This is a genomic window from Phreatobacter sp., assembly GCF_051860605.1.
GTDB lineage: Bacteria > Pseudomonadota > Alphaproteobacteria > Rhizobiales > Phreatobacteraceae > Phreatobacter.
Genome location: NZ_JBHYDR010000002.1, coordinates 163,702 through 272,298 on the forward strand (window position 1 = coordinate 163,702; position 108,597 = coordinate 272,298).

At 67.8% G+C, this 108,597-nt stretch carries 112 protein-coding genes (2 of these 112 cut by a window edge); 68 read left to right on the forward strand and 44 right to left on the reverse strand.

The genetic code is table 11. The features are described from left to right. The 6 genes from ACTIFS_RS03580 to ACTIFS_RS03605 all read left to right on the forward strand — a co-directional run. A protein-coding gene (locus ACTIFS_RS03580) for an ABC transporter substrate-binding protein (RefSeq protein ID WP_439572669.1) crosses the window boundary here: on the forward strand, window positions 1–742 show its 3' portion. It extends 281 nt beyond the left edge of the window; the window shows 742 of its 1,023 coding nt (coding positions 282–1,023); its start codon lies beyond the left edge, outside the window; the stop codon is at window positions 740–742. A 15-nt stretch (window positions 743–757) separates the two neighbouring features. Further along, a complete protein-coding gene (locus ACTIFS_RS03585) occupies window positions 758–1,579 on the forward strand; it encodes an ABC transporter ATP-binding protein (RefSeq protein WP_439572670.1) in 822 nt (273 codons plus the stop codon). Next, entirely contained in the window at window positions 1,576–1,938 is a 363-nt protein-coding gene (locus ACTIFS_RS03590; protein ID WP_439572671.1) for a nitrile hydratase, read from the forward strand. The genes ACTIFS_RS03585 and ACTIFS_RS03590 overlap by 4 nt, the downstream gene beginning before the upstream one ends. A gap of 3 nt (window positions 1,939–1,941) precedes the next feature. Continuing rightward, the gene (locus ACTIFS_RS03595) at window positions 1,942–2,232 is read left to right on the forward strand and encodes an SH3-like domain-containing protein (protein WP_439572672.1); all 291 of its coding nucleotides are present in this window, start codon (window positions 1,942–1,944) and stop codon (window positions 2,230–2,232) included. A 31-nt stretch (window positions 2,233–2,263) separates the two neighbouring features. Further along, window positions 2,264–2,905, forward strand: coding sequence for a nitrile hydratase subunit alpha (locus ACTIFS_RS03600; protein ID WP_439572673.1), 642 nt, complete (start codon window positions 2,264–2,266; stop codon window positions 2,903–2,905). A 128-nt stretch (window positions 2,906–3,033) separates the two neighbouring features. Beyond that, window positions 3,034–4,044, forward strand: coding sequence for an NADP-dependent oxidoreductase (locus ACTIFS_RS03605; protein WP_439572674.1), 1,011 nt, complete (start codon window positions 3,034–3,036; stop codon window positions 4,042–4,044). A gap of 62 nt (window positions 4,045–4,106) precedes the next feature. On the opposite strand, the gene ACTIFS_RS03610 is transcribed toward ACTIFS_RS03605, so the two are convergent. The 3 genes from ACTIFS_RS03610 to ACTIFS_RS03620 form a co-directional block, all read right to left on the reverse strand. Further along, on the reverse strand, window positions 4,107–5,264 hold the full coding sequence (locus ACTIFS_RS03610) for an ABC transporter substrate-binding protein (RefSeq protein ID WP_439572675.1): 1,158 nt from the start codon (window positions 5,262–5,264) through the stop codon (window positions 4,107–4,109). Between the two features lie 105 nt (window positions 5,265–5,369). Continuing rightward, window positions 5,370–7,259: a feruloyl-CoA synthase gene (locus tag ACTIFS_RS03615; protein WP_439572676.1), complete on the reverse strand. Its 1,890-nt coding sequence runs from the start codon at window positions 7,257–7,259 to the stop codon at window positions 5,370–5,372. Window positions 7,260–7,326: 67 nt separating this feature from the next. Further along, complete coding sequence (locus tag ACTIFS_RS03620) at window positions 7,327–8,130, reverse strand: crotonase/enoyl-CoA hydratase family protein (RefSeq protein ID WP_439572677.1); 804 nt, start codon at window positions 8,128–8,130, stop codon at window positions 7,327–7,329. Window positions 8,131–8,267: 137 nt separating this feature from the next. On the opposite strand from ACTIFS_RS03620, the gene ACTIFS_RS03625 reads away from it, so the two are divergent. Then, window positions 8,268–8,687 carry an HIT domain-containing protein gene (locus ACTIFS_RS03625; protein ID WP_439572678.1) on the forward strand — a complete coding sequence of 140 codons (420 nt, stop codon included), beginning with the start codon at window positions 8,268–8,270 and terminating at the stop codon, window positions 8,685–8,687. A 64-nt stretch (window positions 8,688–8,751) separates the two neighbouring features. Further along, on the forward strand, window positions 8,752–9,747 hold the full coding sequence (gene nudC / locus ACTIFS_RS03630; protein ID WP_439572679.1) for an NAD(+) diphosphatase: 996 nt from the start codon (window positions 8,752–8,754) through the stop codon (window positions 9,745–9,747). A gap of 45 nt (window positions 9,748–9,792) precedes the next feature. Here the strand turns inward: nudC and ACTIFS_RS03635 are convergent, their stop codons facing one another. The 4 genes from ACTIFS_RS03635 to ACTIFS_RS03650 are packed head-to-tail and all read right to left on the reverse strand — an operon-like array spanning window position 9,793 to window position 12,856. Continuing rightward, window positions 9,793–10,695: a LysR family transcriptional regulator gene (locus tag ACTIFS_RS03635; protein ID WP_439572680.1), complete on the reverse strand. Its 903-nt coding sequence runs from the start codon at window positions 10,693–10,695 to the stop codon at window positions 9,793–9,795. After that, window positions 10,688–11,212: a GNAT family N-acetyltransferase gene (locus ACTIFS_RS03640; RefSeq protein WP_439572681.1), complete on the reverse strand. Its 525-nt coding sequence runs from the start codon at window positions 11,210–11,212 to the stop codon at window positions 10,688–10,690. The genes ACTIFS_RS03635 and ACTIFS_RS03640 overlap by 8 nt, the downstream gene beginning before the upstream one ends. 3 nt (window positions 11,213–11,215) lie before the next feature. Beyond that, window positions 11,216–12,079 carry a prephenate dehydratase gene (locus tag ACTIFS_RS03645; protein WP_439572682.1) on the reverse strand — a complete coding sequence of 288 codons (864 nt, stop codon included), beginning with the start codon at window positions 12,077–12,079 and terminating at the stop codon, window positions 11,216–11,218. Between the two features lie 42 nt (window positions 12,080–12,121). After that, window positions 12,122–12,856, reverse strand: coding sequence for a 3-deoxy-manno-octulosonate cytidylyltransferase (locus ACTIFS_RS03650; protein ID WP_439572683.1), 735 nt, complete (start codon window positions 12,854–12,856; stop codon window positions 12,122–12,124). Window positions 12,857–13,033: 177 nt separating this feature from the next. On the opposite strand from ACTIFS_RS03650, the gene ACTIFS_RS03655 reads away from it, so the two are divergent. The 9 genes from ACTIFS_RS03655 to ACTIFS_RS03695 all read left to right on the forward strand — a co-directional run bounded on the left by ACTIFS_RS03655 (window position 13,034) and on the right by ACTIFS_RS03695 (window position 20,214). Beyond that, complete coding sequence (locus ACTIFS_RS03655) at window positions 13,034–13,579, forward strand: c-type cytochrome (RefSeq protein WP_439572684.1); 546 nt, start codon at window positions 13,034–13,036, stop codon at window positions 13,577–13,579. 212 nt (window positions 13,580–13,791) lie between these two features. Continuing rightward, window positions 13,792–14,487 (forward strand): response regulator transcription factor, encoded by a 696-nt coding sequence (locus ACTIFS_RS03660; RefSeq protein WP_439572685.1) that lies wholly within the window; start codon window positions 13,792–13,794, stop codon window positions 14,485–14,487. Window positions 14,488–14,506: 19 nt separating this feature from the next. Next, the gene (locus ACTIFS_RS03665; protein WP_439572686.1) at window positions 14,507–16,303 is read left to right on the forward strand and encodes a stimulus-sensing domain-containing protein; all 1,797 of its coding nucleotides are present in this window, start codon (window positions 14,507–14,509) and stop codon (window positions 16,301–16,303) included. Further along, window positions 16,300–16,773, forward strand: a complete 474-nt coding sequence (locus tag ACTIFS_RS03670) for an HPr kinase/phosphorylase (RefSeq protein ID WP_439572687.1) — start codon at window positions 16,300–16,302, stop codon at window positions 16,771–16,773. The genes ACTIFS_RS03665 and ACTIFS_RS03670 overlap by 4 nt, the downstream gene beginning before the upstream one ends. Window positions 16,774–16,869: 96 nt before the next feature. Then, window positions 16,870–17,271, forward strand: a complete 402-nt coding sequence (locus ACTIFS_RS03675) for a PTS sugar transporter subunit IIA (RefSeq protein ID WP_439572688.1) — start codon at window positions 16,870–16,872, stop codon at window positions 17,269–17,271. Between the two features lie 114 nt (window positions 17,272–17,385). Next, complete coding sequence (locus ACTIFS_RS03680; RefSeq protein WP_439573035.1) at window positions 17,386–17,706, forward strand: HPr family phosphocarrier protein; 321 nt, start codon at window positions 17,386–17,388, stop codon at window positions 17,704–17,706. Between the two features lie 40 nt (window positions 17,707–17,746). Then, window positions 17,747–18,280 carry a TIGR00645 family protein gene (locus ACTIFS_RS03685; protein ID WP_439572689.1) on the forward strand — a complete coding sequence of 178 codons (534 nt, stop codon included), beginning with the start codon at window positions 17,747–17,749 and terminating at the stop codon, window positions 18,278–18,280. Further along, complete coding sequence (locus tag ACTIFS_RS03690; RefSeq protein WP_439572690.1) at window positions 18,280–18,993, forward strand: class I SAM-dependent methyltransferase; 714 nt, start codon at window positions 18,280–18,282, stop codon at window positions 18,991–18,993. The genes ACTIFS_RS03685 and ACTIFS_RS03690 overlap by 1 nt, the downstream gene beginning before the upstream one ends. Before the next feature lie 69 nt (window positions 18,994–19,062). Next, window positions 19,063–20,214 (forward strand): aminotransferase, encoded by a 1,152-nt coding sequence (locus ACTIFS_RS03695; protein WP_439572691.1) that lies wholly within the window; start codon window positions 19,063–19,065, stop codon window positions 20,212–20,214. 10 nt (window positions 20,215–20,224) lie between these two features. Here ACTIFS_RS03695 and ACTIFS_RS03700 read toward each other — a convergent pair whose 3' ends face one another. The 6 genes from ACTIFS_RS03700 to ACTIFS_RS03725 form a co-directional block, all read right to left on the reverse strand. Beyond that, the gene (locus ACTIFS_RS03700; protein WP_439572692.1) at window positions 20,225–20,656 is read right to left on the reverse strand and encodes an RrF2 family transcriptional regulator; all 432 of its coding nucleotides are present in this window, start codon (window positions 20,654–20,656) and stop codon (window positions 20,225–20,227) included. 120 nt (window positions 20,657–20,776) lie between these two features. Beyond that, window positions 20,777–21,235, reverse strand: a complete 459-nt coding sequence (gene dut, locus ACTIFS_RS03705) for a dUTP diphosphatase (protein ID WP_439572693.1) — start codon at window positions 21,233–21,235, stop codon at window positions 20,777–20,779. Continuing rightward, window positions 21,232–22,443: a bifunctional phosphopantothenoylcysteine decarboxylase/phosphopantothenate--cysteine ligase CoaBC gene (gene coaBC, locus ACTIFS_RS03710; protein ID WP_439572694.1), complete on the reverse strand. Its 1,212-nt coding sequence runs from the start codon at window positions 22,441–22,443 to the stop codon at window positions 21,232–21,234. Before coaBC ends, dut begins: the two co-directional genes overlap by 4 nt. Before the next feature lie 87 nt (window positions 22,444–22,530). Next, a complete protein-coding gene (locus tag ACTIFS_RS03715) occupies window positions 22,531–23,976 on the reverse strand; it encodes an AMP nucleosidase (protein WP_439572695.1) in 1,446 nt (481 codons plus the stop codon). 57 nt (window positions 23,977–24,033) lie between these two features. Beyond that, on the reverse strand, window positions 24,034–24,462 hold the full coding sequence (gene arfB, locus ACTIFS_RS03720) for an alternative ribosome rescue aminoacyl-tRNA hydrolase ArfB (RefSeq protein ID WP_439572696.1): 429 nt from the start codon (window positions 24,460–24,462) through the stop codon (window positions 24,034–24,036). A 317-nt stretch (window positions 24,463–24,779) separates the two neighbouring features. Continuing rightward, window positions 24,780–25,727, reverse strand: coding sequence for a dihydrodipicolinate synthase family protein (locus tag ACTIFS_RS03725; protein ID WP_439572697.1), 948 nt, complete (start codon window positions 25,725–25,727; stop codon window positions 24,780–24,782). Between the two features lie 183 nt (window positions 25,728–25,910). Between ACTIFS_RS03725 and ACTIFS_RS03730 the strand changes: the two genes are divergently transcribed. Both ACTIFS_RS03730 and ACTIFS_RS03735 read left to right on the forward strand, forming a co-directional pair. Beyond that, on the forward strand, window positions 25,911–26,846 hold the full coding sequence (locus ACTIFS_RS03730; protein ID WP_439572698.1) for an N-carbamoyl-D-amino-acid hydrolase: 936 nt from the start codon (window positions 25,911–25,913) through the stop codon (window positions 26,844–26,846). A gap of 194 nt (window positions 26,847–27,040) precedes the next feature. Then, window positions 27,041–28,684, forward strand: coding sequence for an ABC transporter substrate-binding protein (locus ACTIFS_RS03735; RefSeq protein ID WP_439572699.1), 1,644 nt, complete (start codon window positions 27,041–27,043; stop codon window positions 28,682–28,684). Between the two features lie 37 nt (window positions 28,685–28,721). On the opposite strand, the gene pgi is transcribed toward ACTIFS_RS03735, so the two are convergent. After that, window positions 28,722–30,362, reverse strand: coding sequence for a glucose-6-phosphate isomerase (gene pgi / locus ACTIFS_RS03740; protein WP_439572700.1), 1,641 nt, complete (start codon window positions 30,360–30,362; stop codon window positions 28,722–28,724). Between the two features lie 96 nt (window positions 30,363–30,458). Further along, window positions 30,459–30,968 (reverse strand): RNA pyrophosphohydrolase, encoded by a 510-nt coding sequence (locus ACTIFS_RS03745; protein WP_439572701.1) that lies wholly within the window; start codon window positions 30,966–30,968, stop codon window positions 30,459–30,461. Window positions 30,969–31,061: 93 nt separating this feature from the next. Here ACTIFS_RS03745 and ACTIFS_RS03750 point away from each other — a divergent pair, with 93 nt between their 5' ends. Further along, window positions 31,062–31,826, forward strand: coding sequence for a DeoR/GlpR family DNA-binding transcription regulator (locus tag ACTIFS_RS03750; RefSeq protein ID WP_439572702.1), 765 nt, complete (start codon window positions 31,062–31,064; stop codon window positions 31,824–31,826). Window positions 31,827–31,866: 40 nt separating this feature from the next. Here the strand turns inward: ACTIFS_RS03750 and ACTIFS_RS03755 are convergent, their stop codons facing one another. Next, window positions 31,867–32,823, reverse strand: a complete 957-nt coding sequence (locus ACTIFS_RS03755) for a hypothetical protein (RefSeq protein WP_439572703.1) — start codon at window positions 32,821–32,823, stop codon at window positions 31,867–31,869. Window positions 32,824–33,016: 193 nt separating this feature from the next. On the opposite strand from ACTIFS_RS03755, the gene aceB reads away from it, so the two are divergent. The 7 genes from aceB (at window position 33,017) to ACTIFS_RS03790 (ending at window position 39,548) form a co-directional block, all read left to right on the forward strand. Further along, window positions 33,017–34,627: a malate synthase A gene (aceB, locus tag ACTIFS_RS03760; RefSeq protein ID WP_439572704.1), complete on the forward strand. Its 1,611-nt coding sequence runs from the start codon at window positions 33,017–33,019 to the stop codon at window positions 34,625–34,627. Between the two features lie 226 nt (window positions 34,628–34,853). Next, window positions 34,854–35,735 carry a TorF family putative porin gene (locus tag ACTIFS_RS03765; RefSeq protein ID WP_439572705.1) on the forward strand — a complete coding sequence of 294 codons (882 nt, stop codon included), beginning with the start codon at window positions 34,854–34,856 and terminating at the stop codon, window positions 35,733–35,735. A 251-nt stretch (window positions 35,736–35,986) separates the two neighbouring features. After that, on the forward strand, window positions 35,987–36,970 hold the full coding sequence (locus ACTIFS_RS03770; protein ID WP_439572706.1) for a DUF2076 domain-containing protein: 984 nt from the start codon (window positions 35,987–35,989) through the stop codon (window positions 36,968–36,970). 165 nt (window positions 36,971–37,135) lie between these two features. Beyond that, a complete protein-coding gene (locus ACTIFS_RS03775) occupies window positions 37,136–37,543 on the forward strand; it encodes an NADH:ubiquinone oxidoreductase subunit NDUFA12 (protein WP_439572707.1) in 408 nt (135 codons plus the stop codon). Between the two features lie 142 nt (window positions 37,544–37,685). Then, on the forward strand, window positions 37,686–38,411 hold the full coding sequence (locus tag ACTIFS_RS03780; protein ID WP_439572708.1) for a DUF2155 domain-containing protein: 726 nt from the start codon (window positions 37,686–37,688) through the stop codon (window positions 38,409–38,411). Between the two features lie 15 nt (window positions 38,412–38,426). Beyond that, entirely contained in the window at window positions 38,427–38,855 is a 429-nt protein-coding gene (locus tag ACTIFS_RS03785; protein ID WP_439572709.1) for a copper chaperone PCu(A)C, read from the forward strand. Window positions 38,856–38,885: 30 nt separating this feature from the next. Next, a complete protein-coding gene (locus tag ACTIFS_RS03790; protein WP_439572710.1) occupies window positions 38,886–39,548 on the forward strand; it encodes a flavin reductase family protein in 663 nt (220 codons plus the stop codon). On the opposite strand, the gene ACTIFS_RS03795 is transcribed toward ACTIFS_RS03790, so the two are convergent. Beyond that, window positions 39,521–42,808, reverse strand: a complete 3,288-nt coding sequence (locus ACTIFS_RS03795) for a PAS-domain containing protein (RefSeq protein WP_439572711.1) — start codon at window positions 42,806–42,808, stop codon at window positions 39,521–39,523. The two genes, ACTIFS_RS03790 and ACTIFS_RS03795, sit on opposite strands and share 28 nt — an antisense overlap. 221 nt (window positions 42,809–43,029) lie before the next feature. Between ACTIFS_RS03795 and ACTIFS_RS03800 the strand changes: the two genes are divergently transcribed. Further along, window positions 43,030–43,965, forward strand: coding sequence for an MBL fold metallo-hydrolase (locus ACTIFS_RS03800; protein ID WP_439572712.1), 936 nt, complete (start codon window positions 43,030–43,032; stop codon window positions 43,963–43,965). 1 nt (window position 43,966) lies between these two features. On the opposite strand, the gene ACTIFS_RS03805 is transcribed toward ACTIFS_RS03800, so the two are convergent. The 3 genes from ACTIFS_RS03805 to ACTIFS_RS03815 are packed head-to-tail and all read right to left on the reverse strand — an operon-like array spanning window position 43,967 to window position 46,011. Continuing rightward, complete coding sequence (locus ACTIFS_RS03805) at window positions 43,967–45,079, reverse strand: YeeE/YedE family protein (RefSeq protein ID WP_439572713.1); 1,113 nt, start codon at window positions 45,077–45,079, stop codon at window positions 43,967–43,969. Window positions 45,080–45,112: 33 nt separating this feature from the next. Further along, entirely contained in the window at window positions 45,113–45,487 is a 375-nt protein-coding gene (locus tag ACTIFS_RS03810) for a metalloregulator ArsR/SmtB family transcription factor (RefSeq protein WP_439572714.1), read from the reverse strand. After that, entirely contained in the window at window positions 45,487–46,011 is a 525-nt protein-coding gene (locus tag ACTIFS_RS03815; RefSeq protein ID WP_439572715.1) for a thioredoxin family protein, read from the reverse strand. The genes ACTIFS_RS03810 and ACTIFS_RS03815 overlap by 1 nt, the downstream gene beginning before the upstream one ends. On the opposite strand from ACTIFS_RS03815, the gene ACTIFS_RS03820 reads away from it, so the two are divergent. Next, a complete protein-coding gene (locus ACTIFS_RS03820; RefSeq protein ID WP_439573036.1) occupies window positions 46,010–46,735 on the forward strand; it encodes a cytochrome c biogenesis CcdA family protein in 726 nt (241 codons plus the stop codon). The genes ACTIFS_RS03815 and ACTIFS_RS03820 overlap by 2 nt on opposite strands. 27 nt (window positions 46,736–46,762) lie before the next feature. On the opposite strand, the gene soxX is transcribed toward ACTIFS_RS03820, so the two are convergent. After that, complete coding sequence (gene soxX, locus ACTIFS_RS03825) at window positions 46,763–47,380, reverse strand: sulfur oxidation c-type cytochrome SoxX (RefSeq protein WP_439572716.1); 618 nt, start codon at window positions 47,378–47,380, stop codon at window positions 46,763–46,765. A gap of 10 nt (window positions 47,381–47,390) precedes the next feature. Next, on the reverse strand, window positions 47,391–48,155 hold the full coding sequence (soxA, locus tag ACTIFS_RS03830; RefSeq protein ID WP_439573037.1) for a sulfur oxidation c-type cytochrome SoxA: 765 nt from the start codon (window positions 48,153–48,155) through the stop codon (window positions 47,391–47,393). A gap of 267 nt (window positions 48,156–48,422) precedes the next feature. Between soxA and soxY the strand changes: the two genes are divergently transcribed. The 8 genes from soxY to ACTIFS_RS03870 all read left to right on the forward strand — a co-directional run bounded on the left by soxY (window position 48,423) and on the right by ACTIFS_RS03870 (window position 55,297). Continuing rightward, a complete protein-coding gene (gene soxY / locus ACTIFS_RS03835; RefSeq protein ID WP_439572717.1) occupies window positions 48,423–48,887 on the forward strand; it encodes a thiosulfate oxidation carrier protein SoxY in 465 nt (154 codons plus the stop codon). 23 nt (window positions 48,888–48,910) lie between these two features. Further along, window positions 48,911–49,240 carry a thiosulfate oxidation carrier complex protein SoxZ gene (soxZ, locus tag ACTIFS_RS03840; RefSeq protein ID WP_439572718.1) on the forward strand — a complete coding sequence of 110 codons (330 nt, stop codon included), beginning with the start codon at window positions 48,911–48,913 and terminating at the stop codon, window positions 49,238–49,240. Window positions 49,241–49,297: 57 nt separating this feature from the next. Further along, window positions 49,298–50,995, forward strand: a complete 1,698-nt coding sequence (gene soxB, locus ACTIFS_RS03845; protein ID WP_439572719.1) for a thiosulfohydrolase SoxB — start codon at window positions 49,298–49,300, stop codon at window positions 50,993–50,995. Window positions 50,996–51,021: 26 nt separating this feature from the next. Next, a complete protein-coding gene (soxC, locus tag ACTIFS_RS03850; protein WP_439572720.1) occupies window positions 51,022–52,326 on the forward strand; it encodes a sulfite dehydrogenase in 1,305 nt (434 codons plus the stop codon). After that, window positions 52,310–53,038, forward strand: a complete 729-nt coding sequence (locus ACTIFS_RS03855; protein WP_439572721.1) for a c-type cytochrome — start codon at window positions 52,310–52,312, stop codon at window positions 53,036–53,038. Before soxC ends, ACTIFS_RS03855 begins: the two co-directional genes overlap by 17 nt. Then, window positions 53,035–53,370: a c-type cytochrome gene (locus ACTIFS_RS03860; protein WP_439572722.1), complete on the forward strand. Its 336-nt coding sequence runs from the start codon at window positions 53,035–53,037 to the stop codon at window positions 53,368–53,370. The genes ACTIFS_RS03855 and ACTIFS_RS03860 overlap by 4 nt, the downstream gene beginning before the upstream one ends. A gap of 86 nt (window positions 53,371–53,456) precedes the next feature. Further along, window positions 53,457–54,731: an FCSD flavin-binding domain-containing protein gene (locus tag ACTIFS_RS03865; protein WP_439572723.1), complete on the forward strand. Its 1,275-nt coding sequence runs from the start codon at window positions 53,457–53,459 to the stop codon at window positions 54,729–54,731. Window positions 54,732–54,865: 134 nt separating this feature from the next. Next, entirely contained in the window at window positions 54,866–55,297 is a 432-nt protein-coding gene (locus ACTIFS_RS03870) for a c-type cytochrome (protein WP_439572724.1), read from the forward strand. 48 nt (window positions 55,298–55,345) lie between these two features. Here the strand turns inward: ACTIFS_RS03870 and ACTIFS_RS03875 are convergent, their stop codons facing one another. From ACTIFS_RS03875 to ACTIFS_RS03885, 3 genes are all read right to left on the reverse strand, one after another. Continuing rightward, a complete protein-coding gene (locus ACTIFS_RS03875) occupies window positions 55,346–55,522 on the reverse strand; it encodes a YegP family protein (protein WP_439572725.1) in 177 nt (58 codons plus the stop codon). A 108-nt stretch (window positions 55,523–55,630) separates the two neighbouring features. Beyond that, complete coding sequence (locus ACTIFS_RS03880) at window positions 55,631–56,263, reverse strand: TetR/AcrR family transcriptional regulator (protein WP_439572726.1); 633 nt, start codon at window positions 56,261–56,263, stop codon at window positions 55,631–55,633. Window position 56,264: 1 nt separating this feature from the next. Continuing rightward, window positions 56,265–57,905 (reverse strand): long-chain-fatty-acid--CoA ligase, encoded by a 1,641-nt coding sequence (locus ACTIFS_RS03885; RefSeq protein WP_439572727.1) that lies wholly within the window; start codon window positions 57,903–57,905, stop codon window positions 56,265–56,267. Window positions 57,906–58,138: 233 nt separating this feature from the next. On the opposite strand from ACTIFS_RS03885, the gene ACTIFS_RS03890 reads away from it, so the two are divergent. From ACTIFS_RS03890 to ACTIFS_RS03950, 13 genes are all read left to right on the forward strand, one after another. Further along, window positions 58,139–59,329, forward strand: a complete 1,191-nt coding sequence (locus ACTIFS_RS03890; protein WP_439572728.1) for an acyl-CoA dehydrogenase family protein — start codon at window positions 58,139–58,141, stop codon at window positions 59,327–59,329. Between the two features lie 7 nt (window positions 59,330–59,336). Continuing rightward, entirely contained in the window at window positions 59,337–60,473 is a 1,137-nt protein-coding gene (locus tag ACTIFS_RS03895; protein ID WP_439572729.1) for an acyl-CoA dehydrogenase family protein, read from the forward strand. A 51-nt stretch (window positions 60,474–60,524) separates the two neighbouring features. After that, complete coding sequence (locus ACTIFS_RS03900; protein WP_439572730.1) at window positions 60,525–60,986, forward strand: MaoC family dehydratase; 462 nt, start codon at window positions 60,525–60,527, stop codon at window positions 60,984–60,986. A gap of 10 nt (window positions 60,987–60,996) precedes the next feature. Beyond that, entirely contained in the window at window positions 60,997–61,926 is a 930-nt protein-coding gene (locus ACTIFS_RS03905) for an SDR family NAD(P)-dependent oxidoreductase (protein ID WP_439572731.1), read from the forward strand. Between the two features lie 36 nt (window positions 61,927–61,962). Next, window positions 61,963–63,153 carry an acetyl-CoA C-acyltransferase gene (locus tag ACTIFS_RS03910; RefSeq protein WP_439572732.1) on the forward strand — a complete coding sequence of 397 codons (1,191 nt, stop codon included), beginning with the start codon at window positions 61,963–61,965 and terminating at the stop codon, window positions 63,151–63,153. A 157-nt stretch (window positions 63,154–63,310) separates the two neighbouring features. Further along, a complete protein-coding gene (locus tag ACTIFS_RS03915; RefSeq protein WP_439572733.1) occupies window positions 63,311–64,558 on the forward strand; it encodes a branched-chain amino acid ABC transporter substrate-binding protein in 1,248 nt (415 codons plus the stop codon). A 70-nt stretch (window positions 64,559–64,628) separates the two neighbouring features. Beyond that, window positions 64,629–65,567 (forward strand): branched-chain amino acid ABC transporter permease, encoded by a 939-nt coding sequence (locus ACTIFS_RS03920; protein WP_439572734.1) that lies wholly within the window; start codon window positions 64,629–64,631, stop codon window positions 65,565–65,567. Further along, window positions 65,564–66,814, forward strand: coding sequence for a branched-chain amino acid ABC transporter permease (locus tag ACTIFS_RS03925; protein ID WP_439572735.1), 1,251 nt, complete (start codon window positions 65,564–65,566; stop codon window positions 66,812–66,814). Before ACTIFS_RS03920 ends, ACTIFS_RS03925 begins: the two co-directional genes overlap by 4 nt. Further along, the gene (locus ACTIFS_RS03930; protein WP_439572736.1) at window positions 66,811–67,557 is read left to right on the forward strand and encodes an ABC transporter ATP-binding protein; all 747 of its coding nucleotides are present in this window, start codon (window positions 66,811–66,813) and stop codon (window positions 67,555–67,557) included. The genes ACTIFS_RS03925 and ACTIFS_RS03930 overlap by 4 nt, the downstream gene beginning before the upstream one ends. After that, a complete protein-coding gene (locus tag ACTIFS_RS03935; RefSeq protein ID WP_439572737.1) occupies window positions 67,557–68,252 on the forward strand; it encodes an ABC transporter ATP-binding protein in 696 nt (231 codons plus the stop codon). Before ACTIFS_RS03930 ends, ACTIFS_RS03935 begins: the two co-directional genes overlap by 1 nt. Window positions 68,253–68,446: 194 nt before the next feature. Continuing rightward, complete coding sequence (locus ACTIFS_RS03940; protein ID WP_439572738.1) at window positions 68,447–69,469, forward strand: phosphotransferase family protein; 1,023 nt, start codon at window positions 68,447–68,449, stop codon at window positions 69,467–69,469. Next, window positions 69,469–70,248: an SDR family NAD(P)-dependent oxidoreductase gene (locus ACTIFS_RS03945; protein WP_439572739.1), complete on the forward strand. Its 780-nt coding sequence runs from the start codon at window positions 69,469–69,471 to the stop codon at window positions 70,246–70,248. Before ACTIFS_RS03940 ends, ACTIFS_RS03945 begins: the two co-directional genes overlap by 1 nt. 101 nt (window positions 70,249–70,349) lie before the next feature. Then, window positions 70,350–71,096, forward strand: coding sequence for a sulfite exporter TauE/SafE family protein (locus ACTIFS_RS03950; RefSeq protein WP_439572740.1), 747 nt, complete (start codon window positions 70,350–70,352; stop codon window positions 71,094–71,096). A 3-nt stretch (window positions 71,097–71,099) separates the two neighbouring features. On the opposite strand, the gene apaG is transcribed toward ACTIFS_RS03950, so the two are convergent. Next, window positions 71,100–71,492, reverse strand: a complete 393-nt coding sequence (gene apaG, locus ACTIFS_RS03955) for a Co2+/Mg2+ efflux protein ApaG (protein WP_439573038.1) — start codon at window positions 71,490–71,492, stop codon at window positions 71,100–71,102. Window positions 71,493–71,582: 90 nt separating this feature from the next. On the opposite strand from apaG, the gene ACTIFS_RS03960 reads away from it, so the two are divergent. Further along, a complete protein-coding gene (locus tag ACTIFS_RS03960) occupies window positions 71,583–72,200 on the forward strand; it encodes a CDP-alcohol phosphatidyltransferase family protein (protein WP_439572741.1) in 618 nt (205 codons plus the stop codon). On the opposite strand, the gene ACTIFS_RS03965 is transcribed toward ACTIFS_RS03960, so the two are convergent. Next, window positions 72,163–72,534 carry a DUF952 domain-containing protein gene (locus tag ACTIFS_RS03965; protein ID WP_439572742.1) on the reverse strand — a complete coding sequence of 124 codons (372 nt, stop codon included), beginning with the start codon at window positions 72,532–72,534 and terminating at the stop codon, window positions 72,163–72,165. The two genes, ACTIFS_RS03960 and ACTIFS_RS03965, sit on opposite strands and share 38 nt — an antisense overlap. Before the next feature lie 178 nt (window positions 72,535–72,712). On the opposite strand from ACTIFS_RS03965, the gene ACTIFS_RS03970 reads away from it, so the two are divergent. Continuing rightward, a complete protein-coding gene (locus tag ACTIFS_RS03970; protein WP_439572743.1) occupies window positions 72,713–73,339 on the forward strand; it encodes a S24 family peptidase in 627 nt (208 codons plus the stop codon). Window positions 73,340–73,348: 9 nt separating this feature from the next. Here ACTIFS_RS03970 and ACTIFS_RS03975 read toward each other — a convergent pair whose 3' ends face one another. After that, window positions 73,349–74,866 carry a hypothetical protein gene (locus ACTIFS_RS03975; protein ID WP_439572744.1) on the reverse strand — a complete coding sequence of 506 codons (1,518 nt, stop codon included), beginning with the start codon at window positions 74,864–74,866 and terminating at the stop codon, window positions 73,349–73,351. Between the two features lie 247 nt (window positions 74,867–75,113). On the opposite strand from ACTIFS_RS03975, the gene ACTIFS_RS03980 reads away from it, so the two are divergent. After that, window positions 75,114–76,499, forward strand: coding sequence for a class II 3-deoxy-7-phosphoheptulonate synthase (locus ACTIFS_RS03980; RefSeq protein WP_439572745.1), 1,386 nt, complete (start codon window positions 75,114–75,116; stop codon window positions 76,497–76,499). Between the two features lie 77 nt (window positions 76,500–76,576). On the opposite strand, the gene ACTIFS_RS03985 is transcribed toward ACTIFS_RS03980, so the two are convergent. After that, window positions 76,577–77,446, reverse strand: a complete 870-nt coding sequence (locus ACTIFS_RS03985) for an outer membrane protein (protein ID WP_439572746.1) — start codon at window positions 77,444–77,446, stop codon at window positions 76,577–76,579. A 236-nt stretch (window positions 77,447–77,682) separates the two neighbouring features. Here ACTIFS_RS03985 and ACTIFS_RS03990 point away from each other — a divergent pair, with 236 nt between their 5' ends. The 3 genes from ACTIFS_RS03990 (at window position 77,683) to ACTIFS_RS04000 (ending at window position 80,835) form a co-directional block, all read left to right on the forward strand. Then, window positions 77,683–79,422, forward strand: a complete 1,740-nt coding sequence (locus tag ACTIFS_RS03990) for an NAD+ synthase (RefSeq protein ID WP_439573039.1) — start codon at window positions 77,683–77,685, stop codon at window positions 79,420–79,422. Between the two features lie 95 nt (window positions 79,423–79,517). Further along, window positions 79,518–80,225, forward strand: a complete 708-nt coding sequence (rpiA, locus tag ACTIFS_RS03995) for a ribose-5-phosphate isomerase RpiA (RefSeq protein ID WP_439572747.1) — start codon at window positions 79,518–79,520, stop codon at window positions 80,223–80,225. A 49-nt stretch (window positions 80,226–80,274) separates the two neighbouring features. Continuing rightward, window positions 80,275–80,835, forward strand: a complete 561-nt coding sequence (locus ACTIFS_RS04000) for a DUF2059 domain-containing protein (RefSeq protein WP_439572748.1) — start codon at window positions 80,275–80,277, stop codon at window positions 80,833–80,835. Window positions 80,836–81,128: 293 nt separating this feature from the next. Here ACTIFS_RS04000 and ACTIFS_RS04005 read toward each other — a convergent pair whose 3' ends face one another. The 4 genes from ACTIFS_RS04005 to ACTIFS_RS04020 are packed head-to-tail and all read right to left on the reverse strand — an operon-like array spanning window position 81,129 to window position 84,512. Continuing rightward, on the reverse strand, window positions 81,129–81,542 hold the full coding sequence (locus ACTIFS_RS04005) for a hypothetical protein (protein ID WP_439572749.1): 414 nt from the start codon (window positions 81,540–81,542) through the stop codon (window positions 81,129–81,131). Between the two features lie 7 nt (window positions 81,543–81,549). Further along, a complete protein-coding gene (locus tag ACTIFS_RS04010; protein ID WP_439572750.1) occupies window positions 81,550–83,055 on the reverse strand; it encodes a tripartite tricarboxylate transporter permease in 1,506 nt (501 codons plus the stop codon). 3 nt (window positions 83,056–83,058) lie between these two features. After that, window positions 83,059–83,532 carry a tripartite tricarboxylate transporter TctB family protein gene (locus ACTIFS_RS04015; RefSeq protein ID WP_439572751.1) on the reverse strand — a complete coding sequence of 158 codons (474 nt, stop codon included), beginning with the start codon at window positions 83,530–83,532 and terminating at the stop codon, window positions 83,059–83,061. Next, a complete protein-coding gene (locus tag ACTIFS_RS04020) occupies window positions 83,532–84,512 on the reverse strand; it encodes a Bug family tripartite tricarboxylate transporter substrate binding protein (RefSeq protein ID WP_439572752.1) in 981 nt (326 codons plus the stop codon). The genes ACTIFS_RS04015 and ACTIFS_RS04020 overlap by 1 nt, the downstream gene beginning before the upstream one ends. 201 nt (window positions 84,513–84,713) lie before the next feature. Between ACTIFS_RS04020 and gor the strand changes: the two genes are divergently transcribed. Then, the gene (gene gor / locus ACTIFS_RS04025; protein ID WP_439572753.1) at window positions 84,714–86,087 is read left to right on the forward strand and encodes a glutathione-disulfide reductase; all 1,374 of its coding nucleotides are present in this window, start codon (window positions 84,714–84,716) and stop codon (window positions 86,085–86,087) included. A gap of 295 nt (window positions 86,088–86,382) precedes the next feature. Then, window positions 86,383–87,723 (forward strand): methyl-accepting chemotaxis protein, encoded by a 1,341-nt coding sequence (locus ACTIFS_RS04030; protein ID WP_439572754.1) that lies wholly within the window; start codon window positions 86,383–86,385, stop codon window positions 87,721–87,723. A 4-nt stretch (window positions 87,724–87,727) separates the two neighbouring features. On the opposite strand, the gene ACTIFS_RS04035 is transcribed toward ACTIFS_RS04030, so the two are convergent. Next, entirely contained in the window at window positions 87,728–88,087 is a 360-nt protein-coding gene (locus ACTIFS_RS04035) for an SH3 domain-containing protein (protein ID WP_439572755.1), read from the reverse strand. A 192-nt stretch (window positions 88,088–88,279) separates the two neighbouring features. On the opposite strand from ACTIFS_RS04035, the gene ACTIFS_RS04040 reads away from it, so the two are divergent. Together ACTIFS_RS04040 and ACTIFS_RS04045 are read left to right on the forward strand one after the other, a co-directional pair. After that, window positions 88,280–90,727, forward strand: coding sequence for an ATP-dependent helicase (locus ACTIFS_RS04040; RefSeq protein WP_439572756.1), 2,448 nt, complete (start codon window positions 88,280–88,282; stop codon window positions 90,725–90,727). An 8-nt stretch (window positions 90,728–90,735) separates the two neighbouring features. Next, on the forward strand, window positions 90,736–91,473 hold the full coding sequence (locus ACTIFS_RS04045; protein ID WP_439572757.1) for a class I SAM-dependent methyltransferase: 738 nt from the start codon (window positions 90,736–90,738) through the stop codon (window positions 91,471–91,473). A gap of 85 nt (window positions 91,474–91,558) precedes the next feature. On the opposite strand, the gene ACTIFS_RS04050 is transcribed toward ACTIFS_RS04045, so the two are convergent. The 3 genes from ACTIFS_RS04050 to ACTIFS_RS04060 all read right to left on the reverse strand — a co-directional run bounded on the left by ACTIFS_RS04050 (window position 91,559) and on the right by ACTIFS_RS04060 (window position 95,571). Next, complete coding sequence (locus ACTIFS_RS04050) at window positions 91,559–92,044, reverse strand: GNAT family N-acetyltransferase (RefSeq protein WP_439572758.1); 486 nt, start codon at window positions 92,042–92,044, stop codon at window positions 91,559–91,561. Window positions 92,045–92,046: 2 nt separating this feature from the next. Continuing rightward, window positions 92,047–93,096 (reverse strand): methyl-accepting chemotaxis protein, encoded by a 1,050-nt coding sequence (locus ACTIFS_RS04055; RefSeq protein WP_439572759.1) that lies wholly within the window; start codon window positions 93,094–93,096, stop codon window positions 92,047–92,049. A gap of 276 nt (window positions 93,097–93,372) precedes the next feature. After that, window positions 93,373–95,571 (reverse strand): S1 family peptidase, encoded by a 2,199-nt coding sequence (locus ACTIFS_RS04060; RefSeq protein WP_439572760.1) that lies wholly within the window; start codon window positions 95,569–95,571, stop codon window positions 93,373–93,375. A 186-nt stretch (window positions 95,572–95,757) separates the two neighbouring features. Here ACTIFS_RS04060 and ACTIFS_RS04065 point away from each other — a divergent pair, with 186 nt between their 5' ends. Further along, complete coding sequence (locus ACTIFS_RS04065) at window positions 95,758–96,660, forward strand: 50S ribosomal protein L11 methyltransferase (RefSeq protein WP_439572761.1); 903 nt, start codon at window positions 95,758–95,760, stop codon at window positions 96,658–96,660. Between the two features lie 5 nt (window positions 96,661–96,665). Here ACTIFS_RS04065 and ACTIFS_RS04070 read toward each other — a convergent pair whose 3' ends face one another. Then, window positions 96,666–96,857, reverse strand: coding sequence for a hypothetical protein (locus ACTIFS_RS04070; RefSeq protein ID WP_439572762.1), 192 nt, complete (start codon window positions 96,855–96,857; stop codon window positions 96,666–96,668). A 126-nt stretch (window positions 96,858–96,983) separates the two neighbouring features. On the opposite strand from ACTIFS_RS04070, the gene ACTIFS_RS04075 reads away from it, so the two are divergent. Beyond that, window positions 96,984–99,410: a penicillin acylase family protein gene (locus ACTIFS_RS04075; RefSeq protein WP_439572763.1), complete on the forward strand. Its 2,427-nt coding sequence runs from the start codon at window positions 96,984–96,986 to the stop codon at window positions 99,408–99,410. A gap of 76 nt (window positions 99,411–99,486) precedes the next feature. Here ACTIFS_RS04075 and ACTIFS_RS04080 read toward each other — a convergent pair whose 3' ends face one another. Next, the gene (locus ACTIFS_RS04080) at window positions 99,487–100,107 is read right to left on the reverse strand and encodes a L,D-transpeptidase (RefSeq protein WP_439572764.1); all 621 of its coding nucleotides are present in this window, start codon (window positions 100,105–100,107) and stop codon (window positions 99,487–99,489) included. A gap of 344 nt (window positions 100,108–100,451) precedes the next feature. Between ACTIFS_RS04080 and ACTIFS_RS04085 the strand changes: the two genes are divergently transcribed. Beyond that, a complete protein-coding gene (locus ACTIFS_RS04085) occupies window positions 100,452–101,423 on the forward strand; it encodes an Hsp33 family molecular chaperone (RefSeq protein ID WP_439572765.1) in 972 nt (323 codons plus the stop codon). Window positions 101,424–101,459: 36 nt separating this feature from the next. Here ACTIFS_RS04085 and ACTIFS_RS04090 read toward each other — a convergent pair whose 3' ends face one another. Together ACTIFS_RS04090 and ACTIFS_RS04095 are read right to left on the reverse strand one after the other, a co-directional pair. After that, entirely contained in the window at window positions 101,460–101,897 is a 438-nt protein-coding gene (locus tag ACTIFS_RS04090; protein ID WP_439572766.1) for a PaaI family thioesterase, read from the reverse strand. Between the two features lie 77 nt (window positions 101,898–101,974). Further along, window positions 101,975–102,805: a glycosyltransferase family 2 protein gene (locus ACTIFS_RS04095; protein ID WP_439572767.1), complete on the reverse strand. Its 831-nt coding sequence runs from the start codon at window positions 102,803–102,805 to the stop codon at window positions 101,975–101,977. A gap of 154 nt (window positions 102,806–102,959) precedes the next feature. On the opposite strand from ACTIFS_RS04095, the gene ACTIFS_RS04100 reads away from it, so the two are divergent. Then, complete coding sequence (locus tag ACTIFS_RS04100; RefSeq protein WP_439572768.1) at window positions 102,960–103,502, forward strand: hypothetical protein; 543 nt, start codon at window positions 102,960–102,962, stop codon at window positions 103,500–103,502. Window positions 103,503–103,710: 208 nt separating this feature from the next. Here ACTIFS_RS04100 and ACTIFS_RS04105 read toward each other — a convergent pair whose 3' ends face one another. Then, on the reverse strand, window positions 103,711–103,938 hold the full coding sequence (locus tag ACTIFS_RS04105) for a helix-turn-helix domain-containing protein (RefSeq protein ID WP_439573040.1): 228 nt from the start codon (window positions 103,936–103,938) through the stop codon (window positions 103,711–103,713). Between the two features lie 102 nt (window positions 103,939–104,040). On the opposite strand from ACTIFS_RS04105, the gene ACTIFS_RS04110 reads away from it, so the two are divergent. From ACTIFS_RS04110 to ACTIFS_RS04120, 3 genes are all read left to right on the forward strand, one after another. Then, window positions 104,041–105,006 (forward strand): IS1595 family transposase, encoded by a 966-nt coding sequence (locus ACTIFS_RS04110; RefSeq protein WP_439572769.1) that lies wholly within the window; start codon window positions 104,041–104,043, stop codon window positions 105,004–105,006. Window positions 105,007–105,172: 166 nt separating this feature from the next. Beyond that, entirely contained in the window at window positions 105,173–105,349 is a 177-nt protein-coding gene (locus ACTIFS_RS04115) for a hypothetical protein (RefSeq protein ID WP_439572770.1), read from the forward strand. Between the two features lie 89 nt (window positions 105,350–105,438). Continuing rightward, entirely contained in the window at window positions 105,439–106,026 is a 588-nt protein-coding gene (locus ACTIFS_RS04120; protein ID WP_439572771.1) for a hypothetical protein, read from the forward strand. Here ACTIFS_RS04120 and ACTIFS_RS04125 read toward each other — a convergent pair. Further along, a complete protein-coding gene (locus ACTIFS_RS04125; protein ID WP_439572772.1) occupies window positions 106,023–106,478 on the reverse strand; it encodes a hypothetical protein in 456 nt (151 codons plus the stop codon). The two genes, ACTIFS_RS04120 and ACTIFS_RS04125, sit on opposite strands and share 4 nt — an antisense overlap. 55 nt (window positions 106,479–106,533) lie before the next feature. Continuing rightward, on the reverse strand, window positions 106,534–107,844 hold the full coding sequence (locus ACTIFS_RS04130) for a glycosyltransferase (protein WP_439572773.1): 1,311 nt from the start codon (window positions 107,842–107,844) through the stop codon (window positions 106,534–106,536). A gap of 114 nt (window positions 107,845–107,958) precedes the next feature. On the opposite strand from ACTIFS_RS04130, the gene ACTIFS_RS04135 reads away from it, so the two are divergent. Beyond that, window positions 107,959–108,597, forward strand: the 5' portion of a protein-coding gene (locus ACTIFS_RS04135) for a transporter substrate-binding domain-containing protein (protein WP_439572774.1). It continues 231 nt past the right edge of the window; the window shows 639 of its 870 coding nt (coding positions 1–639); the start codon lies at window positions 107,959–107,961; its stop codon lies beyond the right edge, outside the window.

Sequence of the window (108,597 nt, forward strand, 5' to 3'; positions counted from 1 at the left end):
GCCGGGCGCGGCGGCCGGCATCACGGTGCTGGCCGAGAGCCAGTTCCCCGGCTCGTTCAAGGTGTTCGGCCTGCAGGGCGGCGGCATCGCGGTCAACCGCATCAATGACGGCCTGATCGTTGCCAACAACTCGCCGATCAAGTCGTTCCAGGACCTGCGCGGCAAGTCGCTCGGCCATCTGCCCGGCATCCAGTGGCGGACCATCTCGCGCCACATGGTGCGCAAGGCCGGCCTCGATCCCGACAAGGACATCCGGCTGGTGGAACTGGCCGTCGGCCTCCAGGTGCAGGCCGTGATCGCCGGTTCGGTCGATGCCACGCTGTCGCTGGAGCCGGTCGGCTCCATCGCCGTGGCCCTGGGCGAGGCCAAGCGGGCCATGACCAACCCGGTCGCCGGCATCATTGCCGATCCGTTCTATTCCGGTGTGTCGCTGCTCACGACCAAGTTCATCAAGGACCGGCCGGCGGTGGCGCGCCGCATGGTGGAGGTTCTCGACCAGGCAACCGCCTTCTCGGAGACGCAGTTCGACAAGGTGCGGCCGATGCTGCCGAAGTTCACGCCGATGAAGCCCGAGCAGGTCGGCATCGTCGCCCAGCCCTATCTGCGCGCCTGGAAGGACCTGAACGAGACCGACCTCAACTCCTATCAGGCGCTGGTCGATGTGTTCTCGGCGGAAGGAGCGCTGCGCACGCCGATGAAGGTGCGCGACATCATCCTCAAGCCCGCCGATCTCGGCGCCTGACGGAGGACGCGCCCTGTGAATGCCCATCACAAGCCCGACCCCGAGGCTGTGGCCTATACCGACCAGCGCTGGTTCACCCCCGGAACGCACATCACGGTCCGGGGGCTGACCAAGCGCTTCAACGGCGTGCCGGTCTACGAGAACTTCGACATCGATCTGCCGAAGGGACAGATCGTGTCGGTGTTCGGGCCGAACGGCTGCGGCAAGTCCACCTTCATCAACATGGTGGCCGGGCTGCTTCCCTTCGATTCCGGCCAGATCCTGTTCGAAGGCAAGACCATCGCAGAGACACGCATCGGCTACGTCTTCCAGAACTACCGCGAGGCGCTGTTCCCCTGGATCCGCGCCATCGACAATGTCCACTATCCGCTGAAGCTGATGGGTGTGCCGAAGCCCGAGCGCGACCGGCGGATCGAGCAGTTGGCAGCCGGGTTCGACCTCAAGTTCGATCTCAACCGCTATCCCTACGAACTGTCCGGCGGCCAGCAGCAGACCGTCTCGATCATGCGCTCGCTGGTGGTCGAGCCGGAGGTTCTGTTCTTGGACGAACCGTTCTCCGCGCTCGACTACGAGATGACGCTGATCATGCGCGACCAGTTGCAGAAGGTGCTGATCGCCCGCAGCACGACCACCGTGCTGGTCAGCCACGACCTGGAGGAGGCGGTCTATCTCGCCGACAAGGTGCTGCTGCTCACGCGCAGGCCCTCGCGCATCGCCGCCTATATGGACGTGCCGCTTGCCCGTCCGCGCTCGCCCCAGGTGCTCAGCGAGCCGGCCTTCGTCCGCCTCAAGGCGGAGGCGCTGGAGGTGTTCCAGACCGCGGTGAGGGGATCGTGAGCGAGGAGATCCGCTACCGGGGCTATCACGATATCGGCGGCCTGCCCGGCGGACCGGTCCAGTGTGTCGAGCGGCCGTTCGAGGACTGGCAGAAGCTCTCCGAGGCGATCCGCGGCGCGCTGGAGCAGAAGGATCGAAGCGTCTCGCTCGACGAGATCCGGCGCGTCTTCGAGAGTTTCGGCGAGGATCTCTACGAGACGCTCGGGTTCTATGAGCGGCGGGCCGAGGCGCTGACCATCCTTCTCGCCGAGAAGGACATCGTCGCGGTGGATGAGGTCCGTCAGAGGATGGATGCGATCGCGGCGATGCGCGGCCTGAAGGTCGACCATGTCGCCCGGACCGTCACCCCGGAGGTCTGACCCATGCCGCGATTCCGGCCCGGCGACCGCGTCACCGTGCGCGAACTCGGCAAACCCGGTCACGTGCGCATTCCGTTCTTTATCCGGCTCAAGACCGGCGAGGTGGAGCGCTATTGCGGAGCCTATCCGAACCCGGAGGATCTCGCCTTCGGCCGGCCGGGGCTGCCGGCCATCGACCTCTATCGCGTGCGTTTCGATCAGCCGGCCCTGTGGCAGGACTATCGCGGCCCTGGCGAGGACACGCTGGAGATCGAGATCTACGACCACTGGCTTGAACCGGCAGGCCAGGATTGACGGACAAGGACTGGCGGACAAGGACGGCATCATGGCAACCCCCGATCCCATCGGCTTCCCGGCCGAGAAGACCGATCCGGACCGCCCCGTGGTCGAAGGCCACGAGGGTGCCGACTACTACGCCCTGATGACCGAGGCCCTGCACAAGATCCTGCTGGAAAAGCAGGTCCTGTCGATGGCCGATACCGACCGCGTGATCGCCGCACTCGAAGCGCCGAATGCCACCTGGGGCGCACGGATCGTCGCCGAGGCCTGGCGTGACCCCGCCTACCAGGCCCGGCTGCTGGCCGATGGCGCGGCGGCAGCCCTCGAACTTGGCTTCCGCATCAAGGAGGCCCAACTGGTCGTGGTCGCAAACCGGCCGGACCTGCACAATGTCATCGTCTGCACGCTGTGCTCCTGCTATCCGCGCTCGCTGCTCGGCCAGCCGCCCTGGTGGTACATTTCCAAGAACTACCGGGCCCGCACGGTGCGCGAGCCGCGGGCGGTGCTGGCCGAACTCGGCCTCGATCTGCCGGAGGGCGTCAAGGTCCGTGTCCACGATTCCAACGCCGACATGCGCTACATCGTGCTGCCCATGCGGCCCGAGGGAACGGAGGGCTGGCCTCTGGACCGGCTGATGAGCCTAGTCACGCGCGACTGCATGATCGGCACGGCGGTTCCAAGAGCGTGACGTCGCGACGCCCTGCCTTCGGTGGAGATGCAGCGGCGCCCCGAACCCTCTAGCATCCGGCCAGAAGTGAGCCGAGTGTCCGTCCGCAGGAAGCGGCGGGCGGCTCTGTGCAAATCAGCGAGGCCCCCATGCCGACATCCCGCCGCGTCGTTCTGGCCGCCCGTCCGGACGGCATCCCGCAGGCCCGGCACTTCGCCGTGGCGGAGGCCGAGGTGCCCGACCTGAAGGAAGGCGAGATCCTCGTGCGCAACCAGTTCCTGTCGGTGGAGCCGGCCATGCGCGGCTGGGTCAGCGCGGTCGCCAACTATTCCCAGCCGGTGGGCATCGGCGCGGTCATGCGCTCCTTTGCCAGCGGCGAGGTGGTGGCGTCCCGCCATCCGGGCTTTGTCCCCGGCGAGAAGGTCACCGGCATGTTCGGCTGGCAGGAACTGGCCACCGTGCCGGCCTCGGCCGTGTCTCGCAAGGTGACCGAGACGGACCTGCCGTTGTCGGCCTCCCTCGGCGTGCTCGGCCTCAACGGCCTCACCGCCTATTTCGCGCTGCTGGATGTCGGTGCGCCGCGGCCGGGCGACACGGTGGTGGTGTCCACCGCCGCCGGCTCGGTCGGCTCGGCGGTCGGCCAGATCGCCAGGCTGATGGGCTGCCGGACGGTCGCCATTGCCGGCGGGCCGGACAAGGTGCGCCAGTGCGTCGAGGACTTCGGCTATGACGCGGCCATCGACTACAAGGCCGGCGAAGACCTGGCCACGGCGCTGGCCGCCGCCGCGCCTCGGGGCGTCGACGTCTATTTCGACAACACGTCCGGACCGGTATCCGACACGGTTCTGGCGCAACTGGCCATCGGCGCGCGCGTCGTGCTCTGCGGCACGGCGTCGGTGCCGTCATGGGATCCATGGCCGACCGGGCCGCGCCCGGAACGCCACCTGCTGGTCAAGCGCGCCCGCATGGCCGGGTTCATCGTGTTCGACTATGCCGCCCGCTACGGCGAGGCCCTGCCGCGGCTGGCCTCCTGGATACGCGAGGGGCGCCTGCGCTATGCCGAGGACATCCTCGACGGCATCGAGGCCGCACCCGACGCCATTGCCGGCCTCTACCGGGGCGAGAACCGCGGCAAGCGGCTGATCCGCCTGCATGACTGATCGACCAGAAACAACAACGGGCAGCCTCCCGGCCGCCCGCTGCCGTCATGATGGAAGGCAGATCAGCTCACCAGCGCCCAGTTGCCGTCCTTCACCGTGAGCAGCACGCGCGCCCGCTCGTCGACGCCGTAGCGGTCTTGCTCGGAGAAATTGAACACGCCCTGGCTGGCGGCGATGTTCTTCTCGGTCAGCAGGGCCTTGCGGATCGCCTCGCGGAACTCCTGCGTTCCCGGACGCGCCTCCTTCAGGGCCACCGGCACCACCCGCTCGAGGATCTTGTAGGCGTCGAACAGATGCGCTCCGAACTGGGTGCGCGTGTCCTTGCCGAACTTGGCCTCGTAGGCGGTGACATAGGCAAGGCCCGGCGCCTTTGTGGGCGAGGAATCCGGCTGAAGTTCCGGCACGATGACCGGGCCGGAGGCCATGATGACACCCTCGGCCGCGCGGCCCGCGATGCGGATGAAGTCGCGCGTCACGGCGCCGTGGGTCTGGTAGATCGGCCCGCGATAGCCGCGCTCGCGCAGGGCGATCTGCGGCAGGGCGGCACCCGTGCCGGAAGCCGCCACCAGCACCGCATCCGGACGCAGCGAGACGATCTTCAGCGACTGGCCGGCCACCGACGTGTCGGCGCGGGCATAGCGCTCGTCGGCGACGAGGCGCATGCCGGCGGGCTCGGCCTGGGCCTTGAACTCGCGCACCCACAGGTCACCCCAGGAATCGGAGAAGCCGATCAGGGCGACCGATTTCACATTGGTCTTCTTCATATGCTCGAACAGGCCGCCGGCCATCAGCGCCACCGGCTGCGGCATGACCACGCTCCACTTGCGCCGCTCCGGCGGCACCGGGATCGGCGCGAAGGAAAAGTGCGGGACATTGGCTTCGGCAGCCACGTTGGAAACCGCGATGCCGGGCGGGGTGGTCGACGAACCCATGAGCACGTCGACCTTGTCCTGCGTGGCAAAGCGACGGGCATTGGTGGTGGCGGCCGTCGGGTCGCCGGCGTCGTCCAGCACGATCGGCCGCAGCTTGACCCCGCCGATCTCGGTGGGGGCAAGTTCCACCGAGTTGCGGATCGGAATGCCGAGGGCCGCGGCCGGGCCCGTGATCGAGATGGTGATGCCGATGGTGACGTCGGCGGTCTGGGCGCGGGCGCCCGTGAACCCGACCAGGCCGAGTGCAGTGCCGCCGATCAGCGTGTTGCGTCGTGTGATGCGTGTCATGAAAGTCCTCCCTTGCGATCTGTCCGGATGTCGGGTGACTTCCGGCTGGGTTGTGTCGGCCCGTGTGGCGGGCTTCTGGTCTTGGCCGGGCGCCAGCGCCCGATTCTATCCTGCCTGCAGGACCGGCGCACCGGCCGCAGCCGGAGCATCCGCCTCCATCACGGCCGGGGACACCGGCCGCGCATAAAGAAGCTCGACCAGCGCCGCGCGGTGCTGCAGCACGGCACGCTGGTTGATCGAGCCCTTGTCGGTGATCTCGCCCGCATCGATCGAGGGAGCTTCGTCCAGCAGGACCGCGCGGGCAATCCGCGAGGCGGACCCGGTCGCGGTCGCCGCGAAAGCGGTCAGCCGCTGCCGGAACAGGCCGCGCAGCGCCGGATCGGCAGCCATGCTGCGCAGGTCGGCGCCCGCCAGATGCGGCAGGACCTGACGCACGCCGTCCTGGTCGAGAATGACGATGGCGGCGAGCTGGTCGCGGTCGAGCCCGGCAATTACCACGTCGCGCACCAGCGGGGCCGTGGCGGCGATGAAACGGGCGCGCAGCGGGCCGACGCTGACCCAGGTGCCGGTTGCGAGCTTGAAATCCTCGGAAATGCGGCCGTCGAAGTCGAAACCGCGCGACAGGTCTCCCGGATCGACCGGACGCAGCGCGTCGCCGAAGCAGTAATAGCCCTCCTCGTCGAAGGCCCTCGCCGTCACGTCGGGCTGGCGCCAGTAGCCGGGCGTCACGTTCGGACCGCGCACGCGCACCTCAAGCTTGCCGCCGGACGGCACCAGCTTGATCTCGTTGCCTGCCACCGGCAGGCCGACATGGCCGGACCGGCTCGTCTCCGGCGTGACCGACATCGAGAAGGGAGCGGTCTCGGTGGCGCCCAGCCCGGTCAGCATGGGCAGCCTCTGGCCGGTCTCCATCACGGAGGCCTCGTCCAACGCCCGCCAGACATGGGTGGCGAGCGAGGCGCCGGCGAAGAACAGGCAGTTCAGCCGCGAGAAGAAGTGCCGGCGCAGGCCGGCATCGTCATGGAGGTGCCGGACCAGTTCCTCATAGCCCTTCGGCACGTTGAAATAGACCGTGGGAGCGATCTCGCGCAGATTCCGAACCGTCGCTTCGATTCCACCGGGCACCGGCCGGCCGTCGTCGATATGCAGCGTGCCGCCATTGTAGAGCACCAGCCCGACATTGTGGTTGCCGCCGAAGGTGTGGTTCCACGGCAGCCAGTCGACGATGACCGGCGGCTCCTCCTTCAGGAAGGCCAGCGTCTCGCGCAGCATGACCTGGTTGGAGCACAGCATGCGCTGGGTGTTGATCACCGCCTTGGGCATGCCGGTGGAGCCGGAGGTGAGCAGGAACTTGGCGATGGTCTGCGGGCCGATGGCGGCATGGGCCTGGTCGACGTCTGCCGTCGGCGTCGTCGCGAGCAGGTCGGCGAGGGCGGTGACGCGCCGGCCGGGCAGGTCGCCGCGCGAGGCCATGACCTCGACATCCGGCGGCACGGCGGCGGCAATCGCGGGCGCGAAGACGGAGGCCTCGTCGACATGGACGAGGCCGGGGGTCAGCAGCGCCATCACGTAGCGCAGCTTGCCGAAGTCCCGCGACACGGTGGAATAGGCTGGCGAGACCGCACAGAAGGGAACGCCGGCATGGAGCGCGCCAAGGGCAAGGAGCGCATGGTCGATGCTGTTGCCCGACAGGATGGCCAGCGGACGCTCCGCCGAGAGCCCGCGTGCCAGCAGGCCGGCCGCGATCGAGCGGGCGGAGGCCAGGGCCTGGCGGTAGGTGATCTCCCGCCAGCCCCCGCCCGCGCGCTCGGCGATGAAGATGCGTTCGGGGGAAATGGCGGCCCAGTGCAGCAGGCGGTCGGTCAGGCGGTCGGGATAGGGGGCCAGCGGCGCCTGCGGGCGCACCAGCACGACGCCGTCGTCCCGCCGCTCGACGGTCACGTCGGGGCGCTGGAAACGGATCGGGCGCAGCGGCTGCGGCGCGTGGGCGTTCATGCCCGTCACTCCCTGTTCGGTTCTCTTGATCGCTCCTCTTGGCGGGAGCTGGTGTGCTGCTGGGGGCTCAGCCTGGTTTCACCTTGGCGGCCCGTTTGGCGAGAAAGTCCTGGATGCGGTCCTTGGCCTCCTGGTCGCTCTGGGCGATGGCGGCCATCAGCGATTCCATCAGCAACCCGGCCTGCGGGTCGCTTTCCGCGATGCGGGGCAGGGCCTGGACGACGGCGAAATTGGTCATCGGCGCATTGCCGGCAATGCGGGCCGCCAGTTCCAGCGCCTTGTCCAGACCGTCGCCGGCCTCGACCAGATATTGCGACAGGCCGATGGCAAGGCCCTCGGCAGCGGTATAGGTCCGCCCGGTGAGCATCATGTCGGCCATGCGCGCCACGCCGATCAGCCGCGGCAGGCGCATCGAGCCCCCGCCGCCGACGAAGATGCCGCGCTGGCCTTCGGGCAGGGCGTAGAAGGCGCCGGTCTCGGCAACGCGGATGTGGCAGGCCGAGGCCAGCTCCAGTCCGCCGCCGATGACGGCGCCCTTCAGCGCCGCAACCACCGGCACGGGGGCGAACTGGATGCGGTCGAACACCCGGTGCCACATGCGCGAATGCATCATGCCCTCGGCGGCATTGCGTTCGGACAGTTCGGAGAGGTCGAGGCCGGCGGAGAAATGCTCGCCGATGCCGTGGATGACTGCCACGCGCACGCCGTCGGGAATCGCCGAGAAGCAGTCCTCGAGCGCCAGCACGGTGGCGTCGTCGAGGGCATTGCGCTTGTGCGGCCGGTTGATGCCGACCGTCATGACCGGGCCCCTGACCTCGGTCGCGAGCGGTCCGGCGGCGGAGAGACCGGCGGTCGCCTGAGCCTGCGGCATGATCCGCGCCTCCTTCGATAACAGTTATGTCGCATAACTAAATCGGCTCTTCAAGATGGCATCGCGCCGCGTGACCCGCGCACCCCTGGCCTGCTAGGACTGTGCGCCTGCGCCATCGTGCGGAGGACCCCTCGATCATGTCCGGCGACGCCTTCCATCTCGACCCGCGGCTTGAGGCCGACACCTTTCCTGTCACCGACCTGCCGCTCTGCACGGTCCGGCTGATGAACGATGCCACCTATCCCTGGCTGGTGCTGGTGCCGCGCCGGACCGGTGCCGTCGAACTCATCGACCTGTCGCGCGCCGAGCGGAACCAGGCGATGGACGAGATCGCCCTGGCCTCCGATCTGCTGCAGCGGCTGACCGCCTGCGAAAAGCTGAACGTCGCGGCCCTCGGCAACATGGTGCGCCAGCTGCATATCCATGTCATCGGCCGCTTCGCTGCCGATCCGGCCTGGCCCGGCCCGGTCTGGGGCAAGGTGCCGGCCCGCCCCTACGGCGAGGCGGCGCGAACCGGCCTGACGGCGGCGCTGGCTGCAGGGCTCTCCGCCGCCTGACCGCGTTGCCTGACGCCGGCCTGCCGTGCGAGCGTCTGCGCCCCGATCAGCCCTGCGAGCCGCCATGTCCGACACCGATGCCCTGCCGCCCCTGCCTCCGGTCACGCTCGGTTACACGGACAATGCACTGGACCGGATGAGCGCCAAGCGTGGCGACGCGCTCTGGCTGGCCGCGACCCTCGCCGACCCGCGCGCGCGCCTCTACGTCTTTGCGGGCGAGACACCGATCCTGCGCCGCAACGAGGAGCGCGGCGATCCGCTGTTCACCGCTGCCGAGGCCGAGGCCTTCGGGGAGCCGGTGGAGACGGCCTTCCTCGGCCTCTTCAACGGCGCGCCGCGCTTTGCCCGTCTCGTCAAGGAACTGACAAAGCCGGACCCGAATGCCTATCGCATCGACGAGATCAAGGTCGACGACCCGACCCTGCTGATCACCGACATGCGCACCATTGCCGTGCAGGGCATTGTCGAGCCGCACCATCTCGGGCCGATGGCCGAGGGCAAGGCGCTGATGCACTGGCACGCCATGCACCGCTTCTGCGGCCGCTGCGGCACGCGCACCGAGGCCGTGCAGGCCGGCTGGCGGCGCGACTGTTCCGGCTGCGGCGCGCAGAACTTCCCGCGCACCGACCCCGTGGTGATCATGCTTCCCGTCCATGGCGACCATTGCCTGATGGGCCGCCAGCGCCGCTTCCCGCAAGGCATGTATTCGGCCCTCGCCGGCTTTCTGGAGCCGGGTGAGACGGTGGCCGGCGCCGTGCGCCGCGAGATCATGGAGGAGGCCGGCGTTCCCGTCGGCCGGGTCGGCTACCTGTTCGACCAGCCCTGGCCCTATCCGGCCTCGCTGATGATCGGCTGCCATGCCGAGGCGCTCGGCCGCGACATCGAGATCGACACCGAGGAACTGGAGGACGCCCGCTGGTTTTCCCGCGAGGAGTGCTGGATGATGCTCGCCCGCCAGCATCCGGGGCGGCTCGCCTGCCCGCCGCCGCTGGCCATCGCGCATCACCTGATCCGTGCCTTCGTCGACGACGGCCTGGTGCTCAGCCGCATCGCGTCCTGAGGGACGCGACGGCCGCGAGGCCCGCGCCACGGGCTCGCCGACGGCTCAGTCCAGCCGGCTCCTGACCAGCGCAATGGCTTGCGCCGCCGCCGTGCCCGCCGGCTGCGGCAGCCAGATGGCATGGATCGCCCAGGGCGCAAGGCTCTCCGCCTCGACCAGCGGCAGCACGGTCGCGCCGCCGATCGCCAGCCGCTTCGCCACGATCGACGGCACGAGGGCCGAGCCGAGCCCGAGGGCGACCATCGCCATCACCGACGACCAGTCCGGCGCCTCCTGCATGAAGGCGGGCTCGGCGCCGGTGGCGCGCAGGGCGGCGGTCAGCGTGTGCCGGGCAAGGCCTGCGGCATCGGCTTCCAGTGTCACCAGCGGCTTGCGGGCCAGTTGCGACAGGCTGGCCGTCTTGCGCAGCCGGGCCTCGGCATCGGGCACCACGGCCGACCATTTCGACGTCGCGACAACGTGGTGCTGCACGCGCGGCAGGGCCGGCAGCGGCGGTGCCACGAAGCCGATGGCGAGGCGGCCATCGGCAAGCGCTGCCGCCTGATCCTCCCGCGTCATGACATGAACCGCCAGTGCAAGGCCCGAATCCACGAAGGCGGGGTCCTCCAGCAGCGCGCGCACGGGACCGAACAGGGCCTCGGTCGTCACGCCGATGGCGACCGCCAACGGGCGGTCCGCGATGGCACGCGCCAGCCGGCCGGCCCGGTCGGTTGCGGCAAGGGCCAGCCGCGCCTCGCCGATGAAGGCCTCGCCAGCCGCCGTGAGGCGTACGCGCTTGCCGGCATGGTCGAACAGGACCGCGCCGACCTTGCGCTCCAGTTGCGCGATGCGGGCCGCGACCGTCCGCCTTCCGATGCCGAAGGCGGTGCCTGTTGCCCCGAGGTCGCCGGTATCGGCAAGGGCCACCGCAAGGCGCAGCGTGGCAGCGTCGGGCGGCGCGTCAGTCACGGCCGAGGACCCGGGCGAGCGTGGCAAGGTCGGTCCATTCATAGGTGAGGGTCACCGACTTCCAGATCGGGCCGGGATCGACCTGCCGGCTGACCGGAATGCCGCCAAGGGCCCGGTAGAAGGCCTCCGCCCTCTCGTTGCCCTCCGCGACGTCGAGGCGGAGGGTCCGGCTGCCGAGCGGGATGAGGTCCGCCAGAACCGCGGCCATCAGCGCCTGGCCGATGCCTGTCCGCTGCGCCCGCCGGAGCACGTAGAGGGTCTTGATCCAGCCGATCTCGCCATCGGCCGCAAGTCCCGAGCAGAAGCCGACGGTCTCGTTGCCAAGCTCGGCGACATGGGCGGACGTCGTGTCGCCGGCCGTGCTGAAGAACCGCTCCCACTGGCCGCGGCGCCGCTCGACCGTCAGCCCCTCGAAGATCTCCGGCGGGGCGATGCCGCGATAGCTCTCGTCATAGGACTGGACGTGGATTTCCGCGATCCGGCCGGCATCCGCCGCCGTCGCGCGACGGATCGCCATGGCTCACTCCGCGACCTGCTTCTCCACCTCGGCCCGCCAGGGGTGCTGGGAATAGACTCCGAGAATGGTCAGTTCCTTGGCGAAGAAGGCAAGCTCCTCCAGCGCCAGTTTCAGCGGCCGGTCGTCGGGGTGACCCTCGATCTCCGCATAGAAGCGGGTGGCGACGAAGCGCCCGCCGATCATGTGGCTTTCGAGCTTGGTCATGTTGACGCCGTTGGTCGCAAAGCCGCCCATGGCCTTGTAGAGCGCCGCCGGCACGTTGCGCACCTGGAAGACGAAGCTCGTCAGGCAGTCCCGGCCCGGTGCGGCCCAGATCTTCTGGCGCGACAGGATGACGAAGCGGGTGGTGTTGTTGGCGGCATCCTCGATGTCCTCGGCGAGGATGTCGAGGCCGTAGACCTCCGCCGCGAGCCTCGGGGCGATGGCGGCCTGGCTGGGGTCGTTCATCTCCGCCACCTCGCGCGCCGAGCCCGCCGTGTCGGCGGCGACGATGGGCTTCAGGCCGAGCTTTCGGATGATCTGCCGGCACTGGCCGAGGCCCATGATATGACTGCGCGCCGTCTTGACGGTGGCGAGCGAGGAGCCCTTCACGCCCATGAGCTGGAAGCGGATGGGCAGGAAGAACTCGCCGATGATGTGGAGCCCGGCGGTGGGCAGAAGGTGGTGGACGTCACCGACGCGGCCGGCAATCGAGTTCTCGATCGGGATCATGCCCAGATCGGCATCGCCGTTCTGGATGGCCGCAAAGGCGTCCTCGAAGCTCGGGCATGGCAGAACCTCGGCCTGCGGAAAGACCGCATTGGCCGCCTGGTGGGAGAAGGCGCTGAGTTCGCCCTGGAAGGCGATCCGCTTGGGCGCGAGGATCATGGGACGCATTACTCCGGTGGGGCGGCTTGTTTAGCGGAAGGATCAGGCTTTGGCGATGAGGCCGCGGGCCCGTTCCAGGTCCTCCGGCGTATCGACGCCGAGGGGCACGGTATCGACGACGGCGACGTCGATGCGCATGCCGTTTTCCAATGCGCGGAGCTGTTCCAGCCGTTCGCGCCGCTCCAGCGGGGCGGGGGGCAGCGCGACGAAGCGGTCCAGCGCCGCGCGCCGATAGGCGTAAAGGCCGATATGGTGATAGAGCGGCCCCTCGCCGGAAGGGGCCGTCGCGCGGGTGAAATAGAGGGCGCGCAGGCGGCGCCCGGACAGCGGCGTCCCGACCACCTTCACCACGTTCGGATTGGCGACCTCCTCGGGCCGCGTGATGACGGACGCCAGCGTTCCGATATCGACGGCCGGGTCGTCGAGCAGGTCGGCCGCTGCCCGGATGATCGCCGGGTCGATGGTCGGCAGGTCGCCCTGCACGTTGATGATCCTGTCGGCGGCTGCCGCCGTATCGACCAGCATGGCAGCTTCGTGGATGCGGTCCGAACCGCTCGGATGGTCCGGACGGGTCATGATGGCCCGGCCACCGGCGGCCTCCACCGCGGCGCTGATCTCGTCCGAATCCGTGGCGACGATCACCTCGCCGAGGCCGGCTGCGCGCGCCTGGTCCATGACATGGACGATCATCGGCCGGCCGCCGATATCGGCGAGGGGCTTGCCGGGCAGGCGCGAGGCAGCCATGCGGGCGGGAATGAGGACGAGTGTGCGGGACATGGGGCGGAAGGGGTCTCGGGCGCGGCTGAAAGTAGCATGCCGGGGGCGTGCATATACGGGTTGCCTCACGCGGCGCAATTTGATTAGTGTCCGCGCCAAATCGGCCGGGTTCGGGCGGCTTCCCCCCGTGGGTCCCCGATTCGATGACAGGTTGCCGATCGGCTGGAGCTGGTCCTGATGGACGGATTCGAGATCAACAAGACCTTTATGGCCCTGCTGCTGGTCGGCACGGCAACGCTCGGCGGCAATATCGTCGCCGGCGAGATCCTGTTCAAACCGGCCAAGCCGGCCAAGCCCGGTTTCGAGGTGGTCGTCGCGCCGCCCGCCGGGCAGCAGGCGGCCCCCGCCGCCGCCGAGCCGACCAAGACGATGGCCGAGGTCTTCGCCTCCGCCAATGCCGCCAATGGTCCGGCCGTGTTCCGCCAGTGCGCGACCTGCCACACGATCAACAAGGGCGGGGCCAATGGCGCCGGTCCCAATCTGTTCGGCATCATCGGCCGCAACCATGCGGCAACGCCCGGCTTCAACTATTCGGCGGCCATGCGCGGCAAGGCCAGCGAGCCGTGGACGCTGGAGGCCATGTACGCCTTCATCACCAATCCGCGCCGCGCGGTTCCGGGCACCACGATGTCGTTTGCCGGTATCCGCTCCGAGCAGCAGCGCGCCGACCTGATGGCCTATCTGCGCGAGCAGGCCGACACCCCGGTCGACCTGCCGAAGTGAGATTATCGCTCCCACGGGAATGAAAAGGGCCGGGGTTTCCCCGGCCTTTTGCTTTCAGGACGCGCGGTCCGCACCCGTTCGGACCCCTGATTTTCCAGGCAGACACGGGGTCAACACCGCATTATCCTGCGTGAGTCCCATTTTTGCCACGCTTGCCGCGTTGGAACGGCGGTCCTCACCGCCCCAAGACCGGGTTCGCACAAGGTTTTTTCATGCCGACCATCGCACTCGTCGACGACGACCGGAACATCCTGACTTCGGTCGCGATCGCGCTGGAAGCCGAGGGCTACCGGATCGTCACCTACAATGACGGGGCCTCGGCCCTCGACGGCTTCAAGCAGGCCCCGCCGGACCTGGCGATTCTCGACATCAAGATGCCGCGCATGGACGGCATGGAACTGCTGCGCCGCCTGCGCCAGAAGAGCGACATGCCGGTGATCTTCCTCACCTCCAAGGATGAGGAGATCGACGAATTGTTCGGCCTCAAGATGGGCGCCGACGATTTCATCCGCAAACCCTTCTCCCAGCGCTTGCTGGTCGAGCGGGTCAAGGCCGTCCTGCGCCGCGCCGCTGCCAAGGACCCCGCGGCCGAGATCAAGTCGGACGCCAAGGTGCTGGAGCGCGGCAAGCTGCGCATGGACCCCGAGCGCCACACCTGCACCTGGGACGGCCATCCGGTGACCCTGACCGTCACCGAGTTCCTGATCCTTCAGGCGCTCGCCCAGCGCCCGGGCGTGGTCAAGAGCCGCAATGCCCTGATGGACGCGGCCTATGACGATCAGGTTTATGTCGACGACCGCACCATCGACAGCCACATCAAGCGCCTGCGCAAGAAGTTCAAGGCCGTGGACGACGACTTCGAGATGATCGAGACCCTCTACGGGGTCGGCTATCGCTTCAAGGAGTGAGGAGGCTTCCTCCCCGCCAATGCTCGACCGAACCCAGAGCGCCGGACCTCCGCAGGCGGCGGACGCGGATCCCGCAGCCCCCGCGCGCGCGGGACGGCCTGTCGCACGGTTCGGCCGCGTGGCCGCCCGTTTCACGCGGGCGGTGCTGAACCGGTCGTTCTCCAGTCTCACGCGCCGCATCGTCCTTCTCAACCTTGCCGGCCTTGTCGCCCTGGTCTCCGGCATCCTCTGGCTGTCGAGCTTTCGCGCGGGCCTGATCGAATCCCGGGCGCAGAGCCTCATCGTCCAGGGCGAGATCATCGCCGGCGCCATCGCCGCCTCGGCGACGGTGGACAGTTCGGTCATCCCCATCGACCCGGACAAGCTGTTCGAACTGCAGCTCGGCGGTGCCGGCTCCTCCATCGACGATCCGGCGGCCCTGCTGGAGTTTCCGATCAATCCCGAGCGCGTGGCGCCGGTGCTGCGCCGGCTCACCGGCCCGACCGAGACCCAGGCCCGCATCTACGACCGCGAGGGCAACCTGATCCTAGACAGCCGCAATCTTTATGGCCGCGGCGACATCCAGACCCTCGACCTGCCGCCCATCGGCACCAAGCCGCCCTTCTACGAGAAATGGTGGAACGAGATCCGCCGCTTCCTGCGCGGCGGCGTCAATTTCCCGATCTACCGCGATTTCGGCTTCGGAAATGGCAAGAGCTATCCGGAGGTGGCCCAGGCCTTGTCCGGCCAGAAGGGCAGCATGGTCCGCGTCAACGAGCAGGGCGAGATCATCGTCTCGGTGGCCATTCCCGTGCAGCGTTTCCGCGGGGTGCTGGGCGTGCTGCTGCTCAACACGCGCGGCGGCGAGATCGACGCCGTGATCGATGCCGAACGCCTGCAGGTGCTGCGCGTCTTCATGGTCGCCGCGCTGGTCATGGTGGTGCTGTCAATTCTCATGGCCCGCACCATTGCAGGCCCCGTGCGCAAGCTGGCCGAAGGTGCCGAGCAGGTGCGCCGACGTCATCGCTCGCGCGAGCAGATCCCTGACTTCAGCCACCGGCGCGACGAGATCGGCCATCTGTCGCGCTCCCTGCGCGACATGACGGACGCGCTCTATGCCCGCATTGAAGGGATCGAGCGCTTTGCCGCCGATGTCTCCCACGAATTGAAGAATCCGCTGACCTCCGTCCGCTCGGCGGTGGAGACGTTGCCGCTGGCCAAGACGGAAGCGTCCCGCGAACGGCTGCTGGCCGTGATCCAGCACGATGTCCGGCGGCTCGACCGCCTGATTACCGACATTTCCGACGCCAGCCGCCTCGATGCAGAGCTCCAGCGCCAGGAGGCGACGCGCGTCGATCTTGCCAGGCTGCTGACCACGCTGGTGACCATCGCCAACGAGGTGAAGGCCGGCGAGGACGTCAAGGTCGAACTGGTCTTCCAGGACGGGCGGCCGCGCGATTTCGGCGTGCGCGGCCATGACAGCCGCCTGAGCCAGGTGGTGACCAACCTCATCGACAATGCCCGCTCGTTCTCGCCGCCCGGGAGTGTCGTCCGCGTCGTCGCACGCAAGCTGAAGGGCGCCATCGAGATCGCGGTGGAAGACCAGGGTCCCGGCATCCGCGAAGACGCGTTGCAGCGGATCTTCGAGCGCTTCTATACTGATCGTCCGCATCAGGACTACGGCCAGAACTCCGGCCTGGGCCTGTCCATTTCCCGACAGATCGTCGAGGCCCATGGCGGGCGCATCTGGGCCGAGAACCAGCCGGGTCCTCCGGGTCCCGACGGCGAACCGACGGTTGCCGGTGCCCGCTTCGTCGTCCGGCTGCCTGCGGCGTGACGGGGCCGGGCACCATCCACGGCTCGGTGGTGCTGGTCGGCAGCCGCGCGGTGCTGATCCGCGGGCCGTCCGGTTCGGGAAAGTCGCGCCTCGCTCTCCGCCTGATCGACGGGCCGCCGATCCCCGGCGCGCCGCCCGTCAGGCTCGTCGCCGATGACCGCGTGCTGCTCGCCGAAGTCCATGGCCGTCTCGTCGCCCGGCCTCCGGCGGCTCTTGCCGGCCTGATCGAACTGCGCGGCATCGGGATCGTGGCGCGGCCGTTCGAGACGGCCGGCATCGTGCGCCTCGTCATCGATCTGTCGGCCCCGGACGCGACCCGCATGCCGGAACCGGAAAGCCGCAGTGTCGCAGTCGGGAGCGTCATCCTGCCGCGTCTTGCCGTCGAGGAAGGCGCTGACCCGCTGCCTGGACTGGTGGATTGGCTCATCGGCGCGTCGCGCGATGTCGCCAATCCGGCCTCACGGCGATAGTCTCATGTCCGGGTCTCTTGCGCTCGCGGTCGTCTTGGTGATCATTACGGCCTCTTTCGGAAAGGTGCGTGCGGAGCGTCGCGCGCGGAGTGCCGGATGATCGGACTCGTTATTGTCACGCATGGCCAGCTGGCCGTCGAATTCCGTCACGCGATGGAACATGTGGTCGGGCCGCAGCGTCAGGTCGAGACGGTCGCGATCGGTCCCAGCGACGACATGGACCAGCGCCGCCGCGACATCATCGCCGCCGTTGACCGCGTCGATACCGGCGATGGCGTCGCGGTGCTGACCGACATGTTCGGCGGCACGCCGTCGAACCTCGCGATCTCGATCATGAGCGGGCGTCCCGTCGAGGTGGTTGCCGGCATCAACCTGCCGATGCTGGTCAAGCTTGCGACCGTCCGCCAGGAGAAGCCGTTGCAGGAGGCGGTCCTGCACGCCCAGGAGGCGGGGCGCAAATACATCAACATCGCCAGTCGTGTCCTCGCCGGCCAGTGAACCCGCGCCTTTGCCATTGTGGCGGCGCGCGCGCTTGGTAGAGTGTTGGAAACTGACCGCTTTGGCTGACCATCGGTCGGCAGGCGAAATGGTGTGATCCGGGAGATTTGCTTGATCGGGGATGGCGAGACATCCGGGGGGATTGTGGCTGGGCCGGTGGACGGCGCCGTGGTGCGCGAACTGCCGATCCTCAACAAGCGCGGGCTCCATGCCCGAGCCTCGGCCAAGTTCGTCGCCTGCGTCGATCGCTTCAACGCCCGGGTCACGGTCACCCGCGCCGGCGAAAGTGTCGATGGAACCTCGATCATGGGGCTGATGATGCTGGCCGCCGGCATCGGCACCAGCGTCACCGTTCAGGCGACGGGACCGCAGGCGCGTGAAGTGGTGGATGCCGTGGCCGCCCTGGTGGCCGACCGGTTCGGCGAGGGCGAATAGCGCCAGCCAGGGGCGAGCATCGTTCGGAGATGGTTCCAGCATGACCGAGATATCGGACGCCTCGGGCGTAGGACGCCGCGTGGAGAACGGCCTGGAAAGGGCGCTGTTCGCCAGTCGCTGGCTGATGGCCCCCTTCTATGCCGGGCTGGTCATCGGGCTGGCCGCCTTGATGGTCGTGTTCTTGCGCGATCTTGTCGGCTTCATCGTCAAGGTGCCGACGGCCAAGGAGGCCGACGTCATCCTCGGCGTCCTGACGCTGATCGACCTGTCGCTGGCCGGCAACCTGGTCATCATGGTGGTCTTTTCCGGCTATGAGAACTTCGTGTCGAAGATGGACCACGTGAAGGGGCGGGACCGGCCCGAATGGATGGGCACGATCGACTTCTCGACGCTCAAGCTGAAGCTCCTCGCGTCCATCGTTGCCATCTCGGCCATCCACCTGCTCAAGGCCTTCATGAATGTAGGGGCGATGAGCGACCGCGAGATGATGTGGCTGGTGATCATTCACGTCACATTCGTCGGCTCCGGCGTGCTTCTTGCGCTGACCGACCGGCTGACCGGACACGCGGACTGATGGCCGACTGGCGCAGCTTCTGGGATGGCGAGCATGCCATCTATGTCAGCGCCCGCCACAAGCAGGTGCATTACCGCGCGATCGCGGACGGCATCCTGGCGCATCTGGCGTCCGCCGGAACGGGTCCGGATGCCGTGGTGCTCGACTATGCCTGCGGCGAGGCGCTCGAGGCCGACAGGGTGGCGGCAGCGGTCGGCCGTCTCGTCCTGTGCGACGGGGCGCCGAGCGTCGTGGCAAGGCTTGCCGAGCGCTTCTCCGGCGAGGCCCGGGTTGCCGCCGTGCTGCCGGAAGACCTCGACGACGCGCTGGCCGACGGCACGGCCGATGTCATCGTGGTCTCCTCGCTCATCCAGTATCTCGGGCAGGAGGATTTCGCGGTCTTGCTGCGGCGGTTCCGGCAGAAGCTCAAGCCGTCGGGCCGGCTGGTGGTTGCCGATGTCATCCCGCCCGATGCCGGCATGGTCGCCGATGTCCTCTCGCTGCTGCGCAACGGCCTTGCCCACGGCTACCTGTCCGCCGCGGCCATGGGCCTCGTGGCAACCGCCGTCTCGCCCTACCGCAAGCTGCGGGCCGAACTCGGCCTGACGACCTATGCCGAGGCGGACATGCTGGCGCTGCTCCGGCGCGAGGGGTTTGCCGGCCGTCGCCATGTGCCCAATCTCGGCCTGACGCCGCATCGCATGACCTTCGTCGCCAGCCCTTCGAACGTTTGACAGGACCCGGGCCTTTCCGCATATCGATCATCCCGTTCGATGTAGCGAACGCTGCCGCGTGGTGATGCCATGAACCCGATTTTCGCCAGCCTCCCGACCACCGTCTTCGAGGTGATGTCGCAGCTTGCCCGCGAGACCGGCGCGATCAATCTCGGCCAGGGTTTCCCCGACGATCCCGGGCCGGAGGATGTGCGACGCAAGGCGGCCGAGGCCGTCGTCACCGGCTGGAACCAGTATCCGCCGATGATGGGCCTGCCCGAACTCCGGCAGGCCGTGTCGGCGCATTATCGCCATCACCAGGATCTGGCCGTCGATCCGGACCGGGAGGTGATGATCACCTCCGGCGCCACCGAGGCCATTGCCGGAGCGCTGTTCGCGCTGATCGAGCCGGGCGACGAGGTGGTGCTGTTCCAGCCCATGTATGACGCCTACCTGCCGCTGGTGCGCCGGGCCGGGGGCGTGCCGCGCTTCGTCAACCTGAAGCCGCCGTACTGGCGCTTCACCGAGGAGGACCTGGCGGCGGTCTTTACCGACCGGACGCGGGTGGTGCTGCTCAACAATCCGCTCAACCCGGCGGCTTCCGTCTTCCCGACCGCGGATCTCGATCTGCTGGGCCGGTTCTGTGAGCGCTTCGGCGCGACCGTGATCTCCGACGAGGTTTGGGAGCATGTCGTCTTCGACGGGCATCGCCACGTCTCGGTGCTGGCCATCGACAGCCTGCGCCCCCGTGCGGTGAAGATCGGCTCGGCCGGCAAGATCTTCTCGCTGACGGGGTGGAAGGTCGGTTTCGTGGTGGCGGCACCCGAGATCATGCGGGTTCTCGCCAAGGCCCACCAGTTCCTGACCTTTACCACACCGCCCAATCTGCAGGCGGCCGTCGCCTATGGCCTTGCCAAGGACGACGGCTATTTCACCGGCATGCGGTCCGAGTTCCAGCGCGCCCGCGACCTGTTCGCCGCCGGCCTTGCAGGAGCCGGCTTCACGGTTCTGCCGAGTGCGGCGACCTATTTCATCAACGTCGATCTGGCCGGCGCCGGCATCGACGACGATGTCGGCTTCTGCCGTCGCCTGGTATCGGACCACGGGGTCGCCGCCATCCCCGTCTCGGCCTTCTATGCCGAGGCGCCGGTCACCTCGGTGGTGCGCTTCTGCTTCGCCAAGAAGGACGAGACGCTGACTGGCGCGCTGGAGCGGCTCGCCCCGGTCTTCGCCCGCGCCTGATCCCCTGTCGTCACAGGGCGGCGACGGCCTCGGGAACGGCCTCCAGGCGCTCGGCCTGTTCGCACAGGTCCGCCAGCGTGATCCGGGCCAGTTCGTCGAAATAGCGGTCCTCGGCCTTCGATACGGCAGGGCAGACCACGGAAGCGACCAGCGGCGACAGGGCCTCGAACTCCTCCGCATCGCTGCTCAGGGAAGAGCGGACGATGTCGGCGCAGGTGATCCGCGCGCGCTCGCGCGCGAGGTCGTAGCCGCCGCGGGGACCCCGCATGCCCTTCAGGATGCCGACCCTGACAAGCTGCTGAAGCATGGGCTCCAGATGCCGCGGCGGCAGGTGATTGCGCGCGGCAAGCGCCTTGGCCGAGACCGGCCCGGTGCGTGCATGGATCGCAATGTCGATGACCGCGGCAATGGCGAGTCGGCCGCGACGAGAAAGCACTGGCATCGTTATCCCGCAACGGGCCGCAACCTTATCGGCCCGCCTGCAACAAATCATGCCGGGTCCGCGGTGAAGAAGCCCGTTTCGTGCATGTGGCCTGTGCCTGCAACGCAGGGAACGTCTTCTTCAACGCCCGGTTGAGCCGAATCCGCCGGCGCCGCGCACCGTTGTATCGAGGTTTTCGACCGCCACGAGCTGCGCCTGCACCACTGGCGCGATGACAAGCTGGGCGATGCGCTCCCCGCGGCGAATGGTCACTGGCTCCGTCCCGAGATTGACCAGCAGCACCTTCACCTCGCCCCGATAGTCGGCGTCGATGGTACCGGGCGCGTTGGCGACGGTCAGGCCATGCTTCAGGGCAAGGCCCGAGCGCGGCCGCACCTGTCCCTCGAAACCGGGCGGAATCGCCATCTTCAGCCCGGTCGGCACGGCGGCACGGGCGCCGGGGGCGAGCAGGAGTGGCTCGGCTTCGTGAAGCGCTGCCAGAAGGTCCATGCCGGCGGCATGTTCGGTTTGCGCCGCCGGCAGGGCGAGGCCCTCCCCATGCGGCAGCCGCTCGACGGCGATCGTCACAGGCCCGCTCATGCTCCGGCAAGCCTCCTGGCCAGATGGGCCACGAGCGCGCGGGCGACCTCGTCCTTGGACTGGCGCGCCCAGGTCTCGACGCCCTCGCTGCTGACAAGATGCACCGTATTGGCATCGCCGCCGAAGGTTCCTGTGCCGGTCGCCACGTCATTGGCCACGATCAGGTCGCAGCCCTTGCGGGCAAGCTTGGCGCGGGCATTGTCGACGACATTTTCGGTTTCGGCGGCGAAGCCGACGACCAGCCTGGGGCGTTTCGTCCCATGACGCGCGACGGTTGCCAGGATGTCGGGGTTCTCCACGAAGGACAGGGCCGGCGGCCCGTCTGGTCCCTTCTTCAGCTTGCCGCCGGCGATGTCGGCCACGCGCCAGTCGGCGACCGCCGCCGCGAAGATCGCGATGGAGGCCGGCAGCGCCGCATCCACGGCGGCCAGCATGTCGCGCGCGCTCTCCACCTTCACGACCGTGACGCCGACGGGGTCGGCGACGCCCACGGGCCCGGTCACCAGCGTGACATCGGCGCCGGCCTCGGCGGCCGCTTTCGCAATGGCATGGCCTTGTTTTCCCGACGAATGGTTGGAGATGTAACGGACGGGATCGATCGCCTCGCGGGTCGGGCCGGACGTGACCAGCACCCGGTGGCCGGCAAGGGGCCGGCTCACGGCGGGGTCAACCATCATCGCCTCGATGGCCGCGATGATCTCCGGCACCTCCGCCATCCGGCCGGGACCGAACTCGCCGCAGGCCATGCCGCCCGCGTTCGGTCCGACGAAGGTGACGCCGTCGCCCTTCAGGATGCCGACATTGCGCTGTGTCGCCGGGTGCAGCCACATGCGCACATTCATGGCGGGCGCTGCGAGGATGCGCTTGTCGGTGGCCAGGAGCGCCGTCGAGGCAAGGTCATTGGCATGGCCATGGGCCATCTTGGCCATCAGGTCGGCGGTGGCCGGCGCGACGACCAGCAGGTCGGCATCGCGCGAGAGCTCGATATGGCCCATCTCGTTCTCATCGGTGAGCGAGAACAGCTCCTGGAACACCTTGTCGCCGGTGAGCGAGCCGACCGACAGCGGCGTGACGAATTCGGCCCCGGCCCGCGTCAGGATCGCGCGTACCTTCGCGCCGCGGTCCTGCAGCCGCCGGATCAGTTCCAGCGACTTGTAGGCAGCGATGCCGCCGCCGATGACGAGAAGGATGCGCTTGGCCGTGAGCATGGGCGGGAGGCCCCCGGGTGAGGTTGCGCGAACGTAACCCTTTGCCGCTGCCGTTCAAGGTCGCCAAGCGGGAGGCTGGCTGGCGGGTCAGCGGAACGGCGGTTCGTCGAAGCTCCGGAGCTTGCGTGAGTGGATGGCCCCGCCCGCGCGCTTCAGGCGCTCGACGGCATCGAGCCCGACGAGCAGGTGCTGGGCCACCGCAGTGGCATAGAAGGCATTGGCCGCGCCCGGCAGCTTGATCTCGCCGTGCAACGGCTTGTCGGAGACGCAGAGCAGCGTGCCATAGGGCACGCGCAGCCGGTAGCCCTGCGCGGCGATCGTGCCGCTTTCCATGTCCACCGCGATGGCGCGGGACAGGTTGAACAGGCGCGCTTCCTGGGTGTAGCGCAGCTCCCAGTTCCGGTCGTCGTTGGTTACAACGGTGCCGGTGCGCAGGCGGTGCTTGAGCGTCTCGCCGGTGGCTCCCGTGACGGCGGCGCAGGCTTCCTGCAGCGCCGTCTGGATCTCGGCAAGCGCCGGTATCGGGATTTCCGGCGGCACCAGCGCATCGAGAATATGGTCGCGCCTGAGATAGGCATGGGCGAGCACATAGTCGCCGATCTCCTGGGCCTGCCTCAGGCCGCCGCAATGGCCGATCATCAGCCAGCAATGGGGGCGCAGCACGGCCAGGTGGTCGGTGATGTTCTTGGCGTTGGACGGGCCGACGCCGATATTGACCAGCGTCACGCCGGCCGTGCCCTCGCGCTCGAGGTGATAGGCCGGCATCTGGAACCGGTGCCACGCCGAGGTGGCGATGCGGGCGATGCCGCCGTCGAGATCCTCGCGCGTGATCGACAGGCCGCCGGGCGCGGTCAGCTTCCGGGCACGCCCGGCCTCGATCTCGCCGGCGCTCCACGCGACGAACTGGTCGACATAGCGGTGGTAATTGGTCAGCAGGATCCACGGCTGCGCGGCCCGCCAGTCGGTGCCGGTATAGTGGACCAGGCGGCGCAGCGAATAGTCGACGCGGACGGCGTCGAACAGCGACAGCGGCAGCCCGCCGCCGGGCAGGCAGTCGAACGTGCCGTCGGCCACCTCGTCGCCGACCAGCGCGAGCAGCGGCGAGGGGAAGTGCCGGGCAAGCTCGGAGGGGCTGCGCCCGCCGGCCGCCAGTTCGTCGACGCCGTCGAGCACATAGGGGTAGGGGATCTCCTGGGAGCTCGGGCGAACGGCGATGGTGGCGCCATATTCGGAGACGAGCGGGCGGAGCTGGTCGAGCAGGTAGCGGCGGAAGAAGCCGGGCTGCGTGATGGTGGTCGCATAGAGGCCCGGCCGGGAGAACTTGGCATAGGCGCGCCGGTTGCGCGGCCCGGCCCGGTCCGGTGCGTGGGTGACGGCCAGTTCCGGATAGACGAAACGGGCGCGCTCCTCGGGCGAGGGCGGCGGGCCCCCGGCAAGATAGCGCGCGAGCGCCGCGCGCAGCGCATCGGTGGCGGTGTCGTAGAGCTCCTCGAGCCTGTCGACGGCGGAATCAGGGGTCAGGGTGCCGGCCATGGCGCGACTATACCGCGCGCCCGTCGGCAAGGGCAGCGGGCCTCCGCAGCGGGCCGCCTAGTCGATGGAGGGCCGGCTCTGCCTGCCCTTCTTGACGCCCGAGCGCTTCGCCTTGCCCTCGAGGCGCCGCTCCTTCGAGGCGCGCGACGGCTTCGTGGCGATGCGTCGTTTCGGGCGGACCGCGGCACGGGCCACCAGCGCCACGAGGCGGGCGAGGGCATCCTCCCGGTTCATCTCCTGCGACCGGAACCGGTCGGCCTGGATGATCAGGACGCCATCCTTGGTCAGCCTGGAGCCGGCCAGCGGCACCAGCCGGGCCTTGATGTCGGGCGGCAGCGCGGCGGCCGCCAGATCAAAGCGCAGTTCGCAGGCGGTCGAGACCTTGTTGACGTTCTGGCCGCCGGGGCCGGACGCCCGGACGAACGAATAGGTGACGTCGTCCGGGTTCAGGTCGAGGAACGGCGTGACGGGGATGGGATCGGCCATGGCTTGCGCATTGTCGCAGCGGGTTCGATGCGCAACAAGCTGTTGCGGACTGTTGGCTCCAGCAGGGCGTATGGCACCACCGAACTGCGTCCTTCGAGGCTCGCGCCTTGCGCTCGCACCTCAGGATGAGGGAGGTGGCGGATGGCAGGCCAGGTGCGCAGCGGTTGTGACGCGCCCCATGCCCCGACAGTGCAGATCATCGCCCTCCTCATCCTGAGGTGCGAGGCCGAACGGCCGAGCCTCGAAGGACGCACTCGCGCCGTGCAGGTCAGGCCGAATGGCCGCCGGCAATACCGGCAAGGCCCTGCCCTATACCCTCAAGCCGCCTTGGCGCGGGCATCGTGCTTGGACAGCCGGTCGAACAGGTAGTCGACCTCGGCGCGGGCCTTGGCCGAGAGCGGCGCGCCCGGCTTGCGCTGGGCCTCCGAGGCAATCACGCCGCGCTTCTTGAGCAGATACTTGCGCACGGCAAGGCCGGCACCCGGCTGCTGCTCGTAGCGGATCAGCGGCAGGTGGGCGTCGAACAGGTCATGGGCCTGATCGCGCTTGCCGGCCTTCTGCAGGCGCACCACGTCCACCAGCATGTCGGGGAAGGCATAGCCGGTCATGGCGCCATCGGCGCCGCGCTCGCATTCGAAGTCGAGGAACAGGCCGCCATTGCCGCACAGGATGGACACATGGCGCATGGAGCCATCGGCCTCGAAACCGCGGAGGGCAGAAATCTTTTCAAGCCCCGGCCAGTCCTCGTGCTTCAGCATGACGCAGGAGGGCAGCTCCTGAATGATCGAGCGGATCACCTTCGGGCTCATCTGCACGGAGAAGGTGAGCGGAAAATCCTGGATGCAGAACGGAATGTCGCCGCCGATCGCGTCGACGGCCTGCTTGTAATAGGTGACGATCTGCTCGTCGGTGCGCAGCGTGTTGGGCGGGGCGATCATGACGCCGGCCGCGCCCGCATCCATCACCGTGCGCGCAAGCGATTTCATGGCGGCAAATCCCGGTGCCGAGACGCCGACGATGACCGGCATGGACGGGCCGGCGCGCTGGATGATCTGCTTGGAGATGGCAACCGATTCCTCGGCCGACAGTTTCGGCGCCTCGCCCATGACGCCGAGGATGGTCATGCCGTCGCAGCCGCAGGCGCGATAGAAGTCGACCATCGAATCGGTGGACTTCTCGTCGACGCGGCCATCGTCATGGAAGGGCGTCGCCGCGATCACGTAAACGCCGCTGGCGGTGGAAAGCTCGGTGCCGTTCGCCTTCATGGCTGTCTCCTGGCTCAGGATTGTCGTGGCGCTGCGGATGACACGGAAGAAGGTGCCGGTCAAAGGCGGGCGCCGCAAGGCTGGCCTGCCGGTTTCCGTCGTGCGGATGCCCAGCGCGGTGCGGCTGCCGGACTTGTCGCCGGCCCGCCGGCCGGCCTAGCCTCATGGGATCAGGAGAAGCCCATGGCCCGCATCGTCACCGTCGCCGCCGCCCAGCTCGGCCCCATCCAGAAGGCCGAGGGCCGCCAGTCCGTGGTCGCGCGCATGATCTCCCTGATGGAACAGGCCAGGGCGCAGGGCGCCACCTTCATCGTCTATCCGGAACTGGCGCTGACCACCTTCTTCCCGCGCTGGTATCATGAGGATCGCGCCGAGGCTGATCCCTGGTTCGAGGCCGAGATGCCGGGACCGGCGACCCAGCCGCTGTTCGACAAGGCGGTTGAACTTGGCATGGCCATGAGCTTCGGCTATGCCGAGCTGACGCCCGACGGGCATCATTTCAACACCTCGATCCTCGTCGACAAGACCGGTCGGATTGTCGGCAAATACCGCAAGGTGCATCTGCCCGGCCATGTCGAGCTCGACCCCGGGCGAAGCCACCAGCATCTGGAGAAGCGCTATTTCGAGCCGGGCGACCTCGGCTTCCCGGTCTGGCGCTTCGAGGGCGGTCTGGTCGGCATGGCCATCTGCAACGACCGGCGATGGCCGGAGACCTATCGCGTCATGGGCCTGCAGGGCGTGGAGATGGTGGTGCTCGGCTTCAACACCCCTTCTGTCAATTCCCAGCGAGGTGACGAGCGGATCGAGGACCGCCTGTTCCATCACCGCCTGTCCTGCCAGGCTGGTGCTTATCAGAACGCGACCTGGGTGGTGGCGGTGGCCAAGGCCGGCACCGAGGACGGCCATCACTGCATGGGCGGCACGCTGATCGTCGATCCGAACGGCAGGATCGTCGGCGAGATCGACCACGAGGAGGACGGGCTGCTGGTCCATGCCTGCGACCTCGACGAGACGCGGTTCGGCAAGGACACCATCTTCGACTTCAAGCGCCACCGGCGGATCGAGCACTATGGGCTGATCACGGAGCGTGTCGGGGTCGGCGAGCCGCTGGGCCAGTAATGCCCCCGGCCGCGCCCGCAATGCAGGCAGCCTCCCGCATTGCCTAACCTAGCGGCACTCTGCTGCAAATGACTCCAGGCCGGGTACTGCGGCTCTGGACCCTCATCTCTTTGATATCAGAAGGTTAGAGGGTTAATCGCACTGGCACATGACTTGTATGCAGGACCTCCAGGCAAGCAACCCGGAGGCCCGTCATGGCGCGCAGCATCGTCTCCCGCAGCAGCATTTCCCGGCGCACGCTCCTCAAGGCCACCGCGGCCGGGGTGGTGACTGCAGCGCTTCCGGCCGGCGCATTCGCCCAGGCCAACGGACCGCTGCGCGTCGGCATCTCGCTGTCCGACGTGCCGCGCCTGTGGGGCGGGCCGGAAGGCGGCTTCGAGGGCATCCGCTTCGGCGGTTACATGGTGTTCGACGCCCTGGTGAACTGGGACATGTCGAAGGCTGACCAGCCGTCGGGCCTTGCCCCCGGTCTGGCGACCCGATGGGAGGTCGATCCGTCCGACAAGAAGCGCTGGATCATCACCCTGCGCGAGGGCGTCACCTTCCACGACGGCACGCCCTTCGACGCCGATGCCGCGATCTGGAATTTCGACTCGATCTTCAAGGCGGACGCACCGCAGTTTCACCAGCCGCGGGTCGGTCTCGTGCGCTCGCGCCTGTCATCCGTTGCCGGCTATACGAAGATCGACGCCCGAACGATCGCAGTTACCACCAACGTGGTCGACGGCATGTTCCCCTACCAGCTGTCCTATCTGTGGTTCGTCAGCCCGGCGCGCCTCGCCGAACTCGGCGGAGACTGGCAGAAATTCACCCAGCGTCCGGCCGGCACGGGCCCCTACAAGGTGGTTTCGGTCACCCCCCGCGAGCGGGTCGAGCTCGAGGCCAACGCCGCCTACTGGGACAAGGCGCGCGTGCCGAAGACGCTCCGCACGGTGCTGCTGCCGATCCCCGACAGCAATGCCCGGATCGCCGCGCTGCGCTCCGGCACGATCGACATTGCCGAAACCTTGCCGCCTGATGCCATCCCCTCGCTGAAGGGCGCCGGCTTCCAGGTCGTGCAGAACTCCTATCCGCATATTTGGGCGTGGAGGCTCAACGTCAATCCGGGCACGCCCTTTGCGGATGTCCGCGTGCGCAGGGCGGCGAACCTCGCCATCGACCGCGATGCGATGGTGCAGCTGCTCTCCGGCACGGCTCTGCCGGCCAAGGGCAAGGTCCTGCCGGGAGACCCGTGGTTCGGCAAACCGACCTTCGACATCCGCTACGATGTGGAGGCGGCAAAGAAGCTGATGATGGAAGCCGGCTACGGTCCTGCCAAGCGGCTTGAAGTGGTCGCCGTCATCGCTTCCGGCGGCGGCGGTCAGATGGTGCCGATGCCGATGAACGAGATGCTTCAGGAGAACCTGAAGGACATCTTCATCGACGTGACCTTCCAGGTCGTCGATTTCACCACCATCATCAACATGCTGCGCGGCGGAACCCGCGCCGAGCAGCAGAAGGGCTTCCACGCGCTCAACATCGCCATCCCCTCCATCGATCCGACGACCGGCTGGGTGATCTACGATTCCAGCCTCACCGCGCCGCGCGGCGTGAACTGGGGCTGGTACAACAACCCGGCCATCGACGCCCAGATCAAGGCGATGCGCGAGGCTTTCGATCCCGCGGCGCAGAACGAGGCGATGGGCAAGCTGCACGCCATGCTGGTCGATGACGCGGCCGCCCTGTTCGTGGTCCACGACCTCAATCCGCGCGGCCTCTCTCCTCGGGTGCGGGGCTTCGTTCAGGCCCGCAACTGGTTCCAGGACTACACGCCCGTGACGGTCGGCCCCGCAGCGTGAGGCCGGCCGGCTCTGCGCCAGGGCGCGCGGCCGGCGGTCACACGCGAAGTTTCCTCAACTGGGCGATCAGCCCGGCCGTCGATCCGTCGAGGCCCTCGGTCGCGGCGCTGCGGCCGGTCACGACCGGTTCCAGCGCCGTGGCCAGTTCCTTGCCGAGTTCGACGCCCCATTGATCGAAGGCATTGATGCCGAGCAGCGTCGCCATCACGAAGACCTTGTGCTCGTAGAGCGCCACGATCATGCCGAGGGTTGCCGGGTCGAGCTTGCGGTAGAGGAAGGTCGTCGAGGGCCTGTTGCCGGCAAAGACCCGGTGGGGCGCCAGCTTCTCGGCCTCGGCACGCGCCATCCCGCGTTCCAGAAGCTGGGCGAGGGCCTGGTCGAGGCTGCGTCCGGTCATCAGCGCCTGGCTCTGGGCAAGGCAATTGGCGATCAGCAGGTCATGGTGCTTGCGCCCGCGCTCGTGCGGTGTTGCCGCCACCAGGAAGTCGCAGGGCACGACCTCGGTGCCCTGGTGGAGAAGCTGGAAGAAGGCGTGCTGGCCGTTGGTTCCCGGCTCGCCCCAGATCACCGGTCCGGTTGGCCCCGTCACCGGCCGGCCGTCGAGAGTGACGCCCTTGCCGAGGCTCTCCATGTCGAGCTGCTGCAGATGCGCCGGCAGGCGCGCAAGGCGCTGGTCATAGGGCAACACGGCGTGGCTGGCATGGCCGCAGATGACGCGGTGCCAGAAGCCGAGCAGGCCCATGACGACCGGCATGTTGCGGGCGAGCGGCGCGGTCCGGAAATGCTGGTCGACCCGTTCAGCGCCCGCAAGGAAGGCGGTGAAATGGCGCGGGCCGATGGCAATCATCAGCGCGAGACCAACCGCCGACCAGACCGAATAACGGCCGCCCACCCAGTCCCAGAAGCGGAACATGCTGGCCTGGGGAATGCCGAAGGCGTTGACCGCGGCCAGATTCGTGGAGACGGCCGCGAAGTGGTGGCCGACCGCTGCATCGCCAAGCGCCTGGGCCACCCAGCTGCGTGCCGTCGTGGCGTTGGTCATGGTCTCCACCGTGGTGAAGGTCTTGGAGACGATGACGAACAGCGTTCGGGAAGGGTCGAGGTCCTTCAGCGTGTCGGCGATATGGGCGCCGTCGACATTCGAGACGAAGTGGACGGCCAGCCCGCGCTTGCCATAGGGCGCGAGCGCGCCGGCCGCCATGGCCGGTCCGAGATCGGAGCCGCCGATGCCGATATTCACAACCGCCGAAAAGCGCTTGCCGGTGGCGCCGCGAAGCGCGCCCGACCGGACCGCCTCGGCGAAGGCCATGCAGCGCTCCCGTTCCGCCGCCACCGCCGGCATGACGTCGCGGCCATCGACCGTCATTTCTCGCCCGGAAAGGTTGCGCAGCGCGACGTGGAGGGCCGCCCGGTCCTCGGTCACGTTGATCCGTTCGCCGGCAAACATGGCATCCCGCCGCCCCTCCACGCCGGCCGCCTGGGCAAGCCCGACGAGCAGCCGCATGGTGCGGGCCGTGACCTCCGTCTTGGACCAGTCCATCAGCAGCGGGCCGAGTTTCAGCGAGCAGCGGGCGAAGCGCTTCGGGTCGGCGCCGAACAGCGCGGGGATGTCGGCTGCCCCGGTGGCGCGCCGATGGGCGTGAAGCGCCGCAAGGGCCTGTTCAACTGCTGATGTCATGGGGTCTCATGTCCGAAGCATCGATGACGGCGCGCGGACCATCATCAGCCATCGTGACCGAATGATGATGAGCGATGGCGGGAGCGCGGCCGGCTGTCAGGCCGGGCGGGCGAAGGCTGAGAAGGCGCGGCAGACCGCCCTATAGACATCCCCCTTGTAGGGCACGACCAGTGCCGGCAGCCGGTCGAGCCGTTCCCAGCGCCAGGCGTTGAACTCCGGATGCTCCCCCGGCGCGGCACGACCGACATCGATCTCTGTCTCTTCGCCGAGAAACCGGAAGGCCAGCCAGGTCTGGCGCTGGCCCGTCCATCGGCCGAGCCGGTGCGGTGGCCCGCAATAGGGCGGCCAGTCATAGGTGAGGCTGTCCTGCATGATGGCGAGCAGGGCGGCGCTGCTGACACCGGTTTCCTCCGCCAGTTCGCGCCGGGCCGCAGCCTCGATGGTCTCGCCATCGTCAACGCCGCCCTGGGGCATCTGCCATTCGTAACCCGGCGCGATCACTTCCGGGCCATCGTCGCCGGTGCGGCGGGCGATCAGCACGCGGCCGCGCGCGTCGAACAGCGCGATGCCGACATTCGGGCGATAGGCTGCGTCAGCGGCGCGCATCCGTATATATCCGGATGAAACGTGGCGTTCTGCGTGGTCGAGTAAGCATTGTTCCTTATTCTGCCCCTTTTCACCAAATGAAGCTGTCTGAATATGTCTCGTCCTCTCGCCGTCAACCGCCACGATCGCATTCGTGAGCGCCTCATCGAACAGGGCTCGGCGACCGTCGCCGATCTTGCGCATGAACTCGACGTGTCGCGTGAGACGATCCGCCGCGATCTGAAGATTCTGGCCGAGCGGGGCGAACTCAACATCGTCCACGGGGGTGCGACCCGGCGCGCGACGAGCGAGTTGCCGATCGTGCTGCGCCCCGTCGACAATGCCAATGGCCGCGTCGCGATTGCGCGTGCGGCAACCGCGCTGGTGGAGGAGGGCTCGGTCGTCCTGCTCGATTGCGGCCCGACCGCGCTTGCCGTTGCCGAGGCGCTGGCGGTCCGGACCCATCTGACCGTCATCACCAATGGCATTGCCAATGCCGCGCTGCTCGCCCGCGTGCCGGGGTTCCGGGTCGTGATGCTGGGCGGCGAGGTGAACGCTGTGGAGGACGGCACGGTCGGCATCGACACCATGGAGATGCTGCGCAATTACCGCGTCGACATCGCCTTCATCTCGGCCGGGGGTCTGGCTTCCGATGGCCAGCCGACCGATTTCTCCCGCGTCGCGGCCGAGCAGCGCAAGCTGATGATCTCGGCTGCCAAGCGGGCCTATTTCCTGGTCGATTCCTCGCGTTTCGACTGCGAGACTCCGGTGCGTATCGAAGGCGTGGACCAGGCAGCCGGGATCATCGTCGATTCGGCTCCCGGAGCCTCGCTCGCCGAGGCCGTCGAGGCTCGCGGCCTCGAGATGCTGGTGGCCTGAACCGCCAGTCCGGCGACAGCCGGGTCTGGCCCCAGACCGGCTATGCCGTCAGGGCACGGCCGAGGCCCTGCGCCGCCACGAGGTCGGCGATGTCGGCTTCCGTCACCATATTGTCGAGAATGGCCAGAGCGCGGCCGCCGATCAGTGCCCATTTCTCGAACGGCAGGTGCCGCATCACCCGTGAGCGCAGCCCTGGCAGCGAGGCTTGCAACTCGGCAAGGGTGATGACCTCGCGGCTATTCAGGAAGTCGCGCTCCTTGCGCTCGAAGCGCCGGTTGCGGCCCTCCTCGATCTCGTAGTTGGCAAAGCCGAGGCCGGTCTTCAGATATTTCATGTGCCAGTAGGCGAAGCCGCCGAAGACGCGCCGGAAGTGATACTTGCGGAAATCCTCGAAGCGCCGGTCATGGACGAAATAGGCGTCGGGCGTGAGGCGGAAGAACCCGATATCGCCATTGCCGGAGAACGGCGTACCGGCATGAATGCCGATGTCCCCGTTCGCGTCGCGGGCAAGGTTGAGGCCGGAAAAGCAGGTCATTCGTCCGGGAGCCAGTCCGCCGGACCTGATATCGGCCACCATCGGCGCCAGGAGGCGGTCGAATGCGATGTGGTCGTCGTCCAGCTTGACCACCACCTGCCGGCTGGTGCGGGTCAGCGCGAAGTTCGAGTAGTTGACGACGCTGTGCGGCGAGGCGCCCGGCTCCGCGGCATGTTCAGACGAGCCGGGGGGATGGACCCGCGGCAGGTAGTGGTAGAGGCGCAGCTTCTCTGGCCCGAGTTCGTCCTGCAGGCCGGCCAGAATGGCCTCGGTGCCGTCGGTGCACTGGTTATAGACGGCGACGATCTCGTCGACATACGGCGCATGGCTCAGGATCGTGGCGCGGATGAAGTCGGCGCCGTTGCGCGTGCGCACGAAGGCCGAGATACCCGGGCGCCGCTCGCCGACCTTGAGGTCGTCGGGCGTGAAGGAATAGGTCTCGACGGGCGTGATCTGCGCCATGGTTCGAATGCGGGTCTTTGCCTTCGGGGGCCGGAGCGGCATGGCCATAGACGGCCGCGACCCGAAAAGCCAGTCCGGCGCATTCTTGCCGGATTGGCAAAAGTGCTCGTCGGTCTTGGCCGGTTCTGCAAAAGCGGCGCTGCGCTACATTTCTGCCATCGGCTCAGTCGCGCACGCTCGGGAGGAGATTGTCATGACCAGCACGCATCCCACGACGGATTTCGGCCACGGCATCAAGGTCACCGGCGCGATGGCGCCCCGCTACGAGGAGATCCTCACGCCGGAGGCCGTGGCTTTCGTTGCCGGCCTGCAGCGGCGCTTCAACGAGACGCGCAAGCGGCTCATCAGGCTGCGCGCCGAGCGGCAGAAGCAGTTCGATGCCGGCGCGCTGCCGGACTTCCTGGCCGAGACGAAGCATATCCGCGAGGGTGACTGGACGGTAGCGCCGATCCCCGCCGATCTGCAGGACCGCCGCGTCGAGATCACCGGGCCGGTCGACCGCAAGATGGTCATCAACGCGCTGAACTGCGGCGCCAAGTGTTTCATGGCTGATTTCGAGGATGCCAATTCGCCGACCTGGACCAATCAGGTCGATGGCCAGATCAACCTCAAGGACCGCTGGGCTGGCACCCTCGCCTTCACCGATCCGGTCTCGGGCAAGTCCTACGCGCTGCAGGACAAGGTCGCCGTCATCATCCCGCGCCCGCGCGGCTGGCACCTGCCGGAGGTGCATATGGAGGTCGACGGCGAACCCATGTCGGGATCGCTGTTCGATTTCGGCTTCTATGTCTTCCACAATGCCAGGGCCGCCATCGCGCAGGGCTCCGGCCCCTACTTCTACCTGCCCAAGATGGAGAGCCATCTGGAGGCGCGCCTGTGGAATGATGTCTTCGTCCATGCCCAGGAGCAACTCGGCATCCCGAAGGGCACGATCAAGGCGACCGTGCTGATCGAGACCCTGCCGGCGGCCTTCGAGATGGACGAGATCCTGTTCGAGCTTAAGGACCATATGGCAGGCCTGAACGCCGGCCGCTGGGACTACATCTTCTCGTTCATCAAGAAGCTGGCCCGCAACAGGGACTATGTCCTGCCGGACCGCGGCCAGGTGGTCATGAGCAAGGCTTTTCTCAAGGCCTATGCCGAGTTGCTGGTCAAGACCTGCCACCGGCGCGGCGCCTTCGCCATGGGCGGCATGGCCGCCCAGATCCCGATCAAGAACAATCCGGAGGCCAATGCCGCAGCCTTCGCCAAGGTGAAGGCCGACAAGGAGCGCGAAGCCACCATCGGCCATGACGGCACCTGGGTCGCCCATCCGGATCTGGTGCCGGTGGCGATGGAGGCCTTCGACCGTCTGATGCCGCAGCCGAACCAGGTGTCGCGCCAGCGAGACGACGTGACGGTCGGCCAGGCCGACCTGCTGGAGGTCCACGAGGGCATTCGCACCGAGGTCGGCTATCGCGAGAACATCCGCGTCGGCGTGCAATATATCGAGGCCTGGCTGCGCGGCCGCGGCGCCGTGCCGATCTACAACCTGATGGAGGACGCCGCGACCGCAGAAATCTCGCGCGCCCAGATCTGGCAGTGGACGAAATACGGGGTCGCGCTCGAGGGCGGCATCACCTGCACGCCCGGCTTCTTCGAAACGGCGCTGGCCGAGGAAATGGCGGTCGTGCGCGGCGAGGTCGGCGATGCCGCGTTCGATGGCGGGCGATTCGCCGAGGCTGTGGATCTGTTCAAGCGGCTGTCGCTGGCACCCGACTTCGAGGAGTTCCTGACCCTGCCGGCCTATCGCCTGCTCGCCTGACGTTGCGGCATCAGCCAAAGGGAGGGTGCGCTGCACCCTCCCATGCTGTGACTGCGAAGACACAGTCTCCACAGCCCCTATGACAATGCCCGAATGATGGGCAAAAAGGCAGGGTTTGCCCGTTTTTTTGTCTGTTCCGCATCGCGGAAGCATGACGACATTGTGTCATGCCAATGGCGGTGAATCGCCGCGGCTCGACAACGGTGTCGATCTTCGGGAGCAGACCATGTTTCGCAAAGCAGTGCTTGCCGGCCTTCTTGCCACATCCTTCGCCGGCCAGGCCATGGCGGCGGATGTTGCTGTCCCAGCCCCGATCGCGGCGCCGACGCCCTGGGCGTTCGACTTCGCCTTCGGCGGCAAGCTGATGTCCGACTACAATTTCCGCGGAATTTCGCAGTCGGCCCGCGGGCCGGCGGCCAATGTCTATGGCGAACTGCGCTATGGCTGGCTCTATGGCGGCGCCGCCTTCTGGACCACCAAGCTTCCGAACCGCCCGGTCGGCGAGGTCGATCTTTATGCCGGCATCCGGCCGGTCATCGGCGATGCCTCCTTCGACCTCGGCGTGATGTACTACCTCTATCCGAACGAGACCCAGTTCGTGACGGCCGGTCTTCCGGCTCCGGCCCTGAACGGCGTCTGGGCGCCGGCGCGCACCAATTTCGTCGAGTTCTACGGCAAGGCAGGCTACGACATCACCCCGCAGATCAATGTCGGCGCGGCGGTCTACTATGCGCCGAACTGGCTCGGAACCGGCGCCTCCGGCCTCTATGCCGAGGCCAATGCCAAGATCAAGCTGCCGAACGATTTCGCCATCTCCGGCGCCATCGGTCACTACTGGCTGGGCACGACCACGGTGTTCGGACCGGGCAACGACTTCAACATCCAGGACTACCTGTACTGGAACGCCGGCGTGTCGTGGACCTACAGGGATTTCCTCACCCTTGACCTGCGCTACCACGGCACCAACCTGACCTCGCAGCAGTGCTTCGCCACGACCGGCGACTACCGCGGCGTGCTCACCGGTTCCGGCCGCTCCAACTGGTGCGGCCACAGCGTGGTTGCAACCCTCTCGGTCGACCTCCAGTGGTCGAAGCTGCCCTACCGCTGATCGCCTGAACGCGCCTGCATTGACGAAGGGCCGGGCTTGTCCCGGCCCTTTTGCTATGGCGACTTGCCTGCCGGCGCGACATTTTGCCCGGATCGAGCGTTGGGCTCTGGCGCCCGCTCCGGACATCGACCATCTGTAGCGCAGCCCGGTTCGCGGCGTTCCGTTGCGACATCAGATTGCAACGTGCCGATGCGAGACGGGACCAAGCGGGGGCGACCCGCCAATTCCGTCCTTCCGGAGGAACCTGTCCTATGAACCAACAGGAACGCGATATCATCGCCGGCCTGTTCGACCGCCTGCGCGCTGCCGAGAGCCAGCAGCGCGATCCCGCCGTCGACGCCTTCATCAGGGAGCGCATGGCCCAGCAGCCCGGCGCCGTCTATGCCATGCTGCAGTCGATTTACGTGTCGGAGCAGGCCCTCAACGACCTGTCGAAGCAGAACGAGACACTGCAGGGCCAGATGCGCGACCTGCAGCAGCAGGTCTCCCACCTGCAGCAGGTGAACCAGCAGATCCAGGCTGCGGCCCAGCAGCCCGCCCAGAGTGGCGGCTTCCTGTCCGGACTGTTCGGCGGCGGCGCCCGTCCGGCTCCGCCCCCCCCGCCCCAGGGCATGAGCCCGATGGGCGGCCCGCAGTCCGGTTATGGCGCGCCGCCTTCCGGCTTTGGTGCGCCGCGCGCGGCCGCTCCCGGTGCCTTCGGCGGTCCGCCTCAGGGTGGTGCCTATGGTGGCCCTCCGCAGGGTGGACCCTGGTCCGGCCAGCAGGGCGGTCCGATGGGTCAACCGCCGATGATGGGCCAGGGCGGCCCCATGGGCGGTCCGCAAGGCGGTCCGCAGGGCGGCCCCATGGGCGGTCCGCAGGGCGGTCCCTGGGGCAACCAGGCTGCGGCTCAGCCCCAGCAGCGTCAGGGCGGCGGCTTCCTCGCCACGGCCGCCTCGGCTGCGGTGGGTGTTGCCGGCGGCATGCTCGCGGCCAATGCCATCTCGTCCATGATGGGCGGCAACCGCACCGCGTCCGGCTCCTCCACCTCGACGCCGGCGGCAGGCAGCCAGACCGCCTCCTCCGAGAACAAGCCGGCATCCAGTCAGGACAGCTTCACCGGCAGCGACGGCAGCGATGGCAACGGCCAGAACTTCGACAAGGGCGGCCATGACAAGGGCGGAGACTATGGCTCCGACCATGACAATGGCTCCTACGACGATGGCGGCTTCGACGACTTCGGCGACGATCTCTGATCCTCCGCCCGCCTGACATCCTCGACGGCCGCCCTCCATGGGGCGGCCGTTTCCTTTGGCCTCATAGCCTCGGCTCTCGCGCCGGAGTGACCGCGGGTCTGCGACACTGGACAACCGGCCCCCCCGGTGGCATGAACCGGCACCGGACAAGCGATCGGGCGGGCAATGAAGGCCTTCTTCCTCAAGTTCTTCACCTGGTGGAACAGCCAGACCTTCGGCACCCAGCTCACCATCTGGCGTGTCGGGGTGTTCGTCGGCGAGGACGAGTTCGGCAACCGCTATTACCGGTCGAAGTTTGCGAAGGACCCGGCCCTCGGCCACGAGCGCCGCTGGGTGGTCTATAGCGGCGTGGCCGAGGCCAGCGCCATCCCGCCGGGCTGGTGGGGCTGGATGCATCACCGCACCGCGACCCCGCCGACCGATCAGGCCTACCAGCCGCACGACTGGCAGCAGCCGCACCAGCCGAACATGACCGGCACGGCACTCGCCTACCGGCCGCCCGGATCCACGCTCAATCCCGGCCGGCGACCCGCGGTGACCGGCGACTATCAGGCCTGGACGCCCGGCAGCTGACAGGTCGTTCGTGCGGCGCCGGAGAGCCGGCTTGGTTCCGCCATTTTCAGCGTGTTAGTGCTCGCCTGTCGCGGGTTCTGGCACCCGCCGCACCCCGGATCGCGATCCGGGCCCCTGACGACACGAGACAGCGGGCAGTGCCTTGGCGATCCGACATTCTCTCCTGACCTTCCTCGGCGCTGCCGCTCTGGCCACGGCGCTTGCCGTCGTTGCCGGCCAGGACGCGGTGGCGCAGCTCCAACTCGGCCCGCCCGGTGCGCAGCCGCAGCGCCCCTCCGCCCCCGGTGTCCAGGCTCCGCGCCCGCCGGCCGCAGGGCCTGCCCAGACCGGGCCGCGCCCCCGTCCGCAGGCCCGCCCCGCCAGTCCCTCCGACCGGGCACCAAGCCAGCAGCCCGACGCGCCGCGCGACCGTCGTCAGGCCATGCCCGGCGAGACCGTGGCGCCGGCGCCGGACGAGACCGTGATCGCCCCGCCACGCCAGCGAATCACCAATCCCACGGCCGTGTTTTCCGGGCTCGACAAGATCACCGGCCGGATCATCGCCTTCGACGTGGCGATCGACGAGACCGTCCAGTTCGGCGCCCTGCAGGTCACGCCGCGCGCCTGCTACAGCCGGCCGCCGACCGAGACGCCCCAGACGATCACCTTCGTCGAGGTCGACGAGGTGACGCTTTCCGGCGAGGTCCGCCGCATCTATTCGGGCTGGATGTTCGCCGCGAGCCCCGGTCTCTCCGGCATCGAGCATCCCGTCTATGACGTCTGGCTGACCGACTGCAAGCAGACCGCCCCGGTCATTCCCGGGCAGGCCCAGAGCCAGCCGCAGGGCCGGGCGCCGGACACTGGCGCGACGACACCGCAGCGTCGCTGATCCGGAGTGCTGATCGTGACCCCGCGCCGCCTGTTGCTGGCCGCTCCACTTGTCCTTATCGCCGGCCGGGCGGAAGCCCATTCCTATCGTTTCGGCGAACTGATGATCGGTCATGCCTGGTGCGAGCCGTCCGACGGGCCGACCACCCGCGCCATGATGCCGCTCGCCGTCACCGGCAATCGGGGCGACACGCTGACCGGGGCATCGACGCCGGCGGCGGAAGCCGTGGAGCTTCGCCCCGATCCGCGCGGCCCGGCGGCCAGCCGCTGGGAGATCGCCGCGCGCCGCCCGGTCGCCATGCGTCCGGATGGCCCGCACCTCCTGCTCACCGGCCTGAAGCGGCCGCTGGTCCGGGGCGATCGCGTACCGCTCGACCTGCGGTTCGAGCGGTCCGGTATGCGGCAGGTGGAGCTCTGGGTTGAGCGGGCGCCCTATTCGGGTTGACCGGGCGCGGCCGTTCGGCCAACACGGCTCATGCGCTCCATCGATCTCTCGACCCTTCCCGACGACCGCGTCTACAAGATCCTCTGCTCGCTGGTCATTCCCCGGCCGATCGCGCTCGTCTCGACGCTCGGCCCCGGCGGCATCGTCAATGCCGCGCCGTTCTCCTTCTTCAACGTGTTCTCGGAGGCCCCGCCGCTGGTCGTGCTCGGGCTGCAGCACCGGCCGGACCATTCGCCCAAGGACACCACGCGCAACATTCAGGCGAGCGGGGAGTTCGTGGTCAATCTGGTCGACGAACCGCTGGCCGAGGCGATGAACATCTGCGCCACCGACTTTCCGCCGGAGACCTCGGAGCTGGAGGCGGTCGGACTGGCAACCGCCCCCTCGGTCCATGTCGCGCCGCCGCGGATTGTCGAGGCGCCGGCCGCGCTCGAATGCCGGCGCGAGCTGTCACTCAATTTCGGACCCCACCGCGAACTGCTGATCGGCCGGGTGCTGCATGTCCATGTCCGGCCCGAGGTGATGGATGCGGCGTTCAACGTCGACATGGCCGCCTATCGCCCGGTCGGCAGGCTGTTCGCCAATCTCTACGCCCATCAGAGCGAGGTCTTCGCCCTGGAACGACTGAGCCATGGCGAATGGCAGCGCCGCAGGTCGGACGCCCCTCAGGCGGCGCCGGTCGATCCGGCCTGAATGAAGGCGAGCGCATCGGCTTCGGTGCGGGGCGGGCTGATCAGATAGCCCTGCACCTCGGTGCAACCGCAGGCACGGATGATGGCCAGCTGTTCCTCGGCTTCTACGCCCTCGGCGGTGGTCGCGACCCCGATGCTGCTGCCGAGCCCGGCAATGGCGCGGATGATCGCCGCATTGTCCTTGCTCTGGTCGATGTCGGCGATGAACGAGCGGTCGATCTTGATCTTGTCGAACGGGAAGCTGCGCAGGTAGCTGAGCGAGGAATAGCCGACGCCGAAATCGTCCATCGCGATGCGGATGCCATGGTTGCGCAGGGCATGCAGCATGGCGATGGTGGCATCGTCGTTCTGAAGCAGCACCTGCTCGGTGATTTCCAGTTCCAGTCGGCGCGGGTCGAGCCCCGTCTCCTCCAGGATGGCCATGATCTGGGCGACGAGGCCGCGGTTCTTGAACTGGACGGGCGACAGGTTGACGGCGAGGCGCACCCCGGCCGGCCAGTGCCTCGCCGTCCGGCAGGCCTGTCGCAGGACCCAGGTCCCGAGCGTGTGAATCAGTCCGGTTTCCTCGGCAAGCGGCACGAACTCGGCGGGTGAGACTGGGCCTCGCTCGCGCTGGTTCCAGCGCAGCAGCGCCTCGAAACCGCGCAAGCTGCCTGACTGGGCGCAGACCTGCGGCTGGAACACCACGCGGAACTCGTCGCGCCCGAGGGCCTCGCGCAGGCTGAGCTCGAGCGCGCGGCGCGCCTCGATCCTGGCGCTCATGTCCGGCTCGAAGAAGCGGTACATGCCCCGTCCCTCGGATTTCGCCCGGTAGAGCGCGAGATCGGCGCATTTCATCAGGTGATCGGTTGCCATGCCGTCGCAGGGCGCCATGGCGATGCCGATGCTCAGCCCGGTGTTCAGGAGGTGGCCGTCGATCACGAAGGGCTCCGCCATCAGGCGCACGAGGCGGCGCGCCAGCACACCGGCCGCCTCCGCGGAGGTCGCAGGCAGGACGATGGCGAACTCGTCGCCGCCCAGCCGCGCGATCAGCCCGGTCGGCCCCACCGCCTCGCCGAGCCGTCCAGCAACCACCGTCAGCAACTGGTCGCCGACCGGATGGCCGAGTGTGTCGTTGACGCCCTTGAAATGGTCGAGGTCGAGGCAGAGCACCGCCAGCGGTTCGCCGGTCTCGGCAGAGCCTGCGAGCCAGTCCGACATGCGCTCGCGCAGCAGCACGCGGTTGGGCAGACCGGTCAGCGCGTCGTGATGGGCCATGTGCGCAATGTGCTGTTCCGCCTTGCGCCGCTCGGTGATGTCCTCGTGGACCGCCACCCAGCCGCCATGCGGCATCGGCTCGTAGACGACGCTGAACACCCGGCCATCGGCCAGCTGGCGCTGCGAGACGTAATCGCGCGCCCTCAGACGCTCGAAATAGCCCTCGACCAGATGCTCGGCCGTGACGTTGTTGTAGTTGCCCTGCGCCAGGCTGTGGCGGACGATCTCCATCATGGAGGTCCCCGGTCGCACGACGTCAGGCGACATCCGGTACATCTCGAGATAGCGCCGGTTGCAGACGATGAGATTGAGGTTCTCGTCCAGCATGACCAGGCCATGGGCCATGTTGTTGAGGGCGGCGTCAAAGCGGCGATGCTGCTCCCGCAGTTCGCCGGCCGCCCGCTCGCGCTCGGTGATGTCCTCGAAGGTGGCCACCCAGCCGCCCTCGGCCATGGCCCGCACGCGCACGGCAATCACCCGGCCATCGGCCAGATGGCGATGCACCACCGGTTCCTTGTTGTCGATCAGGCGCGAGACGAAATCGGCATGGACGGCCTCGGCATCGCGCCCCTCGCTGTGGACCCCGCGCGCGACCGAGTGCCTGATCAGCTCGATCATCGGGACGCCCGGGCGGGCGACCTGCGGGTCGAGGCCGTAGATTTCCAGATAGCGCCGGTTCATGACGATCACGCGGAAATCGGGGTCGAAAACGCACAGGCCCTGCGCCATGGCGTCGAGCGTGGCGTCCATCAGCACATTCTTCTCGCGCGCTTCGGCGATCGCCTCGGCCCGCTCGGCCTCGATGCGCCGCCGCTCGGTCACGTCCTCGAAAATGCCGATCCAGCCGCCATCGGCGAGTGGCCGGGTGGCCACCTCGATGATGCGCCCGTCGCCCAGCCGGGTGTCATAGAACTGGCTCTCGCCGCGGCTGATCGCGTCGATCCGTCGTTCGGTCAGCTGATCGGCGGTCATGCCCGGATAGAGACCGAGGCCAACGCCGTGGACGAAGATCTCGCGCAGCGTCACGCCCGGCTTGACCACGTCAGGGTCGGCCCGGAAGATCGAGACATAGCCGTCATTGCAGACGATCAGCCGCTGGCTGGCGTCGAACATGCACAGGCCGTTGCTCATGTTGTTGAGGGCGGCGTCGAAGCGCCGGTGCTGCTCGCGCAGGTCCAGACCCGCACGCTCGCGCGCCGTCACGTCCTCGCAGGTCACGACCCAGCCACTGCTCCCGACGGGCCGGCTGCGGGTGGAGATGTAGCGGCCATCGGCGAGCTGGCGGATGAAGTCGCGATGACCGCCATCGACCAGCCGCATCCGCGCGTCGCTATAGAGGTCGTCGAACGACTGCCCCTCGTACAGCCCGCGCTCCATGACGTGGTTGGTGAGTTCGACCAGCGACATGCCGGGCCGCACGGCATTCGCATCGAGCCCGAGCACCTCGGTATATTGCGGGTTGCACACCACCAGCCGCTCGTCCGGGCCGAACATGGCGAGGCCGTGCGACATGCTGCCGATCACCTGGCCGAGCAGGGTGGCCTGCGCCTGCAACTCGTCCTGCAGGCGGACTGGCGCGGTGACGTCCTCGTGGGTGGCGACCCAGCGGCCGCCTGGCGCTGGCCGGTAGTGAACGTCGATCACCGCACCGTTGGCGCGGTGCTGATACAGCTGGAAGGGTCGGCCAGTGGCGAGCAGGGCCTGACGGTCGCACCAGACCTTCTCGATGGTCTGGTACCCATGGGTGCCACGGACCACGCCCATGGCGAGCACGTCGTAGAGGTGCATGCCGATGTGAACGATGCCATCCGGCACGTCGAAAACTTCGAGGAAGCGCCGGTTGAACAGTTCGAGTCGCAGGTCCGGCCCATAGACGCACAGGCCGTGGGCGACCGAATCGAGGATCACCTCGTGCAGTTCCAGCCGCGTCGGTGCGCGGCCGGGCAAGCTGCGGTCGTCGCTTGCCCCCGTCTCCTGCAATCGCATGGCCGTCGCCTGGACCATCGGTGTCGATGTCGCCCCGTTGAGAAGACAATTGATAAGAGGAATAGAACGCCGATGAGAACGTCAGGTTAAATGCCGTGGTTTACAGGCAGTGACCACTGAGCCCTGCAACAGGCGGCCGGCTGTTGACGGTTTCCGGTCTTCCCCATGGACAGCATCGGCCTGATAGACTTCAGGCATCACGAGCCGTCCCACCCGGGGACGTGACCAGGGAGACGACAATGGACAGGATCTTCGGGGGAACGACGCGGCGTGCCGCGCTTGCCGGCGGGGCTGCCTTGGCCGTGGCGGCGCTGGCGCCTCGCCCGGCCGCAGCCCAGTTCCTCGCGCGGGCAGCCCGGCCGACGGGCGAACTCGGCATCCTCTCGGATGGCGGCCTGACGCTGCCTCTCTCGGCGGTCGCCCGCGGCGTTCCCGAGGCCACGCTTTCGACGCTGCTGGCCGAGGCCGGCCATTCCGGCCCGACGATCCAGTCCAGTCTGAACGTGCCGTTGCTGAAGCGCGGCAGCGAGGTGATCCTGTTCGACTGCGGCGCCGGGCCCAATTTCATGGCAACGGCCGGCAAGCTGCCCGCCGCCATGACCGCGGCGGGGATCGACCCTGCAAGTGTCGGCCATGTGCTGCTGACCCATGCCCATCCGGACCATCTGTGGGGCGCCATCGATGATTTCGACGCCCCTGCCTATGCCAATGCGACCTATCACCTGCCGCAGGGCGAGTGGGACTTCTGGATGGATCCCGGCATTTTCGGCCGCTTGCCTGAAACCCAGCACGCTTTCGCTGCCGGGGCCCAGCGCATTCTCAAGCTGATCGAACCGCAGTTGAAGCGTTTCCGGCCGGGCGAGGAGCCAGTCTCCGGCATTGCGGCCATCGGCACCCCCGGCCACACGCCGGGCCATGTCTCGTTCGAGGTGCGCGCTGGCGGCGATCCTTTCGTGGTGACCGGCGATGCGATCACCCATCCTGTCGTATCGTTCCAGCGGCCGGACTGGGCAGGCGGCTTCGACCGGGACGGCGAACAGGCCGTTGCAAGCCGCCGGAGGCTGCTCGACCGGCTGGTCACGGACCGGCTGCTGCTCTCGGCCTATCACCTTCCCGGCGGCGGCCTTGGCCGCGCCGAGAAGAGCGGCACGGCCTTCCGGTTCGTACCGGCCTGATCTATTCGGCCGCCGAGCGCTGCCCGTCGCCGTCGCGGCGGGCGATCGCCCGCAGCCAGTCGAGGAACGAGCCCTCGACCAGCACCGCGATGCCGATCCGGGCGCCAAGTACCATGCCGGCCACCGTGAACGGCCAGGTCACGGCCATGAGCGAGCCGGCGCTCAGGCCCTGGCCGATGGTGCAACCGCCGGCCAGCACGCCGCCAACGCCCATCAGGGCGGCTCCGGACAGGTGCCGGCGCATCTCGTGATGGTCGTCGAAAGCCTCCCAGCGGAATTCGCGCGCGGCCATGGCGGCCACGGCCGCGCCGATGACCACGCCGGCGACGCACATCACGCCGAAGTCGATCAGGCCCGCCTCGCCGATCATCAGCCCGTAGAGGCCGCGGGCGACAGGCGCGACGAAGGTCAGGCTCTGCACCCTGACCGAGGTCTCGAAGGGATCGGCCAGCGGCCCGGTGACGGCCCAGCCCGCGGTGACGCACAGGCCGAGCCCGATCGCCGCCGCGAGCAGCCGGGGAGAGCGCATCAGCCGCTCGTCGCGCACGGCCAGCACACAGAAGATCACGGCTGTGGCCAGCACCAGCGCGAAGCCGGCGGCGGGCGTCGATACGGCGCCGGCCAGCGCCGTCCAGGACGATGGCGCACCGAACGGCATGGGCAGGGCCAGCTTCTCGATCCAGTCGATCCGGGGGCCGGCAAGAACGCCGCGCAGCGCCGCATAGGCCAGCGCACCGAAGACCAGCAGGGCAACCAGGCTGCGCAGATCACCGGTGCCGAGCCGCACCAGCGAGCCGAAGGCGCAGGTGCCGACCAGGGCCATGTCGAGGCCGAACATCAACGCCCCGACAAAGGCGCCGGGAATCGCGACCTGCGGCGGAACATAGGAGGTCTGGGCCGGGTCGAACCCGGCAAAGGTGACGAGAGCCTGCGTGCCGACGAGCGCAACCGCCAGGGCGAGGCCGAAGGCCCGCATGCGCCGCCAGTTGCCGCCGGCAAGCGCGTCCTCGATCGCCCCGAACGTGCACAGGCGCGCACGCTGGACGAGGAACCCGGCGATCACACCGACCGCAAGCCCCGTCATGCCGACGGCCAGGGCCGGCAATCCGGTCATGTTTCCTCCCGAGGGGCCGGAGCGGCCCCGTCTTCACGTGGCGGTCTTGGAGCCGCCCTCGCAGAAGATGTCGTAGATGACGCCGATGACCCGCCGGACATTCTCGTTGGCGAGGCTGTAATAGACGGTCTTGCCGTCGCGCCGCGTGGTCACCAGACCATCGAATCGCAGCCGCGCGAGCTGCTGCGACACGGTCGGCTGGCGCAGCGACAGGATGTTCTCGAGTTCGCCGACGGAGCGCTCCTTCTCGGCGATCAGGCAGAGCAGAAGCAGACGGCTCTCGTGGCTGAGCGCTTTGAGGAAGTCGCTCGCCTCGCGCGCGCGGCGCATCAGCTGTTCGAGATCGGCAGAATATTCGTCGCCCGATCTCAGTTCGTCCTCGATGGATTTCGACACGATCGCCGACATCAGCCAGACCTTCCTGACCGGATGGCGCCCTGGCGCGCAGGACCGGTCGATTTGCGGAACTCTTCGATCATTCGGGAATAGAGCCCCCAGAACGTCGCCGCATCCATATAGCCGACAATCCTGCCGATTTCGCGACCCTCATGCACAAGCACGAAGGTCGGCGTGAACCGGACGGGCAGGGCAAGCGCGAGACCTGCCGGCTGGCCGCGGTCGAGGTCCAGCCGCCGGAGCGGTGCCAGCTGTCCCTCCTCGCTGTTCGGATAGGCCGGTCCGACCTCGCGCAGCCAGCGCGCGCACCAGGGGCAGCCGGCCCTCTCGAACATCAGCAATTCGGCCGCCGCGGCGGGGGCGGCGAGGAACGGCGGAGCTGCGATCGCCATCACGACGAGCGCAGCCAGCGTCGCGGCAAGTCTGCCCCGCGCCAGCCGCGAGAACCTTCCGAAACTCGGCGTGACATATTCCATCGCGCGAATATAGTCGCTTTCGCAGTGTTTCGCCAGCGGGGTGAGCCTCGTGCTCGACATGACTTTTGCCGGGGCCTTCGTCGGTGGGCTTGCCTCGTTCTTCTCGCCCTGCATCCTGCCGCTGACGCCGGCCTATCTCGGCTTCCTGACCGGTTCGACCTACGACCAGATCGCTGGCGGGGTGGCCGAAGCGGGTCTCAGGCGGCGGCTGGTCGTCCGGTCGCTGGCCTTCGTCCTCGGCTTCTCGGTGGTGTTCATCCTCCTGGGAGCCACCGCCTCGGCGCTCGGCCAGGCCTTTTCCCATGCCTTCGACTGGCTGGCCGTGGTGGCCGGCCTTGCCATCGCCGTTCTGGGCCTGCATCTCACCGGCCTCGTCACCATTCCGATCCTCGCGCGCGAGGCGCGCGCCGGGATGGAACGCCGCCCGGCCGGTCTTGCCGGAGCCTTCGGCATCGGGCTCGCCTTCGGCTTCGGCTGGGCACCCTGCGTCGGTCCGGTGCTCGCTGCCATCCTGCTGATGGCGGCGCGGACCGACACGCTGGGGCAGGGCATCGCGCTGCTTGCCGCCTACGCCGCCGGCATGGGGCTGCCCTTCATCGTGGCCGCCGCCTTTGCCGGTCCCTTCCTGTCCTGGATGGCGCGGGTCCGGCACCGGCTCGCCACGATCCAGACGGTCACGGGCTGGGCCATGGTGGTGACGGGCCTGCTGATCGCGAGCGGCCAGATGCCGCGCATCGGCGGCTGGCTTGTCGAGATCGTGCCGCTCTTCGGGCGCGTCGGCTGAAGGCCCGAAGAGGAAGGCCCGATCCGCCTACTGGTTCACCGGCGAGGTCCGGTCGAACAGATAGGCCATCACGTCCTTGATCTGGTCGATGGACAACACGCCCGATGACCCGAACCGCGGCATGTTCGAACAGGCGACCACTGCCTGCGAATTGTAGATCTTGATATAGGTCTGCCGGATGACCTCCGGATCATAGTTCCGGTCGCGGCCGTAGGCGGCAAGGCTTGGCCCCAGCGTGCCGTAGCTGACCTCCTTCGGGTCCATCTGGTGGCAGGCGAAGCAATTGCCGCCGGCAACGGTTCCCGCCGGATCGGAGAACTGCCCGCCGCGCCCATTGTTGGCGACCCGGAAGCCGCGCTGCCAGTCGCCGAGGAACTGGCCGTCCGCCGGCATCTGCACGCGCGCCTGCTCGCGTGCCTGGATGGCATCGGCCTCGGCGGCCGAGACCTGGTTGCGCCGCTCGGTGCAGGTACGCTGCGTCTCGTCGAGACGGGCGCGCGCCTGCCATTCGGGCGACACACGGTGGAACATGGCCTGCATCACCGCATCGACCTTTGCAGGGTCGGCGGCGGGCCGGTCCTGTGCGGTGACGGAGGTGGCGGCAAGGAGCAGCGCGAGTGCTGCCGTCAGTCGGATCGTGTTCATGGCGGCCACCTCAGCGCTTGATGGACGGGACATTGATCTCGCCGCCCGCCGCCTGCTGGTTGAGGAACATGGTGAGGGCAGTCAGTCCGTCGGAGGCATAGGCGGGCTCCGGCCAGCGCTGCTGGCGGAAACAGTCCCAGAGCCTGTGCTGCATGGTGCGCAAGGCGCTCTGCGAGACCCGGTAGGTCGGCCAGGACCCCATCGTCTCCTGGGCCTGCTTGCCCGGCGCCGAGAAGTCCGGAAGGCCCTGCAGGCGGATGCGCTTGCCAGGTTCCGCGTGGCAGGTGGCGCAGGAGAAGTCCATCACGCCGGCGCGGCGGAAGAACATGGCCTCGCCGATCGCCAGCATCTCACGCTCGCGCGCATGGCCGGTCTGCGGCTGGATCGGCATGCCGTTCGACTTGTTGGCGATGAAGGCGACGAGATCCTCCATGTCCGAGGCCCGGCCGGGACCCGAAAAGCGCCGGCGAATCACGTCGGCGGTGTCGAGCCCCTGGATCTTCTCCATGCACCACAGCAGGCGCTGTTCCAGATCCATCACCCGATCGGCATCGGCGAAGAAGCGCGGCAGTTTTGCGAAGGCGCCTTCCAGCTTGCCCGGTCCTTCCCCGAGGTCGCATGTCTCCAGCGACACGTTCCGGGTGCCGCGCGCCTGCGCCCACAGCACCTCGCCGCGATCCACGGCCAGATAGCCGGGATTGGCCATCGGATCGTTGATCATCGCGCGATAACGTTCGATTTCCCGTTCGCTCTCGTCCTGACTAGACTGTGCCATGGCAAGCGTCGCGGCCGTTCCCACCGCGAGCGATGTCACCAAGGCGAGCATCCACCGTGCCCGGCTCATGCGTGTTCTCCCTGTCTGACGTTCCGTCGGCCTCTGTCGGGCCGATCCGGCATGCACGAACCCCGAGAACCTTTCGCTCGCCTCAGGGCTTTACATTCAAAAAAAACAATATCACGATATGTCGAAGCGTGCAGCCTCGTCGCTGTGCAGTCAAGACGTTCACTGGAACGCATCCAAGGAAACCCGAAGGAGACCCCCATGCCGGGTGATTCCCCGCACAAGACACGACGCGAGGCCCTGCACCTCGCCATGATCGCGGCCGCAGCCGCCATCATTGCCCCCCATACCGCTCTCGCCGACGCCAAGGCGGTCGAGGCGGAACTGAAGAAGCTCTACGGCGACAAGCCGATGGCCGAGGGCCGCATCCGGCTCGACGTGCCGCAGATCGCCGAGAACGGCCTCGTCGTGCCGATCAGCGTCGATGTCGAGAGCCCGATGACCGAGGCCGACCACGTCAAGGCCGTCCACGTCTATGCCGACGGCAACCCGCTGCCCGGTGTCGTGACATTCCGGTTCTCGCCACTCGCCGGCAAGGCCATGGCGTCGACGCGCATGCGCCTCGCCCAGACCCAGAACATCGTCTGCGTCGCCGAGATGTCGGACGGCAAACTCTTCACCGCGAAAGCCGAGGTCAAGGTGACCATCGGCGGCTGCGGCGGCTGACCCGGGACAGGGAGGACATCATCATGGCAACCCGACCCACACCCCGCGTTCGCGTTCCCGGCAACATCAAGGCCGGTGACATCGTCGAAGTGAAGACCCTGATCTCGCACGAGATGGAGAGCGGCCAGCGCCGCGCTGCCGACGGCAAGCCTATCCCGCGGAAGATCATCAACCGCTTCACGGCGACCTTCAACGGCAAGCCCGTCTTCGAGGCAGACTGGCAGCCGGCGATCTCCGCCAATCCCTACCAGTCGTTCTTCTTCAAGCCGACCGAGAATGGCGAGCTGAAGATGACCTGGCGGGACGATGACGGCGCGGAATACACCACGACATCGCGCGTCACGGTGAGCTGACCGGCTGATGCCGGGCCGCAACCGGCCCGGCCACCGCTTCGAGACAGGATTGGTATGATGATCTCGCGCAGGCAATTCCTGCAGGCGACGGCGGCTGCGCACGCGCTGGTGACAGCCGGCGGGCTCGGTCCGCTCGGGCGCGTTGCCGCCCAGCAGCGCCTGACCCAGGCCGACATCCTCCGGTTCGACCGGCCGGGCGACGTGACGATCCTGCACGTCACCGACATTCATGCCCAGCTCGTGCCGCTCCATTTCCGCGAACCCTCGGTCAATCTCGGCGTCGGCGAGGCGCGGGGCAAGCTGCCGCATCTGACCGATGCCGCCTTCCGCGAGGCGTTCCGCATCGCCGCCGGCACGCCCGCGGCCCATGCCCTGACCAGCGAGGATTTCGCCGCGCTGGCGCGCAGCTATGGCCGGATGGGCGGCCTCGACCGCATCGCCACGCTGGTCAAGGCCGTGCGTGCCGAGCGCGGAGAGGACCGCGTCCTGCTGCTCGACGGCGGTGACACCTGGCAGGGCTCCTGGTCGGCGCTGCAGACGAGGGGCCAGGACATGGTCGAGGCCATGTCGGCCCTGAAGGTCGACGCCATGACCTCCCACTGGGAGTTCACGCTCGGTGCCGATCGCGTGAAGGAGATCGTCGACACGGCACCCTTCGCCTTCCTCGCCCAGAACGTGCGCAGCCTGGAATGGCAGGAGCCGGTCTTCGAGGCCGTGAAGACCTTCGAGAAGGGTGGAGCGAAGGTCGCGGTGATCGGGCAGGCCCTGCCGCGCACTGGCATCGCAAATCCGCGCTGGATGTTCCCGGACTGGGAGTTCGGCATCCGCGAGACGGAGTTGCAGAAACAGGTGGAGGATGCCCGCGCCGGCGGTGCCGACGTGGTCGTGCTGCTCTCCCACAACGGCTATGACGTCGATGCCAAGCTTGCCGGCCGCGTCAGGGGGATCGACTTCATCCTGACGGCCCATACCCACGACGCCATGCCCGGCGTCGTCCGGGTCGGCGACACGGCACTGGTCGCGTCAGGCTCGCACGGAAAGTTCCTTTCGCGCATCGACCTCGACATCAGGAACCGCAAGGTTGCCGGCCTGCGCTTCAGGCTCATGCCGGTCTTCTCCGACGCCATCGCGCCGGATCCGGATATCGCCGCGCTGGTGGAGCGCGTGCGTGCGCCGTTCAAGGCGGACCTGTCGCGCGAACTCGGACGCGCGGAGAGCCTTCTCTACCGGCGTGGCAATTTCAACGGCACGTTCGACGACCTCATCTGCGAGGCCATGCTGGCCGAGCGGGACGCGGAGATCGCGCTATCGCCCGGTTTCCGCTGGGGCGCCTCGCTGCTGCCGGGCGAACCCATCACCTTCGAGGCGGTCGCCAACGCCACCGCGATCACCTATCCGGCCTGCTACCGCATGCAGATGGCGGGCAGGCAGCTGAAATCGGTGCTGGAGGACGTGGCCGACAACATCTTCCACCCCGATCCCTACTTCCAGGGCGGCGGCGACATGGTGCGCGTCGGCGGCGTCGGCTTCTCCATCGACATCTCGGCCCCCATGGGCCGCCGCATCTCGGACCTCACGTTCCTGAAGACCGGAAGCCCCATCGAGGCGGACCGCTCCTATGTCGTCGCCGGCTGGGCCAGCGTCAACGAGGGCACGCAGGGGCCGCCCATCTGGGAGGTCGTCAGCCGCCATGTCGAGCGGGTGAAGACCGTCAGGATCGAACCCAACAGCGCCGTGAAAGTGACCGGGGCATGAGCGAACGCTTGGCTGAGGAGGCTGCCATGACCGATAGGGACGACAAGGCCAGGCGCATGGAAGCCTTGGCAAGGCTGGACCGCCGCGGCTTTCTCGCCGGCTCGGCACTCGGCGCGGCAGGCCTTGCCGCAGGTGCAACCGGTGCCCGTGCCGCGCCGCCCGCAACGCCGGATCCTCTCATCACCGAGATCCAGGACTGGAACCGTTTCCTTGGCGACGGCGTGCAGGCGCGGCCCTATGGCAAGCCCTCGCAGTTCGAGAAGCATGTCGTCCGGCGCGACGTGGAATGGCTCACCGCCAGCCGCGAATCCTCGGTCAACTTCACGCCGCTTCATGCGATCGACGGGATCATCACCCCGTCTGGCCTGTGCTTCGAGCGGCATCATTCGGGCATTGCCGAGATCGACCCGGCCAAGCATCGGCTGATGATCAACGGCCTCGTCGACAAGCCCCTGGTCTTCACGGTCGACGATCTCAAGCGCTTCCCCGGTCGGGTGAACCGCGCCTATTTCCTCGAATGTGCCGCCAATTCCGGCATGGAATGGCGAGGCGCGCAGCTCAATGGCTGTCAGTACACCCACGGCATGGTCCACAATGTCTGGTACACGGGCATTCCGCTGAAGACCCTGCTCGACGAGGCAGGCATCAGGACCAATGCCCGCTGGCTGCTCGGCGAGGGTGCCGACGCTTCCGCCATGACCCGTTCCATCCCGCTCGACAAGGCGCTGCAGGACTGCATCGTCGCCTGGGGCATGAACGGAGAGATGCTGCGGCCCGAACAGGGCTATCCGCTGCGCCTGGTCGTGCCCGGGTGGGAAGGCAACATGTGGATCAAGTGGCTGCGCCGCATCGAGGTCGGCGACCAGCCCTGGCACCACCGCGAGGAGACGTCGAAATACACCGATCTGATGGCGGACGGCCGCTCGCGCCGCTTCACCTACATCATGGATGCCAAGTCGGTGGTGACCAATCCTTCGCCGCAGGCGCCCCTCAGGCACAAGGGGCCGAACGTCCTGTCCGGCCTCGCCTGGTCCGGCCGCGGCACGATCCGGCGGGTCGACGTCTCGCTCGACGGCGGCAACAACTGGCAGGCCGCCCGGATAGACGGGCCGGTCCTGCCGATGTCGCTCACCCGCTTCTACGTCGATTTCGACTGGAACGGGCAGGAACTGATGATCCAGTCCCGCGCGATCGACGAGACCGGCTATGTCCAGCCGACCAAGGACGAGCTGCGGGCGGTGCGCGGCGTCAATTCCATCTACCACAACAACGGCATCCAGACCTGGCTGGTGCGCCCGAACGGGGAGACCGAGAATGTCGAGATCGGGTAAGGCGCTTGCCGCGGCCTTTGCCGGCACCGTCATCATCGCCGCCGGCATCGGCATGGCCGGGCTGGCTTCGGCCCAGCAGCCCGCGCCGCAACCGTCCGCTGCCCCGGCTCCGGCTCCGGCTCCGGCCCGCGCCGGGCTCGGGCGCGAGGCCCATCCCGACGAGGTCGCGGCCTGGTCGATCGCCGTCCGTCCGGACGGGCAGGGGCTGCCGCCCGGCCGCGGCACCGTCAAGCAGGGCGAGGAGCTCTATCAGACCCAGTGTGCCGTCTGTCACGGCGAGTTCGGCGAGGGGGCCGGCCGCTGGCCGGTCCTGGCCGGCGGGCGCGGGACGCTCACCGGCGAGGGACCGGAAAAGACCGTCGGCTCGTTCTGGCCCTATCTGTCCACCGTCTTCGACTATGTTCGCCGCACCATGCCCTATGGCAATGCGCGGTCCTTGTCGGACGATGACGTCTATGCGCTGACGGCCTATCTTCTCCATCTGAACGACGTGGTGCCGGAGACGTTCGAACTGACCCGGGAGAATTTCGCGGGCGTCCGCCTGCCGAATGCCGAGGGCTTCTTCGACGACGACCGGCAGACCAGCGAGCGCCAGTTCTGGGGACGGGAGCCCTGCATGAGCAATTGCCGATCCACCCCCGCGAGGGTTACCGGGCGCGCCCGCGTCATTGACGTGACGCCGGAGGGGTCGACCGGGCCGAGGATCGAATGAGCGCGCGCCCCCGATCCCCCGCCGCGGGCGCCATTCTCGGCCTTGCCGCCGGCCTGATGCTGCCGGGCGCCGTCGCCGCCCAGTCGGGCGACCGGGCGCTTGGCGAATATCTGTCGGCGGACTGTGTCACCTGCCATCAGATCAGCGGCCGCCAGACCGCCGGTGTGCCCGCCATCGTGGGGCTGCCGGAGGATGCGTTCGTCGCGCTGATGAACAGCTACAAGCGCAGGGAGCGGGACAACCAGATGATGCAGACCATGGCGGCGCGCCTTTCCGAGGAAGAAATTGCTGCGTTGGCCGCCTATTTTGGAAGCCTTCGTCCGCAGCCTTAGGGCATCCTGCGGCTTTCGGGCGGAGCCGCCGTCGGCCACAGACGCCGATGACGTCAACGAGAAGAGAAGAGTGGAGGAGCAAGGCCATGAGGATCGATCGCAGACATTTTCTTGCGGGTGCAGGTGCCCTCGCATCGTCGGGCCTGTTCGCCCCCGCAGTTCTCGGTCAGGCGAAGCCGCGCGTGGTCATCGTCGGCGGCGGACCGGGCGGCGTGACCGCGGCCAAATACATCGCCAAGGACAGCGCGGGCGCGCTCGATGTGGTGCTGGTGGAGCCGCAGCGGCAGTTCACCACCTGCTTCCACTCCAATCTCTATCTCGGCGGGTTCCGCTCCTTCGACTCGATCACCCACGGCTATGACCGGGTGTCCTCGGCCCATGGCTTCCGGATGAACCACCAGATGGCCAGCCGGGTCGACCGGGAGAAGAAGGAGGTGCTGCTCGCCGACGGTTCGCGCCTCGGCTACGAGCGGCTCATCCTGTCGCCGGGCATCGACCTGAAATACGATTCCGTCCCCGGCTGGGGCCGCGAGCACGAGGAGACGATGCCCCATGCCTGGCGGGCCGGGCCGCAGACCCAGCTCCTGAAGGCGCGGCTGGACGCCGTTCCGGACGGCGGCGTCATCGTCATGATCGCCCCGCCCAATCCCTATCGCTGCCCGCCCGGTCCCTACGAGCGCGTCTCGATGATGGCCCATGCGCTGAAGCGGGCCGGCAAGACGCGCTCCAAGATCGTGGTGCTCGACCCGAAGGAGAGCTTCTCAAAGCAGGGCCTGTTCCAGGAGGGCTGGGAAAAGCATTATCCCGGCATGGTCGAATGGATCGGTCCCAAGATCCATGACGGCATCAAGTCGGTCGATCCGAAGACCAACACGGTGGTCACCGGCTTCGAGACCTATGCCAATGCCGCGCTGGTCAACGTCATTCCCGCCCAGATGGCAGGCGCCATCGCCCGCGATGCCGGCCTCGCCAATGCCTCGGGCTTCTGCCCGATCGACCCGGCGAGCATGAAGTCGGCCAGCGATCCGAACATCTATGTGCTCGGCGATGCCACGATTGCCGGCGACATGCCGAAATCCGGTTTCTCGGCCAACAGCCAGGCCAAGGTCGCGGCGCTGATGGTGCGCGGCGAACTGGCCAACGCGCGCACCTTCCCGGCGCGCTATTCCAACACCTGCTGGAGCCTGATCCAGACCGACGATACCGTGAAGGTCGGCGGTCGCTACGAAGCCAAGGACGGCAAGATCACGGCCGTGGAGACGTTCATCTCCAAGACTGGCGAAAGCGCCGACCTGCGCAAGCAGACCCAGGAAGAGAACATGGGCTGGTATGCCGGCATCGTCGCCGACATGTTCACCTGACCCCTGGCATTCACGCCGGAGCGGCTGTGGTAGAACACGGCCGTTCCCCCTTGCGGATGCGGGTGGCAGCCAATGCCGCCCGCGCCGGGGCCCTCGCGGGGGCTCCGCTCGATACGAGGACTGAAGGACCGATCATGCGCATCGCCATTGCCGCCGCCCTGCTGGCGACCCTTGCCACAGCTCCCGCCTTTTCGCAGACGCCTGCACCCGCACCTGCTGCCCCGGCGGCCGGCGATGCCGCGGCCGGCGAACGTATCTATGCCCAGTGCCGGGCCTGCCATCAGGTCGGCCCGACCGCGCGCAACACGGTCGGCCCGCAGCTCAACGGGCTGTTCGGCCGCAAGGCCGGCTCCGTACAGGGCTTCAACTATTCGCCCGCCTACCAGCGGCCGGAAGTTGCCAGCAAGGTCTGGGACGAGGCGAACTTCGCCGTCTATATCCGCGATCCCCGCTCGGTCACGCCAGGAACGCGCATGGTGTTCCAGGGCCTGCGCAGCGACACGCAGATCGCCAACCTGACGGCCTATCTGCGCCAGTTCAATGCCGAGGGCCAGCGCAGCCAGTAAGGCGCCGGCAGGTGGCCGGACCCTGTCCGGGACCGGCCATGCCTGCCCTCATTCCTTCTCCTCGACTGCCGCGCCGGCGGCATTCTTCTTGATCGATTCGATGGCGCTCTTGGCCGATGCCTTGGCCTTGTAGCCCTCCGAGCCGAACATGATCTCGCCGTTCGGCGCCTTGAAGCGGAACCGGTACTCGCCGGCCTTGTCCTTGTAGACTTCAAATTTGTACATCAGCCTCTCCACCCGCTGCCCCTCCGGCAGCCGGAGAACCGTGCTGATGATTCGTGGTTCTGACAACTGTCTCCGCCACGGCAGCGAAGAGTTCTCCTGGCGGGGGCCTCAAGGCGTCCTGTAGCCGCCCAGCACCTGTTCGACGATCTCGTCGGCAAGCCGCTCGCGATGGGCCCGCGTCTCCCCGTCGCGCGGCGTGTACCAGATCGCCACCCAGTTGATGGCGCCGAGGATGGTGCGCATGGCGAGCGAGGGGTCCAGCGGCCGCAGCGAGCCGTCGTCCCGGCCGGCGGCGAAGATGCGCCGGAACGAATCCTCATAGCCGCGACGCAGGTCCATGAGGTCCTCCAGAACCATCCGGTGTTCCTCCCCGGCCTTGCCGAAGCGGTAGAGGTCGACGCCGAGGGAGAGGCTGCGCTGGAACGGCTGGCTCTCCATCATGCAGAGGACATGGGCGCGCGCCATGCGTGCCAGACGGTCCGCGGCCGTGCCCGGGCCCTTCTCGTGCGTTCCAGCCTCGCGCATCAGGATGGCGATTGCGCGGCGGAACACCTCGAAGAACAGCTCCGGCTTGGAGCGGAAATGGTGATAGACGCGCCCCTTGGTCGCGCCCAGCGCCTCGGCCACGTCGTCCATCGACGTCGTCGCATAGCCCTGGCGCATGAAGCATTCGGCCGCCGCCGCCAGAACCTCCTCGCGCCGGTCGGTCAGCGTCGCTTCCTGCGCGGCCATCACCGCCATGTCAGGACGCATCCGGCAGCGGATGCTCGGCGAACTGCTTGCGCAGGGTGAGCTTCGACACCTTGCCCGTGGCAGTCAGCGGCAACTGGTCGACGAAGACGATGTCGTCGGGAAGCTGCCATCGGGCGATGGCCTTTTCCAGCGTCGCCAGCAGGTCCGCCTTCGTCGGGTCGGCGCCGGGTGCCTTGACCGCAACCATCAGCGGCCGCTCCTGCCATTTGGGATGCGGCACGCCGATGACTGCACAGGCCGCAATGCCCGGATGGGCGAGCGCGGCATTTTCCACGTCGATCGAGGAGATCCATTCACCGCCGGACTTCACCAGATCCTTGGTGCGATCGACGATGATCAGATAGCCATCCGGCGTGATCTTCGCGACGTCACCGGTGCCGAACCAGCCCTCGGCATCGAAGGCCTTCGCGCTGGCCTCCGCGTTCTCGAAATAGCCGGAGATGATGCCGGGACCGCGCACGAACAGCTCGCCCGAGGCCTCGCCGTCATGCGGCAGCCGTCGGCCCTCCTCGTCGACGATCTTCAGTTCCACGCCGAACATGCGCCGGCCCTGCCGCGCCTTGAGGTCGATCCGCTCCTGCAGGTCCTTTCCGCGATCCCTGGTGGCGAGAACGCCCAGCGTGCCGACCGGGCTCATCTCGGTCATGCCCCAGCCATGAACGACCCCGACATCCATCTGCTCGAAGGCCTCGATCATGGCGCGCGGCGCGGCCGATCCGCCGATGATCACCTCGCCGAGTGCCGAGGGCTTCCTGCCGCGTTTCTGGATCTCCTGCAGGAGGCCCATCCACACCGTCGGAACGCCCCAGGAGGAGAAGACCTGCTCCGATTCCAGCAGGTCGTAGAGGTTCGGGCCGTCGAGCTTCACGCCGGGCATGATGAGGTTCAGCCCGACGATCGGGGCCGTGTAGGGCAGGCCCCAGGCGTTCACATGGAACAGCGGCACCACCGGCAGGATAGTCCGGCCGGTCGTCAGTCCCGGCATGCCGGAGGTCAGCGTGAAGAGTGCGTGCAGCATGACCGAGCGCTGCGAATAGAGCGCGCCCTTGGGCTCGCCGGTCGTGCCCGACGTGTAGCAGAGCGAGACCGCGGCGTTCTCGTCGATGCGCGGCCAGGAGAAGCTGGCAGGCTGGCCGGCGAGCAGGTCCTCATAGCTGAGCACCCCGTCGAGACCCTCGCCGGTCGGCAGGTGCGCGCGGTCGCACATGGCGACATAAACCATGTCCTTCGGCCAGTGGGCCCGCATCTTCGCCACGAGCGGAGCGAGGTTGATGTCGAAGAACAGCACGCGGTCGCTGGCGTGGTTGACGATATAGACCAACTGCTCCGGGAACAGGCGGGGATTGATAGTGTGGCAGACCGCGCCGATGCCGCCGATCGCATAATAGAGCTCGACATGCCGGTAGCCGTTCCAGGCCAGCGTCGCGACCCGGTCGCCCTCGCGCACGCCGAGGGCCTTCAGCGCATGGGCCAGCTGGCAGACCCGCGGCAGGGTTTCGGCAAAGGTCGTGCGGTGCAGCCCGCCCTCGATGGTCGCCGAGACGATCCGGGTATCAGGATGCATCTCCGCGCCATATTCGATCGCCGCCGACACGTTCAGCGGGGTGTCCATCATCAGTCCGCGCAGCATCGCGGTATCCTCCCACACGGGCACCGTTCAGCCGGTGTCCTTGACCTTGTCCCTGTCCGGAAGGCCTTCCGGCATCTGCCGGATGGCGGAGCGACAAATGCGCGTCCGACCGCCTTCAGGCCCTCGACAAGCGTCGGCCCGCGGACATACCCTTGAGTATGTCTCTGCCACAGCGGAGGCGTCAACGATGGAAACGGCACATCCCCGGCCGATCGGGGAGCGGGAGGAGACGGATGGACGCGCTGGACAGCTTCCGGCTCGAGACCCGCGCCTGGCTCGAGGCCAATTGCCCGCCCGAGATGCGAACGCCCGTGCGGGGCGACGAGGACATCTGCTGGGGTGGCCGCAACTGGACCTTCCAGTCCGAGGCCCAGAAGCTCTGGATGGAGCGCATGGCGTCCCGCGGCTGGACCGTGCCGCGCTGGCCGAAAGCCTATGGCGGCGGCGGGCTCTCCCACGAGGAAGCCAAGGTGCTGAAGGAGGAGATGGCGCGCATCAGGGCCCGTTCTCCGCTCGAAAGCTTCGGCATCTGGATGCTCGGCCCGGCGCTCTTGGCCTTCGGTTCGGAGGAACAGAAGCTGGAGCACCTGCCGCGCATCGCCCGCGGCGAGATCCGCTGGTGCCAGGGCTATTCCGAGCCCAATGCCGGGTCTGACCTGGCCTCGCTCCAGACCCGCGCCGAGGATGCCGGCGACCATTTCCTCGTGACCGGCTCGAAGATCTGGACGAGCTATGCCGACCGGGCCGACATGATCTTCTGCCTGGTGCGGACGGATGTCGCCGCGCCCAAGCATCTCGGCATCTCGTTCATTCTGTTCGACATGACCTGGCCGGGCGTCTCCACGAAGCCGATCCAGCTCATCTCCGGCAAGTCGCCCTTCTGCGAGACCTTCTTCGACGGCGTGAAGGTGCCGAAAGCCAATCTGGTCGGCACGCTCAACCGCGGCTGGGACATCGCCAAATATCTGCTCACCCACGAGCGCGAGATGATCGGCGGCGGCGGTGGCGGCCTGCTCGGCGGGCGGTCACCGGGTCAGATCGCGGCCGGCGAACTTGGGCTCGATGCCACCGGCCGGCTCGACCATGCCATGCTGCGGGTGGACGCAGCCCGCGCGGAGGTGGATGCGCTGGCCTTCGCGGCAACCATGGCGCGCTACAAGGACGAGGCAGCCTCCGGCAACAAGGGCGTCGGCGACCGGTCGGCCGTGCTCAAATATTACGGCACCGAGCTGAACAAGCGCCGCTACGAACTGATGATGCGCGCAGCCGGCACATCCGCGCTCGAATGGGAGGGCGCGCGCTCCAACGACGGCGAACGGCCGCGCGCCTGGCTGCGCACCAAGGCCAATTCCATCGAGGGCGGGACGAGCGAGGTGATGCTCGACATCATCGCCAAGCGCCTCCTCCAGCTTCCTTCCGCGTGAGCGTGCCATGCTGGTTCTGAACCACGATCAGGTGATGCTGCAGGATGCCGCGCGCGGCTTCGTCACCGACAGGGCGCCGGTCGCGGCGCTCAGGACGATCCGGGACGAGAAGATCGCGGACGGTTTCGACCGTGATCTCTGGCGCCAGATGGCCGATATGGGCTGGACCGGCATCCTCGTGCCCGAGGACCAGGGAGGGCTTGGTTTCGGCTTCGTCGGGGCAGGGGTCATCTGCGAGGAAATTGGCCGCACGCTGACGGCCTCGCCGTTCCTGTCGACCGCCATGATGGCCGCCACCGCCCTGTCGCGCGCGGGCACGCCCGCGCAGCAGGAGCGCTGGCTGCCGGCCATCGTTGCCGGCGAGGCGGTGATCGCCACGGCCATCGACGAGGGCCGCAAGCACGACCCGGCGAAGACTGCGCTGAAGGCCGAGCGGTCCGGCAACGGCTTTCGCCTGACCGGCATCAAGACCTATGTCGTGGACGGCCAGGCCGCCGACGCGCTGATCGTCGCCGCGCGCACGGCGGGTGCGCCCGGAGAGACCGAGGGGATCAGCCTGTTCCTGGTGGATCCGAAAGCCAGGGGTCTGGCCAGCGAGCGGCTTGTCACGCTCGACTCGCGGGGGGCCGCCGAACTGACCTTCGATGGCGTGCAGGTCACGGCCGATGACGTCATCGGCGAGGTCGATGCCGGCCACGGCCTGGTCGAGGTCGTGCTGGCTGCCGGCCGCGCGGGCCTTGCCGCCGAGCTCTCCGGCAATGCGCAGGAGAGCTTCGCCCGAACCGTCGCCTATCTCAGGGAGCGCAAGCAGTTCGGCCGCACGATCGGCGCCTTCCAGGCCCTCCAGCATCGCGCGGCGCATCTGTTCTGCGAGGTCGAACTGGCCCGCTCGGCGGTGCTCTCGGCGCTGCAGGCGCTTGACGCCGACGCCGACAAGGCGTCGCTCGCCGTCTCGGTTGCCAAGGCCAAGGCGGCTCAGGTCGCACGCCTTGCCAGCCAGGAGGCGATCCAGATGCACGGCGGCATCGGCATGACCGACGCCATCGACATCGGCCTGTTCATGAAGCGCATGCAGGTGGCATCCGAGCTCTATGGCGATGCCGATTTCCATACCGACCGGGTCGCGCTGGCGCGCGGCTTCTGACGGGTTCGTGACGACCGGGCATGTGGCGCCTGTGACAGGGGAGACCAGACGATGGCGAAAGAGGTCAGCATCGAGGCCCTCAAGGGCATGGTGGGCCAGGAGATCGGCTTGTCGAAATGGTTCGAGATCAGCCAGGCCGACATCAATGCCTTCGCGGATCTGACCCATGACCACCAGTTCATTCACGTCGATCCGGACAAGGCGAAGCTGACGCCGTTCGGCGGCACCATCGCCCACGGCTTCTTCACCGTCTCGATGCTGTCGGCCTTTGCCATCGACGCCCTGCCGGCCGTCGAGAAGCGCACGATGGGCGTCAATTACGGCTTCGACCGGCTGCGCATGATGTCGCCGGTCAAATCGGGCGCGAAGGTGCGGGGCCGCTTTGTCCTGAAGGCACTGGACTCCAAGTCGCCGCAGCAGCATCAGCTGACCTACAGCGTCACGGTCGAGATCGAGGGCGGCGACAAGCCGGCCATGGTCGCCGACTGGGTGACACTCGCCTTCACAGCCTGAGGTTTCGTCCATGACCATTCGTTTCGACGGCCGTGTCGCCATCGTCACCGGAGCCGGCAACGGCCTCGGCCGCTGCCATGCGCTGGGGCTTGCCGCGCGCGGCGCCAAGGTGGTGATCGTCGATTTCGGCGGTGCCCGCGATGGCACCGGCGGCTCGTCCGACGCCGCCCGCAAGGTGGTCGAGGAGATCAGGGCGGCCGGCGGCGAGGCCATGGCCCATGGCGCCAATGTCGCCGATTACGGCCAGGTTCAGGACATGGTGAAGGCCACCATGGACGCCTGGGGCCGTGTCGACATCCTCGTCAACAATGCCGGCATCCTCCGCGACAAGACCTTCACCAAGATGGAGCTTGCCGATTTCGAAGCGGTGGTCGATGTGCACCTGATGGGCACCGTCAACTGCACCAAGGCGGTGTGGGACATCATGCGTGCGCAGAATTACGGCCGCATCGTCTTCACCTCGTCCTCCTCCGGCCTGTACGGCAATTTCGGCCAGTCCAACTACGGTGCCGCCAAGGCCGCCATGGTCGGCCTGATGAACGTGCTGCATCTGGAGGGCGCCAAGAACGACATCCGCGTCAACACGCTGGCCCCGACAGCGGCGACCCGCATGACCGAGGACCTGATGTCCGCGGAGGCGCTTGCGCTCCTGACCCCGGAATCGATCACCCCCGGCGTGCTGTTCCTCGTCAGCGACAAGGCTCCCTCGCGCACCATCCTGTGCGCCGGCGCCGGTGCCTTCGCCCGCACCATCATCTACGAGACCGACGGCATCTGGCTGGACGAGGCCGAGCGCACGCCGGAGACGATCGCCGCGCGTTTCGACGACATCTCGAATGCCGACGGGCAGAAGGCGCTCCAGGGCGCGTTCGAGCAGACCACGAAATTCGCCATGAAGGCCGCGACCGCGAAGGGCGTCACCCTTCCGCCGCGCGGCTGAGTTAGACCATTCCGGGACCACGTCAGGAGACAAGCCATGCGTGAAGCCGTCATCGTGTCCACAGCCCGCACGGGCCTTGCCAAGTCCTTCCGCGGCGCCCTCAACAACACCCATGGCGCGGCCATGGGCGGCCACGCCACGAAGCATGCCATCGAACGCGCCGGCATCGACCCGGCCGAAGTCGAGGACGTGATCGTCGGCTGCGCCAATCCGGAAGGGGCGACCGGCGGCAATATCGCCCGCCAGATCGCGCTGTCGGCCGGCTGCCCGGTGACCGTCTCGGGCGTCACCGTCAATCGCTTCTGCTCCTCGGGCCTGCAGACGATCGCCACCGCCGCGCAGCGCGTCCTCGCCGGAGAGGGCGACATCTTCGCGGCCGGCGGCGTGGAATCGATCTCGCTGGTCCAGAACACGATGAACCGGTCGAACTACCAGGACCCCTGGCTGAAGGAGCACAAGCCGGACATCTACCTGTCCATGCTGCAGACCGCGGAGAATGTCGCCAAGCGCTACAATATCTCGCGGCAGCTGCAGGACGAGTACGGCGTGGAGAGCCAGCGCCGCGCGGCGGCTGCCCGTCAGGGCCGCAAGTTCGACGACGAGATCGTGCCGTTCACCACCGCGATGACCAAGTTCGAGATGAACGACAAGAAGGAGGTCGTGCGCACCTGGCAGGAGGAGGTGACCCTCGCCGAGGACGAGGGCATCCGCGCCGACACGACCTATGAGGGCGTCTCCAAGATCCGCCCGGCGCTCGAGGGTGGCGTGGTTGCCGCCGGCAATGCCAGCCAGTTTTCCGACGGCGCCTCCATGGCCATCGTCATGGATTCAAAGCTGGCCGAACAGCGCAATCTCAAGCCGCTCGGCATCTTCCGGGGCTTTGCCGTGGCCGGCTGCGAGCCCGACGAAATGGGCATCGGCCCGGTCTTCGCCGTGCCGAAGCTGCTGAAGCGCGCCGGTCTCAAGGTCGAGGACATCGACCTCTGGGAGCTCAATGAGGCCTTCGCGGTGCAGGTGATCTATTCGCGCGACACGCTCGGCATTCCCAACGACAGGCTGAACGTCAATGGCGGCGCCATTGCCGTTGGCCACCCCTACGGCGTCTCCGGCGCCCGCCTCGTCGGCCACGCGCTGATCGAGGGCAAGCGCCGCGGCGCGAAGCACGTGGTGGTGACCATGTGCATCGGGGGAGGTATGGGCGCTGCGGGGTTGTTCGAGGTCGCCTGACCTGTTTGACTCCGAGGACTGGCGGCCGCGCATGGGCGGCCGCCGTCCCAATTCGACGAGAGCCGCAACAAATGCGGCCGGATCGACCCTCAGGAAACACCGCGGCTGAGGCCGCAGATGGCGCTCCGCAAAGCGGCGCCTATCGAAGGAGATGAGAATGACCAAGCTCAATCGCCGTCAGGTGGTCGGCTCCGGCCTTGCTGCCGCAGCACTTTCCACGATGCCCGTCCGCGCGCAGGCCGGGCCCGTCCGCATGGCCTTCATCGACCCGCTGTCGGGCTTCATGGCGCCCGTCGGTGACGGCGGCCTGAAGCAGTTCCAGTTCGAGGCTGATCGCATCAACGCGGCCGGTGGCGTTGCCGGCGGGCGCAAGCTCGAAGTCATCGGCATGGACAACAAGCTCAATCCGCAGGAGTCGATCGTCCAGCTCGAGAAGGCGATCGACCAGGGCGTGCGCTACATCGCCCAGGGCAATGGCTCCTCGGTCGCCTCGGCGCTTGTCGACGCCATCGAGCGGCACAATGCGCGCAATCCCCGCCAGACCGTGATGTACCTGAACTACGCGGCCGTCGATCCGATCTTCACCAACGACAAGTGCTCGTTCTGGCACTTCCGGTTCGACGCCGATGCCGACATGAAGCTGTCGGCGATGACCGACTACATCAAGGGTCTTCAGGACATCAAGAAGATCTACATCATCGGCCAGGACTATTCGTTCGGCAAAGCCGTGTCGGAATCCTCGGTCCGCATGCTGAAGGAGAAGCGTCCCGACATCGAGATCGTCGGCAACGAGCTTCATCCCCTCGCCCGCGTGCGCGACTTCTCGCCCTACATCACCAAGATGCGCGCATCCGGTGCCCAGGCCGTCATCACCGGCAACTGGGGCAATGACATGCAGCTGCTCATCAAGGCGTCGTCGGATGCGGGCTTCAACGTGCCCTACTTCACCTTCTACGGCGGCGGTCTCGGCGCCGTCGGCGGCATGGGCCGCTCGGCGGTCGGGCTCGTGCGCCAGGTGACCGAGTGGCATTCCAACATCCCGGACATCGGGATGGACGACATCGTGCGCGCGTTCAAGGCGAAGCACCGCGACCTCGACTACTACTACTATCGCGTCAAGGTGATGTTCGACATGCTCGCCAAGTCCATGAACGACACCAAGTCGATCGACGTGCGCGAAGTGGCGCTGGCCCTCGAAGGGTCGGAGATGAAGATCGAGACCGGCATGGCCACCATGCGCAAGGACAACCACCAGCTGATCCAGCCGCTCTACATCTCGACGCTTGCCGAAAACGTGAAGTTCGACGTGGACAATACCGGTCTCGGCTTCCGGACGGATGTCCGCATCGACGGACCGGCGACGGCCATGGCGACCACCTGCCAGATGCGCCGCCCGACGACCTGAGGACAGTCCCTGCGGCGGGCCCGATGGGGTCCGCCGCAGTTCCTTCTGCCGCGTCCGGAGGTTTTCCCGCATGGAGACGATCGTCTTCTCCACGCTCAATGGCTTGTTGTACGGCCTGCTGCTGTTCATGCTGGCGAGCGGACTGACCCTCATCTTCTCGATGATGGGAGTGCTCAATTTCGCCCATGCGAGCTTCTACATGCTCGGCGCCTACCTGGCCTACACGGTTGGCGCGGTCACGGGCTTCTGGCTGGCGATGATCCTGGCACCGCTGCTGGTCGGCCTTCTCGGCGCGGCGGTCGAGCGCTTCGGCCTTCGGCACGTCCATCGCAACGGCCATGTCGCGGAACTCTTGTTCACCTTCGGTCTCGCCTATCTCATCGAGGAGATCGTGAAGCTGGTCTGGGGCAAGAATCCGCTGCCCTACACGCCGCCCGCGATCCTCCAGCAGCCGCTCTTCACCCTCTGGGGAACGCACTATCCGGCGCTGCGCATCTTCATGATGGCGGTCGCCATCGGCATGTTCATCGCGTTGTGGCTGCTCCTCAAGCGCACGCGCGTCGGCCTCATCGTGCAGGCCTCCCTGACCCATCCCCACATGGTCGGCCATCTCGGCCACAACGTGCCGCTGGTGTTCATGGGCGTCTTCGCGGTCGGCTGCGCCATGGCCGGTCTTGCCGGCGTCGTCGGAGGCGCACTCCTCGTCACCGATCCCGCGATGGCGCTGACGCTCGGCCCCATCGTGTTCGTCGTCGTCGTCGTCGGTGGCATGGGATCGCTGGGAGGCGCCTTCATCGCCTCGCTCATGATCGGCCTCATCCAGACCTTTGCGGTTGCGGTTGACGCCTCGCTCTCGGACTTCCTGGCGCGCATCGGCATCGCGCTCTCCAACCGGTCGGACCTCGGGCGTGTCACACTGGCGCAGATCGCACCGATGCTGCCGTTCCTGATCCTCGTGCTGGTCCTGATCTTCCGGCCCCGCGGCCTTATGGGAGCGCGCGAAGGATGACCAACACATCCGCGTTGCGGGCGCTCGCCATCTGGGTCGGTTTCGCGATCCTGCTGGCCGTCCTTCCGATGATCTTCGCGTCCAGGCCCTCGATCACGCTGATGAACATCATCGGCACCTGGGTGGTCTTCGCGCTCGCCTACAACATGCTGCTCGGCCAGTCCGGCATGCTCTCGTTCGGCCATGCCGTCTATTTCGGACTGGGCGGATATGCGGCCATCCACATGATGGCTGCCATCAAGACCCAGGGCCTCGGCATCCCCGTCGCAGCCCTGCCGCTGGTCGGTTTCATGGCCGGTATGGCGGCCGGGTCGGTCATCGGCTGGTTTTCCTGCCGGCGATCGGGCACGGCCTTCGCCATGATCTCGCTCGGGGTGGGCGAACTGATCGCGGCCTCCGGCCTCATGTTCGTGTCGGTCTTCGGCGGCGAGGAGGGCATTTCCGGAGATCGTGCGGCAGGACCCGAACTGTTCGGCTTTTCCCTCGGCCCGCAGATCAACGTCTACTACTTCATCGCCTCCTGGATGTTCATCTCGGTCCTGGCGATGTGGGCCTTCACGCGCACACCGCTCGGCCGGCTGGCCAATGCCGTGCGCGACAATCCCGACCGCGTAGCCTTCGTCGGCTATGATCCGCAGCGCGTGCGCTATCTCGTTTTCCTGATTTCCGGCGGTTTCGCGGGCCTTGCCGGCGCGCTGTCGGCCATCAATTTCGAGATCATCACGCCCGAGAAGCTGGGCGCCCTCAATTCCGGCGCGGTGCTGCTCATGGCCTATATCGGCGGCGTCACCGTCTTCTACGGCCCCATCATCGGCGCCGTGCTGATCTCGATCATGCAGTCCATGCTTTCGGACTACACCAAGGTCTGGCAGCTCTATCTCGGCCTGATGTTCGTTGTCATCGTGATGTTCGCCCCCCATGGAATCGGGGGCATCGTCCACCAGGCTCTCGGCGTCGTCCGGCGCGGGGAGCTTGCCGAGAAGCTGCCGGGCTGGATCATGGGCACGGCGGGCGCGCTCGTCGCCTTCTGCGGCACCGTCATGGTGATCGAGATGGCCTACCGGGTCCGCGAGGGCGGCGATCCCCTGATGATGTTCGGCAGGGAAATCGACCAGTCATCGCCGCTGAGCTGGCTGCTTGCCTTCGTCATCGTGGCCGCGGGCATCGCCATTTTGGTCATCGCGGTTCGCTGGCGCCGGCGCGGCACGCTCGGCGCAGCCCTGCGCTTCCGGGAGTCCGCACCATGAGCGCCCTGGTCCTCACCAATGTCGTCAAGAACTTCGGCCCGGCGGAAATCATCCGCGACGTGTCCATGGACATTCCGGAGGGCGAGCGCCACGCCATCATCGGGCCGAACGGGGCCGGCAAGTCGACCCTGTTCAACCTGATCTCGGGGGCGTTTCCGCCGACCTCCGGCGAGATTCTCGTCAATGGCCACAAGGCCGGTGGCGTGCCGCCGTTCGAGATCAACCGGCGCGGCCTGTCGCGCTCGTTCCAGGTGACCAACATCTTCCACAACATGAGCGTCTACGAGAACGTGCGCTGCGCGACACTCTGGGCGCTCGGTCACCGCTACGTGTTCTGGCGGTTCATCGGCGGCATGAAGGATGTCGAGCAGCGCACCGAGGAGATCCTCGACCTGATCGGGTTGTCGGCGGTGCGCGAGACGCCGGCCGGCCTCCTGTCCTATGCCGACCAGCGCGCGCTGGAAATCGGCGTGACAATCGCGGGCGGGGCGAAGGTCATCCTCCTCGACGAGCCCACGGCCGGCATGAGCCACCACGAGACCGAGCGTGCCGTTGCCCTCATCCGCAAGGTCACCGAGGGGAGGACGCTGGTCATCGTCGAACATGACATGAGCGTGGTCTTCGGGCTGGCCGACCGCATCTCCGTGCTGGTCTACGGCCAGATCATCGCCTGCGGCACGCCGGACGAGATCCGCGCCGACCGGAAGGTCAAGGAAGCCTATCTCGGCGAGGAGGCCGCGTGATGCTCGAGGTCTCCGGTCTCAACGCCTATTACGGCAAGAGCCACATCCTGCAGGGGGTCGACATCCACGTCGATGCCGGCGAGGTGGTTAGCCTGATCGGCCGCAACGGGGTGGGGCGGTCGACCACGGTCAAGGCGATCATGGGCGAGGTGCCGCCGGTCGGCACGATCCGCTTCAAGGGCCGCGACATCGCCGGCCTGCCGAGCCACCGCATCGCCCGCCTCGGCATCGGCTATGTGCCCGAGCACCGCGACATCTTCCCGGCTCTCACCGTCCGGCAGAACCTGATGCTGGGCATGAAGGATGCCAAGAAGGAGGGGCGCTGGACCATCCAGCGCTCGCTCGAGATGTTCCCCAATCTGGCCGCGCGCGCCGACGCGCCCGCCGGTGTCCTGTCCGGCGGGGAAAAGCAGATGCTGACCATGTGCCGGACCATGATGGGCGACCCGGAACTCGTCATGATCGACGAGCCGACGGAAGGGCTCGCCCCGCTGATCGTCCGGCAGGTCGGGGCCCTCATCTCGGAAATCGCGCGGCTTGGCGTCGCCATCCTGCTGGTCGAGCAGAAGCTGTCCATCGCGCTCGACATCTCGCACCGCGTCTATGTCATGGGCCATGGCCGCATCGTCTTCGAGGGCACGCCCGCCGAGTTGAAGGCCAACGAGGCCGTGCGGAAGGAATGGCTGGAGGTGTGATCGGTTCGCAGGGGTCGGCCCGTCCCCCGGGCTGCCTTGTCATCCGATCTGCCCACCGCCAGTCAGGGAAGCCGCTCCGCCGTCTGTCTGACGGGACGCGGGCTTGCTGCTCATGGCAGACTGCCTCCCCACGCGAGCCGCCGCCCCACGCACCCGGAGTTGAACCCTTGGCCTTGCCTGCTGCGACTTCCGCCATGAACATCGACGAAGCGGCGCTGGGCGCCTATCTCGAAGCGCATTGGCCCGGCTTCAAGGGGCCTGTCAGCGCCGAGAAATTCGCCGGCGGGCAGTCCAATCCGACCTTCATGCTGACCCATGCCGGCGGCAAGGCCGTGCTGCGCAAGAAGCCGCCCGGCCAGCTTCTGAAGTCGGCCCATGCCGTCGACCGCGAATATCGGGTCATGAAGGCGCTGGGCGGCACCGACGTGCCGGTACCGCGGATGTACGTGCTGTGCGAGGACGACGCCGTGATCGGCACGGCCTTCTATGTCATGGAATGGGTGGATGGCCGGATCATCTGGGACCCGGCGATCCCGGAGGTCGACAACGACCACCGCAGTGCCATCTACGACGGCATGAACGCCGCGCTGGCCGCCCTGCATGCCGTCGATCCGGCACAGGTCGGCCTCGCCGATTTCGGACGGCCCGGCAATTATTTCGCCCGCCAGCTCACCCGCTGGACGGAGCAGTATCGCGCCTCCGAGACCGAGGCCATCGCCGATATCGACCGGGTGATCGCGTGGCTCGACCAGAACCTGCCGCCCGATGACGGCCGCGCCTCGCTGGTCCATGGCGACTACCGCATCGACAACATGATCTTCGCCCATGACGCGCCGCGCCTGCTGGCCATCCTCGACTGGGAGCTCTCCACCATCGGCCACCCCTTCGCCGATATCGCCTATCAGTGCATGCACTGGCGCCTTCCCCATGCGGGTTCCTTCAGAGGACTTGCCGGGGTCGATCGTCGGGCCCTGGGCATCCCGACGGAAGAGGACTACGTGGCCCGCTACTGCGAGCGCGCGGGTCTTTCCGGCATTCCCAACTGGGACTTCTGCCTTGCCTTCTCGCTGTTCCGCATGGCGGCGATCCTGCAGGGCGTGCTCAAGCGCGCGCTCTCCGGCAATGCCTCCAATCCGCAGCGGGCCCTGCAGGTGCGCGACAACATCCCGGTGCTGGCCCGCATGGCGGCCGACGTGATCGACGGAAAGGCTGCCTGATGACCGGTTCCAGCCGCTTCGAGGGCAAGGTGGTCCTCATCACCGGCGCGGCCTCGGGCTTCGGCCGGCGCGCCGCCGAGCGCTTCGCCGCCGAGGGCGCAAGCCTTGTCCTCGGCGACATTCGCGCGGACGGCCTCGACGACACCGTGCGGCGTGTCGAGGCAGCCGGCGGCCGGGCGGTCTCCCGCGTGACCGATGTCTCGAAGGCCCATGCCGTCGATGCCCTGGTGGCGGCCGGAACCAACACGTTCGGCCGGCTCGACATCGCGCTGAACAATGCCGGCGTTGCCCATGGCACCGTGAAGCTGCAGGCGACCGACGAGGCGCTGATGCGCCTCATGTTCGACGTCAATGTCATGGGCGTGTTCTTCGGCATGAAGGCCCAGATTCCCGTCATGGAGCGGCAGGGCGGCGGCGTCATCCTCAACACCGCGTCGGTTGCCGGTCTCGTCGGTGCGCCGCTGCTTGCCGCCTATGCGGCGGCCAAGCATGCCGTCGTCGGGCTCACCCGCACGGCCGCCGCCGAGACCGCGCGCAAGGGCATCCGCATCAATGCCATCTGCCCGGCCTTCGCCGAGACCCCCATGCTGACCGAATCGCTGCTCAGCACGGACCGGTCGCAGGAAGAGATGCTCGGTCGGCTCGTGCAGACCATGCCGATGCGGCGTCCGGGGACCGCCGACGAGATCGTGCAGGCAATGCTGTGGATCTGCTCGCCCGAGAACTCGTTCATGACCGGGCAGGCCATCGCGGTGGATGGCGGCCTGACCGCAATCTGATCCGCCCGCCAGCGGCATGGCCGCCGTGGCGCGCGGCTTCCTGTGTCGCAGCAGGATGAGTTAGTCTGAGCCCCGACCGGCAACCCGGGAGGGCAGGCGGCGTGTCGATGGAGTTCGCGCTTCTGGTGGCGGTCGGCTTCTTCGCCCAGCTGGTCGATGGCGCCCTGGGCATGGCCTTCGGTCTGATCGCAACCACCGTCATGCTGTCCATGGGCCTGCCTCCGGCGCAGGCCAGTGCGGCCACCCACACCGCAGAGGTGGCCACGACGGGTGCCTCCGGTCTCTCGCACCTCTATTTTCGCAACATCGACCCGAAGCTGTTCCTGACGCTGGGTGTGGCCGGCGTGGCCGGCGGGGTGCTCGGCGCCTATATCCTCTCCAATGTCGACGGCCGGGCCATCCGACCGTTCATCGCCGCCTACCTGCTCATTGTCGGCCTGCTCATCCTCTTGAAGGCATTCCGGCTCAGTCCGACCAGCGAGGACGCAAGGCCCGGCCAGGCCGCTCCGCTGGGCCTCGTCGGGGGCTTCCTCGATGCCATCGGCGGCGGTGGCTGGGGCCCGATCGTCACCTCCACCCTGATCGGCTCCGGCCACGCCCCGCGCCGGGTCATCGGTTCGGTCAATGCCGCCGAATTCTTCGTCACGGTGGCGATCGCCACCGCCTTCTTCATCGAACTCGGCCTCGCCCATCTGGAATATATCGCCGCGCTGGTGATCGGCGGGGTGCTGGCGGCTCCCCTCGGCGGCTATCTCGTCAGGCACATCGCCGCGCACCGGTTGATGGCGCTGGTCGGGCTGCTGGTCTCGACGCTCGCCGTCATCCAGCTGGCCCGCGCCCTTGGCTGAGCCTCAGTTGACGGACCGGCGTCCGTGGGGGCTGTCGAGCGAGAAGGCCGGAATGGCTGCCTGGAAGGCCTCGTTGCGCTCGGTGACCATCACATAATGCCCGACCATGATGCCGGTCGGCGTCGTCAGCGGGCAGCCGGACGTATAGGTGTAGGCCGCGCCCGGCTCGATGATCGGCTGCTCGCCGACCACGCCGGCCCCGCGCACCTCCTGGACCTGGCCGTTCTCGTCCGTGATGTGCCAGTAGCGGGTGCGCAATTGCACCGTGTCCGGCGACAGGTTCACGATCTCGACGCGATAGGCCCAGAAAAACTGGTTGTCCTCGGGATCGGACCTTTCCGGCATGAACTGGGGCTGGACCGTGATCTGGATACCCCGGGTGATGGCGCGATACATGGCGAGCCCCTTGAAGCCGGGCCTCATGGCCCCGCCGACGCCCCGTGACAGGCTCGCCAAGCGGCGGCACCCTGTCAACAGGAGACCCCCATGATCGACACCCGGTTGCGCGAGATGATCGACCCCCTGCTGAACCCGCTCGGGGCAGCCCTGGCACGCCGGGGCGTGGCGGCCGACCATGTCACGCTGCTCGGGCTTGCGCTTGGCATCGGTGCGGGTGTTGCGGCGGCGTTCGGAGCCTTCCTCACCGCGCTGCTTCTGATCCTTGCCAACCGCCTGTGCGATGGTCTCGACGGCGCGATCGCCAAGACGGCCGGTCGGACTGAAGCCGGCGGCTTCCTCGACATCACCTGCGACTTCGTCTTCTACGGCGCCGTTCCGCTGGGTTTTGCCCTGCATGAGCCGGAGCTCTATGGCCTGCCGGCAGCGGCGCTGCTGTTTTCCTTCTACGTCAACGGCTCGGCCTTCCTCGCCTATGCAACGCTCGCCGCGCGGCATCCGGGCATTGGCGAGACACCCGAGGCCAAGTCGTTCCACTACATGTGGGGCCTCGCCGAGGGCGCGGAAACCATCCTGTTCTTTGCCGTCGTGACGCTGATGCCGCTGCTGTTTCCGACCCTTGCAGTGATCTTCGCCATCGGCTGCCTCATCTCGGGCGCAGCACGCATCGTCACCGGCTATCGCGCGGCGCGGGCGCTCGATCTGTGAGGTCCGGGAAGCGATGGCGGCCCTCGGCGTCCAGCGGCAGCGGATGGACCTGAACGACGGCCGCCAGCGGCAGATCGGCATAGAGATGGGGAAACAGCGCGCCGCCGCGCGATGGCTCCCATTTCAGCGCCGGGCCGAGCGCTTCCGGATCGACCGCGACCAGCACCAGATCCGTCTGGCCGGCGAAGTGTTTCGCGGCGGTCTCGCGCACCTGCGCCGCCGTGGAGAAATGGATGTAGCCGTCGGCGAGATCGACGGGCGCGCCGGCGAATCGGCCGGCACGCTTGGCTTCCTCCCAGGCGGCGCGGGATGAAATCTTGAAGATGAGCGTCATGGAAATCCCCGTTCCAGCCCCCGTTTCGCTCCCGGGAGCTGCCTTGTACTGCTGCCGCGGCATTGACAGATGGGTCGCAGGTAAATAGTCTCACCGATAGATAAAGTTCCTTGGAAGCGACGGCAAGGCCGCAAACGGGCACTTTCCGGCTCGTCGTGCTGTCGTCGGGAGACCCACCATGTTTTCCCATAATGACATCTGGATCGCCATCGATCGGCTCGCCGAGTCGCAGGGCCTGTCGACATCGGGCCTGGCCCGACGCTCCGGCCTCGATGCGACGACCTTCAACAAGTCCAAGCGCGTGATGCTGGATGGCCGCGAGCGCTGGCCGTCCACGGAGTCCATCGCCAAGGTGCTGCACGCCACCGGCACGACCTTCGGCGATTTCGTCGCTCTGGTCGGAGGAGCCAAGATGAAGTCGCGACCGCTGCCCCTGCTCGGCTTCGCCCAGGCCGGCGCCGGCGGCTATTTCGACGCCAGCGGCTATCCGGCGGGCACCGGCTGGGACGAGGTCTCGTTCCCGGACCTCCAGGACGAGGCGCTCTATGCGCTGGAGATCCAGGGTGATTCTATGCTGCCGGTCTATCGCGACGGCGACCGCATCGTGGTCTCGCCCTCCGCGCCCGTGCGCCGCGGCGACCGCGTCGTGGTGCAGACGACGGAGGGCGAGATCATGGCCAAGGAACTGAAGCGGCAGACCAACCGGACCGTCGATCTGACCTCGCTGAATGCCGACCATGCCGATCGGTCGCTGCCGGTCGGCGATGTGGCATGGATGGCCCGCATCATGTGGGTCAGCCAGTAGCGGCGCCCGTCAGCGCGCCGCACGCTCCCACATGTTGCGGGCGACCTGCACGAAGGCGGTGGAGCGAAGCCCGGCATCCTTCATGGCATCAGCAACCTTCGTCATCAGCGCCGGATCCCCCGAGGCGATGGCGATGTCCAGCATGATCGCCCATTCGTCGTCCGCCGGTTCCTCGCCCTTGTTGCCGGCGGCGATCTCGCGCATCCGTGCGGCCAGGCGCTCCACCCGCGCGATATAGTCCTTGCCGCCCTGCGAGGTGATGCGGGCCGCCAGGGCATCGGCGACCTCCTTCGGGCCGCGGCCGACAACCGCCCGCCAAAGCGTCTCGAACACGATGCCGATGCGCTCCTGGTCGAAGGTGACGCGGTTCAGCTCCTCGATCCGCCCGAGGGCGATGAAGGTCTCGCGCGCCTCGTCCACCGCGCCGCGTGCCACCAGCATCTCGATGGCGGTGTCGGTGATGGCGCCGCGAACCGGGCCCGTCGCCTCCGCCGCCTGTGCCACCGCCACCAGCTGCGCGGCCGGCAGGGTGCGCATCGGGCCGATATCCTCGTCGATCGCGACGGTTTCCTCCGGCGGCAGCTTCAGCACCGGTCCGAGGGCGCGAAGCCAGTCGGCACGGCCCTCGCGCATCAGGACGCGCAGCAGGCGGGATGCCGATTCCGCGTCGGCCGGGGTCGTGAAAGGCGCGCGCAGGGCGAGTGCGGAGCGGAAGCCGTCAAGGTTCCTGGCCGCCACGGCGCCGCGAAGCACCATGTCCCAGCTTTCGCGGCGGGCGGTGTCGCGATCATCGAACGGCGCGGGCTGTCCCTCCCGTGCGCCGCGGGCCCATTCGTCGATGGACCGCGCAATGGCCGCATCGCCGCGCGCGCCCGCGCGCAGGGCCTGCGCCAGCCGCCGGCTGTACCGGTCCTTGATCGCATTCTCGGCGGCATCGGCGTGTTCGGGCGCGCGCGCAAGCGCCAGCTCGAGGATCTCGATCCTCAGGTCGTCGCGGCTGTCGGTCTCCACCAGCCGGTCGATGCGGCTCAGCGCATCGGCGATCCGCCCGGCGCGGGCCTCGTCGAGAATCAGCACCGAGGGTTCGGAAATCCCGTCCGGCTGGGCCTTGTCGAGGCCGAGTTCGCGATAGGCGCCGGCAAAATCGCCCTTGCGGGCCAGATGCTCGGCCCGGACCGGGATGATCCGCTCCTTCAGCCCGTCGACGGTGGCGACCCTTGCCCAGGCCTCGTAGCGCTGCATCCAGCGCTCACGCGCGGCCGGATCCGGGTCGTTCTGCAGGAAGGCCTCGAAGGCGGCGGTGCCGGCCCAGCCCTCCGGCTCCTCGCGCGCGGCGCCAAGCGCGAGTTCCGCGACGCAGGCCGGCGTCGGCGCCGCAAGGCAGGCCTGCCGGTCGACGTCGACCTCGATGGCATGGGGTGCCGACGGGGCGGGCGCAGGGGCGGGCGCCTGCGCCGCCAATGGCGCGGCCGCGGCACAGGTCAGAATCAGGACCGAAGACAGGATCTTGAGCCGGACGGACATCATGACGGGCCTCGATTGCAGCGCCTCTGGCGAAACCGGGTACAGGAGCCCCGCGGCGAAGGCAACGCGCAGTTCCGTGACGGTGTCGCCGACCGGCCGATGCCGGCCTGGCACGGTTTTTCTCGCCCGCCATGCAGCGAGCGTGTATAAGCCGCGATCTTCCTGCCGGAGACCTTCGGCGGGGGTTTTTTCGCGTTCCCGGGTGGCCGATGCCGCCGTGTCGGGGGCGCCCTATCGAAGGGGAAGGACCATGGGCGAGCGTTGGAGCCCGTCGAGCTGGCGGTCGAAACCGATCCTGCAGGTGCCGGTCTACAAGGACACGGCAGCGCTTGCGGACGTCGAGAAGCGCCTTTCGGGCTTTCCGCCGCTCGTTTTTGCGGGCGAGGCGCGCAACCTGAAGAAGGCCCTCGCGAAAGTCGCAAGAGGCGAGGCCTTCCTGCTGCAGGGCGGCGACTGTGCCGAAAGCTTCTTCGAGCACGGCGCCGACAACATCCGCGACTTCTTCCGCGCCTTCCTGCAGATGGCCGTGGTCATGACCTATGCCGGCGGCATGCCGGTGGTGAAGGTCGGCCGCGTTGCCGGACAGTTCGCCAAGCCCCGCTCGGCCGATACCGAGACCATCGACGGCGTGACGCTGCCCTCCTACCGGGGCGACATCATCAACGACATCGCCTTCACGCCGGAATCACGCGAACCGGATCCGGCGCGTCAGGCCATGGCCTACCGCCAGTCGGCGGCGACGCTGAACCTTCTGCGCGCCTTCGCCTATGGCGGCTACGCCAATCTCGACAATGCCATGAAGTGGATGCTCGGCTTCGTGAAGGACACGCCGGCCAACGACAAGTACCGGCATCTGGCCGAGCGCATCGAGGAGGCGCTCGACTTCATGCGCGCCTGCGGCATCGACCCCGAGGCCCATCCCGAAATGCGCACCACCGAGCTCTATACGAGCCACGAGGCGCTGCTGCTCGGCTATGAGGAGGCACTGACCCGCGTCGATTCCACCTCCGGCGACTGGTACGCCACCTCCGGCCACATGCTGTGGATCGGCGACCGCACCCGCCAGCCGGATCATGCCCATGTCGAGTATTTCCGCGGCATCCGGAACCCGATCGCCTTCAAGTGCGGGCCGAGCCTGGATGCCGACGGCCTGCTGAAGCTGCTGGACGCGCTGAACCCGGAGGACCGTGCCGGCCGCATCACGCTGATCTGCCGTTTCGGTGCCGACAAGGTCGACAAGCACCTGCCCGCCCTCATCCGCGCCGTCCAGCGCGAGGGGCGCACGGTGGTCTGGTCCTGCGATCCCATGCACGGCAACACGATCAAGGCCGGCAATGGCTACAAGACCCGCCCGTTCGACCTGGTCATGGGCGAGATCGAGCGGTTCTTCGCCCTCCATGAGGCCGAGGGCACCTATGCCGGCGGCATCCACCTGGAGATGACCGGCAAGAACGTCACCGAATGCACCGGCGGGCGGGCGGCGATCACCGACATGGACCTGTCAGACCGCTATCACACGCATTGCGACCCGCGTCTGAATGCCGAGCAGGCGCTGGAGGTGTCGTTCAAGGTGGCCGAGATGCTCAAGCGCCAGCGGCTGCGGCGCGGTCCGGTCGTCCGCGAGGCGGCCGAATAGGCTGGTGGCCAGTCAGCACGGAAGAAGGCCTGCGAGGGATCTCCTCGCAGGCCTTTTTTGATGAAGGGGACAAGCGTTCAGTATTTCACGGCGACGGCGCCGCGCACCGTGTGGAGCGTCAGCGGCACCCCGCCCATGCTGGGCACCCGGATGTACTGATATTCGGCGCGCAGGAAGATGTTGTCGGTCAGCATGGCGTCGAGGCCGGCGCCCATGGCAAGGCCCGCACCGACCACGCCGTTTGCCTGCCGGGTCTGCGAGACGAGCTGCGTGTACGGCTGGGTCCAGTCGACGCCGTCGGCATTGTTGGTGTCGATGCGCGAGTAGCCGGCCGTATAGGTGACGCTGGTATTGCCGCGCACAAGGGCAAGGCCCGCCGTTACATAGGGCAGGAACCGGCCATAGGCCCAGCCGGCGCGCATGCGGGCGGTGAAGATGTCGGAGACCGAGGCAGAGACAGTCGCGCTCTGGTTGAAGGAATCGGTGAAGCCCTGGCCGGAATCGTAGAGCACGGCATAGGGCTGGGCCCAGTTGCGCGTGCCGCCTCCGCCGCGCGCCACGCGGCTGTAGTCGAACTCGAAGCCGATCACGGCATCGTCGAACTGGGCGTTGTAGCCGGCGAAAAGGCCGAACAGGACGGGGCTCGCCCGGATCGGGTCGATGGTGATGAAGTCGGGTGCCGGCGTGCCGCCATTCGGCGGGTTGAGATAGGTGAGGCCGGTCAGCAGGCGCTCGGCCTCGCGCCGGGCCATGGACTGGGCATCGAGGTTCAGGCTGCCGATCCCGCCGTGGACACCCGCATAGAACCCGCCCCAGTTTGCCGCCGGCGCCTCATAGCCGGGCAGCGAGCCTCTGAGCGACATGTCGGCGGCACCGGCGCCGCCAGAGATGACCAGGGCGAGGGCCAACGCCCCCAGACCCGCAGCCGCCTTCGATCGATTTGCCATGCCGGCCTCCAATGCCAGGCCCGATCCGCAGGGGCCGGGCTGCTTCGGAACCATTCATGAAACATCAAGGTTACTGCGCGGTTAAGGACGCGCTGAAGCAAGTCGCTGGAGTGGAAGGGTTTTTTACCATCTGTTGACGAAGGTTAACGCTGTCTTGCCGCGAACCGTGCGCAGGTCCGGACGCATCGCATCTGCCCCGCGTTGAGAACGGCCCGATGCCACGCTACATGTCGTTCATGAGCCAGCCGCCCGCCTCCCTCCGCATCGCCGTTGCCCAGCTCAATCCCGTGATGGGAGACGTCGCCGGCAACCTCGCACTGGCCCGCGCCGCACGGTCGGACGCGGCGGTTGCGGGCGCCGATCTCGTCGTCTTCTCGGAGCTGTTCATCTCCGGCTATCCGCCCGAGGACCTCGTCCTGAAGCCGGCCTTCCAAGCGGCCTGCCGGCAGGCGACGGAGGCGCTTGCGCGGGAGACGGCGGATGGCGGCCCGGCCCTGCTGGTGACCACGCCCTGGGCGGAGGACGGCAAGGTCTACAACGCGGTCGCCTATTGCGACGGCGGCCTGATCCAGGCCGTGCGCTTCAAGGTCGACCTGCCCAATTATTCGGTGTTCGACGAGAAGCGCGTCTTCGCTCCCGGCCCGTTGCCGGGCCCGGTCAATGTCCGGGGCGTGCGCATCGGCGTGCCGATCTGCGAGGACATCTGGGGCGAGGAAGTGGTCGAGACGCTGACCGAGACCGGCGCCGAGCTCTTCATCGTCCCCAACGGCTCGCCCTACCGCGAAAGCGTCTATGACGAGCGGATGAGCGCCATCGTGGCTCGCGTCACCGAGAGCGGGCGGCCGATGCTCTACGTGAACCAGGTCGGCGGGCAGGACGAACTGGTGTTCGACGGCGCCTCGCTGGCGGTCAATGTCGATCGCACGCTCGCCATGCAGCTTCCCGCCTTCGCCGGCCAGATCGCCATCGTGGAGGCGGTCAGGCAGGCCGGAACCTGGCGCCTGTCGGGCCCGATCCATGGGCACGAAACGGGCGACGAGGCGAACTACACCGCCTGCGTGCTCGGCCTGCGGGACTATGTCGAGAAGAATCGCTTCCCCGGCGTGGTGCTCGGCCTGTCCGGCGGCATCGATTCCGCGCTCTGTGCCGCCATGGCGGTGGATGCGCTGGGTCCCGACCGGGTGCATTGCGTGATGCTGCCGTACCGCTTCACCTCCGAGGATTCGCTGAAAGATGCCCATGCCTGCGCGCGTGCGCTCGGCGTGCGCTACGACATCGTGCCGATCGCCAGCGCAGTGGAGGGGCTCGAGGCGGCACTGGCGCCGCTGTTCCGCGGCACGAACCGCGACATCACCGAGGAGAACCTGCAGAGCCGGGCGCGCGGGACGATCCTCATGTCGATCTCGAACAAGTTCGGCGCCATGGTCGTGACCACCGGCAACAAGAGCGAGATGTCGGTCGGCTATGCCACGATCTATGGCGACATGAATGGCGGCTACAATCCGGTGAAGGACCTCTACAAGACCGAGGTGTTTCGCCTGTCCGCGCTGCGCAACCGCTGGAAGCCGGCCGGCGCGCAGGGGCCCGACGGCGAGGTCATCCCGACCAACATCATCGTCAAGCCGCCGACGGCCGAACTGCGCGAGAACCAGACCGACCAGGATTCCCTGCCCGCCTACGAGGTGCTCGACGCCATCCTCGAGCGGCTGGTCGAGCGGGAGGCACCGGTCGCTGCCATCGTTGCCGAGGGCTACGACCTCGACACCGTGAAGAAGGTGGAGCGGCTGCTGGCCATTGCCGAATACAAGCGCCGCCAGGCCGCGCCGGGCGTGAAGGTCACGGCGCGCAATTTCGGCCGCGACCGTCGCTATCCGATCGTCAACCGCTTCCGCGACCTTGGCGAGCCCTTGCCGGCCCCGGACATGGCCCTGGTGAGCCCGAACGCGCGCCCGCGGCTGGACGTGGTGGATTTCTGATCCGGCAGACCGCCGGTTGTCCGGGTCCGGGCGTTTCGGGCTGGACCTGCGAGCGGCCGCGGGCTATCGGGCGCCGATCGCATCTGGAACCGCTCATGACCGACGCCGAAGCCCTCAAGCGCGACGCAGCTGCCAAGGCCCTGACCTTCGTCGAGGACGGCATGCGCCTCGGCCTCGGCACCGGCTCCACGGCGAAGCATTTCGTTGACCTGCTGGCCGATAAGGTGCGCGCCGGCATGACGGTCGTCGGCGTGCCGACCTCGGAGGCGACGCGCCGGCAGGCCGAAAGCCTCGGCGTTCCGCTCACCACGCTCGACGAGACGCCGGAACTGGACCTCACCATCGATGGCGCCGACGAGATCGACCCGGCGCTGAACCTCATCAAGGGCGGCGGCGGGGCGCTGCTGCGCGAGAAGATCGTGGCGGCAGCCTCCGCGCGCATGATCGTCATCGCCGATGCCTCCAAGCAGGTCGATGCGCTCGGCCGCTTCCCGCTGCCCATCGAGGTCAACAGCTTCGGCCTCGGAGCCACCCGCAGGGCGGTCGAGAGGGTGCTGGAGAGGGCCGGATGTGCCGGACCCCTCCAGATCCGCAAGATGGCGGACGGCCATGTTTTCGTCACGGACGGCGGTCACATGATCCTCGACGCGGCCTGTGGCCGGATTCCCGATCCGGCGGCGCTTGCGGCCCAACTTCATGCCGTGCCCGGTGTCGTGGAGCACGGCCTGTTCATCGGTCTGGCGACTTTCGCGATCATCGCTTCCCCTGGAGGCGCAGAGGTCGTAGGACGTGTCGGACAGTGAGGCGGCGCGCCCGACACCGCCCGCCTTGCCACTTCTGGGAGTGACCCTGATGTTCGTCCGTCCGACTGTCGCCACGCTTGCCCTTGCCCTTGCTGCCTTCGGTGCGGCCGGAACGGCACAGGCCCAGCAGGCGCCGTTGCAGCGCCCCGGCTCGATCGCCCAGGCGCCCGCGCCGCAGGGCGCAGCCCAGCCCCCGGCCGAGCAGGTGGCCCTTGCCCGCCAGGTGGTGGAGCTGTCGGGCGCTTCCGCCTCGTTCGAGAACGTCATTCCGGCCTTCATCGAGCAGGCCAAGGGCCTGTTCCTGCCGACCAACCCGGACCTCGGCCGGCAGTTCAACGAGGTCGGCGATCAGTTGAAGGTCGAGTTTCAGCCGCGCGTGAACGAACTGATCCAGGGCATCGCGGTCGCCTATGCCCAGCGCTTCACGATGGACGAGCTGCGCCGCATCCAGGCCTTCTACCAGTCCCCGGACGGCCAGAAGCTGGTGCGCACCATCCCCTCCATCATGGAGGAGACCTTCGGTCGCTCGCAGCAGTGGAGCCAGGCCGTGACGCGCGACATCGTCGCCCGCTTCCGCGAGGAATTCGCCAAGCGCGGCATCCGCCTCTGATCCGACGCCCGCCAGGCCATACTGCCTGCAACACCGCCGCCCCTCGGGGCGGCGTTTGTCGTTTGGACGGCACGTGTCCAATCGCGAGCCCGAGAAAATTCCATAATTTTAATGATGTAAATCAAGGCATGCCTCTGCGTGAGCGCTAGTGTTCGATCATCAATCCGATACAGGAGGATCGAATGAAGGGCATGAAGACAGCAATTGCGGCTGGCCTTCTTGGCGCTGGTCTGTGGGTGATGCCTGCAACCGCCGGTTCCACGGTGACCATCAACACCGCTGCCACCGGGGCGTCAGTGCCGGTTTCTGTGGCTGATCCCATGGATATGCAGGGCCGCCGGGGCGCCGGCTTCGGTGGTGGCGGGGGCGGCGGTGGCCGCGTCGGTGCCGGCGGTGGCGGACGCATCGGTGCCGGCGGCGGTGGCGGTCGCGGAGGCTTTGGCGGTGGTCGCGGCGGTGGCCGGGGTGGCCGCGGCGGCTTCGGCGGCGGGGGTGCCGGAGCGGTTGGCGCTGCCATCGGCATCCTCGGCGCGGCGATCATCGCATCCGAGGCTGCCCGCGCCAGCGCCCCCCGGGAGTGCTGGTTCGAGCGCCGTCGCGTTCGCGACGACTGGGGCCGCACCATTGGCGTCCGCCGCGTGCGCATCTGCCGCTGAGCCATCTGTCGAAAGCCGAACGGACGCGCCGGTGCCGAACCGGCGCGTCATTCGCGTCTCAGTCCTCGTCGGACTTCATGGTCCAGCCGAGCCGCGACCAGAGCATCGGCCCGAACAGGGCCAGCACGGCGATGACCAGCAGGGTTGCCGAGATCGGGCTGTGCAGCAGCACCATCGGATCACCGTTGTTGATCTGCAGCGCCCGCCTGAGCTGGGTCTCTGCCATCGGCCCGAGGATCATGCCCACCACGACGGGGGCGACCGGATAGTCGAAGCGCCGCATGGCGAAGGCCAAAAGGCCCAGCACCAGAACCAGCGACAGTTCGACCAGCGAACCCTTGGCTGCCAGCACGCCCACGGTGGCGAACATCAGGATGCCGCCATAGAGCCAGGGCCGGGGGATGGACAGCAGCTTCACCCACAGTCCGATCATTGGCAGGTTCAGCACGATGAGCATGGCATTGGCGATGAACAGCGAGGCGATCAGGCCCCAGACGATATCGGCCGAGGTAACGAACAACAGCGGTCCCGGCTGAAGATTGTACTGCTGGAATCCGGCCAGCATGATCGCAGCCGTCGCCGAGGTCGGAATGCCGAGGGTCAGCAGCGGCACCAGGGTGCCTGCCGCCGAGGCATTGTTGGCGGCCTCCGGCCCCGCCACGCCCTCGATCGCACCGTGGCCAAACTCCTCCGGATGCTTCGTCAGGCGCTTCTCGGCCGAATAGGACAGGAAGGTCGGCACCTCGGCACCGCCCGCCGGCAGGGCGCCGATCGGAAAGCCGAAGGCCGTGCCGCGCAGCCACGGCGCCCAGGAGCGCTTCCAGTCCTCCCTGGTCATCCACAGCGAGCCGCGGATCTGCTGCACCTGCCCCTCGCCGAGCGAGGATCGCTGGGAGGCCACCGCCATGGCCTCGCCGACCGCGAACATGGCCACCGCGACCGTCGTGACCTCCAGTCCGTCCAGCAGGTCCGGCACGCCGAAGGCAAGCCGCGCCTGGCCGGTCAGCTTGTCGATGCCGACGAGCCCGAGCGTCAAGCCGATGGCGAGGGAGGTCAGGCCGCGCAGCCGGGACGAGCCGAAGGTGGCCGAGACGGTGATGAAGGCCACCACCATCAGCGCGAAATAGTCCTCCGGGCCGAAGGCGATGGCCATTTCCGCGAGCCATGGCGCGAACAGGGTCAGCAGGGCGGTGGCAATCGTGCCGGCCACGAAGGAGCCGATCGCAGCCGTGGCCAGCGCCGGACCCGCACGGCCCTTGCGGGCCATCTTGTTGCCCTCCATGGCCGTGATGATCGAAGCGCTCTCGCCCGGCGTGTTGAGCAGGATCGATGTGGTCGAGCCGCCATACATGCCGCCGTAATAGATGCCGGCAAACATGATCAGCGAGCCGGCCGGATCCATCTTGAACGTAACCGGCAGCAGCAGCGCCACCGTCATGGCCGGGCCGATGCCCGGCAGCACGCCCACGGCCGTACCCAGCGTCACGCCGATCAGGGCGAAGATGAGGTTGGTCGGCTGGAGGGCGATGGTCAGGCCATTGCCGAGGAGCGCCAGGGTCTCCATGGCTCACATCCAGCTTTCGGTGAAGCCGGAGGGAAGCGTCAGCCCCAGCAGCTTGACGAAGAACAGGAAGACGAAGAGCGCTGCCACGGCGCCGATGGCCAGGTCGAGCAGGGGCCGCGTCGAGCCGAAGCCACGCGCGGTCGCAGCGAAAAGAATGGCGCCTGCGGGCACGAACCCGGCCGTCTTGATCAGCAGGATCATGGCGGCGAGGCCGCCGCCGATCCAGGCCACATTGCCCCAGTCCGCGGTGTCGCGCGCGGGAAAGGCGCCGCGCAGTCCGGCCGCAACCGTCATGGCGCCGAGCAGGACCAGCAGCAGCCCGACAAGGAAGGGCATCATCTGAGGCCCCAGCGTCTGGCTGCCGAAGCTCGCCCTCAGTTCCCACGACTGCCAGACGACGATCGCCGCCGTCAGGATCAGGCCGCAGCCGATGACGACGACCGGCCGGTCGGGTGCGCCATGCCCGCTGTCATCCATCACGCCCTCACGAGGCCGAGATCGCGCAGCACGCCCGATACGCGCTGGATCTCGGCCTTGAGAAAGGCTTCGAATTCCGCACCCCCGAGATAGGTGTCCTGCCAGCCCTTGGCCGCCAGCTGGTCGGCCCAGGCCTTCGATTTCGCCATCCGCTCGACCACCTGGCCGAGGGCGGTGCGCTGCTCGGCCGTGATGCCGGGGGCTGCGAAAATGCTGCGCCAGTTCTGCAGTTCGAGGGCGACGCCCTGTTCGGCCAGCGTCGGCCCGGCCAGGCCCTGCGTGCCGCGCGGTGCCGTCAGGCCGAGCCAGCGCATGCGGCGCGCCTTGACGTGCTGTTCGAATTCGCTGCCGCCGCCGACGCCCACCGTGACACGGCCGGAGAGGATTGCCGCCAGCGCCTCGCCGCCGCCGGAATGGGCGATGTAATTGACCTTCGAGCCGTCGGCGCCTGCGAGACCCGCAAACATGGCGGCCGTGATGTGGTCCACGCCGCCGGCCGAGCCACCGCCCCAACTCACCCTGGTGACATCAGTCTTCAGCGCATTGACCAGATCCTGAACGGAGCGGATCGGCGAGTTCTGGGCCACAACGAGGGCCTGCCATTCGCCGGTGAGGCGGGCGATCGGCGTCACCTGGTCCAGCGTGACGGGCGCGCGGTTCATCAGGATGGCGCCGACCATGACGAAGCCCGAGACCATCAGCGCCGCAGGATCGCCGCGCGACCCGTTGGCGAACTGGGCAATGCCGATCGTGCCGCCCGCGCCCGCGACATTCGTCACCTGCGCCGAGCGGACGATGCGCTCGCCGGTCAGCACCGCCTGCATGACCCGGGCGGTCTGGTCCCAGCCGCCGCCGGGCGCGGCAGGCGCCATGATCTTCACCTCGGCCGGGGCCTGTGCGAGGGCCGGACGGCCGGCACCACCGAGGGCAAGGATGGCTGAGCCGAGCGCCACGGCGTCCCGGCGGGTGAGGTTGGTCATCGTTTCCTCCCGATCGATGTTTGCCAGACTGTCGCACCCGCGACGGGCACGCCGCCATAGTGGATTTCCCGGAGGGGACGCCGGTATCGGCCGGCAAATTTGTGCCGTCCATGGCCTGTGATAAGTGCGGAGGACCGACCATCTTCCCAACCTGCCGGCCGCGTCAGCCCGCCGACAGAGTCCCGATCCCTCGAGGTGTCCATGCGCTACGACGTCGATCTCTTTGTCATCGGCGGAGGCTCGGGCGGCGTGCGTGCCGCCCGCATCGCCGCGACCCACGGCGCGAAGGTCATGCTGGCCGAGGAATACCGCATGGGCGGCACCTGCGTGATCCGCGGCTGCGTGCCGAAGAAGCTGATGGTCTACGCCTCGCAATATCACGAGCATTTCGAGGATGCCGCGGGCTTCGGCTGGACGGTGGGTCCAGTGCGCTTCGACTGGCCGGCCTTCATCGCCGCCAAGGACAGGGAGATCGCGCGGCTGGAGGCGGCCTATGCCGGCAACCTGGACAGGGCCGGCGTGGAAACGGTGGCCCAGCGGGCCGTCGTGACCGGCCCGAACAGCGTCCAGCTTGCCGACGGGCGCACCGTGACCGCCGGCCGCATTCTCATCGCCACCGGCGCCCGGCCGTCCACTGACGAGACCCTGCCGGGGCGCGATCTCGCCATCTCGTCGAACGAGGTGTTCCATCTGGCCGAGCAGCCGAAGCGCATCGTCATTGCCGGCGGGGGCTATATCGCGGTGGAGTTTGCCGGGGTCTTCGCCGGCCTCGGCTCGGAGGTGACGCTGGTCTATCGCGGCCCGAAGATCCTGCGCGGGTTCGACGAGGACGTGCGCGACCATCTGATGGCGGAATATGCGAAGAAGGGCATCCGCCTCGTCATGAACGAGACCTTCACGGGCATCGAGCAGGGCGCTGGCGGCCTCACGGTGAGGTTCCGCAACGGCCATGCGCCGGTCGAGGCCGATCAGGTGCTGATGGCCATCGGCCGGCGGCCGAACACGGCGGGCCTTGGCCTGGAGACGGCGGGCGTGGCGCTTGGCGTCAATGGCGAGGTGATCGTCGATGCCGCAAGCGGCACCAATGCCCCGACGATCTTCGCGGTCGGCGATGTCACCGACAGGGTCAGCCTGACACCGGTCGCCATCCGCGAGGGTCATGCCTTTGCCGATACGGTCTATGGCGGCAAGGCCTGGCAGGCCGACCACGGCCTGATCCCGACCGCGGTCTTCTCGGAGCCGGAAATCGGCACGGTGGGCCTCAGCGAGCAGGAGGCGGTCGCCGCGGGCGGTGCTGTGGACATCTATCGCGCGGTGTTCCGGCCGATGAAGCACACGCTATCGGGGCGCGACACGCGGATGCTGATGAAACTCGTCGTCGATGGCACGACGGACCGGGTGCTCGGTGTCCATCTCTGCGGACCCGATGCCGGCGAAATGATCCAGCTCGCCGGCATTGCCGTGAAGATGAAGGCGACCAAGGCCGATTTCGACGCGACCATGGCCGTTCATCCGACCGCGGCCGAGGAACTCGTCACCATGCGGACCCCGAGCCTCAGGCATCCGGCGGCCTGACACCCCCGTCATCGGCTTCGCCCTTCAAAGACGTCGCGTCACAACAACTGCTATGAGCGCTATCGTTCATAGCAGTTGTTCCTCGGGGTTTTTGTATTCGATGCGGTCACAGGCGAATTCGAGGCTGTCACAGGCGAATTCGAGGCTTCCCATGGGGAATGTATGCGTCTGATGGCCGGCCGAATAGTTGAAAACAGGGCGCGAAGGCGTTGAAGGACAGTTCTTTTACCGGGCATTAACGACATTGCGCGCCAGATGGAGAACCCCCCGGCAAAACCAGCCAACGGATTCCGCCATGACGGATGCCAACGCCAAGACCCTCGCATCCCGCCTCGTCTTTCACGGTATCGACGAACCCACGCTCCAGGCTCTCAAGCTGGCCTGGAAGGACATAGCCGGGGATCTTCCGCGCATCCTTGAAGGCTTCTACCAGCATGTCGGCGCCATGCCGAACCTGGCCGCGATGATCGGGAGCCAGCAGGGACGCCTCGTCAGCGCCCAGACCAAGCACTGGGAGCGGCTGTTTTCCGGGCGCTTCGATGCGGATTATGAGGCGGGCGTGCGGCGCATCGGCCTGACCCACCACCGCATCGGCCTGGAGCCAGGCTGGTATATCGGCGGCTATTCCTTCGTCATGAAGGAGCTCTACGGCGTCGTCGTGCGCGCCCACCGGTTCCGGCCGAACGCAGCGGTGATCCGGCTCAAGGCCATTACGGCGGCGATCATGGTGGACATGGATCTGGCCATCTCCGTCTATCAGGAGGTCCTTCTGGCCGACCGGCAGCGACGCGGCGAGGCTCTGACCAAGGCCATCGAGGCCTTTTCCACGGGCGTTCAGGAGCGGCTCGGCCGCTCGGAGGATGCCAGCCACCAGCTGCGCGACTGCGCGGTGGCGCTCGATTCGGCCACCACCGCCTCGCTCGCGGAGGTCGAAACGGTCAACGGCGCGGCGCGCCTGACGGTGGAGAATGTTCAGGCCGGCGCCGCCGCCACCGAGGAACTGTCGGCCTCCGTCGGCGAGATCGGCCAGCAGTCGCTGGAATCGGCCAATGTCGCCCGCCGCGCCGCGGAGGAGGCCTCCGTCGTGACCGAGGCCATCGGGGCGCTCGCCAAGCGGGCCGAGGAGATCGGCGAGGTGGTCGAACTGATCAACTCGATCGCCGACCAGACCAATCTGCTGGCGCTGAACGCCACCATCGAGGCGGCCCGTGCCGGCGAGGCCGGCCGCGGCTTTGCCGTGGTGGCCAGCGAGGTGAAGGCGCTGGCCGGCCAGACCGCCAAGGCGACGACCGACATTTCCAGCCGCATCAACCTGATGCAGACGGCCACCGGCGACACGGTGAAGCGTATCGGCGACATTGCCGAGGTGATCGAGAAGCTGAGCGCCATCGCCACCTCCATCGCCACGGCGGTCGAGGAGCAGTCGGCGGCGACCGGCGCCATTGCCCGCACCATGCAGGACTCGGCCCAGAACACCCAGAAGGTCTCCGGCGGCATGGACCAGTTGACGGAGGTGGCCAACCGCGTTCAGGACACCGGCCGCGACGTTGCCCGCGCCCGCCAGAGCCTGGCCGAACAGATCGAGGGCCTGCGCGGCGAGATCGACACCTTCCTGGCCCAGGCACGGGCGGCCTGAAGGGTCAGCCGCAATCGTCCAGAAGTCCCTGATGCACCCAGCCGGTGCGCCCGGTGCCGAACCGGGCGTCGCCGCGCGCATGGAGCTCGCCATCGGCCCAGTGCGTCACCCGCACCCAGCTTCCCTGCCGGGACGGCCGGCCGGGGCTGGCATGATGCATCTCGACCGTGTGCCCGGCCGGCATCCGCCGGATCAGGCGGCCGTCCCGCGCGGGCTGCTGGCGCAGCGCGGCGAAACCGTCCGCCGTCTGCTTGATGCTGCACACCGCAGCCGTGGCTCCCGCCGGGCTCGACAACGCAATGCCGGCGAGGATGGCAAGGCCCAGGCCGAAGCCGAGCGGGCGGGCGAACGGAAAACGGGTCACGGCAGGCTCCTGGAAGGCGGGACCTGTCCGGTTTAGCCTGCAAGTCCTGCGCCCGGATGCCTGCCGCCGGGGTGCGGCGTTTCAATTCCTTCCGCCATGATGCCGTGAACGGAAATCGTGGCCGGGGTGGTTGGCTTCGCCGGCCGGAGGCCCCATTTTCGCAGGAGAACCGAATCGGAACATTCCCCGCTCATGACCGACCCCGCCGCGCCCCGCCAGCCGAGCCTCGCCGAGAGGGCCATGGCCGCGCGCGGCAGCCAGGCCGCCGCCGGCTATCTTGCCGGGCTCAATCCGGAGCAGCGTGCCGCGGTGGAGACCATTGACGGCCCGGTCCTGGTGCTGGCCGGTGCCGGCACCGGCAAGACGCGGGTCCTGACCACGCGCATCGCCCATATCCTGTCGCAGCGCCGCGCCTTTCCCTCCGAGATCCTGGCGGTCACCTTCACCAACAAGGCGGCCCGCGAGATGAAGGAACGTGTCGCCCATCTCGTCGGCGAGGCGGTCGAGGGCATGCCCTGGCTCGGCACCTTTCACGCCACGGGCGTCAAGATCCTGCGCCGCCACGCCGAGCTGGTGGGCCTCAAGCCGGGCTTCAGCATTCTCGACACCGACGACCAGATCCGGCTGCTGAAGCAGCTGATCCAGGCCGAGAACATCGACGAGAAGCGCTGGCCCGCCCGCGTGCTCGCCGGCGCCATCGACGGCTGGAAAAACCGCGCTCTGACCCCGGACAAGGTGCCGGCGGGCGAGGCGGCGGCCTATGCCAGCGGCCTCGGGCTGAAGCTCTATGCCGATTATCAGGCGCGGCTGAAGGTGCTGAACGCAGTGGATTTCGGCGACCTGCTGCTGGAGGCCATCCGCCTGTTCCGCGAGAATCCGGAGGTGTTGGCCGAATATCAGCGCCGGTTCAAGTTCATCCTCGTCGACGAGTATCAGGACACCAACGTCGCCCAGTATCTGTGGCTGCGCCTGCTGGCGCAGCGCCAGGAGGGCCGGCCGCAGAACATCTGCTGCGTCGGCGACGACGACCAGTCGATCTATGGCTGGCGTGGCGCCGAGGTCGACAACATCCTGCGCTTCGACAAGGACTTTCCCGGCGCCACCGTCATCCGCCTCGAACGCAACTACCGGTCGACCGGGCATATTCTGGCGGCCGCTGCCCACCTGATCGCCCATAATGAGGGCCGGCTCGGCAAGACCCTGTTCACCGACGGCGAGGATGGCGACAAGCCGACCCTGACCTCGGTCTGGGATTCGGAGGAGGAGGCCCGCTCCGTCGGCGAGGAGCTCGAGCAGCTCCAGCGGCAGGGCCATCTGCTGAACCAGACGGCGATCCTCGTGCGCGCCTCGTTCCAGATGCGCGAGTTCGAGGACCGGTTCATCACCATCGGCCTGCCCTACCGGGTGATCGGCGGGCCGCGCTTCTACGAGCGGCTGGAGATCCGCGACGCGCTCGCCTATCTGCGCTGCGTCGCCCAAGCCTCCGACGATCTTGCCTTCGAGCGCATCGTCAACACGCCCAAGCGCGGCCTTGGCGACGCGACGCTTCAGCAGCTTCACGATCATGCGCGCGCGCGCGGGGTGCCACTGATGCAGGCGGCCCGCGTCCTCACCGAGACCGAGGAGATGAAGCCGAAGCCGCGGCGGACCCTGAAGGAACTGATCGACAGTTTCGACCGCTGGTCGGCCCAGATCGAGGCCATGCCCCATGCCGAGCTTGCCCAGCTCGTGCTCGACGAGAGCGGCTATACCGAGATGTGGCAGAAGGACCGGACGGCCGAGGGCGCCGGCCGGCTGGAGAACCTCAAGGAACTCGTCCGCTCGATGGAGGAGTTCGAGAACCTTGCCGGCTTCCTTGAACATATCGCGCTGGTCACCGAGGCGCGCGGCGAGGGCGAGGTGGAGGATGCCGTCTCGATCATGACGCTGCATTCGGCCAAGGGGCTGGAGTTCGATACGGTGTTCCTGCCCGGCTGGGAGGAGGGGCTGTTTCCCCACCAGCGCTCGCTCGACGAGAACGGCCGGGCGGGTCTGGAGGAGGAACGGCGGCTCGCCTATGTCGGCATCACACGCGCGCGGCGTCGCGCGAAGATCTACTTTGCCGGCAACCGGCGCATTCACGGCCTGTGGCAGTCGACCATTCCGAGCCGCTTCGTCAACGACCTGCCGGCCGAGCATGTGGAGATCACCGAGGGGCTTGGCACGTCCGGATACGGGGGCATGGCGCGCGGCGGTTTTGCCGGCGGCCATGGCCAGAGCCGCTTCGACCGGGCCGACAGCTTCTCGTCCACCTATGCGACGCCCGGCTGGCAGCGCGCGCAGGCACAGAAGTCGCTGAACGAGGCGCAGGCGCGCTTCACCGGCCGCTCGGGGAGTCAGGCCTTCGGCTCGACCTTCGCCGAGGGCCGCGGCGGCTTTCAGGGCCGGCTCACCGACCGCTCGGGCGGCGGGCGCACCATCGACGGCGAACTCGTCGCGAAATCGACCGGCGAGCCGTCGCGCTACCAGCCCGGCGACCGGGTGTTCCACCTGAAGTTCGGCTATGGCGACGTGGTGTCGGCCGACGGCAACAAGCTGACCGTGCAGTTCGACAAGGCTGGCGAGAAGAAGGTGGTCGACAGTTTCGTTCAGGCGGCGTGAGGCGTTTCGTGGCGCAGAACATCTACGACGATCCGGCTTTCCACGCGGGCTATTCACGCCTCGACCGCTCGGTCCACGGCCTTGCCGGCGCGCCGGAATGGCCGACCGTCCGCGCCCTGATCCCGAACCTTGCCGGCCGGCGCGTGCTCGATCTCGGCTGCGGGTTCGGCTGGTTCTCCCGCTGGGCGCGCGAGGCGGGCGCCGCGGCGGTTCTCGGCCTCGACCTGTCCGACAGGATGCTGGCGCGGGCGCGGTCCGAGACGCCCGACGCCGCAGTGACCTATGAAAAGGCCGATCTTGATAGGGTCGAGCTGCCGCAGGGTGCTTTCGATTTCGCCTACAGTTCGCTCGCCCTGCACTATGTCGCCGACGTGACGAGGCTGTTTTCGCAGGTTTATCGGGCTTTGGCGCCGGGCAGCGCCTTCGTCTTCACCACCGAACATCCGATCTATATGGCCGCCGACCGGCCGGGCTGGCTGCCCGCGCAGGCCGGGGGCCGCAAGACCTGGCCCGTCAATGGCTACGCGCTTGAGGGCGAGCGCCGGACCGACTGGCTCGCTCCCGGCGTCGTCAAGCACCACCGCCGGATCGCCACCACCGTGAACACGCTTGTCGAAAGCGGCTTCGCGATCCGCCGCCTGTGCGAATGGAGCCCAACGCCGGAAGATATCGCGGCCCGCCCCGCGCTGGCGGACGAACTGGAGCGGCCGATGTTGCTGATCATCGCGGCCGACAGGATCGGCTGAGAGACGCTCGGGCGCGTGCCGCTATCGGTTGCCCTAACTTGTTCCCTTCGATCCACTGTCCCGCCGGATCGCCGCGGAATAGCGCCTAACGCTCGCGCTTGAACACGAAGCCATCAGGCATGTCGGCCATTCCCGCGCGACGGTAGAAGCCCACCGCCTCCGGCACCGAGACGAGCATGAGGCTGACCGTTGGCCCGATGATGCGTCGGGTTTCTTCAAGCAATCCGCGGCCGATGCCGAGGCCCTGCGCGGCGTCGGCCACCGCCAGGTCCGAAAGGTAGCAGCACCACGAGAAATCCGTGACGCAGCGCGCAATGCCGACCAGTGGACGCTCCGGTTCGTCGCGTCGCGCGGTGACGATCAGGTTGGCGCCGCGCAGCATGGCATCGAGCCGGTCCGGATCACCTGCCGGGCGGATCGCACCCAGTGAGCAGTCCTGCAGAAGGGTCTGGAACTCGCGGGCGCAAAGGTCCTGCTCGCGAGCGTAGAGGATGCGGGGGCGTGTCGTCATGCTGCCGGATTTATCCGGTTCGCGAGACTGGACCAAGCCGGCACCGGTCGTCGCGACCATGCTCATGCCTTCTGCTGGATCACCCCGTACCAGCCGAGGCCCTGATAGGTCTCGTAGCCGGGCGTCAGGTGGAAGGCGGTGGTCATCCCGTCCGGCGTCGTGACGAAGCCCTGCGACCTGCCGCCGGTCTCGAAGGGCAGCGTGGCGGTCAGCACGCCCTCGCCATCGGAACTGGCAATGATGCGGCGGCGCGAGTCGACCAGCATCACCCGGCTGCGCCGGGCCTCGTCCTCGGACAGCCGGACCCCCTGACAGATGGTGCGGGCCTGCGGCTCCCAGTCGAAATGGATGCCGAGCACGCCGAGCGGCCGGCCGTGCATGGCCGCGTTCTCGCGCACCGCCGTGGCATAGGTGGCAACCTGCGCGCCGCCCAGCGGGCCGCAGACCGCGATATCCGCCACCGTGAAATCGTCGCCGCTTGCCAGCTGCATGGCGCGGGTGAACCACGGCTCCTGCCGCACCGACTGCCCGACGACCGGGAACCGGTCCGGCCGACCGCCGGCAATGACCCGGCCCTCGGTGTCGCACAGCCACAGGTCCAGATAGACCGTATAGGCGCCGAGGATGACGCCGAGCCGGCGGCAGGCATGGGCGGCCCGCTCCGGCGTCGGATCGGCCAGTGCCTCCACCATGGCCGCGTCGGTTGCCCACCAGCGCACGTCGCAGGTCCGCTCGTAGAGATTGCGGTCCATGATCTCGACGGCGTTGAGCGCGAGATCGACCAGCCGCTGGCCGGCCGCCTGGCGGGTCATCGAGAGGGTCATGGTCTCGAGCGCCTCGATCCGTTCGGCAAGCTCCACCGACAGGCGCTCGGCGATCAGGCCGACGGCGCCGGAGATTTCGCGCACCTCCGCCGCCACCACCGAGAAGCCGCGCCCCTGGTCGCCGGCGCGGGCAGCCTCGATCAGGGCGTTGAGCGCCAGCATCCTCAGGCTGCCGGTGATCTTCTGGATCTCGACGATCTTTTCCGAGGTCGTTGAACGGACCGAGCGGGTCAGCGAGACGATGTCGTCAAGGCTGTGGGATGCCGACGCGGAAACCGAATGGGACATGGAGTCTGACCTTTCGAAACGGAAGGTCACGTCAACACGGTTGCCGGCTCGTTAACGGTCTGTCGAAACCCGGCGGATGCACAGAATTTGAGCGCCGAGGTAGCGGAGTCTTGCCGGTTGGCGCGTGGCGGCAGGCAGGCACTGCCTGCCGATTGATCACCTCGCGCATTCTCCGCCCGGCAGCGCAGGCCGCAGAAAAGGGGATGGCGGTTGGTCCGCCATCCCCTTCGCCTGATTCGCACGGCCGTCCGGTCGATGTCGCTTGCTCAAGGCAATTTACTCGAGGCAGTCGAGCGGCAGCACCGAGGCGTCGGCATTCTGCAGGATGTCGGCGGCCTGCATGGCCTCGCCATTGGCCCGGTCCTGCATGGTCACGCCATTGGCGGCCAGGAAGGTCCGGATCAGGTCCAGCTTGATGCCGAAATTGATGTTCTGCGCCGTGCGCTCCCCGGAGATCTTGTCGATCTGCGAGACCACGACGCCCACCACCAGGCCCGAGGCATCGAGCACCGGCCCGCCGGAATTGCCCGGCTGGGTCGGCGCCGTGTACTGGAAGCGGGTCTGGTCGCCGAGCGCACCGCGCAGGCCCGAGACAATGCCCTCGGTGACGTTGACGCCGCCGAGCTGGGACCTGGCCGGATAGCCGACCAGCACCACGCGCTCGCCGGCCCGCACGCCCTGGCTGTTGCGGAAGGCCAGCGGCAGGCTGGTGGCGCCTTCCTCGACCAGCACCGCAAGGTCCGCACCCTCGTCGGCGCCGATCAGGCGCAGCGGCACGCGCTGTCCGCCGGGCCGCGAGATCGCCACCGTGGCGCAGCCGTCGACGACATGGTGGTTGGTCAGCACATGGCCGGTCGCCGAGATGTAGAAGCCGGTGCCGGTCGAGGCCACCGTTCCCGGCCTGCCCTGGCGGCCAATGGCCAACTCGGGATTGGCGCACAGGTCCTGGTCGCGGCGCTCCATCGACTGGCCGCCTTCATAGACCACGCGCAGGTCCCAGTTGCAGCCGCCCTCCTCGGGCAGGCGCAGTTCGAGCCGGAAACGGGCGGCCATCGTCTCGCGGCCGAGCCGGTCGTCGCCCCAGTGCGTGTCGCGGGTCGGCGTCAGGAAGACCTCGCGGACCACCGTCCGGCCGGAATTGGTCAGGACCACCCGCCGGCCGTTGTCCGGCCCGCCGCCGTCGATGCGGAAGGCGTTGGGGCCGCCGAAGGCCAGTTCCCGCCGCTCGCAGATATTGTGCCGCATGCGCCGCTCCTCGCGGCCGCCCTGATAGACGATGCGGAAGTCGAAATTGCACTGGTCGTCCCGCTCCACGCGGGCCACGTAGCGCGCCCCGACTGCGATCCGGCTTCCATTCAGCATGTCGTCGCCCCAGGTCGACAGCCTGGAGGACGAGATGAACAGCGACTCGATCGGGTTGGCGCCCTCGTTGACCACCGCCATCTCGACGATCACCGGCCGTCCCGCCCGCACATCGGGCCGCTGCTTGCGATCGCCCCGGCCAGTGGCAAGGGCCGGGCCGGAGACGACATGCTCACGGTTCTCGCAGAGATCGACGCCGTTCGTGACGTTCTCCTGGTTGTTGTCGAAAACAGCCCGGATGTCGTACTGGCACGACCGGCCGCGCGGCATCCTCACGGTGAAGGCATCGCGGGCGGCAATCGTCTCGTTGCCGAGCCGGTCACGGCCCCAGCCCCCCGAGCCCGTGGGGCGGACATAGAGATACTGGACCACGACCGAGGAGCGGTTGACGACCGAAAACTCAATCTGCTCGCCCTGCTGGGCCTGGGGCGCGCCAGGCTGGCCGGCCGGGGTTTCGGCGTCGAAGACCACCTCGCGGCCCTGGCAGAGATTCTGCGGCGGGATGTTGCGATCGCCCCCTTCGGCGAAAGTGGCGACCACGCCGTAATTGCAGCCTGCCGAGCGGGCGAAGCGGCCGGTATAGCTGTGCCCGGCCTCGATCACGGTAGCGCCGAGGATATCCTCGCCCTCCTGGCCGTTCGCATCGGTCAGGCGCAGCACCTGAAGCGTCTGGCTGGTCCGGTTGCGCACCACGAACAGGGCGATCGGGCCGGAGCGGGCAAGGCCGGCGGTGCTGGTCGGCGCGCGGCCGGTCAGCATGATCTCGGCGCGCTGGCACAGATTGGCCCCCAGCCGCGTCTCCTCCACGCCGTTCTCGTAGAGCGCGCGGACGTCGAAGCGGCACTGCTGTGCGCCCTGCAACCGGAACGAGAAGCGTGCGCCGGGCCGAACGGTTTCGCTGCCGAGGCGGTCATCGCCCCAGTTCGCCTCATCGACGGGCGTCACGTAGAGATACTGGAGCGTCGATGCGGCGCGATTGACGACTGCGACCTCGGCGGGGGGAGCAGCGCGCTGTCGCTGGCGTTGCTGGGCGTCGGCGGCGGTGGTGAAGAGCAGCGAGGCCGCGACTAGCGCCGCGAGGGCGCTGGCGGCACGGAATGGCAGGGTGGACATGGAGGAGGCGACTCCGGTTCTCGTCCGACGCAGGTCGGTGAACCCTGTCTAGAGCGCACCGATTTCTGCAGGGTTTCGCTGCCTCGTGGCTTTTGCGGGGCGGCAGGGGCGGCTTGAAACGCGGCAGAAACCTTTGTCCGCCGACATGCCGGTTGACAGGCGCCGCGGCTGCGTCGAAGAGGCGGCATGCTCGAAGGCCTGCACCCCGTTGCGCCCACTCACCTGATGCGTCTGGAGACGTCGGAGCGCGCCGCGCGCCGTGTCGCGGATATCGTCTCGGAAAGCTTCGATCCGGCAGAGACGGCGGTTGCCGCCTTCGAGGCGCCCGACGGCCGGATCTGGCTCGTCGAAGTGTTCTTCCGCGAGGCCCCGGACGAGACGGCCGTGCGCGAACTCGTCCGTGTCGCGGCCGGCGAGGCCGTAGCCGCCTGCATCAGCTTCCACGAGATTGCACCGACGGACTGGGTGAAGAGCTCGCTGGATGGCCTCAAGCCCGTGCGCGCGGGCCGCTTCTGCATCCACGGCTCGCATGACCGCGACCGTGTGCCGCCGAGCGCCATCGGCATCGAGATCGAGGCGGCGCTCGCCTTCGGCACGGGCCATCACGGCACGACGCTGGGCTGCCTCAGGGCCATCGACCGGATGGCTGGCGCCGGGCGCCCCCGCGCGGTCCTCGACGTCGGCACCGGCACCGGCGTGCTGGCCATTGCCGCCGCGCTGCGCCACCGCCTTCCCGTTCTGGCCTCCGACATCGATGCCGTCTCGGTCGAGGCAGCCCGCGCCAACGCCGCCCTGAACAGGGCGCAAACCTTCGTCAGGGTAATCCACGCGGCCGGGCTGAGGGACGCCCGGTTCCGCCGTGGCGGCCCCTACGACCTGGTGCTTGCCAATATCCTGCCGCGCCCGCTGGTCGGGCTCGCCACCGACCTGGTGGCGCTTGTCGCCACCGGCGGCACGGTGATCCTGTCGGGCATCATCCCGCCCCACGCCAACCTTGTGGTCTCGGCCTATCGGACGCGCGGGCTGAGGCTGGTGCGCCACGAGACCATCGAGGGCTGGGTGACGCTGACCATGGCGCGTGGCCGGTGAGCAGGTCAGGCCTTGCCGTCCCGGCCCCGGCCGCCGGGGGTCCCGCCGTCGGGGGACTTGCTGCCACGGTCGGCCTGCGGTCCCGGTGACGGCGAGGGGGCAGGCTGGCTGCTCTTGTTCTGAAGATCGGCGAGCCTGCGTCGCAGCCGCTCCAGCGCGGCTTCGTCGTCGGTATCGGGTGTATCGGGACCGGACATCCAGGCCTCCTTGCAGGAGCCGTCCTGCGGGCGCCAGCCGGCGCATCCCCCAGGAAGCAGCATCGCGGCAGCTTGCCCGGTAAGGGACGAGGTGATCAACTCCCGTCCCCGCCGAAGGTCCTGCCCATGCGCCTCGTCTTCCGTCTCGCCAGATGGCTCCTCATCCTCATCGTGGTGGCCGTCATCGGGGTTGCCGCAACCGGCTTCTGGTACATTCGCGCGGTCGAGCCGCAGGTCGCCGGCACCGTGCGGCTGCCGGGCTTCGCACAGCCCGTGGAGGTGGTCCGGGACCGGGAGGGTGTCGCCCACATCTTCGCGCAGAGCGAGGAGGACGGCGCCGCGGCGCTCGGCTATGCCCATGCCCAGGACCGGTTGTGGCAGCTGGACATGAACCGGCGCATCGCCAATGGCCGGCTTGCCGAGCTGGTCGGGCCCCCGGGACTGGAAACGGACCGGTTCCTGCGCACGATCGGCATCCGCCGCACGTCCGAGGCGATCTGGGCGCGGCTCGATGCCCGGACGAAGTCCTGGCTGACGGCCTATGCCCGCGGCGTGAATGCCTATCTGGACAACCGTCCCGGCCCGCTGCCGCCCGAATTCTACATCCTCGGCGCGCCCGCCCCCGAGCGCTGGACCGAGGTCGATTCCATCGGCTGGTCGCTGATGATGGCCCTCGACCTCGGCGGCAATCTCAATGCGGAGATCATGCGCCTGAGGCTGGCCCAGGCCGGGCTCTCGATGCAGCGGATCGGCGAGATCCTGCCGCCCTATCCGGGCGAGCGCTGGCCGGACCTGCCCGACTATACGGCGCTCTACCGGTCGCTGGGTGCGCCGACGCAGCGGGCGGCCGCCCTCATCCAGCCGCTCGGTCTCGGGCTGGAGGGCGTCGGCTCCAACAACTGGGTGGTCTCGGGAGCCCGCTCGGAAACGGGCAAGCCGCTGCTCGCCAACGATCCCCATCTCGGGCTTTCCGCCCCGGCCCTCTGGTACTTCGCCCGCACCACGACGCCCTCCGGCACCGTGATCGGCGCGACCCTGCCGGGCCTGCCCGGCGTCGTTCTCGGCCGCAACGACCGGATCGCCTGGGGCTTTACCAATACCGGGCCGGACGTGCAGGACCTCTATATCGAGCGCGTCGATCCGGCCGATCCGATGCGCTACCAGGCCCCCGACGGCTGGCGTCGCTTCGAGACGGTGGAGGAGGTGATCAAGGTCAAGGGGCAGCCGGACGTTCAGCTCACGGTCCGCATCAGCCGCAATGGCCCGGTGATCTCGGACGGGGCCTCGCGGGGAGCGACGTCGGCGGTGCCGACCGGTCATGCGCTCGCGCTGAAATGGACCGCTCTCAGCCCGGACAACCTGACCATCCAGGCCTTCGGGCCGATGAACCGCGCCCGGAACTGGACCGAGTTCCTCTCGGCCGTCCGCGACTATGCCGCCCCGCAACAGAATATGGTCTATGCCGACGTTGACGGGAATATCGGCTTCGTCGCGCCGGGTCGCGTGCCGGTTCGCAAGCCGGAGAACGACCTGCGCGGCCTGTTCCCCGCACCGGGCTGGGATGCCCGCTATGACTGGGCCGGCTTCATTCCCTTCGAGGACCTGCCGCAGGAGTTCAATCCGGCCCGCGGCTATCGCATCACCGCCAACGAACGCATCACGCCCGACGGCTATGCCCATTTCATCACCAGCGAATGGGCGACGCCCCACCGGGCCGACCGCATAGCGGAACTGCTCGGGCAGCGGGACAAGCACAGCATCGAGAGTTTCCGGCTGCTGCAGGCGGACCACCGGTCCAATGCCGTGCGCGAGATCCTGCCGCTGTTGCTGGCCGCCCCGCCAGCCGGCGAGCGCGAGCGGCAGGTGATCGACGGGCTGCGGCGCTTCGACGGCACCATGGCAACCGACCGTGCCGAGCCCCTGATCGTCACCGCCTGGGTGCGCGAACTGACTCGGCTGGTCTATGCCGACGAACTCGGCCCGGACCTGTTCCGTGACTATTGGGACCAGCGGCAGGTCTTCATGATGGGCGTTCTGTCGAACCGCGACGGACAGGGCGCCTGGTGCGAGACGCGCGGGGCGGCTCAGCCGACCACCTGTGCGGCGCTTGTCACCCGCGCGCTGTCGCTGGCGCTCGACGACCTCGAGAAGCGCTATGGCGCCGACCGGACGTCCTGGCGCTGGGGCGTCGCCCATGATGCGCGCTCCGAGCATCGGCCCTTCGCGCGCGTGCCCGCGCTCGCGCGAGTGTTCGACGTGCGCGTCCCCGTCCCCGGCGACACCTACACCGTGAACGTCAACCGCCACACGATCCGCAACGAGGCCGAGCCCTTCGTGTCACGGCACGCGGCCTCGCTGCGCGGCATCTACGACATGGCCGATCCCGAGCGCTCGCTGTTCATGCACTCGACCGGCCAGTCGGGCCTGCCGACTTCCGGGCTCTACCGCAACATGGCGGCGCGCTGGGGAGAGGTCCGGTTCATCCCCATGCGCACCCGCCGTGCCGATATCGAGCGGGAGGCACTGGGTACGCTCCGGATCGAGCCGCGATAGGCCGCACCACGACGAGCAAAGGGCCGGCGTTGCCGCCGGCCCCTCCAGGCTCTGGCCAGGTCGCGACGATCGCGCGTCAGCGCAGGACCACGACCCGCGTGCCGACCCGCACGCGACCGTAAAGATCCATGACATCGTCATTGGTCATGCGGAAGCAGCCCGACGACACGGCGGTGCCGATCGTATGCGGCTCGTTGGAGCCGTGGATGCGATAGAGCGAGGAGCCGAGATAGAGCGCGCGGGCGCCGAGCGGATTGTCCGGGCCGCCGGCCATGAAGCGCGGCAGGTCGGGGCGGCGGCGCAGCATCTGGGCCGGCGGGCGCCAGTCCGGCCACTCCGCCTTGCGCGTGATGGACTTGGTCCCGGCCCACGAGAATCCGGGCCGGCCGACGCCGACCCCGTAACGGATGGCGGTGCCGCCGGCCTGGACCAGATAAAGCCGGCGCTCCGACGAGTTGATCACGATGGTGCCGGGCGCATAGCCACCGGCGAAGGCCACGGTCTGGCGCGGAACCGGCGAGACGCCGCCCGATGTCCGCCCGCCGTCGGTCCGCGGCAGCATGCGCATCGGCTGGTTGGTGTTGGGGTCGATGATGATCTGGTCACCCCGGCCGAAATTCACGAACTGCGCCTCGGCCGCGCCGGCGGACATGAGCACGGCCACGGCTGTGGCAAGAGCGGATAGGAGACGCCGCATGGATACACCTGGGCTGACAATGAGAGCGAAAGCCGCGGGACGCGGCGGGCGACGGAGAGGACACTACCCCGGCGCGGCTAGCTAAACCGTGAAAGCCGCGCGCGGCGCAATCGCAGTGGTGGGTCAAAAAAGGGCATAAAGTCACATTCGGGGGGCGACTGTGACCTTACGGCAACGCATTCGCCGCGAACCCCATCGGTCAGCGCTGCAGGACGATCGGGAACCAGCGCGAATGTCACGCAGTCGTGATCCACGGGTGCCCGGCAGGCGCCTGTTCCGCAGGTGCCATGCAGATGTGGTGGAGCTCTCGCAAAAGCGCTCGGGAAAGGCCATATAGCGCCGTCATGACCCACATCCCTGACCTTACCCACGGCGCCGACGACATTGTCGTGCCCTTCCAGGTGGACGAACTGGACCTGCGCGGCCGGCTCGTCCGCCTCGGCCGCTCGGCGACCTCGATCATCGACCGCCACGGCTACCCGCCGGAGGTGGCGCGCGTCGTCGCGGAGGCGACCGCCCTGACACTGCTGCTCGGCTCGGGCCTGAAATTCGATGGCAGGTTGATCCTTCAGACCCAGACCGACGGGCCCATCCGCATGGTGGTGGTCGATGTTTCGACACCCGACAGGGTGCGCGCCCTGGCCCGCTACGATGCCGACCGCGTCAACGCAGCCGTTGCCGCCGGGGAGAGCGATCCGGCACGGCTGATCGGGGCCGGGCAACTGGTCATGACCATCGACCAGGGCGCCGACATGCAGCGCTACCAGGGCATCGTGCCGCTGGAAGGCGAGGGCCTCGAGCGCGCGGCGGACCGCTATTTCCTGCAGTCCGAGCAGATCGACACGCGCGTGCGGCTGGCGGTGGCCGAGGAGGTGCTGCCGGGCGAGGATGGCCCGCGCACGGCCTGGCGCGCCGGCGGCGTGCTGGTGCAGCATTTCCCGCCGTCAGGCGGCCACACGCGCGACCTTGATCCCGGCGATGCGCCGGATGGCACGGAACGGCCGGAACCGGCCGAGGCCTGGGCCGAGGCGCGCGCGCTCACGGACACGATCGGCGACGACGAACTGGTGGACCGCACGGTCTCGCCCGAGCGGCTGCTCTTCCGGCTGTTCCACGAGCGCGGCGTGCGCGTCTTCGAGGCGCAGGGCGTGACCGATCACTGCACCTGCTCGCGCGAGCGGATCGAGAACCTCGTGCAGAGCTTCTCCCGCGAGGAGCGCCGCGACATGGTCGAGGACGGCCACATCACGGTGACGTGCGAATATTGCTCGTCGAGCTGGCGTTTCGCCCCCTCGGAGTTCGATCCGGTCGAGTGAGAGCCGGCTGCCGGTCCGCGCCTGGGCTCGCCGCGCTCAGCCCTTGGGCGGAAAGCGGCGGTAGGAGCAGCTGCCGTCGGCGATCAGGCGGCCCTCGCCGTCGGTGATCTCGACATGGGCGAAGGCGACGGTCCGCCCGCCGCCGGTCCGCCTTGCGCGCACGAACAGGTCGCCCTCGGCCACGGAGGCAAGGTAATTGATGGTCAGCGACAGGGTCACGCCGCGCGGCTCGGCGGGACCCGTTCCGCCCGGAGGCGGGCCGACGCAGGCATGGCCGGCCGCCGCATCGATCAGGGTCGCGATGAAGCCGCCATGGGCGACCTTGCCGCGATTGAGAAAGTCGCGGCGCATCCGGCATCGGATCAGGGCCTCGCCGTCGCGCCATTCCGCCACAGTCCAGCCGATCAGGGTCTGGAACTCGCTCTTCATCTCCGGGTGATCCCGGTAGAGCTGCATCTCGCCGGTGTCCGCCACGCCCCTGCCTTTCCGCTTGAACCGGCGTTGTGCGGTGCGCTGCCGCGGCTGGCAAGACCGCCGAAGGACGGTCTGGTTCACGCGCCGGGCGCCGGACGATCCAGGCGCCGGGTGATCCAGGCATCGACGAGGGCGAGTGTCGCCGGATCGGCGCCGGCCTCCTCCAGCCCCTGTCGCTGGATGGCCATGACGGCCGCAAGGTCCCGCCCGTCATGGATACCCGCGGCAGCGACACGCTCGGCGGCTGCAAGGCTGGCCTGTGCGAGGATCGCCGGGTCGCTGTCCCCCATCAGTGGGTCAGTTGCCTCGCCAACTGGCCGGCAGAGCCCATGCTCGGTCTTTTCCCAGTGGAACGGCCGGCGGGCCAGTTCGAACAGCGCACGCAGGGCCGCGACCCCCATCGCGGCCCAGACCAGCGGCAGCAGGGCAAGCCAGGGAGCAAGGGCCAGCCGGCCCGCGCGCTTCAGGCCGAGCAGCTTGACGGCAATCGAACTGCCGAGACCGAGGGCCGCGACCAGCCCGGCCAGGCCCGCCCAGTCCGGCAGGCCGTAGAGCAGCGTCGAGACGGCGAGTGCCGAAAGGCAGACGAGATGGACCAGGGCCGACCCGACGGTGCCGGCAATGGTTGCCAGGAGGGCGAGCCCGCCGCGCCATCCCAACTCGGCCGAGACTGCGCGGGGCGCGCGCGCAAGCACCGCCACCGTCTGCAGCCAGCCCTTGAACCAGCGGCTGCGCTGGCCGAGCCAGGCGGCAAGCCGGGCCGGCGCTTCCTCGGCCGTCGGCAGGGAAATGGTGCCGGTGCGCCAGCCGTTGCGGGCGAGGCGGAAGCCGAGATCGGCATCCTCGGTCACGTTCCAGGGATCCCAGCCCAGCGACTGGTCCAGGCATGTCCGGCGGAAATGCGGCATTAGGTAGCAAACTCACCCGCAACGTTTTCCGCCATGCCGAACGCTGCGTTCTTAATAACGAATTACGTTAACAGAACGTTAACACGCGTTTTGGCCGCTTGCGGGCTAACGTCAAAAACGCTACAACGGCCACATCAACACGGGGCAGCGAGTCGTGACCGATTCTCTAGATGCCATCGCCAATACCACGTCAACGTCGCTCCGCGAAGCGATCAAGCGCGCGTACGAGCTTGGCCGCGCCGAGGGTCTTGAGGCCGGCAAGAACGAAATGCGCCAACAGCTGGCGGCGTTGATCGGGTTTCCCCATCAGGGGCCGACGTTGCTTGGGGGCAGCGTGTCACACTACGAACCGACGACACCCGTCGATGTCGTTGAAAAGCCCATCGGGCAGCGCTTGCCGCAGGGCAGCGTTAGGCCAGCCGTGATCGAAGCGCTGAAGGGCATGACCGGTGCGCGCCCCGCCGACATCGCTGAGCGCACCGGCCTGAAGGAGAACAGCGTGCGGGGCACGCTCAACATCCTTCGCGCCGACGGCATCACCGACAAGCGGAATAATCTTTGGTTTCTCGTTGAGCAGCTGAAGGACAAACCTGGGGGGCACCCCCCGAAAGAGAATGAGGCTCCCGCCGAGAAATCGGGGGGAGCCTCAGAACCCGGCGATCAGGGCGCTACCAACGCCCCTGGTGCCTTTTCCTAACCCGCGTCCGCACGGCGCCAGAGCAGAAGGAGAACAGCGTGATCTGGCCGATCACCCGTAGGAGACAGGTTTCCCGCCATTAGGCGGGTGACCTGCCTACCCCCTCCACAAGGGTAAGGAGTGGTGGCGTAGCTAGGGTCCATACCTAGCTGCGTCATCATGCATTTCCTTATCTGATTTTTCAGATTCCGTCTAGCGCGCAGGGCAATTACAGGACCCTGTCGTGAGTGATCCCGTATGTCTCGCCCTCGTCAACGAAACGCGTTCCGCCCGCCTCAAGCGCAGCTCTCATTGCCGCTAGATTGTTCGCAATCGGAACGCGACGCCCCTTCTCAAAATCGCGAACGGTTGAAAGCGAAACGCGCGCTGCTGCCGCAAGTGCCTCTTGCGACCAGTCCAGCCACGCCCTCGCTGCACGACATTGTTCCGGTGTCATGCCAGAGCCATACCGGCAAAGAACGCGAAGGTCAACGATTTCTGTTGACGCCAGCGATTTCAACGCTTATCAACAATGTCAACGAAAAACGTTGGCTTTGGCATGGCTCAGCACTTCCTCCTCTCGACTGCGGCCCGTTCGCTCTCTCTGGCGAAGGTTGCCCGCATGTCGGACGACGATGCGCATGACGCCTTCCGTCTGATCCGCTGGTCGGCCACGGACGGCGAGCCGGTCTGCCCGCGCTGTGGCTGCGTCGAGAGCTTCATGTACAAGACCCGCCGCCTGTACAAGTGCAAGGGTTGCTCGCATCAGTTCTCGGTCACGTCGGGCACGATCTTCGCGTCCCGCAAGCGTCCCATCCGCGACTACCTCCTTGCCATTGCGATCTTCGTGAACGGCGCCAAGGGCCATAGCGCCCTGCAGCTCTCGCGCGATCTGGACTGTCAGTACAAGACGGCGTTCGTGCTCTCGCACAAGCTGCGCGAGGCCCTGGCCGCTGAGATGTCCGACATGACTGTATCCGGAACGGTCGAGGTGGACGGCGCCTATTTCGGCGGCCATATCCGCCCGGCCAATGAGGCTGCCAATCGCATTGATCGCCGTCTTGCCAAGTACCAGACCGGCAAACGCCGCGTCGTCGTGGTCATGCGCGAGCGCAACGGCCGTACCCTGCCGTTCGTGTTCAAGTCGGAAGCGCAGTCGGTACAGACCGTCGCGCAGCGTGTCGCTGCCGGTTCAATCATCCACGCTGATGAAGCGTCCCATTGGGATGCGCTTCACGCCCTGTACCTGACCAAGCGCATCAACCATCAGGAAGCCTATTCAGACGGGCAGGCCTGCACCAATGGCGCCGAGAGCTTCTTCTCCCGCCTTCGCCGTGCCGAAATCGGCACGCATCACCACATCAGCGGCCCGCATCTCGCCGCGTACTCTGCCGAAATGGCGTGGCGCGAGGATCATCGGCGCGTCAGCAATGGCGAGCAGTACCTGATTGTAGTTGCTAGCGCGCTTACGCACCCCATATCTCGACAGTGGAAGGGCTACTGGCAGCGCTCCGTACGTCACTGACTATGTCGTGTCCGTAGTGTGCCGGATGGCTTGAACCTAACAATGCGGAACTTTGCACCAAAAGCCGCGTTGCGCGTTACAGGAAAATTGACAACTATCATCCATGCCTGTATGCGCCGCGCGCTAGCCGGCGTGTACCCGAGCTCTTTTAGCCATGGAGGGCAATATGCAAGAGTCAGACAACGTAGCTCGCGACAGCCAATCTGCGCTGCCGCGCGATACGTCGCGATTCAAGCACTTGCATCCGAATGGCCGCGCTGTCATTCGCACGGATGCGCAGAAGGCGCTTGAATTCATTTCGACCGCAGAGCTGTTGAGCACTAACGCTCAAACCGCCGGTTGAAACCTAACAAGAAGTTAATGCATTAAGGGCGATGGAGGTATCCTCCGTCGCCCTTTTGATTCGTGGGCGCACAAAGAAGGCGTCAGCGTATGATCGCGTTTGATGAAGACAGCCTAGATGCCTGGTTGGGCGACTATGAGGAATTCAACCACGCCTTTCGAGGGTTCTGCTTCGCCAACTTTAAGGTATTCGGCGTTAAGGCAGATTTTGTCCCCAACGTGACACGACGGATCCATGAACGTTGGGTTGCGGATCACGATAGGTGGATTCAGGACGAAACGTCAGCAGCAACGACTAAACTCTCCCACGTCAAAATCGCCGCGCTGTTGCTTTTTGCTCTGACCTCTGAGCCGTTCATTGGCAATATGTATGACCACGAATATCAGGAAGAGGAAAAGTATAAATTTCGTGGAACGGAAGCGCAATTTGAAGCTGCGCGCCAGGATTTGATTGATGGACGGGAAGTTCTTCTGGCTTTTGATTTTGCAATTATCGTCATCAATTGGTTTGAGCAGAACCGCGTAGATAGGGCGATTCCGTTTCGTCAGCCTCTAACGGCTGATATGCGGCATGATATTTTGAGTTATTTGCTCAATGGGTCGCCGGACCCAAAGGCGTTGTATCTAATTCTAAAAGCTATGTACCTGAGACCAGCAGAAGGCGGCGCGCACAATTAAACGCGAAGCGCTATTGCCCAAGTCGTGCGACTTGTCGCGTCGATGATCTTCCGTACGCGCCCTGCCTGCGACTGGATGCGTAGTACCTTCGATACCCGCCGCGTGACCTCCGTCAGAAGGCGCCGGTCCCGCGCGTCCTGCTCGTTCACGGCGATGACCTCCCGTGCGATGTCCCGTGACGCCATGGGCTCTGGTGCGTCTCTCAGCGCGTCCAGCACGGCCCGCGTAAGCTCGCCCTGGCCGAAGATGCGCTCGTGCTTCTGGCGGGGCATGTCGGTGTCCAGATTGCCGGCATAGCCCAATGTGTGAAGCACGCGGTCTAGGGCGGACAGGTCGTTTCTGATCTCCGCCAGCCGATCACGGATGCGTTCGGCCTCGTGGTACAGATCAACCCTCTTGGCCAGAAGGCCGCTGATGGTGTGCTCGTAGGTCTCGGTGCGGGCTGGGTTCATGCCCCGATGATATGCCAACGCTTTGCGTTGAGGTTGTTTTTTCTAGGTGAGTTTGCTACCTAATGCCGCGGAAATGATTGGAGGTTCCGCCCAGCGGCATCGGCCAGCCGAGCCGGGCAAGCCCCGGCAGCAGGACACGGAACAGCGCGTCATATTCGGCGGTGAACAGGCGGGTCAGCAGGCTGTCGCGGCTGTTGACGATGGCCAGCGGCGCCTGAAGGCAGCCGAGCCTGTCGTCGGCGACGGCGAAGGTTTCGGCGGCCTCGCGCAACTGGCCGGGATGGGGCCGGTCCTCGGCGTCGTACACCACCACCAGATCGCCGCGTGCCAGCGGCAGGCCGAGAGCCAGCGCCCGCGGCTTGGTCGCAGGTCCGCCGGGCGGCAGGGTGATGACGCGGATCGCCGGGTCCGGATTTGCCGCCGCGATGGCGTTTCGCGTTGCGTCATCGTCCGCCTCGGTCAGGATGAGGATATCCAGCTTGGCCCGCGGATAGGCGATCCGGTGGAGCGCCCCGACCAGCTGGGCCGCGACGGCCTCCTCGCGATAGAGCGCGCAGAGAATGGCATAGCGCGGCAGATCCCGGTCGGTCAGCCGGTGGCGGGGCAGCGGTCGGGCCGGCAGTGCCGCCGCCACCAGACGGATCGCACTCCAGCCGATCACGGCCAGGCCGACGAGGCCCCCGCCGACCAGTGCCAGAGGCGCGGGGGCTGCCACCAGAACCAGCGCCAGCAGGCCAAGCAGGGTTGTTGCGACAAGCGCGGTCCGGGTCATCAGGTCGCGGTCCGCCGCCGACCGGTCGGGCTCCTCGCCCCTCAGTCCGTCGAGAGCGCCGGCCAGCCAGCGCGGTCCGGTCCAGCGGCGGATCATGGCCGCGAAGGCCTCTGCCGGCATCACCACCAGAGGCAGGCCATGGCCGGCGAGGCGGTGGCCGGCCGCCGCCAGCCGCTCGGCATCGGCGGGCCGCGCCGCCACGCAATAGGCAAGGCCCCCGACCGGCCGCACGATGCCGATATGGCCGCGCTCGAGGATGCTCCGCCAGTCTGCCGCATCGCCTGCCAGGACGGGCTCACCAGGACCATCGGGCAGAAAGGTCGCCGAGAGCCGCTTCGCCAGCGCCGTTCCCAGTGCGGCATGCGATGTCAGGCCGAGAGCGAGCGCTGCCTCGACCGGCGTCACCCCCCAGCGCTCGGCGGCCAGTTCGGCCCGCAGGACCGCGCGGCGGTCGAGCAGATCATCGATAAGGCGGCGCCGGGACGGCGTCGGGTTGGCCACCCGGGCGCGCCGCTCCACCGGCGGCAGCCGGCTTGCCGGCCTGAGCGCACCGGCAGGCTGCCGGATGCCGCCCGGTTCCCCTTCACCCTGCATGGCTTCAACGCCCCCGGCCGCGAAACCCGCGCCCGCACTCCCGGACAACCCCGGAACAGGCTATAAGCGGCGAGCCGGCGCCATCAGTCGGACGAACCCTTACCTCTGCGTGCCGTGAAGATCATTCTCTCACTTCTGGTTGCGGCCTGTCTCGCCGGCGCGGCCGTAGCTCAGCAACCGCCGTCCGCGCCGCAACCATCGGCGGCAGCGACCGCACCGACAGTCGTCATTCCCGGCTACTGGGACCCGCGCCGCCGCTCCGAGCGCGTCGATCTCACCCGCGTGCCGCAGATCCGGTTCCTGACCGAGGAAGACTACCCGCCCTTCAACTATGCCGGACCCGACGGCACACCGGTCGGCTTCAACATCGATCTCGCCCGCGCCATATGCGAGGAACTGGGCGTTCCCTGCACCGTCCAGGTGCGCCGCTTCGACACGCTGACCGACAGCCTCGACCGCAATGCCGGCGATGCCATCATAGCCTCTCTGGCGATCACACCCGACATCCGTCGCCGCTACGAGGTCTCCGACCGCTATCTCGATCAGCCGGCGCGCTTCGTCATGCGCCGCGAGACGCGCCTCGCCGACGCAACTCCCGAGGCGCTGGCCGGACGGTCGATCGCGGTGGTCGCCGGCACGGCCCACGAAGCCTATCTGCGCGCCTTCTATCGCCAGTCGGCGATCCGCACCCATGCCACGCTCGCCGAGGCGCAGAAGGCGCTGTCAGACCGCGATGTCGATGCCCTGTTCGCT

What these genes read in the sequence shown, in the direction of transcription:
- ACTIFS_RS03595 (WP_439572672.1), top strand. Translation starts at nt 1,942, where the DNA reads ATGCCGCGATTCCGGCCCGGCGACCGCGTCACCGTGCGCGAACTCGGC.
- ACTIFS_RS03600 (WP_439572673.1), top strand. Translation starts at nt 2,264, where the DNA reads ATGGCAACCCCCGATCCCATCGGCTTCCCGGCCGAGAAGACCGATCCG.
- ACTIFS_RS03605 (WP_439572674.1), top strand. Translation starts at nt 3,034, where the DNA reads ATGCCGACATCCCGCCGCGTCGTTCTGGCCGCCCGTCCGGACGGCATC.
- ACTIFS_RS03610 (WP_439572675.1), bottom strand. Translation starts at nt 5,264, where the DNA reads ATGACACGCATCACACGACGCAACACGCTGATCGGCGGCACTGCACTC.
- ACTIFS_RS03615 (WP_439572676.1), bottom strand. Translation starts at nt 7,259, where the DNA reads ATGAACGCCCACGCGCCGCAGCCGCTGCGCCCGATCCGTTTCCAGCGC.
- ACTIFS_RS03620 (WP_439572677.1), bottom strand. Translation starts at nt 8,130, where the DNA reads ATGCCGCAGGCTCAGGCGACCGCCGGTCTCTCCGCCGCCGGACCGCTC.
- ACTIFS_RS03625 (WP_439572678.1), top strand. Translation starts at nt 8,268, where the DNA reads ATGTCCGGCGACGCCTTCCATCTCGACCCGCGGCTTGAGGCCGACACC.
- nudC (WP_439572679.1), top strand. Translation starts at nt 8,752, where the DNA reads ATGTCCGACACCGATGCCCTGCCGCCCCTGCCTCCGGTCACGCTCGGT.
- ACTIFS_RS03640 (WP_439572681.1), bottom strand. Translation starts at nt 11,212, where the DNA reads ATGGCGATCCGTCGCGCGACGGCGGCGGATGCCGGCCGGATCGCGGAA.
- ACTIFS_RS03645 (WP_439572682.1), bottom strand. Translation starts at nt 12,079, where the DNA reads ATGATCCTCGCGCCCAAGCGGATCGCCTTCCAGGGCGAACTCAGCGCC.
- ACTIFS_RS03650 (WP_439572683.1), bottom strand. Translation starts at nt 12,856, where the DNA reads ATGTCCCGCACACTCGTCCTCATTCCCGCCCGCATGGCTGCCTCGCGC.
- ACTIFS_RS03655 (WP_439572684.1), top strand. Translation starts at nt 13,034, where the DNA reads ATGGACGGATTCGAGATCAACAAGACCTTTATGGCCCTGCTGCTGGTC.
- ACTIFS_RS03660 (WP_439572685.1), top strand. Translation starts at nt 13,792, where the DNA reads ATGCCGACCATCGCACTCGTCGACGACGACCGGAACATCCTGACTTCG.
- ACTIFS_RS03665 (WP_439572686.1), top strand. Translation starts at nt 14,507, where the DNA reads ATGCTCGACCGAACCCAGAGCGCCGGACCTCCGCAGGCGGCGGACGCG.
- ACTIFS_RS03675 (WP_439572688.1), top strand. Translation starts at nt 16,870, where the DNA reads ATGATCGGACTCGTTATTGTCACGCATGGCCAGCTGGCCGTCGAATTC.
- ACTIFS_RS03685 (WP_439572689.1), top strand. Translation starts at nt 17,747, where the DNA reads ATGACCGAGATATCGGACGCCTCGGGCGTAGGACGCCGCGTGGAGAAC.
- ACTIFS_RS03690 (WP_439572690.1), top strand. Translation starts at nt 18,280, where the DNA reads ATGGCCGACTGGCGCAGCTTCTGGGATGGCGAGCATGCCATCTATGTC.
- ACTIFS_RS03695 (WP_439572691.1), top strand. Translation starts at nt 19,063, where the DNA reads ATGAACCCGATTTTCGCCAGCCTCCCGACCACCGTCTTCGAGGTGATG.
- ACTIFS_RS03700 (WP_439572692.1), bottom strand. Translation starts at nt 20,656, where the DNA reads ATGCCAGTGCTTTCTCGTCGCGGCCGACTCGCCATTGCCGCGGTCATC.
- dut (WP_439572693.1), bottom strand. Translation starts at nt 21,235, where the DNA reads ATGAGCGGGCCTGTGACGATCGCCGTCGAGCGGCTGCCGCATGGGGAG.
- coaBC (WP_439572694.1), bottom strand. Translation starts at nt 22,443, where the DNA reads ATGCTCACGGCCAAGCGCATCCTTCTCGTCATCGGCGGCGGCATCGCT.
- ACTIFS_RS03715 (WP_439572695.1), bottom strand. Translation starts at nt 23,976, where the DNA reads ATGGCCGGCACCCTGACCCCTGATTCCGCCGTCGACAGGCTCGAGGAG.
- arfB (WP_439572696.1), bottom strand. Translation starts at nt 24,462, where the DNA reads ATGGCCGATCCCATCCCCGTCACGCCGTTCCTCGACCTGAACCCGGAC.
- ACTIFS_RS03725 (WP_439572697.1), bottom strand. Translation starts at nt 25,727, where the DNA reads ATGAAGGCGAACGGCACCGAGCTTTCCACCGCCAGCGGCGTTTACGTG.
- ACTIFS_RS03730 (WP_439572698.1), top strand. Translation starts at nt 25,911, where the DNA reads ATGGCCCGCATCGTCACCGTCGCCGCCGCCCAGCTCGGCCCCATCCAG.
- ACTIFS_RS03735 (WP_439572699.1), top strand. Translation starts at nt 27,041, where the DNA reads ATGGCGCGCAGCATCGTCTCCCGCAGCAGCATTTCCCGGCGCACGCTC.
- pgi (WP_439572700.1), bottom strand. Translation starts at nt 30,362, where the DNA reads ATGACATCAGCAGTTGAACAGGCCCTTGCGGCGCTTCACGCCCATCGG.
- ACTIFS_RS03745 (WP_439572701.1), bottom strand. Translation starts at nt 30,968, where the DNA reads ATGCGCGCCGCTGACGCAGCCTATCGCCCGAATGTCGGCATCGCGCTG.
- ACTIFS_RS03750 (WP_439572702.1), top strand. Translation starts at nt 31,062, where the DNA reads ATGTCTCGTCCTCTCGCCGTCAACCGCCACGATCGCATTCGTGAGCGC.
- ACTIFS_RS03755 (WP_439572703.1), bottom strand. Translation starts at nt 32,823, where the DNA reads ATGGCGCAGATCACGCCCGTCGAGACCTATTCCTTCACGCCCGACGAC.
- aceB (WP_439572704.1), top strand. Translation starts at nt 33,017, where the DNA reads ATGACCAGCACGCATCCCACGACGGATTTCGGCCACGGCATCAAGGTC.
- ACTIFS_RS03765 (WP_439572705.1), top strand. Translation starts at nt 34,854, where the DNA reads ATGTTTCGCAAAGCAGTGCTTGCCGGCCTTCTTGCCACATCCTTCGCC.
- ACTIFS_RS03770 (WP_439572706.1), top strand. Translation starts at nt 35,987, where the DNA reads ATGAACCAACAGGAACGCGATATCATCGCCGGCCTGTTCGACCGCCTG.
- ACTIFS_RS03775 (WP_439572707.1), top strand. Translation starts at nt 37,136, where the DNA reads ATGAAGGCCTTCTTCCTCAAGTTCTTCACCTGGTGGAACAGCCAGACC.
- ACTIFS_RS03790 (WP_439572710.1), top strand. Translation starts at nt 38,886, where the DNA reads ATGCGCTCCATCGATCTCTCGACCCTTCCCGACGACCGCGTCTACAAG.
- ACTIFS_RS03795 (WP_439572711.1), bottom strand. Translation starts at nt 42,808, where the DNA reads ATGGTCCAGGCGACGGCCATGCGATTGCAGGAGACGGGGGCAAGCGAC.
- ACTIFS_RS03800 (WP_439572712.1), top strand. Translation starts at nt 43,030, where the DNA reads ATGGACAGGATCTTCGGGGGAACGACGCGGCGTGCCGCGCTTGCCGGC.
- ACTIFS_RS03805 (WP_439572713.1), bottom strand. Translation starts at nt 45,079, where the DNA reads ATGACCGGATTGCCGGCCCTGGCCGTCGGCATGACGGGGCTTGCGGTC.
- ACTIFS_RS03810 (WP_439572714.1), bottom strand. Translation starts at nt 45,487, where the DNA reads ATGTCGGCGATCGTGTCGAAATCCATCGAGGACGAACTGAGATCGGGC.
- ACTIFS_RS03820 (WP_439573036.1), top strand. Translation starts at nt 46,010, where the DNA reads ATGACTTTTGCCGGGGCCTTCGTCGGTGGGCTTGCCTCGTTCTTCTCG.
- ACTIFS_RS03815 (WP_439572715.1), bottom strand. Translation starts at nt 46,011, where the DNA reads ATGTCGAGCACGAGGCTCACCCCGCTGGCGAAACACTGCGAAAGCGAC.
- soxX (WP_439572716.1), bottom strand. Translation starts at nt 47,380, where the DNA reads ATGAACACGATCCGACTGACGGCAGCACTCGCGCTGCTCCTTGCCGCC.
- soxA (WP_439573037.1), bottom strand. Translation starts at nt 48,155, where the DNA reads ATGGCACAGTCTAGTCAGGACGAGAGCGAACGGGAAATCGAACGTTAT.
- soxY (WP_439572717.1), top strand. Translation starts at nt 48,423, where the DNA reads ATGCCGGGTGATTCCCCGCACAAGACACGACGCGAGGCCCTGCACCTC.
- soxZ (WP_439572718.1), top strand. Translation starts at nt 48,911, where the DNA reads ATGGCAACCCGACCCACACCCCGCGTTCGCGTTCCCGGCAACATCAAG.
- soxB (WP_439572719.1), top strand. Translation starts at nt 49,298, where the DNA reads ATGATCTCGCGCAGGCAATTCCTGCAGGCGACGGCGGCTGCGCACGCG.
- soxC (WP_439572720.1), top strand. Translation starts at nt 51,022, where the DNA reads ATGACCGATAGGGACGACAAGGCCAGGCGCATGGAAGCCTTGGCAAGG.
- ACTIFS_RS03855 (WP_439572721.1), top strand. Translation starts at nt 52,310, where the DNA reads ATGTCGAGATCGGGTAAGGCGCTTGCCGCGGCCTTTGCCGGCACCGTC.
- ACTIFS_RS03860 (WP_439572722.1), top strand. Translation starts at nt 53,035, where the DNA reads ATGAGCGCGCGCCCCCGATCCCCCGCCGCGGGCGCCATTCTCGGCCTT.
- ACTIFS_RS03865 (WP_439572723.1), top strand. Translation starts at nt 53,457, where the DNA reads ATGAGGATCGATCGCAGACATTTTCTTGCGGGTGCAGGTGCCCTCGCA.
- ACTIFS_RS03870 (WP_439572724.1), top strand. Translation starts at nt 54,866, where the DNA reads ATGCGCATCGCCATTGCCGCCGCCCTGCTGGCGACCCTTGCCACAGCT.
- ACTIFS_RS03875 (WP_439572725.1), bottom strand. Translation starts at nt 55,522, where the DNA reads ATGTACAAATTTGAAGTCTACAAGGACAAGGCCGGCGAGTACCGGTTC.
- ACTIFS_RS03880 (WP_439572726.1), bottom strand. Translation starts at nt 56,263, where the DNA reads ATGGCGGTGATGGCCGCGCAGGAAGCGACGCTGACCGACCGGCGCGAG.
- ACTIFS_RS03885 (WP_439572727.1), bottom strand. Translation starts at nt 57,905, where the DNA reads ATGCTGCGCGGACTGATGATGGACACCCCGCTGAACGTGTCGGCGGCG.
- ACTIFS_RS03890 (WP_439572728.1), top strand. Translation starts at nt 58,139, where the DNA reads ATGGACGCGCTGGACAGCTTCCGGCTCGAGACCCGCGCCTGGCTCGAG.
- ACTIFS_RS03895 (WP_439572729.1), top strand. Translation starts at nt 59,337, where the DNA reads ATGCTGGTTCTGAACCACGATCAGGTGATGCTGCAGGATGCCGCGCGC.
- ACTIFS_RS03900 (WP_439572730.1), top strand. Translation starts at nt 60,525, where the DNA reads ATGGCGAAAGAGGTCAGCATCGAGGCCCTCAAGGGCATGGTGGGCCAG.
- ACTIFS_RS03905 (WP_439572731.1), top strand. Translation starts at nt 60,997, where the DNA reads ATGACCATTCGTTTCGACGGCCGTGTCGCCATCGTCACCGGAGCCGGC.
- ACTIFS_RS03910 (WP_439572732.1), top strand. Translation starts at nt 61,963, where the DNA reads ATGCGTGAAGCCGTCATCGTGTCCACAGCCCGCACGGGCCTTGCCAAG.
- ACTIFS_RS03915 (WP_439572733.1), top strand. Translation starts at nt 63,311, where the DNA reads ATGACCAAGCTCAATCGCCGTCAGGTGGTCGGCTCCGGCCTTGCTGCC.
- ACTIFS_RS03920 (WP_439572734.1), top strand. Translation starts at nt 64,629, where the DNA reads ATGGAGACGATCGTCTTCTCCACGCTCAATGGCTTGTTGTACGGCCTG.
- ACTIFS_RS03925 (WP_439572735.1), top strand. Translation starts at nt 65,564, where the DNA reads ATGACCAACACATCCGCGTTGCGGGCGCTCGCCATCTGGGTCGGTTTC.
- ACTIFS_RS03930 (WP_439572736.1), top strand. Translation starts at nt 66,811, where the DNA reads ATGAGCGCCCTGGTCCTCACCAATGTCGTCAAGAACTTCGGCCCGGCG.
- ACTIFS_RS03935 (WP_439572737.1), top strand. Translation starts at nt 67,557, where the DNA reads ATGCTCGAGGTCTCCGGTCTCAACGCCTATTACGGCAAGAGCCACATC.
- ACTIFS_RS03940 (WP_439572738.1), top strand. Translation starts at nt 68,447, where the DNA reads ATGAACATCGACGAAGCGGCGCTGGGCGCCTATCTCGAAGCGCATTGG.
- ACTIFS_RS03945 (WP_439572739.1), top strand. Translation starts at nt 69,469, where the DNA reads ATGACCGGTTCCAGCCGCTTCGAGGGCAAGGTGGTCCTCATCACCGGC.
- apaG (WP_439573038.1), bottom strand. Translation starts at nt 71,492, where the DNA reads ATGTATCGCGCCATCACCCGGGGTATCCAGATCACGGTCCAGCCCCAG.
- ACTIFS_RS03960 (WP_439572741.1), top strand. Translation starts at nt 71,583, where the DNA reads ATGATCGACACCCGGTTGCGCGAGATGATCGACCCCCTGCTGAACCCG.
- ACTIFS_RS03965 (WP_439572742.1), bottom strand. Translation starts at nt 72,534, where the DNA reads ATGACGCTCATCTTCAAGATTTCATCCCGCGCCGCCTGGGAGGAAGCC.
- ACTIFS_RS03970 (WP_439572743.1), top strand. Translation starts at nt 72,713, where the DNA reads ATGTTTTCCCATAATGACATCTGGATCGCCATCGATCGGCTCGCCGAG.
- ACTIFS_RS03975 (WP_439572744.1), bottom strand. Translation starts at nt 74,866, where the DNA reads ATGATGTCCGTCCGGCTCAAGATCCTGTCTTCGGTCCTGATTCTGACC.
- ACTIFS_RS03980 (WP_439572745.1), top strand. Translation starts at nt 75,114, where the DNA reads ATGGGCGAGCGTTGGAGCCCGTCGAGCTGGCGGTCGAAACCGATCCTG.
- ACTIFS_RS03985 (WP_439572746.1), bottom strand. Translation starts at nt 77,446, where the DNA reads ATGGCAAATCGATCGAAGGCGGCTGCGGGTCTGGGGGCGTTGGCCCTC.
- ACTIFS_RS03990 (WP_439573039.1), top strand. Translation starts at nt 77,683, where the DNA reads ATGAGCCAGCCGCCCGCCTCCCTCCGCATCGCCGTTGCCCAGCTCAAT.
- rpiA (WP_439572747.1), top strand. Translation starts at nt 79,518, where the DNA reads ATGACCGACGCCGAAGCCCTCAAGCGCGACGCAGCTGCCAAGGCCCTG.
- ACTIFS_RS04000 (WP_439572748.1), top strand. Translation starts at nt 80,275, where the DNA reads ATGTTCGTCCGTCCGACTGTCGCCACGCTTGCCCTTGCCCTTGCTGCC.
- ACTIFS_RS04005 (WP_439572749.1), bottom strand. Translation starts at nt 81,542, where the DNA reads ATGACGCGCCGGTTCGGCACCGGCGCGTCCGTTCGGCTTTCGACAGAT.
- ACTIFS_RS04010 (WP_439572750.1), bottom strand. Translation starts at nt 83,055, where the DNA reads ATGGAGACCCTGGCGCTCCTCGGCAATGGCCTGACCATCGCCCTCCAG.
- ACTIFS_RS04015 (WP_439572751.1), bottom strand. Translation starts at nt 83,532, where the DNA reads ATGGATGACAGCGGGCATGGCGCACCCGACCGGCCGGTCGTCGTCATC.
- ACTIFS_RS04020 (WP_439572752.1), bottom strand. Translation starts at nt 84,512, where the DNA reads ATGACCAACCTCACCCGCCGGGACGCCGTGGCGCTCGGCTCAGCCATC.
- gor (WP_439572753.1), top strand. Translation starts at nt 84,714, where the DNA reads ATGCGCTACGACGTCGATCTCTTTGTCATCGGCGGAGGCTCGGGCGGC.
- ACTIFS_RS04030 (WP_439572754.1), top strand. Translation starts at nt 86,383, where the DNA reads ATGACGGATGCCAACGCCAAGACCCTCGCATCCCGCCTCGTCTTTCAC.
- ACTIFS_RS04040 (WP_439572756.1), top strand. Translation starts at nt 88,280, where the DNA reads ATGACCGACCCCGCCGCGCCCCGCCAGCCGAGCCTCGCCGAGAGGGCC.
- ACTIFS_RS04050 (WP_439572758.1), bottom strand. Translation starts at nt 92,044, where the DNA reads ATGGTCGCGACGACCGGTGCCGGCTTGGTCCAGTCTCGCGAACCGGAT.
- ACTIFS_RS04055 (WP_439572759.1), bottom strand. Translation starts at nt 93,096, where the DNA reads ATGTCCCATTCGGTTTCCGCGTCGGCATCCCACAGCCTTGACGACATC.
- ACTIFS_RS04060 (WP_439572760.1), bottom strand. Translation starts at nt 95,571, where the DNA reads ATGTCCACCCTGCCATTCCGTGCCGCCAGCGCCCTCGCGGCGCTAGTC.
- ACTIFS_RS04065 (WP_439572761.1), top strand. Translation starts at nt 95,758, where the DNA reads ATGCTCGAAGGCCTGCACCCCGTTGCGCCCACTCACCTGATGCGTCTG.
- ACTIFS_RS04070 (WP_439572762.1), bottom strand. Translation starts at nt 96,857, where the DNA reads ATGTCCGGTCCCGATACACCCGATACCGACGACGAAGCCGCGCTGGAG.
- ACTIFS_RS04075 (WP_439572763.1), top strand. Translation starts at nt 96,984, where the DNA reads ATGCGCCTCGTCTTCCGTCTCGCCAGATGGCTCCTCATCCTCATCGTG.
- ACTIFS_RS04080 (WP_439572764.1), bottom strand. Translation starts at nt 100,107, where the DNA reads ATGCGGCGTCTCCTATCCGCTCTTGCCACAGCCGTGGCCGTGCTCATG.
- ACTIFS_RS04085 (WP_439572765.1), top strand. Translation starts at nt 100,452, where the DNA reads ATGACCCACATCCCTGACCTTACCCACGGCGCCGACGACATTGTCGTG.
- ACTIFS_RS04095 (WP_439572767.1), bottom strand. Translation starts at nt 102,805, where the DNA reads ATGCCGCATTTCCGCCGGACATGCCTGGACCAGTCGCTGGGCTGGGAT.
- ACTIFS_RS04105 (WP_439573040.1), bottom strand. Translation starts at nt 103,938, where the DNA reads ATGACACCGGAACAATGTCGTGCAGCGAGGGCGTGGCTGGACTGGTCG.
- ACTIFS_RS04110 (WP_439572769.1), top strand. Translation starts at nt 104,041, where the DNA reads ATGGCTCAGCACTTCCTCCTCTCGACTGCGGCCCGTTCGCTCTCTCTG.
- ACTIFS_RS04115 (WP_439572770.1), top strand. Translation starts at nt 105,173, where the DNA reads ATGCAAGAGTCAGACAACGTAGCTCGCGACAGCCAATCTGCGCTGCCG.
- ACTIFS_RS04120 (WP_439572771.1), top strand. Translation starts at nt 105,439, where the DNA reads ATGATCGCGTTTGATGAAGACAGCCTAGATGCCTGGTTGGGCGACTAT.
- ACTIFS_RS04125 (WP_439572772.1), bottom strand. Translation starts at nt 106,478, where the DNA reads ATGAACCCAGCCCGCACCGAGACCTACGAGCACACCATCAGCGGCCTT.
- ACTIFS_RS04130 (WP_439572773.1), bottom strand. Translation starts at nt 107,844, where the DNA reads ATGCAGGGTGAAGGGGAACCGGGCGGCATCCGGCAGCCTGCCGGTGCG.